At 32.4% G+C, this 115,343-nt stretch carries 93 protein-coding genes, 1 tRNA gene and 1 pseudogene (2 of these 95 running past the window's edge); 63 read left to right on the top strand and 32 right to left on the bottom strand.

The window, feature by feature from the left end; all coding sequences use genetic code 11:
- Window positions 1–138, bottom strand: the 5' end (the start) of a protein-coding gene (locus ABD715_RS11295; RefSeq protein WP_344788337.1) for a DUF983 domain-containing protein. It extends 246 nt beyond the left edge of the window; the window shows 138 of its 384 coding nt (coding positions 1–138); the start codon lies at window positions 136–138; the stop codon falls past the left edge of the window.
- A 119-nt stretch (window positions 139–257) separates the two neighbouring features.
- Between ABD715_RS11295 and ABD715_RS11290 the strand changes: the two genes are divergently transcribed.
- From ABD715_RS11290 to ABD715_RS11245, 10 genes are all read left to right on the top strand, one after another.
- Window positions 258–2,171 (top strand): ABC transporter ATP-binding protein, encoded by a 1,914-nt coding sequence (locus tag ABD715_RS11290; protein ID WP_344788336.1) that lies wholly within the window; start codon window positions 258–260, stop codon window positions 2,169–2,171.
- 78 nt (window positions 2,172–2,249) lie between these two features.
- Window positions 2,250–3,368 (top strand): efflux RND transporter periplasmic adaptor subunit, encoded by a 1,119-nt coding sequence (locus ABD715_RS11285; protein WP_344788335.1) that lies wholly within the window; start codon window positions 2,250–2,252, stop codon window positions 3,366–3,368.
- Entirely contained in the window at window positions 3,368–6,565 is a 3,198-nt protein-coding gene (locus ABD715_RS11280; RefSeq protein WP_344788334.1) for an efflux RND transporter permease subunit, read from the top strand. The genes ABD715_RS11285 and ABD715_RS11280 overlap by 1 nt, the downstream gene beginning before the upstream one ends.
- Window positions 6,555–7,871, top strand: coding sequence for a TolC family protein (locus tag ABD715_RS11275; RefSeq protein ID WP_344788333.1), 1,317 nt, complete (start codon window positions 6,555–6,557; stop codon window positions 7,869–7,871). Before ABD715_RS11280 ends, ABD715_RS11275 begins: the two co-directional genes overlap by 11 nt.
- 148 nt (window positions 7,872–8,019) lie before the next feature.
- Window positions 8,020–8,844: a leucine-rich repeat domain-containing protein gene (locus ABD715_RS11270; protein WP_344788332.1), complete on the top strand. Its 825-nt coding sequence runs from the start codon at window positions 8,020–8,022 to the stop codon at window positions 8,842–8,844.
- Window positions 8,845–8,900: 56 nt separating this feature from the next.
- Entirely contained in the window at window positions 8,901–9,083 is a 183-nt protein-coding gene (locus ABD715_RS11265) for a CPXCG motif-containing cysteine-rich protein (protein WP_344788331.1), read from the top strand.
- A 122-nt stretch (window positions 9,084–9,205) separates the two neighbouring features.
- Window positions 9,206–9,278: transfer RNA gene (locus tag ABD715_RS11260), tRNA-Met, on the top strand.
- A gap of 171 nt (window positions 9,279–9,449) precedes the next feature.
- Window positions 9,450–10,247 (top strand): phage integrase SAM-like domain-containing protein, encoded by a 798-nt coding sequence (locus tag ABD715_RS11255; RefSeq protein WP_344788330.1) that lies wholly within the window; start codon window positions 9,450–9,452, stop codon window positions 10,245–10,247.
- Window positions 10,248–10,773: 526 nt separating this feature from the next.
- Window positions 10,774–12,282, top strand: a complete 1,509-nt coding sequence (locus ABD715_RS11250) for a hypothetical protein (protein WP_344788329.1) — start codon at window positions 10,774–10,776, stop codon at window positions 12,280–12,282.
- Between the two features lie 39 nt (window positions 12,283–12,321).
- Window positions 12,322–13,605: a hypothetical protein gene (locus ABD715_RS11245; protein WP_344788327.1), complete on the top strand. Its 1,284-nt coding sequence runs from the start codon at window positions 12,322–12,324 to the stop codon at window positions 13,603–13,605.
- 38 nt (window positions 13,606–13,643) lie between these two features.
- Here the strand turns inward: ABD715_RS11245 and ABD715_RS11240 are convergent, their stop codons facing one another.
- The 3 genes from ABD715_RS11240 to ABD715_RS11230 form a co-directional block, all read right to left on the bottom strand.
- A complete protein-coding gene (locus ABD715_RS11240; RefSeq protein WP_344788326.1) occupies window positions 13,644–14,000 on the bottom strand; it encodes a Fic family protein in 357 nt (118 codons plus the stop codon).
- Between the two features lie 72 nt (window positions 14,001–14,072).
- Complete coding sequence (locus tag ABD715_RS11235; protein WP_344788325.1) at window positions 14,073–14,555, bottom strand: Fic family protein; 483 nt, start codon at window positions 14,553–14,555, stop codon at window positions 14,073–14,075.
- The gene (locus ABD715_RS11230) at window positions 14,539–14,739 is read right to left on the bottom strand and encodes a DUF4172 domain-containing protein (RefSeq protein ID WP_344788324.1); all 201 of its coding nucleotides are present in this window, start codon (window positions 14,737–14,739) and stop codon (window positions 14,539–14,541) included. The genes ABD715_RS11235 and ABD715_RS11230 overlap by 17 nt, the downstream gene beginning before the upstream one ends.
- A gap of 639 nt (window positions 14,740–15,378) precedes the next feature.
- Between ABD715_RS11230 and ABD715_RS11225 the strand changes: the two genes are divergently transcribed.
- The 8 genes from ABD715_RS11225 (at window position 15,379) to ABD715_RS11190 (ending at window position 28,379) form a co-directional block, all read left to right on the top strand.
- Window positions 15,379–16,470, top strand: a complete 1,092-nt coding sequence (locus tag ABD715_RS11225) for a trypsin-like serine peptidase (RefSeq protein WP_344788323.1) — start codon at window positions 15,379–15,381, stop codon at window positions 16,468–16,470.
- 387 nt (window positions 16,471–16,857) lie between these two features.
- A complete protein-coding gene (locus tag ABD715_RS11220; RefSeq protein WP_344788322.1) occupies window positions 16,858–17,631 on the top strand; it encodes a LytR/AlgR family response regulator transcription factor in 774 nt (257 codons plus the stop codon).
- A 1-nt stretch (window position 17,632) separates the two neighbouring features.
- Window positions 17,633–19,270: a histidine kinase gene (locus ABD715_RS11215; protein ID WP_344788321.1), complete on the top strand. Its 1,638-nt coding sequence runs from the start codon at window positions 17,633–17,635 to the stop codon at window positions 19,268–19,270.
- 96 nt (window positions 19,271–19,366) lie between these two features.
- Entirely contained in the window at window positions 19,367–21,922 is a 2,556-nt protein-coding gene (locus tag ABD715_RS11210; RefSeq protein ID WP_344788320.1) for a zinc-dependent metalloprotease, read from the top strand.
- Between the two features lie 3 nt (window positions 21,923–21,925).
- On the top strand, window positions 21,926–25,219 hold the full coding sequence (locus tag ABD715_RS11205) for a SusC/RagA family TonB-linked outer membrane protein (protein WP_344788319.1): 3,294 nt from the start codon (window positions 21,926–21,928) through the stop codon (window positions 25,217–25,219).
- Window positions 25,220–25,230: 11 nt separating this feature from the next.
- Window positions 25,231–26,547, top strand: coding sequence for a RagB/SusD family nutrient uptake outer membrane protein (locus ABD715_RS11200; RefSeq protein WP_344788318.1), 1,317 nt, complete (start codon window positions 25,231–25,233; stop codon window positions 26,545–26,547).
- 85 nt (window positions 26,548–26,632) lie between these two features.
- Window positions 26,633–27,664, top strand: coding sequence for a DUF5018 domain-containing protein (locus tag ABD715_RS11195; RefSeq protein ID WP_344788317.1), 1,032 nt, complete (start codon window positions 26,633–26,635; stop codon window positions 27,662–27,664).
- Window positions 27,665–27,737: 73 nt separating this feature from the next.
- Window positions 27,738–28,379 carry a M48 family metalloprotease gene (locus tag ABD715_RS11190; RefSeq protein ID WP_344788316.1) on the top strand — a complete coding sequence of 214 codons (642 nt, stop codon included), beginning with the start codon at window positions 27,738–27,740 and terminating at the stop codon, window positions 28,377–28,379.
- A 37-nt stretch (window positions 28,380–28,416) separates the two neighbouring features.
- Here ABD715_RS11190 and ABD715_RS11185 read toward each other — a convergent pair whose 3' ends face one another.
- Complete coding sequence (locus tag ABD715_RS11185) at window positions 28,417–29,277, bottom strand: AraC family transcriptional regulator (RefSeq protein WP_344788315.1); 861 nt, start codon at window positions 29,275–29,277, stop codon at window positions 28,417–28,419.
- Between the two features lie 233 nt (window positions 29,278–29,510).
- Here ABD715_RS11185 and ABD715_RS11180 point away from each other — a divergent pair, with 233 nt between their 5' ends.
- The 10 genes from ABD715_RS11180 (at window position 29,511) to ABD715_RS11135 (ending at window position 46,840) form a co-directional block, all read left to right on the top strand.
- Window positions 29,511–32,594 (top strand): SusC/RagA family TonB-linked outer membrane protein, encoded by a 3,084-nt coding sequence (locus ABD715_RS11180; protein WP_344788314.1) that lies wholly within the window; start codon window positions 29,511–29,513, stop codon window positions 32,592–32,594.
- Between the two features lie 11 nt (window positions 32,595–32,605).
- Window positions 32,606–34,105, top strand: coding sequence for a RagB/SusD family nutrient uptake outer membrane protein (locus ABD715_RS11175; protein ID WP_344788313.1), 1,500 nt, complete (start codon window positions 32,606–32,608; stop codon window positions 34,103–34,105).
- A gap of 27 nt (window positions 34,106–34,132) precedes the next feature.
- Complete coding sequence (locus ABD715_RS11170) at window positions 34,133–35,026, top strand: hypothetical protein (RefSeq protein ID WP_344788311.1); 894 nt, start codon at window positions 34,133–34,135, stop codon at window positions 35,024–35,026.
- A gap of 25 nt (window positions 35,027–35,051) precedes the next feature.
- Window positions 35,052–36,593, top strand: a complete 1,542-nt coding sequence (locus ABD715_RS11165) for a cellulase family glycosylhydrolase (RefSeq protein WP_344788310.1) — start codon at window positions 35,052–35,054, stop codon at window positions 36,591–36,593.
- Between the two features lie 80 nt (window positions 36,594–36,673).
- Window positions 36,674–37,717 (top strand): glycoside hydrolase family 130 protein, encoded by a 1,044-nt coding sequence (locus tag ABD715_RS11160; protein WP_344788308.1) that lies wholly within the window; start codon window positions 36,674–36,676, stop codon window positions 37,715–37,717.
- 1 nt (window position 37,718) lies between these two features.
- The gene (locus tag ABD715_RS11155) at window positions 37,719–39,293 is read left to right on the top strand and encodes a hypothetical protein (protein ID WP_344788307.1); all 1,575 of its coding nucleotides are present in this window, start codon (window positions 37,719–37,721) and stop codon (window positions 39,291–39,293) included.
- 27 nt (window positions 39,294–39,320) lie between these two features.
- Entirely contained in the window at window positions 39,321–40,916 is a 1,596-nt protein-coding gene (locus ABD715_RS11150; RefSeq protein ID WP_344788306.1) for a sodium:solute symporter, read from the top strand.
- Between the two features lie 11 nt (window positions 40,917–40,927).
- The gene (locus ABD715_RS11145; RefSeq protein WP_344788305.1) at window positions 40,928–42,895 is read left to right on the top strand and encodes a sialate O-acetylesterase; all 1,968 of its coding nucleotides are present in this window, start codon (window positions 40,928–40,930) and stop codon (window positions 42,893–42,895) included.
- Between the two features lie 275 nt (window positions 42,896–43,170).
- On the top strand, window positions 43,171–44,154 hold the full coding sequence (locus ABD715_RS11140; protein WP_344788304.1) for a T9SS type A sorting domain-containing protein: 984 nt from the start codon (window positions 43,171–43,173) through the stop codon (window positions 44,152–44,154).
- 97 nt (window positions 44,155–44,251) lie between these two features.
- Window positions 44,252–46,840 (top strand): beta-mannosidase, encoded by a 2,589-nt coding sequence (locus ABD715_RS11135; protein ID WP_344788302.1) that lies wholly within the window; start codon window positions 44,252–44,254, stop codon window positions 46,838–46,840.
- Window positions 46,841–46,937: 97 nt separating this feature from the next.
- Here ABD715_RS11135 and ABD715_RS11130 read toward each other — a convergent pair whose 3' ends face one another.
- The 6 genes from ABD715_RS11130 to ABD715_RS11105 all read right to left on the bottom strand — a co-directional run bounded on the left by ABD715_RS11130 (window position 46,938) and on the right by ABD715_RS11105 (window position 51,922).
- A complete protein-coding gene (locus ABD715_RS11130; protein ID WP_344788301.1) occupies window positions 46,938–47,744 on the bottom strand; it encodes a type 1 glutamine amidotransferase domain-containing protein in 807 nt (268 codons plus the stop codon).
- Between the two features lie 6 nt (window positions 47,745–47,750).
- A complete protein-coding gene (locus tag ABD715_RS11125; protein ID WP_344788300.1) occupies window positions 47,751–48,908 on the bottom strand; it encodes an iron-containing alcohol dehydrogenase in 1,158 nt (385 codons plus the stop codon).
- Between the two features lie 44 nt (window positions 48,909–48,952).
- Window positions 48,953–49,585, bottom strand: coding sequence for an NAD(P)H-dependent oxidoreductase (locus tag ABD715_RS11120; protein WP_344788299.1), 633 nt, complete (start codon window positions 49,583–49,585; stop codon window positions 48,953–48,955).
- 7 nt (window positions 49,586–49,592) lie between these two features.
- Window positions 49,593–50,258, bottom strand: coding sequence for an NAD(P)H-binding protein (locus tag ABD715_RS11115; protein ID WP_344788298.1), 666 nt, complete (start codon window positions 50,256–50,258; stop codon window positions 49,593–49,595).
- 1 nt (window position 50,259) lies between these two features.
- A complete protein-coding gene (locus ABD715_RS11110) occupies window positions 50,260–50,844 on the bottom strand; it encodes a TetR/AcrR family transcriptional regulator (protein ID WP_344788297.1) in 585 nt (194 codons plus the stop codon).
- A 181-nt stretch (window positions 50,845–51,025) separates the two neighbouring features.
- Window positions 51,026–51,922: an AraC family transcriptional regulator gene (locus ABD715_RS11105; RefSeq protein ID WP_344788296.1), complete on the bottom strand. Its 897-nt coding sequence runs from the start codon at window positions 51,920–51,922 to the stop codon at window positions 51,026–51,028.
- A 178-nt stretch (window positions 51,923–52,100) separates the two neighbouring features.
- On the opposite strand from ABD715_RS11105, the gene ABD715_RS11100 reads away from it, so the two are divergent.
- The 16 genes from ABD715_RS11100 to ABD715_RS11025 all read left to right on the top strand — a co-directional run bounded on the left by ABD715_RS11100 (window position 52,101) and on the right by ABD715_RS11025 (window position 68,929).
- A complete protein-coding gene (locus ABD715_RS11100; RefSeq protein ID WP_344788295.1) occupies window positions 52,101–53,597 on the top strand; it encodes a BCCT family transporter in 1,497 nt (498 codons plus the stop codon).
- Window positions 53,594–54,223, top strand: a complete 630-nt coding sequence (locus ABD715_RS11095) for an alpha-ketoglutarate-dependent dioxygenase AlkB family protein (protein WP_344788294.1) — start codon at window positions 53,594–53,596, stop codon at window positions 54,221–54,223. The genes ABD715_RS11100 and ABD715_RS11095 overlap by 4 nt, the downstream gene beginning before the upstream one ends.
- A gap of 169 nt (window positions 54,224–54,392) precedes the next feature.
- Window positions 54,393–56,051: an acetolactate synthase large subunit gene (locus ABD715_RS11090; RefSeq protein ID WP_344788293.1), complete on the top strand. Its 1,659-nt coding sequence runs from the start codon at window positions 54,393–54,395 to the stop codon at window positions 56,049–56,051.
- A 3-nt stretch (window positions 56,052–56,054) separates the two neighbouring features.
- A complete protein-coding gene (locus tag ABD715_RS11085) occupies window positions 56,055–57,422 on the top strand; it encodes an NAD-dependent succinate-semialdehyde dehydrogenase (protein ID WP_344788292.1) in 1,368 nt (455 codons plus the stop codon).
- 324 nt (window positions 57,423–57,746) lie between these two features.
- Window positions 57,747–58,406 (top strand): oxygen-insensitive NAD(P)H nitroreductase, encoded by a 660-nt coding sequence (gene nfsB / locus ABD715_RS11080; RefSeq protein ID WP_344788291.1) that lies wholly within the window; start codon window positions 57,747–57,749, stop codon window positions 58,404–58,406.
- A 22-nt stretch (window positions 58,407–58,428) separates the two neighbouring features.
- Entirely contained in the window at window positions 58,429–59,436 is a 1,008-nt protein-coding gene (locus ABD715_RS11075; protein ID WP_344788290.1) for a zinc-binding alcohol dehydrogenase family protein, read from the top strand.
- A gap of 80 nt (window positions 59,437–59,516) precedes the next feature.
- Complete coding sequence (locus ABD715_RS11070) at window positions 59,517–59,993, top strand: cupin domain-containing protein (RefSeq protein WP_344788289.1); 477 nt, start codon at window positions 59,517–59,519, stop codon at window positions 59,991–59,993.
- 20 nt (window positions 59,994–60,013) lie between these two features.
- Complete coding sequence (locus tag ABD715_RS11065; RefSeq protein ID WP_344788288.1) at window positions 60,014–60,847, top strand: DUF4437 domain-containing protein; 834 nt, start codon at window positions 60,014–60,016, stop codon at window positions 60,845–60,847.
- Between the two features lie 44 nt (window positions 60,848–60,891).
- Window positions 60,892–61,956, top strand: coding sequence for an L-dopachrome tautomerase-related protein (locus ABD715_RS11060; RefSeq protein WP_344788287.1), 1,065 nt, complete (start codon window positions 60,892–60,894; stop codon window positions 61,954–61,956).
- 175 nt (window positions 61,957–62,131) lie between these two features.
- Window positions 62,132–62,338 carry a UBP-type zinc finger domain-containing protein gene (locus tag ABD715_RS11055; protein WP_344788286.1) on the top strand — a complete coding sequence of 69 codons (207 nt, stop codon included), beginning with the start codon at window positions 62,132–62,134 and terminating at the stop codon, window positions 62,336–62,338.
- An 11-nt stretch (window positions 62,339–62,349) separates the two neighbouring features.
- Window positions 62,350–64,005, top strand: coding sequence for an FAD-dependent oxidoreductase (locus tag ABD715_RS11050; RefSeq protein ID WP_344788285.1), 1,656 nt, complete (start codon window positions 62,350–62,352; stop codon window positions 64,003–64,005).
- A gap of 2 nt (window positions 64,006–64,007) precedes the next feature.
- Entirely contained in the window at window positions 64,008–64,871 is an 864-nt protein-coding gene (locus tag ABD715_RS11045) for an AraC family transcriptional regulator (protein ID WP_344788284.1), read from the top strand.
- A 122-nt stretch (window positions 64,872–64,993) separates the two neighbouring features.
- Window positions 64,994–65,839, top strand: coding sequence for an enoyl-CoA hydratase/isomerase family protein (locus ABD715_RS11040; protein ID WP_344788283.1), 846 nt, complete (start codon window positions 64,994–64,996; stop codon window positions 65,837–65,839).
- 44 nt (window positions 65,840–65,883) lie between these two features.
- Complete coding sequence (locus ABD715_RS11035) at window positions 65,884–66,867, top strand: zinc-dependent alcohol dehydrogenase family protein (RefSeq protein WP_344788282.1); 984 nt, start codon at window positions 65,884–65,886, stop codon at window positions 66,865–66,867.
- A gap of 208 nt (window positions 66,868–67,075) precedes the next feature.
- Window positions 67,076–68,041: a 2OG-Fe(II) oxygenase gene (locus ABD715_RS11030; protein ID WP_344788281.1), complete on the top strand. Its 966-nt coding sequence runs from the start codon at window positions 67,076–67,078 to the stop codon at window positions 68,039–68,041.
- Window positions 68,042–68,134: 93 nt separating this feature from the next.
- Entirely contained in the window at window positions 68,135–68,929 is a 795-nt protein-coding gene (locus ABD715_RS11025) for an SDR family NAD(P)-dependent oxidoreductase (protein ID WP_344788280.1), read from the top strand.
- A gap of 22 nt (window positions 68,930–68,951) precedes the next feature.
- Here the strand turns inward: ABD715_RS11025 and ABD715_RS11020 are convergent, their stop codons facing one another.
- Window positions 68,952–69,335 carry a winged helix-turn-helix transcriptional regulator gene (locus ABD715_RS11020; protein ID WP_344788279.1) on the bottom strand — a complete coding sequence of 128 codons (384 nt, stop codon included), beginning with the start codon at window positions 69,333–69,335 and terminating at the stop codon, window positions 68,952–68,954.
- A gap of 221 nt (window positions 69,336–69,556) precedes the next feature.
- Between ABD715_RS11020 and nfsB (ABD715_RS11015) the strand changes: the two genes are divergently transcribed.
- From nfsB (ABD715_RS11015) to ABD715_RS10960, 12 genes are all read left to right on the top strand, one after another.
- Window positions 69,557–70,210, top strand: a complete 654-nt coding sequence (nfsB, locus tag ABD715_RS11015) for an oxygen-insensitive NAD(P)H nitroreductase (RefSeq protein WP_344788278.1) — start codon at window positions 69,557–69,559, stop codon at window positions 70,208–70,210.
- A 31-nt stretch (window positions 70,211–70,241) separates the two neighbouring features.
- Window positions 70,242–70,865, top strand: coding sequence for a putative quinol monooxygenase (locus ABD715_RS11010; protein ID WP_344788277.1), 624 nt, complete (start codon window positions 70,242–70,244; stop codon window positions 70,863–70,865).
- A gap of 30 nt (window positions 70,866–70,895) precedes the next feature.
- On the top strand, window positions 70,896–71,837 hold the full coding sequence (locus ABD715_RS11005) for an NADP-dependent oxidoreductase (RefSeq protein ID WP_344788276.1): 942 nt from the start codon (window positions 70,896–70,898) through the stop codon (window positions 71,835–71,837).
- Window positions 71,838–71,847: 10 nt separating this feature from the next.
- Window positions 71,848–73,695 carry an antibiotic biosynthesis monooxygenase gene (locus ABD715_RS11000; RefSeq protein ID WP_344788275.1) on the top strand — a complete coding sequence of 616 codons (1,848 nt, stop codon included), beginning with the start codon at window positions 71,848–71,850 and terminating at the stop codon, window positions 73,693–73,695.
- Between the two features lie 254 nt (window positions 73,696–73,949).
- Complete coding sequence (locus ABD715_RS10995) at window positions 73,950–74,570, top strand: MarC family protein (protein WP_344788274.1); 621 nt, start codon at window positions 73,950–73,952, stop codon at window positions 74,568–74,570.
- 76 nt (window positions 74,571–74,646) lie between these two features.
- On the top strand, window positions 74,647–75,243 hold the full coding sequence (gene kefF / locus ABD715_RS10990; protein WP_344788273.1) for a glutathione-regulated potassium-efflux system oxidoreductase KefF: 597 nt from the start codon (window positions 74,647–74,649) through the stop codon (window positions 75,241–75,243).
- Window positions 75,244–75,246: 3 nt separating this feature from the next.
- The gene (locus ABD715_RS10985) at window positions 75,247–77,139 is read left to right on the top strand and encodes a monovalent cation:proton antiporter-2 (CPA2) family protein (protein WP_344788272.1); all 1,893 of its coding nucleotides are present in this window, start codon (window positions 75,247–75,249) and stop codon (window positions 77,137–77,139) included.
- Window positions 77,139–78,020 (top strand): helix-turn-helix domain-containing protein, encoded by an 882-nt coding sequence (locus tag ABD715_RS10980; RefSeq protein ID WP_344788271.1) that lies wholly within the window; start codon window positions 77,139–77,141, stop codon window positions 78,018–78,020. The genes ABD715_RS10985 and ABD715_RS10980 overlap by 1 nt, the downstream gene beginning before the upstream one ends.
- 101 nt (window positions 78,021–78,121) lie before the next feature.
- A complete protein-coding gene (locus ABD715_RS10975) occupies window positions 78,122–79,009 on the top strand; it encodes a nuclear transport factor 2 family protein (protein ID WP_344788270.1) in 888 nt (295 codons plus the stop codon).
- 216 nt (window positions 79,010–79,225) lie between these two features.
- Window positions 79,226–80,533, top strand: coding sequence for a DEAD/DEAH box helicase (locus ABD715_RS10970; protein ID WP_344788269.1), 1,308 nt, complete (start codon window positions 79,226–79,228; stop codon window positions 80,531–80,533).
- Between the two features lie 5 nt (window positions 80,534–80,538).
- On the top strand, window positions 80,539–80,763 hold the full coding sequence (locus ABD715_RS10965; RefSeq protein ID WP_344788268.1) for a DUF6500 family protein: 225 nt from the start codon (window positions 80,539–80,541) through the stop codon (window positions 80,761–80,763).
- Complete coding sequence (locus tag ABD715_RS10960) at window positions 80,744–80,968, top strand: VF530 family protein (RefSeq protein WP_344788267.1); 225 nt, start codon at window positions 80,744–80,746, stop codon at window positions 80,966–80,968. The genes ABD715_RS10965 and ABD715_RS10960 overlap by 20 nt, the downstream gene beginning before the upstream one ends.
- Before the next feature lie 80 nt (window positions 80,969–81,048).
- Here the strand turns inward: ABD715_RS10960 and ABD715_RS10955 are convergent, their stop codons facing one another.
- The 11 genes and pseudogenes from ABD715_RS10955 to ABD715_RS10905 all read right to left on the bottom strand — a co-directional run bounded on the left by ABD715_RS10955 (window position 81,049) and on the right by ABD715_RS10905 (window position 89,905).
- Window positions 81,049–81,357, bottom strand: a complete 309-nt coding sequence (locus ABD715_RS10955) for an EF-hand domain-containing protein (RefSeq protein WP_344788266.1) — start codon at window positions 81,355–81,357, stop codon at window positions 81,049–81,051.
- 98 nt (window positions 81,358–81,455) lie between these two features.
- Window positions 81,456–81,911: a tRNA (cytidine(34)-2'-O)-methyltransferase gene (locus ABD715_RS10950; protein ID WP_344788265.1), complete on the bottom strand. Its 456-nt coding sequence runs from the start codon at window positions 81,909–81,911 to the stop codon at window positions 81,456–81,458.
- A 77-nt stretch (window positions 81,912–81,988) separates the two neighbouring features.
- Window positions 81,989–82,402, bottom strand: a complete 414-nt coding sequence (locus ABD715_RS10945) for a DUF805 domain-containing protein (protein ID WP_344788264.1) — start codon at window positions 82,400–82,402, stop codon at window positions 81,989–81,991.
- A gap of 43 nt (window positions 82,403–82,445) precedes the next feature.
- A complete protein-coding gene (gene trpA / locus ABD715_RS10940; RefSeq protein ID WP_344788263.1) occupies window positions 82,446–83,210 on the bottom strand; it encodes a tryptophan synthase subunit alpha in 765 nt (254 codons plus the stop codon).
- Between the two features lie 123 nt (window positions 83,211–83,333).
- On the bottom strand, window positions 83,334–84,515 hold the full coding sequence (gene trpB / locus ABD715_RS10935) for a tryptophan synthase subunit beta (RefSeq protein WP_344788428.1): 1,182 nt from the start codon (window positions 84,513–84,515) through the stop codon (window positions 83,334–83,336).
- 30 nt (window positions 84,516–84,545) lie between these two features.
- A pseudogene (locus ABD715_RS10930) lies at window positions 84,546–85,118 on the bottom strand (phosphoribosylanthranilate isomerase); the annotation flags it as partial.
- 20 nt (window positions 85,119–85,138) lie between these two features.
- Window positions 85,139–85,921, bottom strand: coding sequence for an indole-3-glycerol phosphate synthase TrpC (gene trpC, locus ABD715_RS10925; RefSeq protein WP_344788262.1), 783 nt, complete (start codon window positions 85,919–85,921; stop codon window positions 85,139–85,141).
- The gene (gene trpD, locus ABD715_RS10920; protein ID WP_344788261.1) at window positions 85,921–86,913 is read right to left on the bottom strand and encodes an anthranilate phosphoribosyltransferase; all 993 of its coding nucleotides are present in this window, start codon (window positions 86,911–86,913) and stop codon (window positions 85,921–85,923) included. Before trpD ends, trpC begins: the two co-directional genes overlap by 1 nt.
- 22 nt (window positions 86,914–86,935) lie before the next feature.
- Entirely contained in the window at window positions 86,936–87,499 is a 564-nt protein-coding gene (locus ABD715_RS10915; RefSeq protein WP_344788260.1) for an anthranilate synthase component II, read from the bottom strand.
- 216 nt (window positions 87,500–87,715) lie between these two features.
- A complete protein-coding gene (locus ABD715_RS10910; RefSeq protein WP_344788258.1) occupies window positions 87,716–89,122 on the bottom strand; it encodes an anthranilate synthase component I family protein in 1,407 nt (468 codons plus the stop codon).
- A gap of 333 nt (window positions 89,123–89,455) precedes the next feature.
- Complete coding sequence (locus tag ABD715_RS10905) at window positions 89,456–89,905, bottom strand: MarR family winged helix-turn-helix transcriptional regulator (protein WP_344788256.1); 450 nt, start codon at window positions 89,903–89,905, stop codon at window positions 89,456–89,458.
- A gap of 121 nt (window positions 89,906–90,026) precedes the next feature.
- Here ABD715_RS10905 and ABD715_RS10900 point away from each other — a divergent pair, with 121 nt between their 5' ends.
- From ABD715_RS10900 to ABD715_RS10885, 4 genes are all read left to right on the top strand, one after another.
- Window positions 90,027–90,554, top strand: coding sequence for a TlpA disulfide reductase family protein (locus ABD715_RS10900; RefSeq protein WP_344788255.1), 528 nt, complete (start codon window positions 90,027–90,029; stop codon window positions 90,552–90,554).
- Window positions 90,555–90,735: 181 nt separating this feature from the next.
- On the top strand, window positions 90,736–91,053 hold the full coding sequence (locus ABD715_RS10895) for a rhodanese-like domain-containing protein (protein ID WP_344788254.1): 318 nt from the start codon (window positions 90,736–90,738) through the stop codon (window positions 91,051–91,053).
- Window positions 91,054–91,064: 11 nt separating this feature from the next.
- The gene (locus ABD715_RS10890) at window positions 91,065–91,463 is read left to right on the top strand and encodes a rhodanese-like domain-containing protein (RefSeq protein ID WP_344788253.1); all 399 of its coding nucleotides are present in this window, start codon (window positions 91,065–91,067) and stop codon (window positions 91,461–91,463) included.
- A gap of 181 nt (window positions 91,464–91,644) precedes the next feature.
- Window positions 91,645–91,983, top strand: coding sequence for a hypothetical protein (locus ABD715_RS10885; RefSeq protein ID WP_344788252.1), 339 nt, complete (start codon window positions 91,645–91,647; stop codon window positions 91,981–91,983).
- 86 nt (window positions 91,984–92,069) lie between these two features.
- Here the strand turns inward: ABD715_RS10885 and ABD715_RS10880 are convergent, their stop codons facing one another.
- Window positions 92,070–92,867, bottom strand: a complete 798-nt coding sequence (locus ABD715_RS10880) for a 3-keto-disaccharide hydrolase (RefSeq protein ID WP_344788251.1) — start codon at window positions 92,865–92,867, stop codon at window positions 92,070–92,072.
- 5 nt (window positions 92,868–92,872) lie between these two features.
- On the bottom strand, window positions 92,873–95,353 hold the full coding sequence (locus ABD715_RS10875) for a glycoside hydrolase family 2 TIM barrel-domain containing protein (RefSeq protein ID WP_344788250.1): 2,481 nt from the start codon (window positions 95,351–95,353) through the stop codon (window positions 92,873–92,875).
- 212 nt (window positions 95,354–95,565) lie between these two features.
- Here ABD715_RS10875 and ABD715_RS10870 point away from each other — a divergent pair, with 212 nt between their 5' ends.
- Window positions 95,566–96,342, top strand: coding sequence for a carbohydrate-binding family 9-like protein (locus tag ABD715_RS10870; protein ID WP_344788249.1), 777 nt, complete (start codon window positions 95,566–95,568; stop codon window positions 96,340–96,342).
- On the opposite strand, the gene ABD715_RS10865 is transcribed toward ABD715_RS10870, so the two are convergent.
- The 3 genes from ABD715_RS10865 to ABD715_RS10855 all read right to left on the bottom strand — a co-directional run bounded on the left by ABD715_RS10865 (window position 96,339) and on the right by ABD715_RS10855 (window position 105,888).
- Window positions 96,339–100,577, bottom strand: a complete 4,239-nt coding sequence (locus ABD715_RS10865) for a hybrid sensor histidine kinase/response regulator transcription factor (protein ID WP_344788248.1) — start codon at window positions 100,575–100,577, stop codon at window positions 96,339–96,341. The two genes, ABD715_RS10870 and ABD715_RS10865, sit on opposite strands and share 4 nt — an antisense overlap.
- 398 nt (window positions 100,578–100,975) lie before the next feature.
- On the bottom strand, window positions 100,976–102,733 hold the full coding sequence (locus ABD715_RS10860; protein WP_344788247.1) for a RagB/SusD family nutrient uptake outer membrane protein: 1,758 nt from the start codon (window positions 102,731–102,733) through the stop codon (window positions 100,976–100,978).
- A 17-nt stretch (window positions 102,734–102,750) separates the two neighbouring features.
- The gene (locus ABD715_RS10855; protein WP_344788246.1) at window positions 102,751–105,888 is read right to left on the bottom strand and encodes a SusC/RagA family TonB-linked outer membrane protein; all 3,138 of its coding nucleotides are present in this window, start codon (window positions 105,886–105,888) and stop codon (window positions 102,751–102,753) included.
- Window positions 105,889–106,404: 516 nt separating this feature from the next.
- On the opposite strand from ABD715_RS10855, the gene ABD715_RS10850 reads away from it, so the two are divergent.
- Window positions 106,405–109,737 (top strand): VCBS repeat-containing protein, encoded by a 3,333-nt coding sequence (locus ABD715_RS10850; protein ID WP_344788245.1) that lies wholly within the window; start codon window positions 106,405–106,407, stop codon window positions 109,735–109,737.
- A gap of 42 nt (window positions 109,738–109,779) precedes the next feature.
- Here ABD715_RS10850 and dgoD read toward each other — a convergent pair whose 3' ends face one another.
- From dgoD to ABD715_RS10830, 4 genes are read right to left on the bottom strand one after another with little or no spacing between them, the layout of a single operon-like run.
- The gene (dgoD, locus tag ABD715_RS10845; protein ID WP_344788244.1) at window positions 109,780–110,937 is read right to left on the bottom strand and encodes a galactonate dehydratase; all 1,158 of its coding nucleotides are present in this window, start codon (window positions 110,935–110,937) and stop codon (window positions 109,780–109,782) included.
- Complete coding sequence (locus tag ABD715_RS10840) at window positions 110,937–111,569, bottom strand: bifunctional 4-hydroxy-2-oxoglutarate aldolase/2-dehydro-3-deoxy-phosphogluconate aldolase (RefSeq protein ID WP_344788243.1); 633 nt, start codon at window positions 111,567–111,569, stop codon at window positions 110,937–110,939. Before ABD715_RS10840 ends, dgoD begins: the two co-directional genes overlap by 1 nt.
- 40 nt (window positions 111,570–111,609) lie before the next feature.
- The gene (locus tag ABD715_RS10835) at window positions 111,610–112,767 is read right to left on the bottom strand and encodes a mandelate racemase/muconate lactonizing enzyme family protein (protein WP_344788242.1); all 1,158 of its coding nucleotides are present in this window, start codon (window positions 112,765–112,767) and stop codon (window positions 111,610–111,612) included.
- Window positions 112,768–112,798: 31 nt separating this feature from the next.
- Window positions 112,799–114,091 (bottom strand): MFS transporter, encoded by a 1,293-nt coding sequence (locus ABD715_RS10830; protein ID WP_344788241.1) that lies wholly within the window; start codon window positions 114,089–114,091, stop codon window positions 112,799–112,801.
- A gap of 424 nt (window positions 114,092–114,515) precedes the next feature.
- On the opposite strand from ABD715_RS10830, the gene ABD715_RS10825 reads away from it, so the two are divergent.
- Window positions 114,516–115,343, top strand: partial view of a glycoside hydrolase family 2 protein gene (locus tag ABD715_RS10825; RefSeq protein ID WP_344788240.1) — the 5' portion only. Its footprint extends 2,097 nt past the window's final position; the window shows 828 of its 2,925 coding nt (coding positions 1–828); it begins with the start codon at window positions 114,516–114,518; its stop codon lies off the right edge, out of view.

Genomic DNA, 115,343 nt, shown 5'->3' with positions numbered 1-115,343 from the left:
GCAATTACTACAATTTTCGTGCATGTCTAGGGCTTGAGAAAGTATGTATGGGTTTTTATTTATGTACATAGATTCTTCGTGACATTTCGGACAGGCTCCCGTAAAAATGCTATATATTTTGTATCCTTTTTTAAACATATTATTTAATGTATTTTTGCAAGCGCAATTAATGTTCAACTATTTTTTTAGCTGTCTATAATTGCTTTTACAAAAATAAGTTTTATTAATTAACGCCCTGTAACTTAAGTCACATTTCTATGATGAACATTCATAATTTATCGATCTCATTTCAAGGAGAGTATCTGTTTGAAGATATTACATTTAAGCTAGGAAATGGCGACAGGGTTGGTTTAATAGGTAAAAATGGAGCAGGAAAATCTACCATGCTTAAAATTTTATCGAAAGATATGGAACCCGATACGGGACAAATTGCTAGCGATAAAGAATTAAAAATTGGCTTTTTAAAGCAGGATATAGATTTTATTTTAGGGCGAACAGTTCTTGAAGAGTCTTACGAAGCTTTTACAGAAATTAAGGCTTTAGAGGCTAAAATGGAAGATATAAATACGCAGTTGGCAGAGCGTACAGATTATGAAAGTGAAGAGTATAACCAATTAATGATTGATATTAACGAATTACAGCATCAATATGAAATTGAAGGTGGTTATAATTACCAAGGCGATACAGAAAAAATACTACAAGGTTTAGGTTTTAAGCGCGAAGATTTTAATAAGCTAACCGATACCTTTTCTGGTGGTTGGCGTATGCGTATTGAATTGGCTAAACTACTTTTACAAAATAACGATATTCTTTTACTCGATGAACCTACCAACCACTTGGATATTGAGTCTATTATTTGGTTAGAAAATTTTCTTAGAAATTACACTGGTGCGGTTGCCATCGTTTCTCACGATAAAATGTTTTTAGATAATGTAACCAATAGAACGATAGAGATTTCTTTAGGTCGAATTTACGATTATCCAAAACCATATACTAAATATTTAGTGCTTCGAGAAGAGCTAAGAACGCAGCAATTGGCATCTCAAAAAAATCAACAAAAACAAATAGAGCAAACCGAAAAGCTTATAGAAAAGTTTAGAGCGAAAGCATCTAAAGCAACTATGGCACAGTCGTTAATAAAAAAGCTTGATAAAATTGATAGGATAGAGGTAGATGAGGACGATAATAGTGTGATGACACTTAATTTCCCTATATCTGTTACTCCAGGAAAAATTATTGTAGAGGCAGAAGGAGTGTCTAAAAGTTATGGGAATAATCATGTTTTACAAGGAGTAGACCTGCTTATAGAACGCAATAGTAAAACCGCTTTTGTTGGACAAAATGGACAGGGTAAATCGACTTTGGCTAAAATGATTGTTGGAGATCTTGAGTACGAAGGACATTTAAAGTTAGGGCACAATGTGCAAATTGGATATTTTGCCCAAAACCAAGCAGAGTATTTGGATGGTAACAAAACAGTACACGATACCATGATTGATGCTGCCAACGAAACAAATAGAAGTAAGGTAAGAGATATTTTAGGGTCTTTTTTATTTAGAGGAGACGAAGTAGATAAGTATGTGCGTGTACTTTCTGGTGGAGAAAGAAACCGTTTGGCTTTGGCTAAGTTAATGTTGCAGCCTTTTAATGTTTTGGTAATGGATGAGCCTACAAACCACCTAGATATAAAGTCAAAAAACGTATTAAAAGATGCGTTAACTAGGTTTGAAGGTACTTTAATCTTGGTATCTCACGATAGGGATTTTCTTCAGGGTTTAACTAAAAATGTTTACGAGTTTAAAGACCATAAAATACGAGAGTATTTAGGAGACATCGATTATTATTTAGAACAACGTAAAGTGCAAAACCTTAGAGAGGTAGAGAAAAGAACAGTTGTAAAACAAGATAAACCTAAGGAAAAGAAACAACAGTCTTACGAAGATCAAAAGAAAATAAAATCTTTAAATAATAAGTTAAGTAATGTTGAGTCTAAAATAAATCAGTTAGAAAAAGACATTAAAGCCATAGATTTAGAGCTAGAAATTAACTACGAAACTGTAACTGCTAAGCCTAACTTTTTTGATGATTATCAGAAAATGAAAACAGATTTACAGCAGTTTATGGATAAATGGGAGTCGGTACAAATGCAAATTGACGAGTTCGAGTCTTAAGATTTTATTTAAGTTTTTTTTAACTAATAAATATTTGTTAATAGGTAGTTTTGAAGGTACTAAATCAAAACTACTTTTATGCGCAAAATTATACTTTCCATTATAGGGGTTGTACTTATTTGTTTGGCCTTTATTTTCTCTAAAAACTTAATAGCTAATAAAAACAAACCTAAGCCTGTTAAAGAAAAGGTTGTTAAAACTGTCTTTATAGAAACGGTTAAAAATGGGCCTATTAAAATTATAATTCCTGCTAATGGGAGTTTAGTAGCCAAACGACGTGTAGAATTATTTGCAGAAGTTCAAGGTGTTTTTAAACCATCTGGTGTGCTTTTTAAACCGGGTCAAACCTATAGTAGAGGTCAAGCTTTAATTAGAATTGATGCTAACGAGTATTACGCAAGTGTACAGTCTGCTAAAAGTAATTTATATAATGATATAGCAGCAGTTATGCCAGATCTACGTTTAGATTTTCCAGACGTTTACCCTAAGTGGCAAAACTATTTAAATAACTATGATTTAGATAAAACAACCCCTAAATTGCCTAAAATGACATCTGATAAAGAAAATTACTTTATAACAGGTCGAGGCATAGTTTCAAGTTATTACAATGTCAAGAATTTAGAGCAACGATTATCTAAATATAATATAACTGCACCTTTTTCTGGAATTTTAACAGAAGCATTAGTTACTGAGGGCTCTTTAATAAGAAGTGGGCAAAAATTAGGAGAATTTATAGATCCATCTATTTACGAAATGGAGGTTGCTTTAAGTAAAGATTATGCTAGTTTATTAAAAGTAGGAGAAACAGTTAGCTTGTCTAATCTAGATAAAACAGAAGCGTATACCGGTAAGGTAACTCGAGTTAATGGAAGTATAAATGCAGATACACAAACTATTACTGCTTTTATAGAGGTAAAAAATTCTAATTTAAAAGAAGGTATTTATCTAGAAGCGAATTTAAATGCAGAAGAAGTAGCTGATGCTATTGAGGTAGACAGGAGTTTACTGTTAGAAGGCCAAGAAATTTTTATTGTTAAAGATAGTTTGCTAGATATTATGCCGGTAAAACCTGTATATTTTTCTGAAACTAAAGTAGTTTTAAAAGATATACCCAACGGTACCGTTATTCTAAAAAAGCCAGTACCAGGAGCTTATGCGGGTATGTTAGTTAAACCTTTTAAAAGTAAAACCAAATAATGAGAAATTTAATTGGCTATTTTATAAGGTATCATGTAGCAGTAAATGTTTTTTTACTTGCCTTTTTTGTGTTTGGTGTTATAGGAATTATGGGTTTAAAATCTTCGTTTTTCCCTTTAACAGAGTCTAAAATTATAACCGTTAATGTAACGTATCCAGGAGCATCGCCTCAAGAAATAGAAGAAGGTGTTGTGCTTAAAATAGAAGATAACCTTAAAGGTCTTAAGGGTGTAGATAGGGTAACTTCTGTGTCTCGAGAAAATAGTGGAACTATTACCGTAGAAATTGAAAAGGACGAGAATATCGATTTTATGCTTTTAGAAGTTAAAAATGCGGTAGATCGAGTACCATCTTTTCCAACAGGTATGGAGCCTTTGATTGTTGCAAAGCAAGAGGCTGTAAGAGAAACTATTTCTTTTGCTTTAAGCGGAAAAAACATTCCGTTAGCCACGCTAAAGCAGTTAGGAAGACAAATTGAAAACGATTTAAGAGCTATAGATGGAATTTCGCAGGTTGAAGTTTCGGGCTACCCTGAAGAAGAAATAGAAATAGCGGTTAACGAAGCTAATTTACTAGCCTATAATTTAAGTTTTAGCGACGTGTCTAACGCTGTTAGTGCATCAAATATTCTAGTAACAGGAGGTAACATAAAAACAAATACCGAAGAGTATTTAATTCGTGCTAATAATAGATCGTATTATGGAGACGAGTTGTCTAACATTGTAATTCGAGCCAATAGTAAAGGGCAAGTAGTGAGATTAAAAGATGTAGCCATAATTAGAGATCGTTTTTCTGAAACACCCAATGCTACTTTTTTTAACGAAGAATTGTCGGTTAATATATCTATAACAAGTACAAATAATGAAGATTTAGTATCGGCAGCCGATAAGGTTAAAGATTACATAACTGGTTATAATCAAAGTCACAACAATGTTAAAATAGATATTGTTCGAGATTTATCTATTACATTAAACCAGCGTACAGATTTACTAACAGAAAACGCTATTGTTGGTGTTATTCTGGTTTTGGTTTTTTTATCACTTTTCTTAAATACAAGACTTGCATTTTGGGTAGCCTTTGGGTTGCCTGTATCTTTTTTAGGAATGTTTATTTTTGCAGGTCAGTTCGATATAACCATTAATGTATTATCTCTATTCGGGATGATTATTGTAATAGGTATTTTAGTAGATGATGGTATTGTAATAGCAGAAAACATATACCAACATTACGAAAAAGGTAAAACCCCTATACAAGCTGCCATAGATGGCACAATGGAAGTTATACCGCCAGTAGTTTCTGCAATTATAACCACACTGTTAGCCTTTTCTTTATTTCTTTTTTTAGATAGTAGAATAGGCGAGTTTTTTGGTGAAGTATCGGTTGTTGTTATTTTAACTCTAGTGGTTTCTTTAGTAGAAGCTTTAATTATTTTACCAGCCCATTTAGCACATTCTAAAGCTTTAAGAAAGCCTGTAGAAGAAGAAAACCCTTCTAAAATGAAACAGTTTTTTTCTAAAATGCGTATCATTAATAAAATGGGAGATAGGTTTATGTCTTTTTTAAGAGATAAAGTTTATAGTCCGTGTTTAGATTTTGTATTAAAATTTAAAGTCTTTTCTTTTGGCGTTTTTGTATCGCTTTTGGTACTTACTTTTGGCTCTATTGGTGGTGGTGTAATTGGTGTTACTTTATTTCCGTCTATAGCCAGCGATACAGTGTCTGTAGAGTTGGATATGCCAAACGGAACCAATGTTAAAATTACCGATTCCATTATTTCTATGATAGAGCAAAAATCGTATTTGGTTAACAAAGAGCTTACAGATCAGTATTTAAAAGGAACCGGAAAAGAGCTTTTCGAGAATACTATTTTATCTATTAAAAGCTCATCTAGTGCAACATTAAAAATTAATATGTTACCTGGAGAAGAGCGCCCTAATGCTATTAATTCTAGATTGGTAGCAAATAAATTAAGAGAACTTGTTGGCCCTGTAATTGGTACAGAACGATTAATTTTTGGTTCTGGTGGTAATTTTGGTGGCAGCCCTGTTTCGGTATCATTGTTAAGTAATAATATAACCGAATTAAAAGCAGCTAAATTAGAGCTTAAACAAGTGTTGCAAACAAACCCGTTGCTTAAAGATATAGAGGATAATGACCCTGCGGGAATAAAAGAAATTCGTTTAGAATTAAAAGAAAGCGCTTATTTATTAGGGTTAGATTTAAGATCGGTTATGTCTCAAGTTAGATCTGGTTTTTTTGGTGTACAATCGCAACGATTTCAAAGAGGACAAGACGAAATTAAAGTATGGGTACGTTACGATAGATCTAATAGAGAATCTATAAATAACTTAGACGATATGCGTATTATAACACCAACAGGAGAACGTGTTACCTTAAAAGATATTGCTAGTTACACTATAGAAAGAGGTGATGTGTCTATAAATCATCTTGAGGGATTGAGAGAAATTAGGGTGTCTTCAGATTTAAAAGACCCAAGTACGAGTGCTACAGATATTCTAGAGGATATTAAACTTAATGTTATTCCAGAGATTCAATCAAAATACCCAACAATTTCAACCTCATATGAAGGTCAAAACAGAGAAGCTTCAAAATTATCTAGTTCTTTAGCTTCAGCAGGAATACCTATTTTATTACTTATTTACATAACAATAGCTTTTACTTTTAGAAGTTACAGTCAGCCTATTTTATTATTACTTTTAGTACCGTTTAGCTTAACAGCGGTAGCTTGGGGTCACTGGTTATTAGGTTTTCCTGTTAATGTTTTATCTCTTTTAGGCATTATAGCCTTAATAGGTATCATGGTAAACGATGGTTTGGTTTTAATAGGTCGTTTTAATTCAAACTTAAAAGAAGGTCTGTCGTTCGATAAAGCATTAAGCGAAGCAGGGAAGTCTAGATTCAGAGCTATTTTCTTAACCTCTTTAACCACTATAGCAGGTTTAGCTCCGCTATTATTAGAAAAAAGTAGACAAGCTCAATTTTTAAAACCTATGGCCATTTCAATATCGTTTGGTATTGCTTATGCAACCGTTTTAACACTTTTAGTATTGCCTTTATTTTTGTCTTTTAGCAACTGGATTAAGAAAAATGTAAAATGGTTAGCTACAGGTAACGAGATCACTAAAGAAGAAGTAGAACGTGCAATTAAAGAACAAAACGAGTCGCATGAAAATTAAAATAATTGCTTTAAGTATTATAATAATGTCGCAAACAGTTTTGTTTGCACAGCAAGTAATAACTCCAGAAAAAGCCATAAGTCTAGCTTTAGAAAATAACTATGGCATTAAATTGGCAAATACAAATGTTAGTATAGCAAAAAATAATGCAAATGTTTTAAATTCGGGCTATTTGCCAACGTTGGTGGGTAATTCTGGAGCCACTTATAATGTAGATAATACCGAAGCAGAGTTTTCTAATGGAGAGGTTACGGTTTTAACAGGAGCAGAGAGTTCGAGGTATAACGCATCGGTAGACTTAAACTATACTATATTCGATGGTTTGGGTAGATCTTATAATTACAAAAGGCTTAAAGAAACGCATAAGTTAACAGAGTTAGAAGCTAGAGAAACTATAGAACAAACCATTTTACAGCTTTTTACTGTTTATTACAATGTTGCGCAGACCATAGAGAATACTAATAATATTTCTGAAACATTAAATATATCAAAAGAAAGATTAGTTAGAGCGCAATATCAATTCGACTATGGGCAAAATACCAAGTTAGGTGTACTTAATGCCGAGGTTGATATTAATAACGACAGCATAAATTTAATGAACTCGCAACAAGATTTAAAGAATTTTAAGCGTGATTTAAATTTAGTAATGGGTAATGCACTTGGAGATAATTTTAGTATCGATACAGATATAGCATTTAATAACTTATATAGTAAAGAAGCGCTTATAGAAAAAGCAATGGCTAGTAACGTTAGCTTATTACAAGTAAATAAAAATATAGATATTAATACTTTAAATATTAAATCAGAAAAATCTACATATTTGCCTACATTGGGTTTAACTGGTAGTTATGGTTGGAATAAAAGCAACAATAATGCAGCTTCGTTTCTAGCTGTTTCTACAAATACAGGGCTTTCTGCTGGTTTAAATTTAAGGTGGGATCTTTTTGATGGAGGTAGCACTATTACCCGAGTTAAAAATGCAAAGATTAATTTAGAAGCCCAAAATATTAGAAAGGAAGAACTTTTGGTTACAATAGATAGAGATTTTAATAATGCATGGGAAGATTTTCAAAATAAATTAAACATTTATAAGTTTAGAGAAGATAATATTACCACGGTTAAAAATAACTTTGATAGAACAGAAGAGAAGTTTAAGTTGGGGCAAGTAAACTCCATAGAGTTTAGACAAGCTCAAATAAACTTATTAAATGCAGAGTTAAGCAGAAATCAAGCAAAATATGAAGCAAAATTAGCCGAATTGCAAATGCTTCAAGTTAGTGGAAGTCTTTTAGATATTGAATTTTAAAAAATTATAACATGTTGTTTATCGGTGAATTTATCCGTTAAACGGTTTTTAAATGTTAAAAAAATAGGTATTTCGTCGATAAAAATTGCGTTTAAGCTACTTCTAGTGTACTATTGTACTAGAAATTAGTCCCAAAACTATATTTAAGATGAAAACTTTAAAACTTACAATAGCATGTTTATTAATATCGGCCATATCTTTTGCTGATATTTCTCCAAACCAAAAAGAAGCCTTAATAGCCCTATATAATTCTACAAACGGAAACAATTGGAATTCTAAATGGGATTTAAACACAGCAGTAGATTCTTGGTATGGTTTAACAATCGAAAACAATGAAGTTGTAGAAATTAATTTGCAGTTTAACAACTTAAATGGTAATCTTCCAGAAGAAATAGGTAACCTAACAGCTTTAAGAAAAATGAATTTTGGTTTTAATGGCTTAAAAGGTGAATTACCAAATTCTTTAAAAAACTTAACAGGATTAACATCTTTAGAGTTGTTTATGAATAAGTTTGAAGGTAACATCCCTTCTGCATTGGGGCAATTAAAAAAATTAGAATCATTAAAATTATATAGTAATGCTTTTACAGGGACTATTCCTGAGAGTTTAATGACTTTAACTAATTTAAAAGAACTTTTATTAGGTAGTAATTTTTTAACAGGTAATATACCTAACCAAATTTATTCGCTTACTAAATTAGAAAAGTTTAGCGTAATGGATAATAAAATGGACGGTGAGATTCCTGTAGAGTTAGCCTTGTTAACTAATTTAGAAGAGTTGTTATTATCTAGTAATCAATTTACAGGTACTTTACCAATGGAGTTTATAAATTTAAAAAACTTAAACACCATAATGGTTAGCGATAATAACTTAAATCAAGAGTATATTAGTATATCTACAAAAACTCCACGCCAGTTAATGCGATTAGATGTAGAAAGTTCTACAGCAGTCATGGACGTAGAAAAAGATTAATTTTTATTATTTTTTATAAATTTACAAGGGTAGCATTATATGTTACCCTTTTTTTTATGAAAGAACATTATTTTACATGCCCATATTGTTGGCAAGCCATATCTATGTTGTTAGATCATTCAGTTAATATTAACGATTATATTGAAGATTGCGAGGTGTGTTGTAATCCTATAGAAATAAAAGTAACTTTTTTTAATATGGAATTGCAAGATTTTCAAGCAAATAGCATAGAACAATAATATTTTATTAAAATAAGCTTGTAGAAACTTAAAAAGGATTGTATATTTGCAGTCCGAAATAATTTGATCGGCATTATGAACCGAAAGTTAAAAGCTAAGTAAATTATTTAAGAATATTACATCGCGGGATAGAGCAGTAGGTAGCTCGTCGGGCTCATAACCCGAAGGTCACTGGTTCGAGTCCAGTTCCCGCTACTAAGTAAGAGTAATCAGAAATGGTTACTCTTTTTTTATGCAGTAAATTAAGGGTTTACAGATTTTCTTCAAATTTCAAATTACTATAATCAACAATTTCAACCTAAAAAAGGTATCAAAAAAGACACCCTTTTATTAAAATCGACACCCATAATTTAAAAATGTAACACTATGAATATTAATAAAATAAGTGTTTTGTTCTATACTGATAAAGCAAAACTAAATAAGCAGAATAAGACACCTATTAAATGTAGATTGACATTTTTGGGTAAGAGAAAAACATTTTCAACAGGTCTCTTTATTAATCTAGATCATTGGCAGAGTAAACAACAGAAAGCAAAACCACCAAACCCTGATAATAATTATATCAACACGCAATTAAGCCTTGTTAGTCAAAAGATTAATGAGGCTTTTTTGTTTCTGCAAGTGAGCAATAACATATTTGATGTTGAGGATATTTATTTTAAGTATAAAGGCGAGAACATAAAGACTCATAAAACCCTTTTAGAAGTATTTAAATTACATAATGACCAAATGAACAAGTTAATAGGAATAGAATATACAAACGCTACTTACAGAAAGTTTGTTGAGGCTAAAAAGCATACTTCTAACTTTATTTCATATCAATATGGCAAAAATGACATTTTGTTGGAATCTATTAAAATGAATTTCCTAAAAGACTTTGATTTTTACTTGAAATCAGAATTAGGTCATAAACAGATTACCATCAATAAGAGCATACAACGAGTTCGTAAAATAATTAAGCTTTCATTGGCAGAAGGTTATCTACAAAAAGATCCTTTTATTATGTATAAACCTAAACGTTACGAAACTAAAGTTATATTCCTTACTCATGACGAATTGATGGCTTTAGAAGACCATCAATTTGCTCAAAGTAGATTGACACAAGTAAGAGATATGTTTGTGTTTTGTTGTTATACAGGGTTAGCTTATGCAGAATGGAGTTAAAAGATTGGCTTAAATGAATAAAAAGATAAAGTAGATTGATATAACACTTTAGTTAAGAAGGAGGATGAATTATTTGATGGTATTAATGAGGGATACATTAAACATAGTTGAAAAAACGGTTAGAATTAATATTTGGTAAAAAAACATTAAGTATTTGGTTATTAGTTGTGTAAAGTTTTATATTTACTTTTTCTTCCTATAAAAAACTACAATAGCATTAAGTTGAATGTTTAATACTTAATTTAATGCGATACAAAGTCGTTTCTTACTTATGCTATATTATTTCATTTTTAATGAATGAGGTTTTATTGGTCATTATTAAGCGAAGCTGGGAGCCTTAGTGTTCTTTTTGGATAGGTATAGAATTTATTATGTGTTAAGAATTCCTTTTTTTCGCAAAACAGTTCTTTATCTATTTAATTCTACTTACAATTTTGAAATTCTTCCCAATACTTTAATGAAATTTTTGACTTCATTAAAGTGTTTATATACTCTTTAATAGCTCCTAACTTTAAACCAATTATTTATGACTTGTAAAAATCATTTTTCGTTATTGTTGTTATTTTTATTTTCCTGCTATGCGTTTTCACAAAAACTTACGCCTGATACGGATTTAATTTCCGAATTGGTCAGTCAGAAACAAGATGAAGTAAAACAGCGAATATTAAAAAATTTAATAGTTAAGAATATAAAGACCACAAATTATACAACTTATAAAACTATGTATGATTTAATGGAAATTATTACCAATGAGAAGAATAAAACAGTAATGACTAAAAGTATTTTAACTGAAATTACAGAATATGCAATTTGCTATTCATTAGCTAATTATTTTAGAGTCAACCTTTCAAATTCGCAGCCTGAATTTGCAATTAATTCTTTGATAGATAACCCAGAAAAAAACGCTTTAAATTTTTTAATAAATGAAGAGTTTATTAGAAATAAGGGTAATGGTGTTGAAGTTAAAACAACAGATACTAATAAATTGGAGAATGCTTTAATAGCGAATTATATTATGGATGAAATGAATGATAAATTATTGTCTAGTGAATTTCCTTTTTTTGAGTCTAACGGGTTGTTTGATAAAAAGGATTTAGATAAAAAATTTACATACGGCTTAGATACGGATTATAAAAAGATAGATTCTGTTATTAAACTTAATATAAGCAATAAGATGCAAACGTTTGTAGATGATATTGATTCTATTTCAGATGCTTCTTATCAAGTGTTTGGTTTGATTGATTCTTTAAAAAATAATAGTTTAAAATTTGATGAGTTAAAGAAAACAAATGAGGCTGTTATTAAAGTAGTATTTGATCTTTTCTCTATATCGTTGTCAGATTTTGAACAAGAAATTGGTAGAAATAGCTTTTTGGCTAAAATTGGAGAAATAATAAACAAATATGTCATATATGAGTCATTTGAAGGTGATAATGACATGGTTTTTAAGTTTAAAATAGATGTAGAGTCTATTATACTAACTTTTGAAGAAGAATTTATAGATATTAATATTTCGAGTATAAAAGAACATAAAATAGGAATAAAACCATTTTTTATTATCGGACTTAATTACGGTTCCTTTACAGGTTCTAACTCAACAATATTAAGTAATGATAATACAGATAATATTTCTGATATATCTTATGTGAGTGAAAAGATTGGTGTTAAGTTTATTTTATTCGATTTTGGATATACTCGATCGCAAAAGCCTAAAGAATGGTATAAGTATAAAGGGAAATACCGTAAATGGAATGGACCATCTGCAGATCCTTTAATTGATGATATTTATTTGTCAGTTTATGGCTCAGGTATATTATATAATGTTGTTGACTTAAAATCTCAAGATAATTTCAATTTTCCTTTAATAGGTGTTGGAGGTGGTATTACATTTTTTAATGATTTAGAGTTAAATGTTTCTTATTCAGTTCCAATAATTAGTAATTCAATGTCTTATGATAATGCATTTTTAAGTTTAGGATTTGATATTCCAATTTTCGAATACTTAGGTGCATTACGAGCAAAAAAAGCTCAATAATTTTCTGTTAATTTATAATAAAAATAAAGTTTTTAGTATATGGAGATGTTAAAACAATGTTTTTTATTAGTATTAGTTTTCTGGAGTTTATCCTCAAAAGGGCAGGTAATGGAAAATTTAACTAATTTAGAAGAGCTTGATAGTTTACCTTTGAAAAATAACCCGTTAAGGTGGGGAGTCACTCTTAAAATTAATGAAGATTTAAAGGACTCTAAATCTTTGAAACTTTTTAATAAGTATTATAGGAATGAAGAGTATTATCGAGCTTTGGCTTATGGGCTTACTACTCTTAGTAATACTACGAGTAAAAGAATTCAAAAAAAAATAGCGAAAAAAGTAGATCAAACATATTATGAAACTACGATTAATAAATGGAATTCTAGTAAAAAAGAATTGGAAGATAAGTTGAGTGAAGAAAAAGGAGTAAACTTTGTTAAGAATATTCAACTTCTTATAAATCATTTTTACACGCTTAAGGTTTTAAATACTTATGCTAGTGGCTCAAAAGATATAGCATTAACCATAAAACCTATAAATACGAGTAGGTTAAAAAGTTTGGAAGATTCTTTGAAAGTAGCGAAGCATTATTTTGCAGAGAAATATTATAGTAAAGCTCTTGAACTTGAGAGTGTAGCTGATTCTAAAAGTAAATGGAAGAATGTTTATACTAAGTATATCATATCTAGCCTTTATGAAAAAGATTTTCAAGATGTTCAAGATAAAATGGATTTATCTCGCGATAAAGCTACCGTGAGCTTTTTCATTTCTCCATTAAAATCAGCTTACCCTAATCAATTAAAGTCTTTAACAGAAGAGGAGTTAAATTCTACAGTTATAAAATATAGACTAGTGTCACTTCTTGATAATAGTAGCGCTGATTTTTTAGTTAAACTGATGTTAGTAGATCAAAAAGCAGGTGTAGGTCCCAAAGATCCTGTTATCGAAAAATATAAAAAGACCGTAAAAGATGGAAAAGATTCAAGTGGTAGTGTTATAAAAAAAGAAGTGACAGCAGAAGTAACACGTTATGAGAGGTATGGTTCTGGGTTTGTTGATATAGTAGTTGAAGTCGTTAATAATAAAACAGGAGAAATTATTCTGAGTAAAAAATGTATAGGGAGTTCTCAATGGAATACATTGTGGTATAGTTATACAGGAGATAGAAGGGCAATAAAAAGTGTATATCGAATGGATCAAAAAAAAGCTAAACCAGATCCATCAAATAGAGATTTCATTTCCTGGGCAATTAATGACGCAAAGGAATCTGTTTCTAAGTTTTTGACAAGAAGTTTTATTATAGAAAAAGGAAAGAAGTTATATTAGAGAAGATTTATTTGATATTGAGAAAAACTGATGAAATATTAATTTTCCAAGTTCAACCAATACCGAGTCCCTTTTAATTCACCAGTTTTAATAAACATCTTTTTGTCTACCATAGATTTTAAATTACAAGTAGCAGTAGAAGCTGAGGTTTTAGCTATTTTAGTATAGTTATCTGCACTTAACCCGTCATTAAAACCTTGATGTCCTGTATTAAAAATACGTGTAACCATTTTTAGTTGGCGTTTATTCATTTCGGTATTAAAACGGTCAAAGGATTTTGCTTTTTCAATTAAAAAATCTATAAGTTTTAAAGTGTCTTCTTGTGCATCTAATATGGTTTGTCCAAAATAAAGCAACCAATCTGTAATGTCTAAATCTTTTATTATTGTTTTCAAGAGCGCTGTAATATGCTTTTTTTTGGCTTCAATGATTTTGGATAAAGATATAAGAGCAGGTTGACTTACACTTTAATCGATACATTTTTTGCTAAGAGCACGTCCAATACGTCCGTAACCATCTTCAAAAGGGTGGATACTCACAAAATACAGATGTGTAATACCAGCTTTAGCAATTGGTAATACATTATTTTCCTTTTTTGAAGACAAGATGTTGAACCATAAAACAAACTGTTCCATTTCTTTATGTATGTCATGAGAAGGAGGTGCTTCAAAATGAATGGTTGGTCTATCTAAACGACCACAAACAACTTGCATAGAATCTTCATGTGCACGATATATATCAACATCGGTTAAATAACGTCTGCCATTAGTTAGCATTTTGTGCCAATTAAATAGTTGTTGGTGGGTGAGTGACGTATTAAAGTTTTTATATAAATCTACCATCATTTCAGAAATACCAAACTCGGCAGGAGCTATCTTTTTATTATCAACTTTTAAACCTAAGCTTCTCTTAATAGAAGATTGAATACTATCTCTATCTAAAATATTCACCTTCTATTTCTGATGTTTTAAGAGCTTCGCTAGATAGTATTTCAATAATTAACTGTTCCTTTTCATTCTCATTAACATGTTTAAAAGTACCTAGAACAGTACCTGTATTTTGTGGGAATTTCAGTTCTAAAGCGTTTAGAGCATCCTCATTGTATGTAAAATGAAGCCATTTTTTTGCTTCCAATTCCAGATATTACGTGCATGAGCTATAAAGACAAGTTTTATAGGTGTAATACAAATTCTTTGTTTTTAGTAATACATCTCAAAAACATTATGCAAATTTTAATAGAAATTAATTATAAATTAGAGTACACAATTTGGTACACGGTTTTATTAAAACATGGCAAAATAGCACGAAAAATGGGTGTTTTTTCAAACTCATAACCCGAGGAGCGCTGGTTCAAGTCCAGTTGGCACTAAAAAACAATTAGGACTTTAAAACGTGGTGTGTACGTGCCGATTAAATCTGGTTCAATAGGCATATAACATGGAAATACAAGGAGTCTCATTTACTATTGGATTATTATTTGGAATGAGCTTGGTATTTTCTAGTTTTTTCAAAATGACTCGATATGCCTTTTTTATAAATTTAATTTTGATTGTAATTAATCATAATAGGTCTAAACTGTTTAAGTATTAGTTTTTTACTACCACTACATTTATTTTTTCTTCTTTATAATAAGTGATTATACCGAAAAATATAGGGGCTTTTTCTATTTACAAATCAGTGTATTATTTAATGTTTTGATTTTTAGTTGTTTGTAGATTTGTTGGTGCAATTTATAAACTGTACTAATAATTAATAACAATTAAAATTAATAAAATGATGGAAACTAATGGACTTTTAAAACAATCAAGAATTAAAGAAGATACTATAGAAGAGTCTTTTGAAGGCGATCAATTAAGTGATGGAAATCAACTAATTGGAGAAGATGAAGGAGAAACTTCTATAGAAGATTATCAAGAAGTAAGTAATGAAAATGAAGCAAACCAGTCTGGAGATGCAGATGGAGAAGATCCTTTTGAAGGAGGTGATTCAGAAACCATTGAAGCTGCTGCAAATAACTCTAAAGAAGATACTTTAGAGCAAGTAGAAGGTTATGATTATTCTGTAGTAGAAACAGAAGAAAATACTTTACAAACAACAGAAAAGGAACCCTTAAATGCTTATTATGCTAGCTATGGAGATGATGAACTGGTAAGTTTGATGAAAACTGAAAGTGGTCAAAAAATGATGAGAGAGGTTGTAATAGGTAAAGATGATCGTAAAAAAATTACCGGAACATCTAAGTACCCTTGGCGAGCAATATGTTCTTTAAAAATTAAAGCTAAAGATGGTACTAGCTGGATAGGTACAGGCTTTTTTATTGGGCCAAGAACAGTTATAACAGCAGGACATGTTGTGTATATGCATAAACATGGTGGTTGGGCAAAAAGTATAGAAGTTATTCCGGGTAGAAATGCTTCAAGTAGGCCTTATGGCTCTTGTGTAACAAGCAAATTTCATTCTGTTAAGGGGTGGACAAGTAACAAAAAAAGAATTAACGATTACGGAGCAATAATTTTACCAGAAAATAAGAAGATGGGTAATACCGTGGGGTATTTTGGGTATGCAAATTATAGTTTAGTTAATCTGTTAGGGCTAAAGGTAAATTTATCTGGATATCCTGGAGATAAGCCAAGCGGAACACAGTGGTGGCATTGTAGAAAAATTAAGTTGGTTACTCCAAGAACTTTGGTATATAATATAGATTCTGCTGGTGGGCAAAGTGGTTCGCCCGTTTGGAAATATAAAAACGGTAAACGCTATGTTGTAGGTATTCATACCAACGGGTCATCGCTAGGTAATTCAGCAACTAGAATTACCTCTGCAGTTTATAAAAACTTAAAAAACTGGAAAAACAAGTATAAGTAGTAAAGTACTTTTTTAGTATAAAAGTAAGGCTGTTTAAAAAGGAATAATTGGCATTTAATAAAACCTTTTTTAACAGCTTTTTTTATGGTGTATGTGGTCGTTTTTAATTTTAACTTATAATTTAACAGTCTTTTATAAGATTATGTTTGTTAAGTCTTAAAAAGAAAGTTAGTAATTATGTAAATTTGCAAATATTTTATCATACAGCTGTTGTTAAGAATATCTAGTCCTAATTGTCGAAGGACTTTTTTTATTTCTGCTAATTTTATAATATTATTCTCAGTTAGACTAGGCATTTTTTTATTTAGGTATTAATAACATGTGTATTGGTAATTTATAAGGAATAGTAATTTCTAGTTTTTAAATCACGAAACAAATTAAGTTATTATGGATGTTGTTATTATTGAAGATGAAGATTTAGCTGCAGAATCTTTAGAGAAATTATTATTGCAAAGTGATTTTTCTATTCATATAAAAAAGAGATTAGAAAGTGTTGAGCAATCTATGGCTTGGTTTAAGCAAAATAGTTGCGATTTAATTTTAAGCGATATTCACTTGGGAGATGGTGAAAGTTTTGAGATATTTCAAAATTTAAATATCAGTACTCCAATTATTTTTACAACAGCATTCGATCAATATGCTATACAGTCTTTTCAGTTTTTTGCTATAGATTATTTATTAAAACCATATAATAAAGATAAGCTAAACACAGCTTTAGAAAAGTATTCAAATTATAAGGCTACTACTCCAAAAAACAATTATAACGATTTAGAAAATTTGCTATCGCATCTAAAAAACACAAATGAAAATATAGTAGAGCAGGAGCGGTTTTTAGTGTCTAGAGGAGAAAAGTTACTATCTATTACTAAAAAGGAAATTGCGTATTTTATGGCAGAAAATAAATCACTTTTTTTATTTACAACCAATGGCAAGAGTTATTTATACGACGATACCATTCTTAACTTAGACTTGAAATTATCTAAAAAAGATTTTTTTAAAATAAATAGAAAATTTATTATTAGTCATAGTGCTATAAAAACGATTGTAAAGTATAGTCAGAATAGATTAAAAATAGAATTAGAACCATCTCCAAATATTAACGATTTTATATTAATAAGTTCGAAGGTGGTTGCTGCTTTTAAAAAATGGTTAAATAATTAATATGCAAGAGATTAAATTAAAGAACCGTTTAAAGCAGCATCAAAAATATTTATACATAAGTATTCTGCTTATTGCTGTTTATTTTATTGGGAGTTCTCTAATTACTCCAAAAATAACAACGGTTACAGAAAATTTAACACAAGATGTTATTCAGGGTAATTTAAATTCTAAGAAAAACATTATTGCTTTCGAATTTAATAAACTAAATAGCACTTTAGAGAATTCGCGAAGTATTCTTCAAAACACTCAAAAAAATACATTTAACTCTTTAAAAGAAAAGCTGCTTTTTACTGCAGATTTAGCTTTAGAGCATCATAGTATTGGTAATAGTTTTGTGTCTTTTGTAGATAATAATCAAGGGCGTAACACACATTTCTTTAATATAAAAGATACGTTATACCAAAAAGAGATACATACCATTTTAAAAAAAATATCTTTTAAAGATAACGAGTTTTTAATGGATACCATAATTGCAAAAAAGAATGGGGTAATTAATAGAAAGCTGTATGCAAAACAGTTGCCAAACAATAATATCGCTGTTATTGGTTATGATGTAGATTTAATGGCATTCTGGAGTTATTACTCCGAAACTTATAAAGGTGATGGTGGTTATACAGTAGTGGTTAATAAAGATGGAATTTGTTTATTACATCCAGATACAGCTTACATAGGAAAGAAAATAGACTCTTATTTTAATAAAGTGTCTATTAATCAAATTTTAGAAAGCGTATTTAAGGTTAATGGGTATTATGCATCTAATAATGTAAATACTTTAAAAGACAGTGCTACTTCAAGTTATTTAGGGTTAGAGGTTTTACGTTATTACGATGCGGTTAATATTGATGATACGTCTTTAATAGTTGTTGTTAATTTTCCGGTAGATATTCATTTAAAAGAAACTAAAAAAAATGTTCGAGAATATTTTTCATGGATTAGTGTTTTGGCTTTTTCTACGTTTATGTTGCTTCTTATAATTTCTAGAGTACAACTTAAAAAAGAATATGTTCAAAATTTAAAAGTTGTAGAAGAAAAGGAGCAGCTAGCACATGTAAACGAAAAGTATCAAAAAGAAAATGCAGTACTTCAGTTAAATCAATTAAAGAAAAAAGTTAATCCTCATTTTTTATTCAATAGTTTAAATTCTTTACATGTTTTAATCGATTTAAACCCCGAATTATCTCAACAATTTGTATTGAAACTGGCAGATGTTTACAGGTATCTGTTAGATAATAAAGAGGGAAACTTAATAACCTTAAAAAAAGAAATAACCTTTTTAGAGCAATATACTTTTTTACAAGAAATTAGATTTAATAAAAGTTTGAAGGTGTCCATTGTAAATAATTGTGATGATAAAATTTTATTAAAAAAGATTCCGTTTTTGTCTTTAGAAACCTTGGTTGAAAATGCTATAAAACATAACGAAATCACGAAAAAAAATCCACTACATATTAAAATTATAATAAATGAAGACAGAATTATTGTAAAAAATAACTTTACACCAAGAAAGGTGAAATCTAAGGATAGTCACCAAATAGGACTCAATTATTTAGCAAATACCTATCAATATTATCAAATTTTTACCTTTAAAACTGAGGTTTTAGACGATGAATTTGTGTGTAATTTGCCATATATAGCTTAAAAACTTCATTTCACTCTGCTCTTAAGTGAGTTCACTCCATTCTGTTTTAATAAACTATTCATTTAATGCAAATTTGATGTTTTAATAATATCATTTATGAAAACCTCTTCCCTAAAAGGTGAATTAATGGCTCGATTTTTAATTCTTTTTGTTTTAATGCTTTCAAGTTTTTCTGGCTTTGCTCAAGATAAAAAAGAAACATCTAAAGAAGATAATAGCGTAGAAAAAGACTCTTTAAAGTTTTCTGATGATAAAAAGCTATCCTACGAGAAGTTTTTAAAAGAAGGGCATGTAAAAACAGGATTGTTTAATGTGTATTCTATAAAAGAAGATTACTTTTTTGAAGTGCCAGATTCGTTACTAGCAAGAGATTTACTGGTTGTAAATAAAGTGTCTAGCGTGCCTTATGCGTTAAACGGTCATGGTTTAAATAAAGGTATGACGTTTGAAACTAAATTAATTCGTTTTTACAGAGATTCTATTTTAGATAAAATATGGGTAAAAACGGTAAATCCTCGTGTTCAATCTCCCAAAGATGATGCTATTACACTTTCTGTTAAAGATAATTTTGGCGAGTCGATTATAGAAGAATTTAAAATAGAAACTAAAAACACAGATTCTACTTCGGTGTTTATTAAAGTGAATAAAATTTTTAATGGCAAAGAGAAGAGTTTTAGCGATTTGCTTACCAATATTGGTTTGGGCGGAAGTGTAAAAACAAATCTGTCTATTTTAGAAAGTATAAAATCTTTTCCAGAGAATGTCGTTGTTAAATCTTTAATAACAACTTCTGTAAGCGAAGGTGGTAGTGCTGCATTGCCTTTGTCTGTTGGTGTTACTACTAATATTGTTTTATTACCAAAAGATGTTATGAAACCTCGTTTTTCTGATAAACGCATTGGATACTTTACAAAACCAATGGATTATTTTTCTGATGCACAACAAGAGGTAGAGTCTAGAGGCATGATTACTAGATGGCGATTAGAGCCTAAAGTTGAAGATATAGAAAAATATAAGCAAGGTGAATTGGTAGAGCCTAAAAAGCCTATTGTTTATTATTTAGATCCTGCAACACCTAAACAATGGCGACCGTATATAGAGCAAGGCGTTTACGATTGGAATGTAGCTTTTGAAGCAGCAGGTTTTAAAAATGTGCTTAAAGTAAAGTTTCCTACTAAAGACGATAAAGATTTTGATGCAGACGACGTGAGGTATTCGGTAATAACTTATGCAGCATCAGAAAAACAAAATGCTATGGGACCATCTATCGTAGATCCTAGAAGTGGAGAAATTTTAGAATCAGATATTATTTGGTGGCATAATTTAATGAAAGGTTTGCACTCATGGATTCGTGTACAAACAGGACCTATTGATGCTAAAGCTAGAGCAAATAAATTTTCTGATGCACATATGGGAGAAGCCATTCGTTTTGTGTCTTCGCACGAAGTTGGACATACCTTTGGGTTAAAGCATAACATGGGGTCGTCTTACAGTTACCCGGTAGATTCTTTACGATCTAAAACTTTTACTTCTAAAATGGGAGGAACAGCGCCTTCTATTATGGATTATGCCCGATTTAATTATGTTGCACAACCCGAAGATAATATTACAGATATCACCCCTAAAATTGGAGTGTACGATAAGTATGCTATCGATTGGGGTTACAGATGGATGGATAAAACATCTGCTCACCAAGAAATACCTGTTTTAAACCAATGGATTCGTAAGCACGAAAACGATGCCTTGTACTTTTATGGTCCGCAGCAAGGCGATGTTATAGACCCAAGATCTCAAAGTGAAGATTTGGGAGATAACGCTGTAAAAGCTAGTGAATACGGACTTAAAAATTTAAAAAGAATACTGCCTAACATTCTAGATTGGACAGAAGAAGAAGGGCAAGATTACTACAAGGCTTCAAAATTATATAAGGCGGTTATCGATCAATGGGGAACGTATAATAACCATGTTATGGCTAATATTGGTGGTGTTTATATTAATAATACTGTTTATGGCGATGGAAAAAACACCTTTAGTCCAGTGTCTGCAAAGATGCAAAAAGATGCTTTAGATTATTTAATAAAACATGCAGTTCTACCTCAAAAATGGTTGTTTACACCAGATATTATAAATAAAGTTTTTGCTGTAAGAGATGCTCCAGATGGCGAGCGTTATTATTCTCCAGTTTCAATGTTACGTATTCATCAAACCAATGTTATTTATGCTTTGGTAAAGACCGATAGATTAATGCGAATTACAGAAAACGAAGTGCTTGTTAAAGATGGAGAAGACATTTTTACAGAAGCCTATTTATTCGATAGGTTATTCGATGCCATTTTTGAAAAAACAGAGCAAGGTAAATCATTAGATATGTTCGAGCGTATTACACAAAAAAATTACATCGATGTACTAACTGTAGATAGAAATAAGTTATTAGAAAAAACAAAAGAAAAAACACTTGCTAGCGACTCTAATAACTTTAAAAATGTGCATTTTTCATACTTGCCAAGGGTAGCAGATATTGCAACAAGTAAAAGATCGGCACTAGAAAAAGTACTCAAACTTTTAAAGAAAAAACAGAATAGAGGAGATAGAGCTACAAAGTCGCATTACAGAGACTTAATAGCAAGAATTGAATATAATTTGAAAAATTAACGAATGAGAAATTTAATATGCTTATTAATTTTTATTCCAAGCTTACTTTTTGCTCAGCAAGAAAAAGTGATAGAAGGAAAAGTAATAGATGCTAAGTTGCAAATGCCAATAGTTGGGGCGTCGGTTTATGTATCATCTGCCATTATAGGTAACGAGACAAATACCAAAGGTGTTATTCAAGGTTCTATGTTAGGAACCACAACTAATTTTGATGGGGAGTTTTCTTTAAAAATAGGAACCGATATTAAGTTTATTATGGTGTCTTATATGGGGTATGAAACAGAAAAAGTTGATGTTTCAAGCATAACCGGTAATATATCTATTGCTCTTAAAGAAAGTTTAGAAAGTTTACAAGAAGTTGTTTTAACAGGGTATCAAAAAATTGAAAAACGAAAAATGACCTCTGCTTACGCTAAAGTAGACATGGAAGATATAAACCAAGCAGGTGTTGCTAGTGTAGATCAAATGTTGGTTGGGCAATTGGCAGGTGTGGTTATACAGCCAACAAGTGGTGGTCCTGGTGCGCCAGCTAAAATTTCTATAAGAGGAACCGCTACGTTAAATGGATCTTCAGATCCTTTATGGGTTTTAGATGGTATTCCTTTAGAAGGAAACGACATTCCTCAAGATTTTAGAGATAAAGATAATATTGATAACCTTCAATCGTATCCAATAGCGGGTTTAAATCCAGAAGATATTGAAAGTATTACGGTTTTAAAAGATGCATCTGCAACTTCAATTTACGGTGCTAGAGCTGCAAATGGTGTTATTGTTGTAACCAGTAAAAAGGGGAAAAAAGGTGCCATGCGTGTTAATGTAAATGCAAATGTATTTGTAACACAGAAACCAGATTTTAGTAAGTTGAATTTAATGGATTCTTCTCAAAAAGTAGATTTTGAGTTGTTTTTAGCAGGGCGTTCAGATTTAAATTATCAGCAAGATCGTGGTGGCGTAGCTAGAATTTTAAATAATTATGGTGAGTATAATAACTATAGAGATAATGGCTTTGCAAGTATTTCTACCAATGCTCAAAATGAAATTAATAATTTAAAGAACACCAATACTAACTGGGGAGACGAGCTATATCAAATGGCAGTAAATCAGCAATACGGTGTAAGTATTTCTGGCGGAAATGATAATAACGATTACTATTTTTCGGTAGGTCTTTTTGATGAAAAAGGAGCAACTAAGGGCACAGGGCAAAAACGATATAACATTACATTAAAAGATAATTTTAAAATAAACGATAAGTTAAAAGTTGGGGTTGCTTTATTTGGTAGCCAAAACAAAACATCGTCTTATATTACAGGAGCAGATGCTTATACAAATCCGTCGTACTACGCTCGAAATGCCAATCCGTATTTACAAATTAAAGATGAAAATGGGAATTATGTTTACGACCCAGATTTAGTAGAGCGATCGGACTTAAATCTAGATTATAATATTTTAGAAGAAAGAGAAAACACAAATTACGATTTAGTGTCAAGCTCGTTGAAAGCTATTTTTGATGTTGATTATCAATTGAATGATGATATTCATTTTACAACTCAATTAGGGTTACAACTCGATTTTGATAAAACTGAAAAGTTTAGTGACGAGGCAAGTTATTATACAAGAAAGTACGAGCAAAGATCGCAGTATTTAACAGGTTCAGGTGTATCGTATTATATGCCAAAAGGCGGAATTATTCAAAATTGGGATGCCGATGCTTTTCAGTACAACTGGAAAACTACAGCAAATTACAATACATCTTTTAACGATATACATGAGCTCGATGTTATGTTGGGTACAGAGTTTAGAAGAAATGATAGAACAGAAATTCATGCCAAAGGTTTTGGGTATAATTCAAACACATTAACTACGGTTCCTATTACAGACGAGCGTGCTTTAACAAATGCTTTGTTCGAAACTTATAACAAAACTTATAGCGAAAATGCTTATGCTTCATTTTTTGGAACAGCGAGTTATACGTACAATAAAAAATATACCGTATTTGGTAGTTTAAGGTATGACGGTTCTAACCTATTTGGGGTAAATCCTAAATACAGATATCTCCCTATTTGGTCTTTTGCAGGTTCTTGGAATGTTTATAAAGAAGACTTTATGGATAACATGGATGCCATTAGCGATTTAAAGCTTAGAGCGTCTTACGGTGTACAAGGAAATATAGATAAATCAACTTCACCTTTTGTAATTGGCGAGTACTACAACACATCTATTTTACCTGGTGTAAGCGAGGAAATTATTAGAGCTTTAAATGCTCCTAATGGTAATTTAAGATGGGAAAAAACCACCTCGTCTAACATAGGTTTAGATTTAGGTTTACTAAATAATAAAATTTATATCTCTGGAGATTATTACTCAAGAAAAAGTACAGATTTAATAGGTTTAAGATCGGTGCCATTAGAGAGTGGTTACAATTTTATAAATACCAATTGGGCTACGGTTAGTAACGATGGGTTCGAATTATCTATAAACACAACAAACATAAATACGCCAAATTTTAAATGGACAAGCGGATTAAACATTTCGCATAATAAAAGTATTGTAGACGATATTGAGATTAGAGAAGAAGACTTTAAACCGTCTTTAAAAGGCTATAGTGTAAATGCCATTTTTGCTATTAAAACAGCAGGATTAGATAGTAACGGATTGCCTTTGTTTTGGAAAGATGGCAACAAAGTATCGGCTGTAGAATTTTACAATTTAGAAGCAGGTACAAATGGTAGCCAATTAACTAGAGAAGAGCATAGAAATTTATACTCTTATGTGGGCGATGGTACACCAAAATTTAGTGGCGGATTTAGAAATAACTTTAAATACAAACAGTTCGATTTACGGGTATTAACCAATTTTAATATAAAGCAAACGGTAAAAACAACGCCTAGTTACAATATGGCTTTGGCACAACCAGGTAACAACTATAATACAGATATTTTAAAAGCAGGCACAGGAAATTATCCAGCTTTAATAGGTCTTAATTCTCCAGGGTTCGATACCGATTTAGTGTACACTTGGTTCAACTCGTCCGATGATGGACAAACGTATAACGATTTAGATATTTGGGTAAAAGATATTTCATATCTACGTGTAAGCAGTATAAAGTTAAGTTACGCTGTTGCTAAGTCTAAATTAGAAAAGCTAAACCTATCAAGTTTAAGTTTTAATATAGAAGGGCGTAATCTATTTGTTGTTGGTACAGATTATGATGGTTTTTTCGATCCAGAAACCTACGGTAGTTTATACGCACAGCCTATTCCAAGAATAATTTCAGCAGGATTTAACCTTTCTTTTTAAAAAAGAGTTTCATGAAAAATATAATATACATCACCTTTATAGCCCTAAGTTTTATCTCTTGCGATGATTACTTAGATATTGAGCCTGTAGGTCAAGTTATACCAGAAAGTGTAGACGAGTATCGAAGTTTTTTAACATCAGCTTATTCAATAGCTAAAGATCATAAGGTGTTAACCACGTATAGAACCGATGAGTTGGCACTAAGTTCTACAGCGTTGGGCGTGGAGCAGTACGAAGATCTTTTTATTTGGAACGATGATAACCCGAGCCCTTTAACCCGTGTTTTTCCATACGCCAGCTTATACAATACTATTTTTTATACCAACCATATTATTAATAGTGAAGCTACCATAAAGGGCGATTTGTTAGAAAAAGAGCAGTTGATAGGCGAGGCTTATGCTTTAAGAGCCATGCAGTATTTCGAGCTAGTAAACTTATATGCTAAACCTTACAATAAATCTACAGCTAACACAGACACAGCTGTGCCAATTACTATAGAATACGATGCCGAAAAAAACTATCCAGTAGAAACAGTAGAAGCGGTTTACACATTAATTTTAAACGATATTGAACAAGCAGAAGCCTTATTAAATATCGATAAACAAGATTTAGGGTATAATTACAGGTTTTCCAAAGTAGCAATAAAAGCCTTTAAAGCACGTGTTTATTTATATCAACAAGAATGGCAAAAAGCTATAAATGCAGCAAATGAAGCATTAGCAATACATGCAGATTTACAAAACCTAAATACAGATGTAAGCATCATGCCTTCAGAATACAATGCTGTTGAATCTATTTTAGCGTTAGAAACCATTGCAAATTTCGATATGGTTAACAACACGACAATTTCTTCAGACTTAGTTGATGCCTATAACCAAACTGAAGATTTACGCTTTTCGCTTTACTTCAATCAAAATACAGATGGAAGTTTTAGTTCTAACAAAAGTGCAGAAACAAAGTTTAAAATATCTTTTAGAACTGCAGAATTGCATTTAATTATAGCAGAAAGTTTAGCAGAATTAGATGAAGGTGATTTGGCTAAAGAAGCATTAATAGCATTTGCCGAAAACAGATACACCGTTGCCGGTTGGGATGCTTTTAAAACAAAAGTAAATGCATTATCTGGAGATAGTTTAACCAATGAGATTTTAGAAGAACGACGAAGAGAATTTGCAATAGAAGGGCAACGTTGGAACGATTTAAGACGAACAACCCAACCCAAATTAACAAAAATATTTAATGGAGTAATATATACTTTACAGCAAAACGATACACGTTATGTTATTCCTTTTCCAAGCGATGCTATTATTAACAACCCTAATTTATAAATAAACCCCAGTTATAGTTCATTGTTATCTTATGTATTATAATTTCAATTAAAAAGATAAATCAAACCTAATAAATATTTAAATTATGAAGAGAATTTTTTCGATCCTTAGCGTTTTTTTAGCGGTAGCTATTACTACAGTGTCTTGTTCAAGTAGCGACGATTCGCCAACATTATCGTCTTTAGCAACTATTACAGATTTTACTGTTGCAATAGATGGTGTTAGCGCAGATGATATAACTTACGATTTAGGAACAAATATTACCGTTTCTGTACCATTCGGTACAAGTTTAACAGCAGTTGTACCAACCATTTTAGTTTCAGAAAACGCAACAGTCTCTCCTGTTTCTGGTTCAGAAATTACTTTTGTAGATGGCGAAGCTAAAACGTTTACAGTAACTGCAGAAGATGGTGATGTTACTAAAGATTATACAGTAACTATAAATGTAAAAGGTGAAGTTGGTAGTGGTTCTAGATTAGAAACTTATGTGCTTGCCGATTTATATGGCGAAAATTCAACTTCTACTTACGCTTACAATGAAGCTAATTTTGTGAGTCAAATATCTAAAGAAGTAAACGATTGGGGAGAAATTTCTACTACAGTTTTTACTTTAGTTTACGACGATAAAAACCAAGTTGTAGAGAAAAAAGTAGAAGCATCTAACGAAAGTACTATGTATACTTACGAGGATGGAAAAATTACAAAAGCCAATTATACAGTTGATGGTACACCTACTTACACCTACGAGTATACGTATAATGAGTCTGGCGATTTAACTACAGAAAAAAGAACAGATCATACAGACGAAGATGCGGTTACAGAAGTAATGTTTACAATTACTGATGGTAATGTAACTGTAGAAAACAGATTTGGAGACGATTATGTTGCAACATACGATACAAACAACAACCCATTTAAAGGAATGTACCCTGCTGCTTATGCAGCCATTAATGTAGGTATACAAGCAGTAAACACAAATAATCCTATTGAAGGAACTTTTGCAGATGGTACTGTTACTTACGAGTACAACACAGATAATTACCCTTTAAGCGCATCTTATACTTATTTTGATGGCTTAGCCACTGTAGACAAGAGCTTTACTTACTACGCAAATTAATAGCAAACCCTGTTTTTATTTTATCAAACACTCTTATTTTATAAGAGTGTTTGTGTTTACACCTGTTTTTTAAATGAAGAAATACTACATATTAGTAATTTTAGTTATAATGTTTGCTTGTAATTCCAACTCATCAAGTCACGAAGAAGTTAATCTGGAAGAAAACATAACATTAACAAAAGAAGAAAAAATAATACAAACGTATAGCCAGCATGTTCTACCTTTATTTAAAGCTTATACCAATGCAAATGTGCCTACAGAATTAATAATAGACAATAAGGATTTAAGTATAGATGCAGGAGCTGCTTTTGGTTATGTAGAGGTTAGTCAGGGTTTAGTAAACCTTTCAAAAGGGCATATTCAAGTATTTGCTCTTTGCCACGAAGTAGCGCACATTGTAACCATTTCGCAAGCAAGAAAGTTTAATTTAGGAGAAAGTATCCCTAAAGGCGCATTAACCAATGATTATATAAAAGCAGAATATTTAGCCGATTTAATCGCCATGTATTTAATAAAAACACAACATACAGATGTTTTTAATAGTCTTATGAGAGATATACCTTTTCTTCAAAATCTATTAGGAAGCGCTAGTTTTACACACCCTTCGGGTAGCGAAAGAATAGACTTTATAAACACGTATATAGAAAATAGTAAACTGCAAGGCGATGTAATTGCTTTTAAAACAAGTTTTTTACAAGTGTGGCATATGGAATAACAAAAAACTAGATTGTTATAAAAAAGAATATTTCATTTTATCTAGAAACCTCCTTCAAATAATTTAATTTAAACTCTTTAGGAGACATGCTATGCTTTTTCTTAAACGCTCTATTAAAATTAGAAAGCGAATTAAACCCAGCGGTATAAGAAATCTCGTTTATAGACATGTTAGTCTCAGTTAATAGTTTGGTAACTACACCTAGTCTGTAATCTAGAAGGTAACCTGTAAAACTTAAATTGGTTCTTTTTTTAAAATAATGACTAAAAGCAGACTCAGACATGTTTACCATATTTGCTATTTGCGATAGTTTAATATTTTTTTGGTAATTGTGTTTTACGTAATTTAGAATTAACGATATCCTTCTACTTTCGCGTTTTTGACTGTAGTTGGCACTTGGCGGACTACTTAAAACTTTTTTATCATCAGAGGTCGATAAGATGTGTAGTATTTCTAAGAAGCTTAGAAACGATTTAAAATTGTCATTATTATCAATAGATAAAAGTAAATCAATAATTTTTTGTTTAGTAGGATTAGCGAATACAATACCACGTTTAGAGAGTTCTAAAAGTTTTTTAATGTCTTTCGAAACATTATAACTCATTATTTTAGAGTGTAAAAAATGCTCTTGAAACTGAATGGTTATTACTGCTGCATTACTAATAGGATTGTCAGATTTCCAAACATGTTTAAGTTCTGGGCCTAAAAGCGTTAAATCTGTGCCTTCAAGTTTCTCTACCGAATCGCCAACAGTTCTGCTGCCTTTAAAATTTGTAATTAAATTTAATTCATATTCATTGTGAAAATGCAAAGGATAGTCAAACAACGCGTTTTTATGTTTTAATATAACAAACGGATCGTCAGTTTTTATGGGCGTTATTTCTTTAATAGATTTCATCGAGAGCACGGTCTTTTATCTAAAGACATATTTAGTAAAAAAAGCTTAACAAAGTTAAAGAATTAAAAATAATTTTGCGATATATTAATAAAATGATAACACTATTGCTTATAAATTACTAATAATAAAACGTAAAGTTCAAAAAACGCATAGTATTAAACAAGATGTTGTCATTTTACATTTCTTTTCTAATATAACTTTGAACCTATATTAAACTATTAATACTAAACTAAATGAATAAAAAAAATCAATTGTGGCTACTTTCTGCTATTTTGACCATTTTATGTTTTACCAGCATAAGTGCTCAAATAAAAGTAGAAGGTATTGTTACAGACGAAGGTGGTTTACCATTACCAGGCGCATCTGTAATTGAAGAGGGAACAGTAAACGGAACAACTACAGATTTTGATGGTAATTTTGAACTAACTGTAAACAATAAAAGTGCAGTTTTAGAAATATCTTATATAGGATATACCGCAACAAAACAAGAAGTAGGTACTAGTACATCTTTCAACATTATTTTAAGAGAAGATATTGCAGCTTTAGACGAGGTTGTGGTTGTTGGATATGGTTCTGTTAAAAAGAGCGATTTAACAGGGTCTGTGGCTAGTGTTAAAATGAAAGGTATTGAATCTATTCCTGCTAATTCGGTAGATGGGTTATTACAAGGTAGAGTTACGGGTTTACAAGTTATTAATGCGTCGCAAGAGCCAGGCGCAGCTTCTACAATTCGTATTCGTGGAGGTAGTTCGTTTAGCGCAAGTAACGACCCTCTAGTTGTTGTTGATGGTTTCCCTATTGGTGGCGCAGGAGATATTAAGCAAATTAACCCTGCCGATATAGCTAATGTAGAGGTGCTAAAAGATGCATCGGCAGCAGCTATTTATGGGTCGCGTGGTGCCAATGGTGTTATCATGATTACCACAAAAAAGGGAAAAAAGGGTAAAGCAACTATCGAAATTACACATCAAACTTCTGTAAAAGATTTTACATCTAATTTAATTGCTTGGGAAGATCCGTTACTTATGGCAGAACTTAGCAACGAAAGAAGTATAAACGACGGAATGGTGCCAAATTACACAGGGCAAACCATTGCGGGTGTGTATTATCCTTCTTTATCAGAAATATCTAGTGGCGAATGGCCACATAATACAAATTGGGGCGATGTTGTTTTTAGAGATGCACCATTATCAACTAACACAACACTTTCTATTAGAGGAGCAAACGATACAACATCGTTTAGTTTTAGTGGAAATTATTTCTCAGATCAAGGCGTTTATATAGAAGACGATTACGAAAAGTACATTCTTAATTTAGGAGTGTCTCATAAATTTAACGATTGGTTAAAAATTACAACCTCTAACATTATATCAAAAAATAAAAGAGATAATAATGGTGGTTTAGAGTATTATAGAAATCCGCTTTGGCCAATTTATGATGAAAGCGGAGATTATTTTCGCACATCTTCTCAAGATTTTGGGCATCCATTAGCAACCACAGAAAATGTTTTAAACACATCTAAAGGTTTAGACATTCTGTCGTCTTATTTATTCGATTTTACTTTAAACGAGCATTTAAGTGTAAAAACACAATTAAATTACAAATATGGTTCTTCAATTGGCGATCGTTATTTACCAAGCGATTACACCTGGGAAGGAAACTTTTTTGATGGTGTAGCGTATATAGACAATTGGCAGTCTGAAGATATTTTATCAGAAACATTTATAACATATAATAATACGTTTAACGATGTACATAAATTAAATGTTATGGTTGGGCAATCTTACCAAAATACGGTAAGCAGAACATCGCAACTTAAAGCAAAAGGTTTTGTAAATGAAGCTTTAGGAAACGAAAATTTAAGTGCAGGAGATCCTTCTGTAAATGAGCTTTCTAACGGAAAATCTGAAACTAAATTATCATCATATTACGGGCGTATAAACTATATTTTTAACGATAAATATTTATTAACAGCAACTATGCGTGCCGATGGATCTTCAAAGTTTGGAGAAAATAACAAATGGGCATATTTTCCTTCTGGAGCTTTAAGTTGGAAAGCACATAACGAAGAGTTTATAGAAAACTTAAATGTGTTTAACGAGTTAAAAGTACGTTTAAGTTATGGTATTTCTGGTAATCAAGGTATTTCGCCTTACCAAACATTAAGTAGATATGGTATTGAAAATTATTTTGATAATGGCCAATGGAAAACAGCTATAGGGCCAGGATATATTAGCGGGCAATATGGTCCAGATTACAGATACAATTACTGGTCTGGCATTCCAAACAAAGATTTAAAATGGGAATCTACAGCACAAGTAAACTTAGGTGTAGATATGGGCTTTTTTAACAATCGACTTAGAGCTACTGTAGATGTTTACAGTAAAAAGACAACCGATTTACTACGTCAAAAATTCTTGCCACTATCATCCAGTTACAGCAGAATTTGGGTTAACGATGGCGAAATTTTAAACGAAGGTATCGAGCTATCATTAGATGGAAACATTATTAATGGAACCGATTTTTCAATGTCTTCAAACCTAATGGTATCAGTTAACCGTAACGAGGTTACAAGTCTTGGTAATGGTGCAGAAATGGGATTACTTGTCGATCCTAACACAGGAATGAATTATGAGTTTCAAGGTTCTGGTTTTACATCATTCGGTATGGCAACTGCAAATATTTACGGAGTAGGCCAACCATTAAATGTATTCTACGGTTATAAAACAGATGGAATTATTCAAACTTTAGAAGAAGGTTTATCAGCAGGATTAACTGGCGATATGGCTTTACCTGGCGAGTTTAAATATGTAGATCTTAATGAAGATGGTGTTGTAGACGAAAGCGATAGAATGGTAATTGGAGATCCAAACCCAGATTTTATTGCCAGTTTAGGCCTTAACTTCACTTATAAAGCTTTCGATATGTCATTATTTTTTAATGGTGTGTTTGGTAACGAAATTTTTTACCCTGGTAAATTAGACCAAGCCAATGAGATGCCATTTAGATGGACTTCAGATAATCCAACTAATAGCTATCCAAAATTGAGATCGATTAGAAACCTACTTTTAAGTGATTATTTTGTTGAAGATGGATCTTTTGTAAGACTTCAAAACCTTACCGTTGGATACAATTTTAATGCAGAAAATGTTTCTCTATTTTCTGATATGAGACTTTACATAAACGCTACCAATTTGTATACGTTTAGCTCTAACAGCTTTAAAGGTTACGATCCAGAGGTTGGTTTAGATGGTGTGTATTGGGGAGGTTACCCGCGTACACGAAGTATTACACTTGGTTTGAATTTAACTTTTTAATCTGAAAAAACATGAAAAATAGACTTATATATATATTGAGTGTTATCGCTGTAGTTTTCAGTTCATGCGATATATCAGAAGAGCCATATGGTTTTTATTCTGATGAGAATTTTTACAAAACAGTAGAAGATGCAGATGCAGCTTTATTATATGCCTACCGTGCATTTAATTACCAAGGTTACAATAGAGGCATTATAGATATTGGAGATTTAACAACCGAAACCGTAAGTGTAAAACCTGGCGAGGGTAATGGTGTACAAGAATTAGATAATTGGAAAGCAACCAATAGTAATGGAGCCTTATCAGATTTCTTTCAATACTGCTACATCGCTATAAATAGAGCAAACGGTGTTATAGAAAATGTGGTTGATGAAGATTTTAATCAAGACGATAAAGATCGCATTTTAGGAGAAGCTTACACCATTAGGGCTTGGAGTTACTTTAGTCTAGTGCGTGTTTTTGGTCGTGTGCCAATGCAAAAACAATTAGTATCTACCGAAGCGCAAACTACACCTGCTTTAGCAGAAAATATAGAGGAGGTTTACAATTTTATTTTAGAAGATTTAAAAACAGCAGAACCACTTTTAGCAATGGGTCGAAAAGTTGGACGATTTGATAAAGTAGCATGTTGGGCAATTCTATCTAAAGTTTATTTAAATATGGCCTCTGGTAAAGATAACAATGCTGTAGGTTATAGAGATATGTCTATAGATGCTAATGCCATGTATACAGAAGCAGCAAATTGGTCTGCAAAAGTACTAAACGAGCAAAGCGAATTTGCTTTTGATGACTCTCTAAGTAATATTTACGATGTAGAATACCCTGATGGGCCAGAGCATATTTGGTTAATTAGTATGGATAGAACAGGAGATAATACCGAAGAGTTTGGCTCTACACAACTTATGTGGTTGCCTTGGGGTCCAGGCGCATCATATTATGTTAAGAATCCTGAAGGTGTTATGGAACCAGCTCAAAACGGTTGGGAAGTATATCAAATAGAAGATAATTTTATTACAACTTTTGATATTGCAGATAAGCGTAGAACAGATTTAATGGACGATAAAATTTACGATGCAGATGGCAATGTTATTGGAAGTGTTGCAGATGGTAACGTGCCTGCAAGTTTTAGTAAAAAATACTTAGACCCTAACTTTAACGGAAACAGAGGAAGTACAAGACCATTAATGATTCGTTTTACAGATATCGCACTAACCTATGCCGAAGCTGTTGGGCCAACTGCCGAAGGCGAAGCTTGGTTAAATAAAATACGTAATCGTGCAGGTATAGATCCTGTTGCAACAGGTTTAAGTGTGTCAGATTTTAGAGAAGCAGTTTTACAAGAAAGAACTTGGGAACTGGCTTACGAAGGGCATCATTTATTCGATTTAAGAAGAACAGCATCTGTTATTTCTACTATTCCAGAAGCTCAAACTTCTGGCCTGTCTGAAGATGAAGCAGCATTTTATGCTATTCCATTAAGAGAAACAGATCTTAACCCAAATGCTAATTAATTGTCGAACACTAAAAAATATAAGCAAATGAAAAAAATAATATATAGTATATGCTTGCTAACATTTGTGTTGGCGCTTTCATCATGTGAAAAAGATTTATTGGATGATGTTAATGAAGGAAACTGGAACAACGAACGCAATATTTTAGAAATAGGTTTAGCACAACAAATAGGCTTATCTCGAATAGAAAGAACAGATACGCAGGCTATCGTTAGCATTACAGTAAATGCTAACGGATTAGATTTATCTGCTGTAGATATTACAGATATGGTTTTGTCTTACGATGCTGAAGCAAACGTTGCTAAAGGCGATAAATTAAACTTCGATAATGAAGAAAAGAAAGCATCTATAAACGTAACATCAAAACAAGGCGAGAGCTTAGAATGGGTTATTTATGTAGAGCCTTTTATAAATCAGTTAGAAGGTTCGTGGTCTATTTCTAGTTTCTACTTTAAGTGGGACGATGGTTTTGGCTGGGGAAATGCAGGCGAAGCAGAACTACCACTTTTATTACCAAATGCCAATGCTGGTTTAGATGATGTTATAATGTTTGGAGCTGTAGAAGGCGCGAACGAAGATGGTTTAGTTTACGGAAATTACGAGCGCACTACAGGTGACGATGGCGAAGCAGGAACATTTGTTTACGACAGAACAAGTGCCGATTGGGCAGATAGATTTAAGCATCTTCCTGTAGGTTCGGGGCAATGGATTTTAAATAAAGATAACTCTATCATGATTGTTGTTGAAGGAACAACGTACACAACTAAAATTTTCGAATTAATAGACAATTCAACTCTAAAAATACCATTAAATCCAGGAGCTCAAGATTTAGGTAAAATTAATTGGGACGATTATTATGGCGATCACACTAATAAGTTTGTTGCTTCAGCAGATTTGTGGTACACCTTAAACAAATTATAGAGTAAAATTTAAAACTAAAAAAAACATGAATAAACTGATGACTCATTTTATTATAGTTCTTATTTGCACAAGTATTATATCATGCTCAAATAACGATGATAATCAAATTCCAAAATCGGCAATAAGTAAAACGTTAACCATAAAAAATCAAGAAACGCTTTCTACTAATTTTATTGGAAATGGCGCACAATGGGGCGGTTACGAAATTATGGAAAGCTGGACAGGAAGCGACGATTTTAACGATGCAGATTGGGCTAAACTTAAAGAAAGAATGGATTTTATGCGTCCACCATTTATTAGAATAATGATAAGTGCAGGATGGAATTATTTAGACTCAGGCGATATTTACAATCCATCAAAAGCAAGTAAAGCATTTCATAGAATGATGCAGTATTGTACAGATAATAATATTACTGTAATGTTTGGCGAATGGGGTCACGTTTTTCTTAACGGAGATCGCAACCAAATCAATTACACATGGATGGATTATACCGTAGACTATTTAGATTATTTAATAAACGAAAAAGGCTATACCTGTGTTAAATATTTCAATATGATTAATGAGCCTAATGGCGATTGGTCTACCGTGCAAGGTAATTACGATTTATGGAAAACAGTTACTGCAGAGTTTCTTTCGCGTATGGAAACATCAGGTATAGATAGTATGGTAAAACTTGCTGGCCCAGATTTAGCAATTTTTGGAGATGCCGATGATACCAATTGGGTAACAAAAGCCGAAAACGATTTTGGAGCAGGAATGGGCTTATACGAAATCCACTCTTACGCCACAAAAAGCTTAGTAAATGGCGAAAATTATTTGTCTGTACTTAAGAGTTTTAAAAATGCTATTCCTGCAGATAAACAAATTGTAGTTGGCGAAATTGGACTTAAATATTACGATAGCGATATCGATTTACAAAACGAAAACGAAGCTAGAATTGCTGCAGATCAATACGCATCAGACGATAGTAACATGTTTGTTTACGATGGGTTTTATGGTGTAGATGTTAGTGACGCTATTGTGCAAACCATGATGGCTGGTTACTCTGGCGCATTAATTTGGGATGTAGACGATGCTATGTATAACAGAGATGGTAATCAAACAGGCGACGGTTACAAACAGTTAAAACGATGGGGGTTTTGGAATATTCTAGGCGAAGAGTCTTTTGAAAGTAGCGAAGACGAAAATATCAGACCATTCTTTTTTCCGGTGTCTTTACTTTGTCGCTATTTTCCAAAAGGATCAGATATTATAGAAATAGAATTGCCTAATAAAAAAGGACTTAAAGCTGTAGCAGCAAAAAAAGGGGATAAATACACCATTGCTATTGTAAATTCTAATTATGTAACGTATAACGACTTATCTCTTGAAGCAGAAAGTAGCTTTACTTTCGATAATGTTTCAAAGTACGAATACATATCAGAGTTTGAAGGTGGTTACCAAGGCTTAACAAATGATAAAGGATTTCCTATTCCAAAAGAAAGCAGTATGTCGGTAAAATTAAATGGCGATTATACATTTAATGTACCTGGGCAATCGGTTATTATTTTAACCAATATGGATTAAGAATAGCAACATATAAACAACTCGAATATTATTTTTTCGAGATTAAAAAAGATATAAAACTTTAGTAAATAAAATATAGAATGAATACTATTGAAAAAAACAAAACAGGATTGTTACGATTAGAAAAGCACGCAAATAACCCTATTTTTAGTCCAAATCCAGACAACCAATGGGAAAACATTGTGGTATGTAATCCTGGTGTTTGGTACGAAAACGGAAAGTTTTCAATGCTTTATAGAGCAGCAGGAGATGATGAAGAGCACTATATAAGATTCGGTTTAGCAGAAAGTACAGATGGTATTAATTTTACACGTATGTCTAACGAGCCTGTATTTTCGCCAAGTGTAGATGGTCCAGATATGGGAGGTGTAGAAGATCCTAGAATTGCAAAATTTGGAGACGAGTTTTATGTTACTTATGCATACAGGCCATTTCCTCCGGGACAATACTGGAAATTTGCTCACGATGTTATTTTATTACCAGAATCTGGAGAAGATACACCGCATGTTATTAAAAAAAATGTAGCAAACTCTGGTTTAGCTTTATCTAAAGATTTAAAAACATTTAAACGTTTAGGTAGAATTACAAGCTCTAATTTAGATGATAGAGATGTCATTCTTTTTCCAGAAAAAATTAATGGAAAATTTGCCATGCTTCACAGACCAAAAGAATGGATTGGAGAAGAATACGGAACCGATAAGCCTGCTATTTGGATTCGCTTTACAGACGATTTATTGGTTTGGGAAGAGCCTAGTACACTTTTAATTGCAGGTAAAAAAGATACTTGGGAAGAAAAAGTAGGAGGTAGTACACCGCCTTTAAAAACTAAAGATGGTTGGTTAATTATTTATCATGGTGTAGAAAATGGTGGCCTTGGGTATTACCGTGCAGGTGCAGCGCTTCTAGATTTAAACGATCCAACAAAGGTTATTGGGCGTTTAGATAATTGGATTATGGAACCAGAGCACGATTACGAAATAGAAGGTTATTATAAAGGTTGTGTTTTTCCAACAGGAAACGTAATTATAGACGATACTTTGTATGTATATTACGGTGCTGCCGATAAATATATTGGTTTAGCAACTTGCAGTATAACAGATCTTTTAGAAGAATTAAAAAAATAATATGATTAAAAAGCACCTACATATTTTAGTTTATGGCTGTTTGTTTTTTATGGGTTTATCCTTGCAATATTGTGCTAAATCCAAAGAGAACAAAAACGTAGATATCCACATTTCTTTCAGCGAAAGCGGTAAAATAAATAATCCTTTTATTGGCCATGGTGTGCAATGGTCTGCGTATCCGCATGCAGATGCTCCCGATGCCGAATGGGGTTTTTTAATGACCGACGAAAAATGGAATGAACTCTATAAACGTGTCGATTTTGTAAATCCGCATATTATTAGAGTTATGGATGTTTCTACATGGCGTTATTACAAAGGTTTAGATAAAAAAGGCGAACCTATTTTAGATTTTAATACTGAAGAAATAAAAAGCCTTTATAAACTTTTAGATTATTGCCAATCTAGAAATATAAAGGTGCTTTTTGGAGAGTGGGGTGCTCCTGGTTTATGGAATTTAGATGAAACTATTCCAGAAATTGAGCGAGCAGACGATGTACGTTGGACCAATATGATTGTAAAATATCTTGAACATTTAATTGTTAAAAAAGGATATACCTGCATTAAATATTACAATTTGGTAAACGAGCCTAATGGTTATTGGGCATCAACCGATGGCGATTGGGAACAATGGAAAGTAGGATACATTCAACTAGATCAAGCTATAAAAAAGGCTGGTTTAAACAAGTATGTGTCGCTTTCTGGTCCAGATGCAGTTACGCAGTGGGATCATCCTAAGCATCCAAAAAAAGCGCACGACTGGGTATACTCAACGGTAAAAGATTTAGATACTATTACAGGTTTGTACGATTTTCATATTTATGCAGATCAAGACTTAATTAGAACCGGAAAATTTATTCCTTACTTAAAACCGTTTACTTCAGAAATAAATAAAACTAATAAGCCTTTGGTTTTAGGTGAATTAGGGATGAAATACAGTGGTGCTTTAAAAGAAGAAAATACCAATAGAGGTAAAGCCGATAAATTTGCTGGACCAGATGATTCTTCTATGTTTGTTTACGATTATTTTTATGGCGTAGACATGGCAGATGCTGCCATACAAAGTATGCTAGCAGGAGTTGGTGGTGCTATTGCTTGGGATTTAGATGATGCCATGCATACTGTTGGCGATTTAGGCGAAAAAAGTCAGCTTAAAAAATGGGGCATGTGGAATATTTTGGCTGAAGAATTTGGTAATTTAGAAGCAGATAAAATACCACGACCTTGGGCGTATTCATGGACCTTGCTTTGTAATTTGTTTCCTCCAGAATCTAACGTTTATCAACCTGATTTTTCTGTGGTTAACGATAGTGTTCGTGCTGTAGCAACTTTAAAAGAAAAAGATGTTACGGTGGCTTTAGTTAATCAATCTAATACCGTAAAAACAATAGGTTTGTCTACTAAAATGTTTTCTAATAATACACCATTGTATGTGTATGAATATTCAGAAAATAATAGACCTGTTAATAGCGATGGTTTCCCGGTGGTAACAAAGCGTGTCAATTCAAAAGCAAACAATTTAACTGTTGAGGTTAAAAATAACAGTGTTGTTTTTATAAGTACAATTTTAATTAAATAAAACCTGTAAAGGTTTCTCAAAAATATTATGGATTATAATTTAGGTGTTGTAGATATTACGGTACTCGTTGTGTACTTTATTTTTATTGTATGGTTTGGTATCAAATCATCTAAAAAAGGAAGCGATTCTACAAGCGATTATTTTCTTGCAGGTCGAAACATGACATGGCCAATTATTGGGTTTTCATTGTTTGCAGCAAGTATTTCTAGTACAACATTAATTGGTAAAAGTGGCGACGCATATTCTACCGGAATTGCTGTTTTTAATTACGATTTGGTTTCGGTATTGGTTATGGTATTTTTTGCCATGTTCTTTTTACCGTTTTATATAAAATCGGGCATTTTTACTATTCCAGAGTTTTTAGAAAGACGTTTCGATAAACGCTCGCGATACTACTTCTCGTTTATAACATTAATGGGCTCTACATTTTTAGATGCAGCAGGTGCATTGTACGCAGCGTCTTTATTAATGAAATTGGTGTTTCCAACCATGTCTATTATGGAATTATCGGTAATTTTTGCTGTTATTGTTGCAGCATATACTATTCCTGGAGGGTTGTCGGCAGCCATAAAAGTCGATCTTATTCAAGGTATTCTTTTACTAGTAGGTACTTTTATTTTAACCTTTTTGGCTATGAATAATGGCGGATTAGATTATTTAAAGACATTACTTTTAGAAGGCGATTACATGATGAAATTAATTCGCCCAATGGACGATTCTTCGGTGCCTTGGCTCGGTATGATAGTAGGAATACCTATTCTTGGGTTTTATTTCTGGGGAAATAATCAAGTTTTGGTACAGCGTGTATTAACCGCAAAATCTATAGACCACGGTAGAAAAGGAATTCTTTTAGTTGGTTTTTTAACGGTGTCGTTAATCTTCATCATTATTTTTCCAGCAGTAATAGGGAAGCATTTATTTCCAGATTTACCTAAAAACGATATGGTGTATCCTAAGTTAGTTATCGAGCTTATGCCAACAGGTTTATTAGGCTTAATGTTAGCTGCTATGGTTGCTGCTTTAACATCTACATTAAGTGCGCTGTTAAATTCGGTAGCCACATTATTTACAATGGATTTTTATACAAAGTTTAAAAAAGAACCTTCTCAAAAAGAGCAAGTATATGTGGGTAAAATTGTGTCGGTAATCGTGTTAATTTTAGCTGTGGCTTGGGTGCCTTTTGTGTCTAAATTCGATTCGTTATTAAAATACTATCAAGAAATGCTAACCTATATTGCACCTCCAGTTGTGGCAGTATTCTTTTTAGGCGTTTTCTGGAAACGTATAAATAAACATGGCGCATTTTGGGGGTTAATGGGTGGTGCTTTTGCTGCTGTGGCTACTATAGTTGCTAAGGTTGCTTTTGATTTTGAATTGTTAGGCGATATTCATTTCTTACTTAAAGTGCCTTTTTATTTTGCTTTTAGTGCGGTTATTATAACCATTGTGAGTTTACTTTCTAAACCAGATGAAACTTCTCAAATTGAAGAATTAATTTGGACAAAAAAGATTTATCACGAAGAAACCAAAGAGCTTGAAGGCGTGCCATTTTACAAAAACTTTAGAGTGTGGTCTGTGGTGTTAATAGTGTTCTGCTTTTTGGTGTTGTATATGTATCAATAGATTAAAATATTATGATGAAAATAAAATTTATAAAGGAACTTGTTTTAGTGTTTTGTATAGGTATGAGTACCCTTAATGTATTTGCTCAAGATCCAAATTTTCATATTTACTTATGTTTTGGACAGTCTAATATGGAAGGTTCTGCAGCTATAGAAGTTCAAGATAAAACAGGAAACGATAGGTTTAAAGTTTTAGCACCTATGGATTGTTCTGATTTAGGAAGAAAACAAGGGCAATGGACTATTGCAATACCTCCATTAAGCCAATGTTGGACCGGACTTTCTCCTGCCGATTATTTTGGTAGAACTATGGTTGAAAACTTGCCTAAAGCGGTTACTGTAGGTGTGATAAATGTGGCTATTGGTGGTAGCGATATTAGGTTGTTCGATAAAGACAAATGGCAAGATTATACAAATACTTACCCAGAACAATGGTTTCAAGATAAAATTAATGCCTATGGCGCAAACCCATATAAACGTTTTATAGAATTAGCAAAACAAGCTCAAAAAGATGGCATTATTAAAGGGATTTTACTGCATCAAGGCGAAACCAATCAAGACGATACGAATTGGCCAGCCTATGTTAAAACCATTTATAATAACATGTTAAACGATTTGTCTTTAAATAAAAGCGAAGTGCCTTTGCTTGTTGGCGAATTGGCGCACGAAGATCAAGGAGGTAAATGTGCTAGCATGAATAAAATTATAGATAAGCTGCCAAAAACTATTTCTACAGCTCATGTCATTTCTTCAAAAGGTTGCGAGGTAAGAGATGATAATGTACATTTTAATTCGGCTGGTGTGCGCGAATTAGGAAAACGTTACGCGCTTAAAATGTTGGATTTACAAGGTATTAAGGTTGCGAGTTCTTTGCCAGAACCTAATGCGCCATATAATATACAAGTTTCTAGAATAAATAACAACGGTTTTACATTAACCTGGGATAATGGTTTAAATGCAAGCCAGGCTACTAATGTTTATATTGAAGACCCTGCAAAAAATAGTGGTAATGTATATTTAAAAACGTTAGGTAAGGATGTAAATAGTTTTACGTTTGAAGGCAAGCAAACTGAAGATTTAACTATAAAACCAGATGGAGTTTATATAGCAAGAGTTCAGGCTTTACCAGACGATAATCAAAATGCTTACGCAACTTCAATTGTAAATTTAAACGATTCCGAAGGCGAAAATTTAAAATTCGATCCAAACATGCATATTTACTTATGTATTGGGCAATCTAACATGGAAGGTTCTGCTGCAATAGAGCCACAAGATTTAAAAGCAAACCACCGTTTTAAAGTATTGCAATCTTTAGATTGTGGTAGTTTAGGTAAAAATGAAAATAGATGGTATTCTGCTTTACCGCCTATGTTTCACTGTAATACAGGTCTTTCTCCTGCCGATTATTTTGGTAGGACGATGGTAGAAAATTTACCTAAAAAGATAAAAGTTGGCGTTGTGCCAGTAGCTGTAGGCGGTTGCGATATTAGATTGTTTGATAAAGATTTATATCAAGATTTTAATGCTACTACCAAGCAATCTTGGTTTACAGATAAAATAGCATCTTACAGAGGAAACCCTTATGGACATCTTATTAATTTAGCTAAAATAGCTCAAAAAAGTGGTGTTATAAAAGGGATTTTATTACATCAAGGAGAGGCAAATCAAGACGATGTAAACTGGCCAAGATATGTTCAAAAAGTATACAATAATATCCTTGCAGATTTATCTTTAAATGCAAACGATGTGCCTTTACTTTCTGGAGAGGTGGTACACGAAGCACAAAATGGTATGTGCGCAAGTATGAATCCTATTATAAATAAACTACCTAAAACCATACCAACAGCTCATGTAATTTCTTCTAAAGGCTGTGGTGTTAAAAGTGATGAGTTACACTTTAATTCGGCAGGTGTGCGCGAATTAGGAAAGCGTTACGCAACTAAAATGTTGTCTTTACAAGGGTATAAGGTTAAAAAGTAAGGACTAAATAAGAAATTTAGTTTTCAGTTAAGGCGTACTTGTATTTATTTGAATATTTTAAATAAATACGAGTACGTTTTTTTTAAATATCATTTTAATCAGCTCAAATAAAAGAGGTATGTATACTTTTTTAGTCTGTTTTTAAGCATTATTATTTGTAATTAATTGGTTTATAAATTCATAAAGTAATAAGTATTCAGCATTATTTAGTCATAAAGGCATTTTTACCAAAGTTACCTTTACTGTAATTAATAATCTCTTAAACTAAATAAAATATGCACCACAAAATTACTCAATACAAATCATTAAAATTAGCAACATTAAAATGGCTTTCAGTTTTTAGCTTATTCTTAGTGTCTAGTTTGTCTTTTGCTCAAGATGCAGACCCAATAACAAATTTAACAATAGATAATTCTACATCAAATGTGTTTGTTTTAAATTGGAATACAGGTGCAAATACCGCAGGTTTTAATGTGTATTTAAACGATAATACCAACGGAAATAATTTAGGGTACATAGCATCTATTGCTGGCGATCAAACGTCGTATACCTTCTCAGGTTTGGTAACAAATAACAGTGGGAGTTCGAGTACAACCATGACCGATGGAAACCATTATACTTTTACCGTGCAATCTACGCCAGACGATACACCAAGTGTAGATGGCGATTATGGCGATAATTATATTTCAGAATCTATAAATGCTCCTGCAGAACCTGCTGCACCCACTGGGTTAATGATCTCTCAAAACGCCCCAAACGAATTCACTTTAACTTGGGATGCAGATGCAGCAGCTACAGGAGGTTTTAATGTTGCTATTGTTGGAGCAGATGGATCTGATATTTGGGTAGAATGGGGTTACTCTAGCGGAACATCTTACACCTTTTCTGGAGTATATGGAAGCGGAGCATCAGAAATAACTATTGCAGATGGGAATGTTTATGAAGTTAAACTACAGGCTTTACCAGATTCAGATTATAATGCCTACTCAGCAATAACTACATCAACGTTATCATCTAACCGTTTACAAGATACGTACTTTGAAGTGTATCCAAATCCTGTAAGCGATGTGCTTAAAGTAAAAGGAAATCAAGCAGTTTTAAATGGTGTAAATATGTCTGTTTTTAGTGTAACTGGGCAATTAGTTAAAACATCAAATAGTACATCAATAAATGTGTCAGATATAAAATCAGGAATGTATTTGGTCTCCATAGAAAACAAATTAAATCAAAAAATTATAAAGCGATTTGTGAAAAATTAAGTTAGTTGTAGTGATTTAAAAACGCCAGTGCATGTATAGTTTGCTGGTGTTTTTTTATTTTAAAACGATATTTAAGTAATAAGAAGGTTTTTATAAAATGATGGGTAAAAAAAATAAATACTTAGGTTTGTTATTAATAATTATAAGTTTGATATCATGCGATCAAACACCCCATTTTATTTCAAAAAAAATAGAAGCTAATTGGCAATTTAAATCTAGCAAAGACACATTATGGTTAAAAGCAGAAGTGCCTGGTACAGTGCATACAGATTTACTAGCTAATGGTATTATAGAAGATCCTTTTTATAGATTAAACGAAAAACAACAACAATGGATAGATAAAAAAGACTGGGAGTATAAAACAGTTTTTTATGTAGACAAATCTATTTTAGATAAAGAAATAGTCGAGTTAAATTTTAAAGGTTTAGATACTTATGCTCATATTTATTTAAACGATTCTTTAGTTTTAAATACAGATAATATGTTTGTTGGTAAAACAATTAATTGTAAATCGGTATTAAAAAAAGGTAAGAATAAATTAAGAATTGTTTTCGATTCGCCTATAAAAATAGGATTAAAAAAGCGAAAGGCTTTAGGTTATACATTGCCTAATGCTGTTAACGACCAATCTGAGAATGGCGGTTTGGGTAAAAAACAAGTGGCAGTTTTTAGTAGAAAACCTGGGTATCATTTTGGATGGGATTGGGGACCTCGGTTAGTATCTAGTGGTATTTGGCAAGATATAGAAGTATCAGCCTATAATATGGCCACTATAAAAGATGTTTATTTAAAACAGCGTAAAATAACCAAAACAAATGCAGTGTTAACAGCACAATTAAGCGTAGTAGCTACACATGATTTTATAGCATTTGTAAATGTAAAAGTCGATTCTGTTTTAACTACTCATAAAGAAATAGCCTTAAAAAAAGGAGAGAATAGAATTAATTTACCGTTTAATATTAATAATCCTGAGTTGTGGTGGACTAATGGTTTAGGTAATCAAAAATTATATAAAATAGATGTCGAGTTAAAGGACAAAGAAGACTTACTAGCTATAAACACCAACAAAATAGGGTTAAAAACACTAAAAGTTGTTCAGGAAAAGGATAGCATAGGCAAGAGTTTTTATTTTGAATTAAATGGACATCCTGTTTTTATGAAAGGAGCCAATTACATTCCGCAAGATGTGTTTTTAAATCGTATTTCTATTGGTGATTATGAAACTATGGTTAAAAACATGGTAGATGCTAATTTTAACATGATTCGTGTTTGGGGAGGAGGTATTTATGAAAAAGATATATTTTATAATTTATGTGATAAATACGGTATTTTAGTTTGGCAAGATTTTATGTTTGCTTGTGCTATGTATCCTGGAGATGAAGATTTTTTAGAAAACGTTAAAGCCGAAGCAGAATACAATGTAAAACGTTTGCGCAACCATACAAGTATTGCGCTTTGGTGTGGAAATAACGAAAATTTAACTGCTTGGAAAAATTGGGGGTGGATTCCGCAAACCTTAAATACTCAAGGGCAAGACATTGTAGATAAAGTTTGGAAAGCTTACCAAGATGTGTTTCATAATGTGCTGCCAGAGGTCGTTGAGGAGTTTGATAATGACACATTTTATTGGGCATCGTCACCAACATCTGCTAGAGGAGAAGATGCTACTTTAACAGCGGGAGATTACCATTATTGGGGGGTTTGGGGACAAGGCGAACCGTTTTCTACTTTTGAAGAATATATTCCTCGATTTATGTCAGAATATGGGTTTCAATCTTTCCCAGAATTTAGTTCTGTTAAAAAATATGCAGAAGAAGACGATTGGAATATTTATTCCGATGTTATGAAATCGCATCAACGTTCTTCAATAGGGAATAAAAGTATAGAGCGTTACATGAAATCATGGTATAGAACACCTAAAGATTTTGAATCCTTTTTGTATGTAAGTCAGTTATTACAAGCCAAGGGCATGAAAATAGCAATTGAAGCGCATAGGCGAAATATGCCATACTGTATGGGATCTCTTTATTGGCAAATAAACGATTGTTGGCCAGTAGCTTCTTGGTCTACGATAGATTATTACGGTACATGGAAAGCATCGCATTATGCTGTAAAAGAGCTTTATAAGCCTATTAAAATGATGTTTTTTAATAATGAAGATAAAATTGAATTGCATATTGCTTCTGATGATTTAAAAGAAAAACCAGTAATTTTGCGTTTAAAAACTATTGATTTTACTGGTGAAGTTTATAATCAAATAGAAGTGCCTATTGTTATAAATGCTAATACAAGTGCTATTTATTTTACCGATAAAATGAGTTCTTGGATTAGAAAAAAAGAAGCTCATAATACGTTTTTATTTGCAGAGATAGAGGATATAAATCAATCTGTATTAGATGAAACAGTATATTATGATGTAGTACCAAATAAATTAAAATTAAGTAAACCAGACATTAGCTATACTGTAATAAAAGATGCTAATAATAATGTAGTTGTAGAAATAGAGGCAAATGTTTTAGCAAAAAATGTGCGATTGCAAACAGCTATAGAAGGGCGATTTTCTAACAATTATTTTGATGTTTTACCAAATAAAAAATATGCCATTAATTTTATAGGAAAAAAAGCGGTAGATATAGAAAGTTTAAAATCTAGCTTAGATATTATTTCTCTTTATGATGCATATTAATTAAGTTTATTACTTAACTCTTAAAAAGAATATATAAAATATAAAAGCCTGTAAAACAAGTTGTTTTACAGGCTTTCTGCTATTAATAAAAAGGGTGTTATTTTAAACGCTCTAATAGTTTCTGTGCAACTAACTCAGACGATGCTGGGTTTTGTCCAGTAATTAAGTTACCATCTTGAATAGCGTAAGCTGCCCAGTCTTCTTTTTTAGAGTAGATTCCTCCATTTTCGTTTAACATGTCTTCAACTAGAAACGGAACAACGTCTGTTAAACCAACAGCAGCTTCTTCAGAGTTAGTAAATCCTGTTACTTTTTTACCTTTTACTAAAGGCTGTCCGTCTGTTCCTTTTACAGCTTTTAAAGCAGCAGGAGCATGGCATACAAATGCTACAGGCTTCTCTTGAGCATTAAATTTTTCGATTAAAGCAATTGACGTTTCATCGTTTGCTAAATCCCATAATGGTCCATGACCTCCAGGGTAAAACACAGCATCAAAATCGTCTGCATTTATATCTGCTAACTTGTGTGTGTTAGCAATTAATGCTTTTGTTTTTTCATCTTTATTGTAACGCTCAGTATCTTCTGTGGCAGCGTCTGGCGAATCGCTACTTGGGTCTATTGGTGCAGCTCCACCATTTGGTGTTGCAATAGTGATTTTTGCGCCTTTATCTAATAATGTGTAATATGGATTTGCGAATTCTTCTACCCAAAATCCTGTTTTCTTTCCTGTATCTCCTAATTTATCGTGAGATGTTAATACAAATAATACGTTCATATCTTTTTCTTTATTGTTTTCTATTTTTTTTTCTAAAGCGGTTTTAGAAGTTGTGTTGTTTGTTTTGTCTTTACAACTTGAAGCTGTAATAACAGTTAGCGCTAAGGCTATAGTTTTTACTAATTTCATTTATACCTAATAAGACATTCTTACAATTTTCTTAGCGTCTTCTGGTAGTAGAGCTTGGCGCTCTCCTAATTTCCAACCACGATCTTTAAAACGTTTTTCAACTTCTTCGGCAGTACCTTCGTAATCTTTAGTGTAATCAGATAATTTAGTATCAATACCTAGTTTATGGAAAAACGCTTCGGTTTTAGCTATAGCTTCATAGGCTTTATCGTCTGTACTGCCTTCAGTAATATTCCAAACACGTTCACCATATTGTGCTAATTTTTCTTTTTTAGCTTCAAAATTATACTTGTAATGACTTGGTGCAATTACTGCTAAAGTACGTGCGTGATCTATTCCAAATAAAGCGGTTAACTCGTGACCCATCATATGGATTGCCCAATCTCCAGGTACACCTTTTTGAATTAGTCCGTTTAAAGCCATAGTACAACTCCACATAAAGTTAGACGCTGCTTGGTAATTTGTTGGGTCTTTTAAAACCGTTGGAGCAACTTCAACTAAAGTTTGTAAAATACTTTCTGCAAAACGGTCTTGTAATAAGGCACCAACAGGATAGGTCATGTACTGCTCTAAAACGTGTGTAAAGGCATCGGTTAATCCGTTTGCTAATTGGCGTTGAGGTATTGAGGTAATAACCTGTGGATCTAAAATTGAAAACACAGGAAATAATCCTGGTCCGCCCATGGCAAGCTTTTCCTTAGTTTCTTCACGTGTAATTACTGCTCCAGAATTCATTTCAGACCCTGTAGCAGGTAATGTTAAAACAGTTCCGAAAGGCATACCTTTTTCAGTTCTTATTTTCTTGGTTAAAATATCCCAAGGCGTGTCTCCTTCAAAAACAGCAGCAGCAGATAAAAATTTAGTGCCATCTATAACAGAACCGCCTCCAACAGCTAATAAATATGTAATGTTTTCATCTTTTATAACCTTTAAGGCGTTCATTAATATGGCGTATTCTGGGTTAGCAGGAATGCCTCCAAACTCAACAACATTAACATTTGCTAAAGCAATTTTTACTTGATCGTAAATACCGTTTTTCTTAATACTTCCGCCACCGTAAAGTAATAAAACTTTAGCATCAGTAGGAATTTCATTTTTTAATTGTTCTATCGTATCCTTTCCAAAAATAATTTTGGTAGGGTTTTTAAAATCAAAATTGTTCATTTTCTTTTCTTTTTTTATTCTTTTTCGTTCTAATTTGTGTTTTACTATTCTATAATAGTTATTAAATCTTCCATTGGTTTTCTAACCTTAACAAGGTTTACTAGCCAATCTTCTTCTGTTTTTCTATATCCAAGAGGTAATAATACAGCACTACGCAATCCTTTTTCGCGTAGGTTTAATATTTTATCTACAGCATCAGGTTCAAAACCTTCAAGGGGCGTTGCATCTACACCTTCAAAAGCAGCAGCTGTAATAGCTTCTGTAAAAGCGATATAAGCTTGTTTTGATGCGTGAATAAAGTTTTCTTCTGGATCTTTTTGCGGATACATACCTAACAACATTTGACGGTAATTTTCCCATCCTTCGTTTTTAAAACCACGAATGTCGTTGGTTAAGTCGAACATGTAATTAATACGCTCTGGAGTATAATGGTCCCAAGCGGCAAAAACTAAAAGGTGAGAGCAGTCTGTTATTACCGATTGGTTCCATGCAATAGGTTTAATTTGTTCTTTAATATCTTGATTTTTTACAACAAAAATTTCAAAAGGTTGTAAGCCAGAAGATGTTGGAGCTAAGCGTGCAGCTTCTAAAATACGTTCAATTTTATCTTCGGCTACTTTTTCGCCATTCATTGCTTTAGTAGCATATCTCCAATTTAATTTATCTAATAATTCCATATGATTTTTAGTTGTTTTTTGTAATTCTTTTTATATCGTTTGATGTAATAAAAACTTCAGAATAACTTATTCTATTTGCTAGGTTAATCATGGCGTGCGCCATACTTTTAGGGTCTGTAATTTTATATTGTTTTAATTTCCCGAAGAACAAAGGTTCAATTACCTTAAAAATGGTTTTTCCAATATCTTCTAGAGTGCGAGTTTCTTTGCGTTCTCCACCAATTAAAGACGGTTGAAGAATAAAAGTTTTTTTTATGTTCTGTTTTAAAACATCGCGTTCCATTTCGCCTTTAGTTTTGTTATAAAACACATTACTTTTGGCGTTGGCTCCTAAAGCAGATATTACTAAAAAAGTATCAATAGCGTTAGCCTTAGCTAGTTTTGCTGCAGCAACAGGAATACCATAATCAATTTTTTTGTATAAATCTTTATCGGGTGTTTTTGCTTTAGTTGTACCAATGCAGCAAAATACCTGGTCTGCTGTAAAATCCGCTTTAAATTGTTCTAATTTGAGTAAATCTCCAATATGTTGTGTAACTTTTGAAGGTAATCCTTCAATTTTAGAACGAGAAAATAGCTTAATGCTATCGTAACGCTCGTCTTTTATGAGTTGCTCTAATAATAAACCACCTGTTAAGCCAGAGGCACCTAATATAATAGCTGTTTTTTTCATGTTATTGACATACTTTTATACTGTTCCAAGCCGATTGGTAAGCCTCTTCTATATGCGATTTGTCTAGTGTAAAAGCACCACGTTTTTGTGATATCATTAAAAATGATAAAGGATTTATGGCGTATGCGTATAACAAATAATCTGACATTGGTTTTATAATGCCTTCTTTTTTTCCTCGAGCCCAAAGGTCGAGTAGGGGTTGTAAGTGCTTAATGCCTTCTTGTCTACTTGGCTCGTCTATCATTGGAGTGTTATCGCATTGTGCTAGAAACATAGCGTTTTCGCACTCTTTAAGCTTAAAATCTGCAATGCGTTTCCAAATTAACTCGAAGCCTTCTTTTATGGGCATGTCTTTTGTATAAGTTGCAAAGGCATATTTTGTGTATTCTGATTTTACTTCAACATAAGTTTTATTAACAAGATCTTGTTTGTTATCAAAATATAGATATATAGTGGCAGGAGAAACCTTAGCCATTTTTGCTATTTTACTCATTGGTGTAGCATGAAAACCGTTGTTGTTTACTAACTCGATAGTCGCTTTAATTAATGCATTTCGCTTATCTATACTTTTTTGAAGTTTTGCCATATCCTTATTATTCTGGTACAAAGATATAATAAAAATGAACGTTCATTCTTTTTTTAACAAAGGTTTATGCTTTTTTAGAAGTAATTAAAGTTATAAGCTGCTAATATTTTTATTTAAGCATAAAATGCTTTTAATAAAAATATCTAGCCGATAACCAATTTAGAAGGATGGAATAAATACCCTAAAGCCTAATAGCTGGTGAGCAGCTACCACGTTTTAGCATCATATATTCACCGTTATTTTTAAATTCTCGTATAGAAGTTCCTGCATAACGTTTAAAGGTTTTAGATAAATGGCTTACATCTGTAAAACCCAATTCATCTGCAATTTGAGTTAAAGTAAAATCAGAATTTAATAAGCGAATTTCAACCAATTTAAGTTTGGCTTTAATAATATATTCTCGCAGAGACATGTTTACTTGTTTTTTAAAAAACTCACTTACATAAGTAGAAGACATCATAAAAACATTGGCTAAATTTTCAACTTTAAGCAATTCGGTTTTATCAATATTTTCGTTAATATAAGTTAGCATTTTTGTTATTCTGTCGTCGTTGCTATGGTTTGGCACTTCGTAATAACTACTTTTTTTTATGTTTCTTATTAGCAACTCTAAAACGCTAGTCATTAAGCTGGTAACAAGGTTTATGGAGTTGTCGACATAGTTTCTAGATTCTTGTAAAATCATAGTTACTAAACTTGTTAAATGGCTTCTGTCTATTTCATTTTTAATAATATCTCCGGGCAATTGGTTGTAATTGGATAGTATATAAGAGGCTTCTTTAAACCATTCGTTTCTATCAATATTTATTCTATTTGCATTTTTAAAAAACGTATCTGTAAATTTTAAAAACACAAAACGTGTTGGTTTTTCAATTGTAAAAGAATGACATTTTAAAGGCGGTAATAAAAAGATACTGTTCTTTGTGTAATGGTAATCGTTATAGTTTATGCACTGTGTGCCTTCTCCATCTTGTATTAAAACCAACTCAAAGAAATTGTTTTTAACAGGACGTTGTTTCCAGTCTGTTAATTTTATTTCTTGTATTTCAAAAGGTTTGTGAGCTTCTAATACTTGCATAATGGTATGTTTTATGGATAATTAAGAACAAATTTAGAGAAATATTTGCTTAACAGCTGTTAATTCGATGCTAAAACCTTTTAAAATACATAACTATCCATTTTATATACCTTAAAACTTATGGTGTCTGGGGTAGAATTAAGTTCGTAATGTCTATTTTTGTATAAAATTGTATTTATTGATTTTAAAATTCATTAAAAAACATACCATTTTAACTCTTTCTATAAGCATCATTTTTGCTTGTAGTTTCACTGTGTTTTTTGCTACAGAGGCAAGTTATAATGCTATTGAAACCGCTTCATTATGGGTTAGAAATTATTTTGGATATTTCTATTTGTACTTAGGTTTTGGTTGTGTTTTAGCATTGTTATTAGTTGCTTTTTCTAAATACGGAAAATTAAAACTAGGTAAGCCAAACACCAAACCAGAATACTCACTTTGGTCTTGGATTGCCATGTTATACAGCGCAGGAATGGGCTCTGGTATTTTGTTAAGAGCAGTACAGGAGCCTGTTTTTATGCAACAAAATCCACCTTTTATATCCAATTTATCTAATGAAACGCTTGCGCTGGAATTTACGTTTTACCAATGGGGAATTACAGCTTGGGCATTTTACGGGCTTTTTGCTGTTGTGGTTGGTTATGCTTTACACGTAAAGAAAAAGAAAGTGAGAATTAGCGCTACAATAGAAGATTATTTATCAAATAAAGGTGTTAAAAATAGCGTAGATGTTATAACTATTATTACAACCGTTTTTGGACTAATAGCAGCAATTGGATTAGGGACTACACAAATTAATGGTGGATTAAATCATGTGTTTAATGCTGATTTTGGGATAACTACTACCATTATTCTGTGTGTTTTAATATCAACAATTGCTTGTTATTCTGCTTGGCAAGGTGTAAATAAGGGCATAAAAATATTTTCAAAATTAAATATTATTGTTACTCTAATAATTTTACTCTTTATCTTTTTTACTAGCGATACCAAAGAGATTTTAGTATCTTTTATAACTGCAACCTATCACTATATTATCGACTTTATTCCAATCAGTTTAGCACTTGGAGATTACAATCCTGGTTTAGAGTTTTTAACCGGTTGGACCTTTTATTATTGGGCATTTTGGTTGGCTTGGGCACCTTTTACAGGCATTTTTATTGCACGTATTTCTAAAGGAAGAACAATAAGGCAATTATTATTAGGCGTGTTAATTATTCCGTCTATCGGAACCTTCTTTTGGTTTTCGGTTTTTGGAACTTCAGCATTCAATTTAATTGAAACTTGGGGAACATATAACAACGAATTTGGGAATGTATTCTCATCTATTTTTGTGTTTTTCGAACAGTATCCATTTGCTACAGTTTTAAATGTTACTTCTATATTTTTATTAATTAGTTTTTTAATCACTTCAGTCGATTCTGCTGTATTTGTTTTAAGTATGTTTACAGATAAAGGTTCTAAAAATCCAAACAAAACACATCGTGTTATTTGGTCTGTTTTCATTTTATTAGCAACCATTGCTTTAATCCTTTTAGGTAATATTAAAGCCAATATTAATGTATTAGAAGCTGTACAACGCTTGTTAATTATCACTTCGTTGCCTTTCGCTTTCTTTATTTTGGTTATGTTTTTTTTCTTTTTAAAAGATGTTTATAAAAAAGGTGAATTAAAATGAAAGCATTCAATCAACCAGATTTATTTTCAACAGAAGAAGTCCGTAAAACAGTATACGATTTACCAGGAGCAGATGTTATTTTATTCGAAAATTTCTTGAGCATAGAAGAAAGCAATACGTTATATAAAAGTTTACTAGAAAATACACCTTGGCAACAAGAACAAATTATTATTCATGGTAAATTAATTGATTATCCAAGATTAACCGCTTGGTTTGGCGATGTTGAAAAAGATATAACATACACCGAAACTAAAAGTAAAATGCATCTATGGAATGCCGATTTACTTTTCATAAAAAACAGAATTGAAAAAGAAGTCGACATCAAATTTACACGTTGTTTACTCAATTATTATCGCGACGGAAAAGATAGTGTAGATTGGCATCAAGATTGTAAAGGCGAACAACGCAAAAACTCGGTAATTGCATCAGTAACCTTTGGAGCAACAAGACCTTTTCAATTAAAACACGTATCGCGTAAAGATTTAAATCGTGTCGATATTCCGTTAGCTCATGGTAGTTTATTACTCATGCAAGCGGCTACTCAGCAACACTGGAAACACAAAATTCCTAAAACCCAAAAACCAATTCAGCCTAGAATAAATCTAACTTTTAGGTGGATTAACTAATATTTAAGAATTTCTTAGCAAAGCTTTAAGGCACTACCAATCTATTAAGCCTTAATTTTACAGAACTTTTTAATTTCCTTATCTTTAGAGAACTACCTACAAGTACTCCTCAATGTTTTAGCAAAATAATTTGCTCTAACTTCATATAAGATAATACTAAATAACTAGAATGAAAACAACAGATCTTTTTATAAAGGCACTCGAAAATGAAGGTGTCGAATATATTTTTGGACTTCCAGGAGAAGAAAATTTAGACTTTCTGGAATCCATTAGAAAATCCGATAAAATAAAATTCGTGTTAACACGTCACGAGCAAGGTGCTGGTTTCATGGCAGCCACTTATGGCAGACTAACAGGAAAACCAGGCGTTTGCTTATCTACCTTAGGCCCTGGTGCTACAAACTTGGTAACACCAACTGCGTATGCACAATTAGGTGCGATGCCATTGGTGGTTATTACAGGTCAAAAACCAATTAAAACCAGTAAACAAGGGAAGTTTCAAATTATTGATGTGGTCGAAATGATGCAGCCACTTACCAAATACTCTAAACAAGTTACACATGGCGCACACATTCCGTCTATAGTTCGCGAGTCGTTTAGGTTGGCTCAAGAGGAAAGACCAGGCGCAGTTCACATAGAATTACCCGAAGATATTGCCAAAGAGGAAGTCGATAATCCAAGCATTTTTGATGTTGTAGATTACAAAATTCCAAACGTAAATCAAGAGGTTGTAAACGAAGCGGTTTCTTTAATTAATAAAGCCAAACAACCTTTAATTTTAATTGGAGCAGGAGCGAACCGAAAGCGTGCAAGTCATGCATTAACTCAGTTTGTCGACACAATTGGCATTCCATTTTTTAACACCCAAATGGGAAAAGGAATTATAAATGAAGAAAATCCGTTATATCTTGGAACTGCTGCTTTATCTGCAAACGATTTTTTACATGAAGCGATTGATAAAGCCGATTTAATAATAAACGTTGGTCACGATACCATTGAAAAACCACCATTTTTCATGCATGTTTCAGATAATCGAAAAGTGATTCATGTAAATTTCTTTCCAGCTGAAATTGACGAGGTTTATTTTCCGCATTTAAACGTTATTGGAGACATTGCACATTCAATTGAAGCTTTTACAGAAGCCTTGAAACCCAATGCAAATAGTTGGAATACAGATTGTTTTATGGATATTAAAGCCAATGTTTCGTCTCATTTAGCGAAATATGAAAACGACGATCGCTTTCCTATTTTGCCACAGCGTCTAGTTAAAATTACAAGAGATATTTTACCAAAAGATGGTGTTGTGACTTTAGATAATGGCGTTTATAAAATTTGGTTTGCGCGAAATTATCCAGCTTACCAGCAAAACAGTTTGTTGTTAGATAACGCATTGGCAACCATGGGAGCAGGATTAGCGTCTGCCATTATGGTTAAAGAATTAAACCCAAATAAAAAAGTGATTTCTGTAAATGGAGATGGCGGATTTATGATGAATTCTCAAGAGTTGGAAACTGCAACTCGATTACAATTAGATTTGGTGGTAATTATTCTTAGAGATAATGCCTACGGAATGATTGAATGGAAGCAAGAAGGCGACGGATTTGAAAAATACGGATTAGATTATGGTAACCCAGATTTTGTAAAATATGCCGAAAGTTATGGAGCAACAGGTTACAGACCAACATCGGTTGAAGATTTTAAAAATATCCTACAAACCGCTTTAAATGCTAAAGGTGTTCAGGTTATCGAGCTTCCTGTAGATTACTCGTTAAATCACAAAATATTAAATGTTCTTTTAAAAGAATATACTGAAAATAGTAAAAAATAAATTATGGAAAAGACAATCATTATAAATCCTGCAACCGATGAAAAGGTTGCCGAATACGATAGAATTACAGTAGAAACAGCAATAAGTAAAATTGAAACTTCAAATAAAGCATATCAAACTTGGAAGCATAAATCTTTAGAAGAACGCGCAACTTTAATGCATAAGTTAGCCGATGTTTTAGATGAAAATAAAGAAGAATACGCACAATTAGCCACCACAGAAATGGGTAAAACCATTGGGCAATCTCGAAAAGAAATCGAAAAATGTGCATGGATTTGTCGTTATTATGCCGATAATACCAAAGATTTGTTAGCAAACCAAACCGTTGCCACCGAAGCTTCTAAAAGCTACGTTACGTTTCAACCTATCGGAGTTGTTCTAGCTGTAATGCCTTGGAATTTCCCGTTCTATCAAGTTATTCGTTTTGCTGCACCAGCTTTAATGGCAGGTAACACAGGTGTTTTAAAACACGCATCAAACGTGCAAGGTTGTGCGTTTGCTTTGGAGGACGCTTTTAATAAAGCAGGTTTCCCAGAAGGTGCTTTTACTAATTTAAACCTGAGCGCTAAACATGTAAAAGATGTTATAGAAGATAAAAATATTGTAGCAGTTACTTTAACAGGAAGCGATCCTGCTGGACGCTCTGTGGCTTCAATTGCTGGTCAGAATTTAAAGAAAACAGTTATGGAATTAGGTGGTAGCGATGCTTACGTAATTCTAGAAGATGCAGATATTGAAAAGGCTACCGACTTAGCAACGTTAGGTCGTTTACAAAATAACGGACAAACTTGTATTGCTGCAAAACGTTTTGTGGTTTTAGAAGATATTTACGATGCTTTTTTAGAAAGTTATACTAAGAAAATGAAAGCTGCCAAAATGGGAGAACCAACAGACGAGGATGCATATTATGGTCCTATGGCCAGAAAAGATCTTAGAGATGAGTTGCACGAACAAGTTCAAAAAACCATAAAGCAAGGCGGAAAATTAGTGTTGGGAGGTGTTATTCCAGACAGAAAAGGCGCTTATTATCCTGCAACTATTTTAGCCGATTTAAAACCAGGAATGGAAGGTTTTGATAACGAATTATTTGGTCCTGTTGCTTCTGTTATTAAGGCTAAAGATGAAGCTGAAGCAATTGCATTGGCTAATAATTCACAATTCGGATTAGGTTCTGGCGTCATTACAAGCAATAAAGAACGAGGCGAAAAAGTGGCTCTACAACTAGAAGCAGGTAGTAGTTTTGTGAATAAACTGGTCGCTTCAGATCCAAGATTACCGTTTGGTGGTATTAAAAATAGTGGCTACGGAAGAGAATTATCTGGCTACGGAATTAAAGAGTTTGTAAACACAAAATCGATTTGGATCGATTAATGTTTTCAATTCAAACAAATAGTTAAGCAGCAATTTTATTGCTGCTTTTTTTTTGAGAGAGATACAGTTAAAAATAAAACAAACACCATTTTTTAAGAAATTTTAACAGAATAAATCTTGTATTAATAAAGGTTTAACATTTAGTTAATGTATGTTTAAGCGTGAAAAAACCGTTATTTTTACCCATTTTATGAAAATTTTAAGAAAAAACCCATAAATAACCTCTTTTTGTACTTGTATTACCTTTTTTTGTACACTAAAAAAAGATGTGTGTGTATATACCTTTGCAGAGTAATTATTAATCAGCTCAAAAAAAACATAAAAATGAATTTAAAAGAAATTTTAAACTGGAGATACACAACTAAGGAATACGATGCAACCAAAAAAATATCTGAAGCAGATATGGCTGAAATCAAAAACTTGTTAAGAATGAGTCCTTCTAGTGTTAACCTGCAACCTTGGCACTTTATAGTTGCGGAAACTACAGAAGGTAAAGCACGCGTTGCAAAAGGAACACAAGGTTTTTTCAGTTTTAACGAACCTAAAGTAACCAATGCTTCAGCTGTAGTTTTATTTTGTGTAAAAACAGATGCAGATGATGCATATTACCAACATATTGCAGATACCGAAGATAAAGATGGAAGATTCCCAAATGAAGATATTAAAAACGGATTTTTAGGTGCTGTAAAAACATTTGCTGGTATTCATAAATACGATTTAAAAGACCAACAGCATTGGATGGAAAAGCAAGTATACCTTAACATTGGTAGCTTTTTATTAGGTGTTGCTAGTTTAGGTATTGATGCTACACCAATGGAAGGTATTGATGTAAAAGCTTTAGATGAAGAATTCGGATTAAGAGAAAAAGGATACACTTCTTTAGTTGCTGTGTCTTTAGGATATCATGCTGATTCAGATTTCAATTCAACTGAAAAAACACCAAAATCTAGGTTGCCAGAAAGTGAAATTTTCACTGTAATATAATTTCAAAAAACGTTTAAGTTAGATGAAAGCAATAGGATACAAAGAGAATTTACCAATAGACAACGTAAATTCTTTACAAGATATAGAAGTAGAAACGCCTAAAGCAACAGGAAGAGATGTTTTGGTTGAAATTAAAGCCATTTCTGTAAATCCTGTAGACTACAAAGTTAGAGCTAACAAACCAGCTCCAGATGGAGAATGGAGTGTTATTGGTTGGGATGCAACCGGAATTGTAAAGGAAATTGGTGAAGATGTTACCTTGTTTAATGTAGGAGATGAAGTTTGGTATGCAGGTGATTTGACACGTCAAGGGAGTAATGCTGAATTTCAGTTGGTAGATGAGCGCATTGTTGGTAAAAAACCTTCAAGTTTATCCTATGCTGAAGCAGCTGCTTTACCATTAACAACACTTACAGCATACGAAATGTTGTTTGATAGATTGCAAGTATCTAAAGAGGGTGCAAACAAATCTATTTTAGTTATTGGTGCTGCTGGTGGTGTGGGTTCTATATTGGTTCAACTGGCTAAAAAACTGACAAAATTAAACATTATTGGTACTGCTTCTCGCGAAGAAACGACCAATTGGTTAAAAGAATTGGGTGCAGATACAGTAATCAATCACAGAAATAAGTTGAGCGAAGAGTTTGAAAAATACAATTTATCTGCACCAGAATATGTAGTGAGTTTAAATGCTACAGAACATCATGTGGATGAAATTGTAAAACTAATTAAACCTCAAGGTAAATTTGGTTTTATTGATGATCCAAAAACATTAAACGTGATGCCTTTTAAAGGTAAAGCAGTGTCTACGCATATCGAGTTAATGTTTACTCGTTCTATGTTCCAGACGGAGGATATGATTGAGCAGCATAACATTTTAAACAAAGTTTCTAAGCTTATAGACAACGGAATCATTAAAACAACCTTAGGAGAAAACTTCGGAACTATTAATGCAGAAAATCTTAGAAAAGCACACGCATTTTTAGAAACAGGTAAAGCAAAAGGCAAAATTGTTTTAGAAGGATTTTAGTATTCAATTTAGATTAAAAACAAATATCAATTTGGGTGAATTTTAAAACTTGAATTGTCATTTATATTAAAAAAATAAATATGAAATTAAAAAACGTATTAGCAATACTAGCAGTAACAGCATTATTTGCAAGCAATACAGTTACTGCACAAGTTACAACAATAGATTCTGTAGCAACGTCAAAAGTACAGCATTTCAATTTTGATGATATGGAATCGGAAACCATCGGGAAAGGCATAAAACGCAAGTGGTTTCACGGAGAAAAGGGACAAATGACCATCTTTAATTTAGAAAAAGGCGCGCATATTCCTTGGCATAAACATCCTAACGAGCAAATTACATATATTATGTCTGGTAAGGTTAAAATAAAAACTATTATTGACGGAAAAGAAACGTTTGTAGAAGTTGGAGCAGGAGAAGTTATTGTTTTTCCTGAAAATGTTCCTCACGAGTTTTGGGCTTTAGAAGAAACGGTAGATTTAGATGTGCACGTTCCTGTCCGTCAAGATTGGCTATCTAAAGAGTTACCAGATTACTTAAAGAAAACAAAAAAATAAATTATTAAAACATAAAAGACATGAAAAAAAATATCCTAATCGCAATAGCATTAGTTGTTGGTATTTTTGCAAACGCACAAACACCAACAACAGATGATATTAAGTCTGTAAACGAAGTAGTAACCGCAGACAACGTAGAATGGGGTTGGTTAAATCCGTTACGAGGAGATAAAAGTCCAGCAGCAGGGAAACTTTGGGGAGACCGAACCAAAAACGAACCAGCTGGTTTCTTAGTAAAATTCAAAAAAGGATTTTCTTCGCCACCACACATTCACAACATTACATATCGTGGTGTAGTCATTAAAGGCTTATTACATAATGACGATGAAAATGCAGAAAAACAATGGCTTCCAGCAGGTTCTTATTGGCAACAACCAGCAGGCGAAGCGCATATTACTGCTGCTGATGATAACGAAAATATGGCGTTTTTAGATATTCAAGAAGGTCCGTATTTAGTAAAACCAACATCTGAAGCTTTTGATAATGGTGAAAGACCTGTAAATGTTGATAAAACAAACTTGGTTTGGTTAAATGCTAACGACATCCAATGGGTTGCTTCAAAAAGTAATGTACAAACCGCTTTTTTATGGGGAAGTCACGAAAAGAATCAATTACGTGCATCGTTAATAAAATTACCAGCTGGTTTTAAAGGAAAAATCAAAAACTTAAGTCCTAATTTTAGAGCTGTGGTTATTTCTGGAGGAATTTCACATCAGTTTTCTAAAAAAGAAGATAAAAAAGAATTAAATGCGCCATCTTATTTTGGTGCTGAGGAAAATGCAACGTCAATCATTTCAGCAGAAAAAGAAACGGTTCTTTACATTAGAAGTAATGGAGAGTTTGAGGTAAAATAATCATGAAAAACTTAAGTTTCATAATATTACTATTCGCTTCAGTAATGACTGTAAATTCCCAAAACACACTGACTGAAGCGGAAACTTTTGCAACAACAAATCAAGCAGTTGGTAACATCACGTTTACTAATACTGGAGATTTGGTATATAGTCATCATCCCTTTTTTGCACCCGAAAATCGCGTGATGATAATGGATGCAAAAACCAAAGAAAGCAAACCGTTTCCAAATAAAGCGTGGAATACACCAAGAAACACAGACGACAACTATTTAAGTAATGTCTTGGGTATTCGTAACGATGAAAACGGTATTATTTGGATGATAGATATGGCACAACGTAATAATGTAACGCCTAAAATTGTAGGTTGGAATACCAAAATTAATAAATTAGAGCGTATTTATTACTTACCAAAATCTTCGGTTCCAAAAATTGCACAACCTAACGATATGGTTGTCGATACCAAACATGGTTATTTTATTATAGCAGATGAAGGCATTGGTAATGGAGGCGACGGAAGTCAAGCAGCTTTCATAATTGTAGACATGAAAACCGGAAAAACGCGTCGTATTTTAGAGGGTACGCGTACTACTAAACCAGAAAACACACCAACTGTTATTAAAGGCAAACATTTAGCAGTTAATGAGAAGGATTTATTGGTTGGTAACGACGGAATTACAGCAGATAAAGATTTTGAGTATATTTATTATGGACCGTTAAACGGAACAAAAATCTACAGAATTAAAACGCTTGATTTAGTTAACGAAACTTTTACAGATGAAGATTTAGATTCTAAAATTGAAACCTATTCTGAAAAACCAAACAATGGAGGAATGTCAATAGATAAAAAAGGAAATATTTATTTAACTGCTTTAGAAACTAATAGTGTTGCTGTTGTTTTAGCCAAAGATAAAAGTGTAAAAACGATGACTTCAAATGAAAATATGGTTTGGCCAGATGGTGTTAGTTACAATCATTTAGATGGGTACATGTATGTTTCGGCAGCACAGGTAAATAAAGGCGCAGTTTTTAACGATGGAAAAGATCAATCTACTAAACCTTTCTACATTTTCAAGTTTAAACCCCTTGCAGAAGGTGTTTCATTTAGATAATTTGTATTTAAAAACAAATATTCAGGTAAACAATGGGGTTTAGGAGGGAGTTGTCAAGTTCTTTTGTTAAATTTATAAAAACTATATTATAAAAACGTTTTTATATTTGTTATGATGAAAACCGCCTGCAAGCATATAACTGATATTTTCAGAATTAAAAACTGCGACCAAGCAGGTGTGTGAAGCATGTGTAAAACTTGGCGATGCCTGGGTGCACTTAAGAACTTGTCAAGAATGTGGTGTTACACTTTGTTGCGACGATTCTAAAAACAAGCACGTTACAGCGCATTTTCAAGCCATAGGTCATCCAGTTATTAGTTCGGTAGAATTTAATGAAAGATGGCTTTGGAGCTATAAAGACGAGGCTTTTGTAACTTACTAATCCAATAATAAATGATTGATCCAAAATTTCCCGAACTTACAAATTTACAAGTAGAGAAGTTAAAAGCTTACGGAACCATTGAGTTTTATGAGAAACCTACGGTAGTTTTAGATTTTGGAGATCAGCATTACGATTTTTTCGTGGTGCTTGCAGGAGGAATTAAAATTATTGATCCTGATAAAAAAGATGATAATATTACCATACACAGAAAACATCAATTTTCAGGATCGAGTAGTATATTATCGCATCGTACAGTTGGTGTTTGTGGAGAAACATTAGAAAACACGCAGCTTATTAGAATAAATCCTGAAAAACTTAAAAGTGCTATTGCCAAATTTAGTGATATTAGTGATGTGCTGCTCAATGCGTTTCTACTACGTGAAGATGCTTTAAAGAATAATGTACAAGGTATAAAACTTATTGGCTCAGAGCATTCTAACGAAACCTATGCGATTCGTGATTTTATGGATAAGAATGACATTTGGTACAAGTTTATAGATTCTGATAAAGAAGAGGGGCTTGTTCAATTGTTAGAAACATTTAGCCTCACTACAGAAGACCTACCTGTTTTAATTAACAGTCAGAATGAAATTGCTATTCGTCCGTCAATTGATGAAATAGGAGAGTGTTCAGGTGTTAGAATAAAATTAGATGATGAAGTTTATGATGTTCTAGTGGTGGGAGCAGGACCTGCAGGTTTAGCAGCAAGTGTTTATGCTTCTTCAGAAGGATTAAAAGTGTTAACCATTGATAGTAATTCTCCTGGAGGGCAAGCAGGAAAAAGTTCTAAAATTGAAAATTACTTAGGTTTTCCTACAGGTATTTCTGGTAGGGATCTAGCAAACAACGGATACATTCAAGCTCAAAAGTTTGGCTGTACTATTTCTGTACCACATCGTGTGGAAGGTATTGAGTGTAAAGATAATCTTTATTATGTTCATGCGAGTAACACGTCTACATTAAAAGCCAAAAGCGTTATCGCTGCTACTGGTGCTGCTTATAGAAGATTACCATTAGAAGGAATTCAGAAATTTGAAGGCTCAGGAATTTATTACAGTGCAACTTCCATGCATGCCAATATGTGCAAAAATGGAGAAATCGGTATTGTAGGTGGTGGTAATTCTGCAGGACAGGCTGCTCTTTTTTTAGCTAATTTTGCCAGTAAAATATATGTGATTATTAGAAATGAAGATATAGGAGCTAAAATGAGCGACTACTTAGTGCAAAGAATTATTGCTTGCGAGAATATAGAAGTTCTAACCAATAGTAATGTTGTAAAAGTAGAAGGCGATACCTATTTAGAAAAGGTAGAAATAAAGCAAAAAGATGCTTTGGTAAAAAACGAAATTATATATCTATTTACTTTTGTTGGAGCAAAACCATGTACCGAATGGCTCGATAATATTATTGATACGGATGAAAAAGGTTTTGTGCATACCGGACTTACCATTTGCAATAATGCTTTAAATAGTGAGCCAGAGTTTAGTGAAAGAAAACCTTATACTTTTGAAACTAGTTTGCCTGGGCTTTTCGCAGTTGGCGATGTGCGATCTGGTTCTGTAAAACGTGTAGCCTCCGCTGTGGGCGAGGGCTCCATTGTAGTTAGCGATATTCATAAGTTTCTAGCTCAAGAAAAATTTACAAATACAGCCATTAAAAACTCTTAACTATGCCAAGAACTATTATTGAAAACATTGTGATTGCGCAATATAAAAAACAAACATTTTTTGAGTTTTGCCAGTACACAACCATTCGTTTTTTTGAAATCGTCTATTTCGAAGAAGGTTCAGGAACCATAAAAATTAATGGTAAAACAGTAAATTATACAGCCAATAGCATTTTTGTGTTTATTCCAGATGATATTTATATTCTAAATCCAGAAACAGAAACTTCTACGGTAGCCATTAAGTTTTTAAAGAGTTTTTTTAGAAATACAGCTTCGCAAAATGAAACATTACCTGTTAACAATTGGTTTCGTAAAATTGAAGAAATCTTAAATAGCGAAAGCCACGAACTTCGTGAAATGCAGTTTGAAACCGAAGCAGATCGTTCGCATTTAGTCGCTTTAGTAAACATGGTAGCAACTGAATATCTAAATAAACAATCCTTTGATATCTTTATCATTCAAAATTCATTATCAGTTATTTTACATCTTATTGCTCGAAATATTCAATTCATAAATACTTCCGATTCTGTAAAAGAAGTGAAATCGTCTAAAATTCAACAAATTATAAATTACATTCATTCTAATATTTATAATTCAGAATTGTTATCTACTAAAAGTTTAGCAGAAGAATTTCATATGGCAGATAATTACATCAGTGAATATTTTAAAAAGCATACCGATGTGTCTTTAAAAAAGTACATCATCAACTACAAATTAAAATTGGTAGAAACCAGACTAAAATATACCGATTTGCAATATTCCGAAATCGCAGCAGAACTCGGTTTTACAGATTCTAGTCATTTAAACAAAACGTTTCAAAGCTATAAAGGCACCAGTTTAAGTGCTTTTAGAGCCAATTTAGCCTAATTTTTTACTAAAACCTCTTTTTTTACTAATACCACTTTGTTTTCTACCAAAATAAAGCTTGGTTCCTGTTTTAAGTTTGCAGTGTAATTAATATACACACTAACAACTTAAAATAAGATACCATGGACTACAAGAATTTTCAAACATTTACAGCAAAGCAAGACGGAGGAATTTTAACCGTAGATATTAACTTTGGACCAGTAAACGTACAAGGACAAGAAATGCTAGCAGATTTAAGCAGTCTTTGTTTACGATTAGAGCGCGATAGAAGTGTAAAAGTAGTGGTTTTTGAATCTTCAAATCCAGGGTATTGGGTATGTCATTATGATACCGATTTACTAAAAGATTTATCCACCGAAGCGGTACCAAGAAATGAAATAAAATTATTCGATTTACAATCTGTTTTAGAGCGTTTAAGCAATTTACCACAAGCAACAATAGCAAAAATTGAAGGTTTTGCACGTGGTGGCGGACACGAAATGGCTTTGGCACTAGATATGCGTTTCGCAGCTAGAGGAAAAGCCAAATTTATGCAAATGGAAGTAGGTATGGGCATTTTACCTTGTGGCGGTGGCGCTTCACGTATGGCAAGGCAAACAAGCTTGGGTAAAGCTTTAGAAATTATACTTGGTGCCAGAGATTGGGATGCAGATGAGGCAGAAAAATTCGGAACAGTAAATAAAGCATTAGATCCTAATGAGATTGGACCTTACGTTGATGCTTTGGCAGAGCGTATTGCAAAATTTCCAGCAGATTCTATAGCAGCATGTAAGCGTGCAGTATATGCGTCATTGGATTTGCCTATAGAAGAAGCTTTAAAAGAAGAAGCTTATCAATTATTCCAAGCTACCAGTAGAACACCAGCAGTAAAACGTTTTCAATATGCAGATGATAATGGTGCTCAGTTTGATCATGACAACCAAAAGAATTGGGAATCTATGCTCATAGATATTCAAGAAATAAACTAAAATTTTAAAGTCAAATTCATAAATCACAAAAAAAGAAAATAGATATGAAAGCAATGCTTATAAACAACTACGGAGAAAACGGAAATTTCGAAGTATCAGAAATAGCAAAACCAACAGTAAAGGCAAATCACGTATTGGTAAAAATAGCGGCATCTAGTGTAAATACAATTGACACTATGATTAAGAATATGGGAACCGATTTACCATTATCGCCAGCTGCACCTGCCTTATTAGGAATGGATTTCTCTGGAACAGTAGAAGCTGTTGGAGAAGGAGTAGAGGGTTTTAATGTAGGAGATGAAGTATACGGTTGTGCTGGCGGTTTAGCCGATTTACCAGGAACCTTAACCGAATATATTGTAGCAGATAGCAACCTTGTAGCGCACAAACCAAAAGGCTTAACTATGCGAGAAACTGCAGCTTTACCATTAGTAGCAATTACAGCTTACGAAGGTTTAACAAGAGCAGGCGTAAAAGCAGGTCAAAAAGTATTGGTACACGGTGGCTCTGGTGGTGTTGGTCATTTAGCGGTGCAGTTGGCAAAGTATTTTGGAGCAGAAGTTTTTGCTACAGGTACTGGTGATAATCAAAAAGCTATTGTTGAAAAATTTGGTGCAACCTTCATCGATTTTAAAACTGAAAAAGTAGCAGATTACACAGCAAAATATACCGATGGTGGTTTTGATGTGGTTTTTGATACTGTTGGTGGTGCAAATCTTACCAATTCTATTGAAGCTGTTGCCTTAAACGGACATATTTCTACTACGGTGTCGTTATGTGAATTAGATTTAACGCCATTGCACTTTAAAGGAGCATCATTACACGTAGTATTTATGCTAATACCAATGTTGCACAATTTTAAAAGAGATGCACACGGAAATATTTTAGAGCGTTTAGCTGAAATTTCTAACGAAGGACATTTAACGCCAATAGTAGATGAAAACAAGTTTTCGTTAGAAGAAGTGGGTGATGCTTATGCACATTTACAAAGCGGAAAAGCTATTGGTAAAATAGTAGTTGAGAACTAAAAACAAATAGGGATTTGCAATGTATCCTTATGGTTGATTAATAGTGTTAAATGCCTCTTTTTAGAGGCATTTTTCATTTAAAACATAGCAAAACCTTGTTTTTTACTAAAACCACCATTTTTACTACCAAAGAAGAACAGCCGCTTGTGCGTAATTTTGTTATAGATAAAAAATCCAATAGCAGTAGCTATACTTAAAACATATAATTATGAAAACAATAGAACATACAAATGCACTTGCAGAAGCTCGTGCTTTAGAAGTACCATCAAGAGAATTATCATTAAGACGCGATCCATCAGTTTCAAAATTTTGGAATGATAATCGAAAATTATTAGAAGACGCTTGGGCAGAGTGGGAACTAGAAAACAAAGACAATTTATTATTGCCAGACGAATCTTTACTAGATCCAAAATTACGTAAGGCTATTAAAGATGCTTGGGAAAATCCAGAAAAAGAATCTGCTGTTGCCGATTTATGGAAAGAAATAATTCCAGGCGTTTATGAAACACAGTTTTTTGATTTAGAACGTTTAGCGGATTTTCGTCAGTATTTAGAAGACGTAGTAAAGTCAGAAATCCCTAAACGTGCACCTTACGGTATTCAATTAAACCGTTACGGAATGATGTTAGATCCAAGATCTGAAGGATATTTAGCAACACCAAGCTTTCAGGCATTTTATAATGATATAATGGACCGTTATATGCGCCCGATTTCTCGATTATTATTGGGGACTTACGGTTACGACAATCAAACTTTTGGATTTTCAATACAATACAATCCAGATAAAGACAAAGATTTACATGCGCATACCGATGCTTCGTCAGCAACATTAAATATAAATACTAACTTACCTGATGAAGAATTTACAGGATCTATAGTCGATTTCTATGATAAAGCTTCAGGTAAAACGGTACAAACTAAGTTTGAGCCAGGAAAAGCCATCATCCATAGAGGTAATGTGCCACACGCAACACACCCAATTACAAGCGGGCAACGCAGTAATTTGGTAGTTTGGTTATATGGTGATAATATGCAAATACCACGTGGTAGTACTAGTAGTTACGGAAACATTGGTAGCAATGGTACAATCAAAGACGTTGCATTAGAAAATGTTACAGCTCGTCAACGTTGGAGTTTACCTGACGGTCCTAAGGATACCGTTGCACCATTTTAATTACAGCAAGCGTAGTTTATTATATTAGACAAAAATAAAATTATAAAACTGGCAATAGTTGTATTGCCAGTTTTCATCAACATAAAAGATACAATGAAACATATATTAATAACAGGAAGTACAGACGGTATAGGAAAACTAACCGCTTTAAAATTAGCAGAAAACGGAAACGCAGTTTATATTCACGGTAGAAGTGAAGCTAAAGTAAACGATACAATTAGCGCAATAAAAACCGCTTCAAAAAATGATAATGTAAAAGGATTTGTGGCCGATTTTTCAGATTTAAATGCTGTAAAACAAATGGCAGAACAAATAAAAAATGAAGTACCAAGTCTAGATGTTTTAATTAACAATGCAGGAGTTTTAAAAACACCTTCTGTTAAAACTAAAAAGGGTTTAGATATAAGAATGGCTGTCAATTATTTGGCACCTTATATTTTAACAGAAAATATTATTTCGGTTCTAGAAAAAGGGTCAGCATCAAGAATAGTAAATTTAAGTTCTGCAGCACAATCTTCAGTTAAAAAAGGCATTTTAACAGGCGATGTATCTATCAGTGCCAACGAAGCTTACGCACAAAGCAAACTGGCACTAACCATGTGGAGTTTTTACTTTGCAAAACAACATCCAAATATTACAACTATAGCTGTAAATCCAGGTTCATTACTAAACACTAAAATGGCTAAAGAAGCCTATGGTCAATATTGGTCTCCAGCAGAAAAAGGTGTAGATATTCTTTATAATTTAGCCATATCTGAAGCAAATAAAAATGAGTCAGGTAAGTATTTTGATAATGATAAAGGTAGCTTTAGTAATGCACATCCTGATACTTATAATGAAGATAAAATTGAAGAATTAATAACACTAACAAGAACATTAGTTTCTTAGATAAAAAATAAGTTACTTGTCTTTATTCATCAAATAAAAACTCACCTTTAGTTTCGGCAGCATGTAATCCCCATTCAACAATTAGATTTAAAATAGGTACTAAGGTTTGTCCAAATTCAGTAAGCGTATATTCTACCTTTAACGGTGGCTTTTTTGTAAATACTCTTCTGTTTACAATAGCATCAGCCTCTAATTGTTTAAGCTGTAAACTCAAGGTGCGTTCTGTTATACCAGGTATTTCTTTACGCAATTCATTATAACGCTTTTTGCCATCTATTAAATGGGTAAGTATAACGCTTTTCCATTTACCACCAATAAGTTCCATTGCTGCACTTGTGGGACAATACGATATTTTATCATTAATCTTAATCTTTGGTTTCTTATCAAATAGTTCTTTTCTATCCATTTATTATGTGTGTTTTTTTTACAAAGTTATAATGCTTTAATTTAGTATGCAACTATATTTTTTATAGCAAAAAATTTAAATCTTAAAGTATTGTTTATTAGTTGTTTGAGTAGTTTTGTTTATACTATACTTCTTGACCGTTATTGCGTAGTGTATATACTATATATACTTTTGTCACTATAATTTTGATAGTATAATAACAATAATAAAATATTAGTATAATGAACCTAACAGAAATTTTAAACAATCGCTACTCAGTAAAAGAATTTGATGTGACTAAAAAAATATCAGATTCAGATTTTCAGCAAATAAAAAACATATTACGTTTAAGCCCGTCTAGCGTAAACCTACAACCTTGGCATTTTATAATTGCAAATACAGCAGAAGGTAAGGAGCGCGTAGCAAAAGGAACACAAGGTTTTTTTAAGTTTAATACGCCTAAAGTATTAGATGCGTCTCATACTATAGTAATAGCTGCTCGTACAGATGCAGATGAGAGTTATATGAAACGTGTTTTGGAGCAAGAAGATAAAGACGGGCGTTTTGCAGCCCAAGAGTTTAAGGACCAAATGCATGGTGGGCGTATGTTGTTTGCAAATATTCATCGCTACGACCTTAAAGATTTGCCACACTGGATGGAAAAACAGGTATACTTAAATATGGGGACTTTATTACTAGGTGCTGCTGCATTGGGTATAGACGCTGTTCCAATGGAAGGTGTAGATGTAAAAGCTTTAGACGAAGAATTTGGACTTCGCGAAAAAGGGTTTACAGCATTAGCAGTCGTTTCTTTAGGGTACAGAAAGGACACCGATTTTAATGCAAAACTTCCAAAATCAAGATTTTCAGAAGAGACAATAATTACACAATTATAAATAGAATTTTAAAGTCTAAAACGATATAAAGATGAAAAGCACTATAGTAAAATTTACAGTAAAACCAGAACATAAAGATACGTTTGCTACAACACTAAAAGAAGCGCAAGCAGCTACACAAAAAGAAGCTGGAAATAAAGAGATTAAAGTATTTGCATCTAAAACAGATGAAAATGTTTTTTTTGTATACGAACGTTGGGCAGATAAAGCTGCAATAACGTCTCACGATAACGAGCCACATACCAAAAAACTAATGGAAGTGGCACAAACTGCATTACAAACTGCACCAATTTTCTACTTTTTAGGCGATACAAACCCGTTACCAGACCATTCTAAATCTGCAAATCCAGAAGATGACGTATTTATCATTTTCTTCATTTTTAAATTAAAAACAGCTTTTAGAAATCAACTTATAAATCAGTTTGAAGACCATATAACACATACCAGAAAAGAGGAAAAAGGAAACATTCTTTTCGATTTATACACCGTAGATGATCAAGAAGACACCTTGGTTGTTTATGAGCATTGGAGAAAAGAATCTGATGTTTGGGATATTCACTTCAATCAACCATATGCAGTGAAAACAGGCAAACTTATGGAAGAAGCTGTTATTGGAGATTTAAAGCAGTATATGAATTTTGTGAAAGAGATTTAAGAGACAAACACATTAAAAAATATAAAAATTATGAAAGCAGTATTATTAAAACAAGCAGGTGGACCAGAAAATCTTTATATAGATAATATTGATAAGCCAACAATAAAAGATAACGAAGTATTGGTTGCCACAAAAGCAATTTCATTAAACCCAGCAGATGTAAAACCAAAGTATGTAGATGATATGTTAAATATGTTGTACGGTAAAGAGCGACCTATAATTTTAGGTTGGGATATTGCAGGTACCGTTACCGAAGTTGGTGCAGCAGTCATCAATTTTAAGGAAGGTGATAAAGTATTCGGAATGGTAAATTTCCCTGGTGTTGGTAATGCCTATGCAGAATTTGTGGCAGCTCCGGCAGCACATTTAGCAAAAATGCCAAACAATGTTTCTTTTGAAGAAGCTGCAGCGACAACATTAGCAGCTTTAACAGCCTTGCAAATTTTAAAGGGGAATATTAATAAAGGTGATAAAGTCTTAATTCAGGCTGGTTCTGGTGGTGTTGGTCATTTTGCAATTCAAATTGCAAAAAATTATGGTGCTTATGTTATAACTACTGCTTCGGCTAAAAACAAAGATTTTGTATTGTCAATTGGCGCAGATGAAGCTATCGATTATCACACCCAAAATTTTGAAGATATTTTAACAGAGATTGATTTTGTATTAGATACCCAAGGTGGAAATGTACTTCTTAATTCGGTAAAAGTAGTTAAAGAGAACGGGCATGTTTTTACAACTACCGGAACAGATTTTCCTGAGGAAGCTAAAGAAATTGCTAAGGCAAACAAAGTGAATCTATCCGGTATGTTGGTAAAGTCAGATAGTAATGATATGAACATTCTAAAAGACATGTTAGAAAGCGGAGCCATAAAACCAAACATCTACAAAACCTTTGCTTTTGAAGCTATGGCTGATGCTCACATAGAAGTGGAAAAAGGAAGAACGGTTGGTAAAGTGATTGTAACTATCTAAACACAAGATTATGAAAAATTCTATAAAAATTATAGCTCTTCTTTTTCTAGTGATTCTTTCTGGCTGCAAAGACAGAACAACAACTAAAGTTTCAGAAGTTGCAGTAATTCAAAAAAACAAAGACGTAATTACTAACGATTTCGCAGTAGCTGTAAAATGGGAATTAGACGGTTTTAAAATGCCAGAATCTGTATACGCATCGTCAAATCATAAGTGGTTATATGTTTCAAATACTAACGGTGCAGCGCCAGGTTTTATAAGTCGTGTGTCTAAAGAAGGAGTAATTGACAACCTGAATTGGACAACAGGGTTAACGTCTCCAACTGGTTCTGATGTTTATAAAAACATCTTGTATGTTGCAGACCAAAAGCAAGTACATCTTATAAATTTAAACGACGGAAGCATTATAAAAAGTTATTCTGATAACGAAGCCGGTTCTTTAAATGATTTAACAATTAATCAGAAAACTGGTCAAGTCTTCATTTCTGATGTACCTGGTGGTAAAATTTATACCATAGAAAATGACAAATTAATAGTGTGGTTACAGTCTGATAAAATACCATTTCCAAATGGTGTTTTTGTAGAAAATAACACCTTGGTTGTTGCTAATTACGGACTAGAAAATGGTGAAGGATTAATGCGTAAAGAGTGGAAACCTGAAGATTTTGGAGCCATATATAACATTGATATAGCTTCTAAAAAGGTGGAGTTAATTGCTTCTTCAAACAAAAAAGGAGTGTTTGACGGTGTTACCTCTATAAATGGTATTTTGCTAGCAAGTAGTAATCCAACAGGTCAATTATACACATTTGATGGCGATAAAAATTACTTGATTGATACATCTTCAAAAGGAATTGCAGACATTAATACAGATGGTGAAATTATTTTTGCACCTTATATTTTTGGTGATAAATTAATTGCTTATCAACCAATTGCTTGGGACAGAATTACTACTAAAGCCGAATATATAGAAAAAGGAGCAGATAATTATTATGGTGATGAAGGTGGAACGTCTATTGCTACAAGCGAAGGCATTATTAAAGGAAATTTTGGCGGACAAGAACTTAAAGGAACTTGGGATTGGCAAGGTGAATATTTTTGTAGAACAAGTACTCTAGGAACTATGGATTTAGGGTCAGACTGTATTCAGATTGATGTTACAGATTCTAAAATGCGTTTAATTTTAAATAAAGGTACAGGAATGTCTGTGGTTTATGATAAAAAGAAAGACCCTGAAATTACTATTTTATCAACTTTTAAAATAAAATTAGATAAAATTGATTTGTTTAAAAAAGAAATGCTATCCAATCAAGATGTAGTTCGTAAGGAGACAGGCACTTTAGAAATGAAGTTGTTTCAAGATAAAAAAGATCCAGAGAATTTTTTGGTCTTCGGAATAAATAAAGGACAGAATACTTTAGATGAACATTCTAAAGCAGTAGACAAAAGAGGAATTGCAAATCGCGTAGAATCGGCTTTAATAGAAGCGCCTAAAACCCTATTTCTAAATAACGAAAAACCATTACCAACAAATAATTTTAGTCAAATTAAAACAGACAAAGACGGAGTGTTATTGTTTTACTTATTTGAAATAAAAAAAAGTTATAAAGAAAGGTTTCTAAAGCAACTAATTAAGCATACAGAACTTACCAGGCAAGAAGAAGGTAACATTCGCTTTGATTTTTACAGTATTAAAGGAAAAGAAAATTCTTTTGTAATACAAGAACATTGGAAGAATAATGAAGCTGGCATTATCCACAGAAAACAATCTTACACACAGGTTACAGGCAAATTATTGAAAGAGGCTATTGTAGAATCTTCACAGCATCAGTTTTTTGTAGCTCAGATTGAAAATTAGGAAAACTATATATATAACATATTTGAAAATGAAAATACAAAAAGAATTACCAAATTATACTAAAAAAAATATTTGTTGGTGGCGAATGGAGATGATAGCATGATGTTTATTTGTTTTTAATGCTAAGATTAATTTTAATTAGTCTTGGCATTTCTTATATTATACAAAACGTTTTTTTTATTTACATAAAAATAAAAAAAACTTTGGTAAAGTAGAAGATATTCAAGTTCTTGCACGATTAATTTTATATTTTAATGGATAACCTAATAACTTTTTCAATAGCTGTATTTACAGCATTTTTTGCGATAACAAACCCGATTTCTAACATGACGGTTTTTTTGTCTTTAACACAAGGTGCGAGTAAAAAAACTAAACAAGATATAAATAAACGATCAAATTTTATAGCTTTTATTATCGTCGCTGTTTTTGTTCTTTTAGGTAAATATATTTTCGAATTATTTAATATTAGTATTCCTGCTTTTAAAATTACAGGAGGTATATTAATATTTTTTATAGGTTTTGATATGCTACAGTCTAAACAATCTAATGTAAAAACCATTGATAATGTTGATATTGATGAAAACATAGCTGTTTCACCTTTAGCAATTCCAATTTTAGCTGGTCCAGGAACCATTGTAACTGCTATGAATTTTGTTGCCAAAGCAGAAACAATACACATTGTTTTGGTAATTGCCATATTTGGTTCTATGAGTTTATTAACTTATTTTACATTTAGATTAAGCGATTTAATTGTAAAAATTGTAGGAAATAATGTAATATCTGTAATAGGAAAAATAATGGGTTTAATTATAGCTATAATAGGTACAGGTATGATTATAACAGGAATTAAACTTGCTTTTAATTTTATAGCCTAAAATAAACTAAAAGCAATATAATTGTTAGGAGAGTAGTCATTCTTTTTAATAACAAATAGACTATATAAGTAGTAATATGAAAAAAATTCTAATTCTTTTTGCGCACCCTAAACTAGAGAAGTCTAGAGCAAACTTATCTTTAATAAATCATATAAAAGATAAAGAAAATGTAACTATTCACGACTTGTATGATGAGTATCCAGATTTTCATATAGATGTGCCTAGAGAGCAAAAATTATTAAAACAGCATGATATTATTATTTGGCATCATCCGTTTTACTGGTATAGTTGTCCGCCATTAATGAAACAATGGATTGATATGGTATTAGAGTTTAATTGGGCTTATGGTCCAGAAGGAAAAGCGCTTCACAATAAAACGTGTTTAAATGCTATAACTACAGGTGGCTCTAAGGAAGTTTACTGTTCTGCAGGATATAATAGTTTTACGGTTGAACAATTTTTAAGACCCTTTGAGCAGACTGCCAATTTATGCGGAATGACATATTTTCCGCCTTTTGCAGTTATGGGAACACATAATCTCTCAGATGAACAACTACACGATTATAAAATTAATTACGGTAAACTAATTGATTTACTTCAAGCCAATTTAAATATAAATGATTTCGAAAAAAAATCATTTATTAATGATATTCCGCAACTTAAAAGCTCTTAATATATGACTGGAAGTTTACTTTTTGAAGCTATTATGTTTTTGGCAGGAGCCATAATTTGTGTGTCTATTGCTAAGCGTTTAGGTTTAAGTTCTGTTATAGGTTATTTATTAGCAGGTGTGTTAATTGGACCTTATGTGCTTGGTTTTATTGGTGAAGAAGGTCAAGATATTTTGCACTTTGCAGAATTTGGAGTAGTAATGATGCTATTTCTTATTGGATTAGAAATTGAACCTAAAAATTTCTGGAACATGCGAAAAACCATACTTGGCATGGGAGGCATTCAAGTAGGAGGTACGATGCTATTGTCTTATTTGCTTTTCTACTTTTTAGGATATGAGTGGGAAGTTGCATTAGTAATTTCTATGGCAGTCGCCTTATCTTCTACAGCAATAGCTATGCAAACTATAAAAGAAAAAGGTTTGATGGACACTACTTTTGGTACATCTGCATTTTCTATTTTATTATTTCAAGATATTATTGTCATTTTCATGATTGGTGTTATGCCTTTATTATCCAATTCTAATTCAGGAACACAAACAGATGCTCATAGTGAATCTATGAGTCTTATTGAAAGTTTACCACTTGGTTTACAAACTATGGCTATTATCTTATCGGTTGCAGTTATTATTGCTTTAGGGCGTTATGTAATTGTACCCATGCTAAGAAAAGTAGCAAAAACAGATGTTCGTGAGTTGCTAATTGCAGCAGCATTTTTAATTGTTTTTGGTATTTCATTTATTATGGAATTAGTAGGAATTAGTCCTGCATTAGGCGCTTTTTTAGGTGGAGTAGTATTATCTAATAGTGAGTTTAAACACGAATTAGAAAGTACATTAGAGCCTTTTAAAAATCTGTTATTAGGTCTGTTTTTTATGGCAGTTGGTGCTTCAATAAATTTTATAGTAATAGCAAAAAGTCCTTTAACAATTGGAGGTGTTTTAATTGCAATAGTTATATTAAAAGCAATCGTTTTATTTATCACTGGTCGTGTTTTTAATTTAAAATTAGATCAAAAATTACTATTAACTTTCAGTTTATCACAAATTGGAGAATTTGCTTTTGTATTGCTGTCTTTTGCTTTTGGTTTAAATATTTTAGAACAAGAACAAATGGATATCTTGCTAGTAATTACAGCTTTAAGTATGGGGTTAACACCAATTATAAGTATTTTTAATGAGCGTTTTATTTTACCTAAAGTAGGGACTAAAGAATCTATTAAACGTCCTATGGATCATATTGCAAAATCGCAAAAAATAATTTTGGTTGGTTTTGGTAATTTTGGCAGTACAGTAGGTCGGTTTTTAAGATCGCATGGTGTAGAAGCTACTATTTTAGATCAAGATTCAAATCGTGTAGACTTACTTCGTAAAATGGGATTTGAAGTGTATTATGGAGATGCAACACGTTTAGATTTATTAGAATCTGCAGGAATAGCAGAAGCTAAAATAGTAATTATTGCTACAAATAAATTAAGTGTAACAAAAGCAATTACAAAAATAGTTAATGATAAGTATCCGCATATAGAACTCATGATTCGTACTAAAAATAGAGAAGATGCTTATGAGTTATTAAATCTTGGACATGAAAATTTTTATAGAGAATCTCTAGATACATCGTTAGCTTTAGCTAGTGATGTTTTACATAAATTAGGTTTTAGAAAATATACGCTAAATAGGCAAGTTAAAAACTATATTAAGTATGATGAAACCAGTTTAAGACATTTAGCAAAAGAGTCTAGACAAGAGAAAAATTATATATTTAAAGTAAGAAAAGAATTAAAAAAACAAGAAGAATTATTGGATGCCGATTTTAAAAGAGGTGTTGTAGACTATGATAATCATTGGGATAGCGAGCACATTAGAAAGGCTTTGGAAAATTCTAATACTAAAATGTAATGCATAAAGAGATTCCGCATATTGTTTTTAATTCTCAAAAGCCAAATAATAGTGGAATTGAAATTTTATCTATTGAAAGTCTTGCTATTAGAAAGGATGACGCTGTAGATCATCATCCAGAAAAAGCACATCAGGTTGCTTTTAATATGATTGTATTATATACAGCAGGAGAAAGTAAACAATTGGTAGATTTTGTATGGCACACTGTAAAAAAAAACACGATAATACATCTGTCTAAAGGTCAAATTAATGCTTTTCAATTTACCAAGAATCTAAAAGGTTATATCTTGTTGTTTACCGAAGATTATTTAAAGAAACAGATTAATGCATTACCAAAAAACGAATTAATAAGATTGTTTAATGCACATTTGTTCTCTCCAATTATTCAAGTACCAAAAGACTCTAATGTAGTACGTTATTTCGAATTATTATTTGAAGAATATAACAGTCAAAAAGAAGATTATAACCAAGAAAGCACATACAAATCTTTACATTCTATTATTTTTTATAAGCTAGAACGTTTAAAACAATATCAAACTTTTCATTTAAAACAATCTAAACAACTCAATATATTTTTAGATTTTAAATCACTTTTAGAAAAACATTTTACGAAAAGTAGAAATGCCGATTTTTATGCCGAAAAACTAAATATTACTTACAAGCATTTAAATACCATTTGTAAAAGCATTATTTCTATTACTGCAAAGCAATTTATAGACGAATTTATTGTACTAGAAGCAAAACGACAGCTTGTAAATTCAGAAATTAAAAGTACAGAATTAGCCTATGCTTTAGGTTTTGAAGAGCCAACAAATTTTGTTAAATACTTCAGAAAGAATACAGGATTTACCCCAAATCAATTTAAAAAAGAACTAAATTAAAATTTAAGGTTCGATATTTACCATTTTTAGGTTTAGATTTATCTTTAGTTACTAAGGGTTCTATTTTAATTTTGTAGTCATAAAAACACACATAAATTAAAATGAAAAATTCTCTTATCGCATTATCGCTAGTAATAACATTAGCTTCTTGCAACTCTGAAAAAGAAACAAAAAAAGTAACTATTAAAAAGGAACCCAAAATGGAAACAATAGCAAAATTATCAAATAAAGAAAAAACAATTGCAGTTTTAAAAAGTATTGAAACAGGAGACAAAAAAGCAATTTCGTATATAAACCCAAACAAATATACACAGCACAACTTGTCTGTTGCCGATGGTTTAGCTGGTTTTGGAGCTTTATTACAACTAGCACCAGCTGATGGTTTTAAAGTAAAAACAATTAGAGCTTTTCAAGATGGCGATTATGTGTTTACACAAACCGTTTACGATTTTTTTGGACCAAAAGTAGGTTTTGATGTTTTTAGATTTGAAAACGGATTAATTGTAGAGCATTGGGATAATTTAATAGAAGTTGCTGCTGCAAACCCAAGCAAACACACACAAACCGATGGTACAACAAGCAATACAGATTTAGACAAGACTGAAGCTAATAAAACTTTAGTTTCTAATTTTGTAAATGATATTTTAGTAAACGGTAAAATGGAAAAATTACAAGGTTACTTTAATGGAGACCATTATATACAACACAATCCCAACATTGCAGATGGTTTATCTGGTTTAGGTCAAGCCATAGAAGCGATGGCAAAACAAGGTATAAGAATGGAGTATAATACGGTACATAAAGTATTAGGCGAAGGTAATTTTGTACTAACTATTAGCGAAGGTAAATTTGCAAATAAACCAACATCATACTACGACTTATTTAGAGTAGAAGATGGCAAAATTGCAGAACATTGGGACGTCGTAGAAACAATTACTCCAGAAACAGATAGAAAAAATACAAACGGTAAGTTTAATTTTCCTAATTAATTTAGCCACATCTTTATAACTTTGATTAATAGCAGAAAAGACCACTTTTAAAAGTGGTCTTTTTTTGTTTTTTTATAAGGAAAACAAAGAGTTGTTTGTTTAATTTAACATGTCGTTAAAAATAACATTACCTTTGGCCTTTATTAAAAGAGATGGTGTTTAATTATAAATTGTCATCTCAAAATGTTCGATAACGGACTTTACCAAACAATTTATATGTCATTTAAATCATTAGGCTTATCAGAAGCCTTGCTAAAAGCAATTAGCAAAAAAGGGTATACAACACCTTCACCAATTCAGCAAAAAGCAATTCCACCAGTTTTAGATGGAGAAGATGTTTTAGCATCTGCACAAACAGGAACGGGAAAAACCGCAGGTTTTACGCTGCCATTATTACATATTTTATCAGAAAATCCTAAAGAAAAATATAGGCCAATACGAGCTTTAATATTAACACCAACTAGAGAGCTAGCAGCTCAGGTTTATGCAAATGTTAGAGAGTATAGCGAATTTTTAAATTTAAGAAGCGCTGTTATTTTTGGTGGTGTAAACCAAAAACCACAAGCAGCAACCATTCGTCAGGGAGTCGATGTTTTGGTAGCAACACCAGGACGTTTATTAGATTTACAAAGTCAGGGTTTATTATCGCTTAAACGCATAGAAATATTTGTTTTAGACGAAGCCGATAGAATGTTAGATATGGGGTTTTTACGCGATATAGAGCGTGTTATAAAATCTATGCCAGATAAAAGGCAAAACTTAATGTTTTCGGCAACGTTTTCTAAAGATATAAAAAAGTTGGCTCACGGTATTTTAAACAATCCCGTTCAAGTAGAAGCAACACCAGAAAACTCTACAGTTGATGCTATTAGCCAAAAAGTTTACCGTGTTGCTAAAGGTTTAAAAACTGGGCTAATAATTAAATTAATAACAGAAGGTAATTGGAAACAAGTATTGGTTTTTACACGTACTAAACATGGAGCGAATAAACTTTGCGATAAAATGGGTAAGGCAGGCATAACTGCAGCTGCTATTCATGGTAATAAAAGCCAAGGAGCAAGAACAAAAGCATTGTCTGGTTTTAAAAGTGGGCGTATTAATGTTTTGGTGGCTACAGATATAGCTGCGCGTGGATTAGATATTCCATTGTTACCACATGTTATAAATTTTGAATTACCAAACATATCTGAAGATTATGTACATAGAATAGGAAGAACAGGTAGAGCAGGAGCAAAGGGCGAAGCGGTATCTTTAGTAAGTGCAGACGAAACTACCTATTTACGCGATATTGAAAAACTAGTAGGAATAACAATCCCGAAGGAGATTATAGAAGGTTTCGAGCCAGATCCTAATGCATCTACTGCGCCAATAAAACCAGGGCAAAATCGTCAACGCAGAAATAACCAAGGAGGAAACGGAAATAGAAAACCAAAATCTACTAATTCTAATACTAATTTTAGTCGTAGTTCTAGTAGAAATAATAAGTCAAGACGACCAAAACGTAACAGCGAAAGAAGAAAATAGTAATAATGAAAAAAGTTTTAAAGGATAAAATTATAGCGGTTTGTAATAAAAAAATAGAAACCAAAGGTGTTAATGTTGGTTTGTCTTTTTATGCTTTTTTTGCTAATAAAAACGACGATCCAGATTTGCTCATGGAAGCTGCTACTTGGTGGATTAAAACCCATAAGTTAGATCATTTTGAAAAAGCAACTAAAATTAAAAAACTTGTAAGTGGAGAAGCAGCCAAATAACCCTTTACACGGTATAAAATTAGAGCAAATTATAAACGAACTCGAAGCCCATTATGGTTGGGAGTATATGGGTTATACCATTAAAATACGATGTTTTACAGATAATCCATCTGTAAAATCTAGTTTAAAGTTTTTAAGGCGAACACCATGGGCAAGAACAAAGGTAGAAACCATGTATTTAAATATGCTAAAAAATAAAAAGTAACCTTTTTGTATTTTTATAAAATATAAAATGCTCAAGTTTTAAACTTGAGCATTTTTGTTTCTTTTAACTAAAAAGAATAACTATTCTTGTTTCTTCTTTCCTTTGCCTTTTCCCTTTCCAAAATTAGCTTTTAACTCTTCTAAAGTTACTGCTCCGTTAGAGTCTGCATCTAAGTTAGCGTAGTTTTTTTCTAATCGTTCTGCAGGAACTTCTTTTTTTCTTTTAGCCCCTTTAAATTCTTCTAAAGTAATAGACCCATTTTTATCGGCATCAAATCTTTTAAACATTTTATCAAAGTCAGGAGTTTTCTTTTCTTGTGCAGACATAGTGAATGAAAAAGCAGTTAATGCTACAGCTAATGTTCCTAATTTTAAAGTTGTCATTTTCATTTTAAATACTTATTTAATTGTTAATCTAAGTTTAGACTATTTTATAGGTAAAAGGTTTAATCAGAATTAAAAATATTTTGTTTTTTTTACAACCTTTCTTATTTACCTATGTGTTTTAACCCTTCATAAATAACAATACTAACAGCATTAGCTAAATTTAGGCTTCTAATATGTTCGCTATAAAGCGGTATTTTATAAAGTCTATCAGTATTTTGTTCGGTTATATCTTTAGATAATCCAGCCGATTCTTTCCCAAAAATTAAAAACATATCATCTTCAAAAGGAATATCCCAATGCTTCTTTGTGCCATGGCTAGACATAAACGCCATGCTTTTGTCTTTGTTTATAGCAAAAAACTCTTCAATGTTTTCGTAATAAGTAACCTCTAGGTGTTGCCAATAATCTAATCCAGCTCGTTTTAAGCGTTTGTCGTCAATTTCAAAACCAAAAGGTTTAACAAGGTGTAAATGCGACCCAGAGCCTAAAGACAAACGCCCTATGTTACCTGTGTTATTGGGTATTTCTGGCTCTATAAGTACAATGTTTAGTGGCATGTTTTAATGTGTTGTGTAAATCAAAAAACCTATTCTGTATAGAGAATAGGTTTTTAAAATATATTAAAATAGAAATTTTAAGACTCTATTTGAGGCTTTCCAATTTCGTTAATTTCTTCAGCGTTTTCAGCTTTTGGGTCTGGGCCATATTGGTTAGGTCCTGTATCACCTTCTGTAACTAGTAAAACAAAAATCCAAATAGGGCCAATTAATGGTATTAATCCAATAAGGTAAAACCATCCGCTTTTACCAACATCATGCAGTCTACGCACAACAACAGCCAAACTAGGTACAAGTACACCTAATACATAAATAATGTATAATCCCATTATAGCAGGCATATCTGTAGCAGCAGCAATACCACCAGAAACAAGCATGATTCCTAAAATAAAAATTCCGTTAAATAAGGCGAACATCCAATATTCTTTTCGTCTTGCTCTACCTGTAAAATTTGCGTAATTATCGCGCACTACTTTTAAATACCATTCCATTAAATAAATGTGTTTAGGGTTAGTTATTAATAATCAAATATATTTAATTTAAAATAGATTTCACAAATTCATTAATAGTTTTCGTTCCTTTATTTGTAACATGCTTAACAAAAGCACTTCCAATAATAGCGCCTTTAGAGTATTTAGTAGCTTGTGTAAAAGTTTCGTTATTACTAATACCAAAACCAATAATTTGTGGGTTTTTTAAATTCATGTTAGCAATGCGTTCAAAATAAGCTGTTTGCTCGTCTCCAAAACCAGATTGAGCTCCAGTTGTACTCGCGCTACTTACCATGTAAATAAAACCATCAGATATAGAGTCTATATACCGTATGCGTTTATCTTCCGTTTGTGGAGTAATTAAAAATATATTCGTTAAACCGTATTTTTTAAAAATAGCTTGGTATTCTTCATGGTAAACATCTACAGGTAAATCTGGAATAATTAATCCATCAATACCAATTTCTTTACATTTTTTACAAAAAGCCTCTACACCATATTGAAACATAGGATTAAAATACCCCATAATAATAAGTGGAATGTTTACCGTTTTTCTAATGTCTTTTAATTGTTTAAAAAGCACCTCTGTAGTCATGCCATTTTTTAAAGCTTCTGTAGAGCTGGCTTGTATAGTGGGGCCATCTGCCAATGGGTCGCTAAAAGGCAAACCTATTTCAATCATATCAACACCATTTTTTTCTAAATCTTCAATAATAGAAACAGTATCGTTAATATCTGGGTAACCCGCAGTAAAATATATAGATAGTAATTTTTTGTTTTCTTGTAGTTTTGTTTGAATTCTATTCATAATTCATATAATTTTTAAATTTTTCAATTTGGGCGTTACCGCAAGGGTCGGGCTTTCACTACTCGCTCTCTGCGAGGAGCTCACACATACCGTTCAATCCCTAACGCAAAAAAAGTATCATAACTATATTTTAAAATATTCGATATAATTATTTAAATCTTTATCGCCTCTACCAGATAAACTTACCACGACTACATCGTCAGGCTTAAACGTTTTTTGTTCGAAAATAGCCAAGGCATGCGAGCTTTCTATAGCAGGAATAATACCTTCTAGTTTGCATAAATCTAATCCAGCATTCATAGCATCATTATCTGTAACAGCCATAAACTCTGCACGACCAGTTTTACATAAATGCGCATGCATAGGGCCAACACCAGGATAATCTAATCCAGCCGAAATAGAGTAAGGTTCTGTAATTTGTCCATCTTTACTTTGCATTAACAACGTTTTACAGCCATGTATAATGCCTTCTTTACCAAGTACAGAAGTTGCAGCACTTTCGCCAGAGTCTACACCTAAACCTGCAGCTTCTACAGCAATAATTTTAACATCTTCTTCGTGTAAATAATGGTAATATGTACCAGCAGCATTGCTGCCACCACCAATACAAGCAACAACATAATCTGGGTTTTCTCTACCTTCTTGTTCTTTTAATTGCCATTTAATTTCTTCTGAAATAACCGCTTGAAATCTAGTTACCATATCTGGGTATGGATGTGGCCCAATAGCAGATCCAATAATATAATGTGTATTTACAGGGTTATTAATCCAATCTCTAATAGCTTCGTTGGTAGCATCTTTTAAGGTTTTACTACCAGATAATGCAGGTACCACTTTGGCGCCTAACATTTTCATTCTAGCTACGTTTGGTGCTTGTCTAGCAATATCTATTTCTCCCATGTAAACAATACACTCTAGCCCCATTAAAGCACAAACGGTAGCGGTAGCAACACCATGTTGTCCTGCTCCAGTTTCTGCAATTATACGGTGTTTACCAAGGCGTTTAGCCATAAGTATTTGCCCTATGGTATTATTTATTTTATGAGCTCCTGTATGGTTTAAATCTTCACGTTTTAAATATACTTTGGTATTGTATTTTTCTGACAGGCGTTTTGCAAAATAGAGCGGAGAAGGGCGCCCTACGTAATCTTTTAAAAGTTTATCAAACTCTTTTTTAAAATCTGGCTCTGCCATAATTTTAATATAGTTTTGGCGTAACTCTTCTACGTTTGGATAGAGCATTTCTGGAATAAAAGCACCTCCAAATTCTCCATAATAGCCTTTGTCGTCTACGTTGTAATTCATAATATTATTACTCAGTTTATTTATAAAATCTTTTAAAAGCGAAATATCCTTTAATCCAGGTTTTATTTCGAATTTACTATTTACATCAAGTGCATAGCAATACTTAGATGCTTTGCTTTGTTTAAATTTTTTAATGTCTTGTACTTGCTCTAAACCAATACCTCCACTTAAAAAGAAGGGTTTGGTAGATGGGTAGTTGTTTAACACATTCCAATCGAAGGTATAACCATTGCCTCCAGGTAATTTGCCTTTAGTGTCAAAAAGAAAGTAATTGCAAACAGTTTCGTAAGGTTTTAAAATTTCAAAGTTAAATTCGTTTTTAATCGAAAATACTTTAATAATTTCAATGTTTAATATTTGTAAGCTTTTGCAATATTCTGGTGTTTCTTTACCGTGTAATTGCACAGCTTGAAGCTTGTGAGTGTTTACTTTATCAATAACACTATCTATAGGTTCGTTAACAAAAACACCGGTTTTTTTTATAGACTTTGGTAGTTTAGGTATGGTTGTGTCAAAATTTCGAGCAGATTTCTCGTAGAATATAAAACCAAGATAATCGGGCTTTAAGTTTGCTACTTGAGCCATATTCTCTTGGTATTTCATTCCGCAAATCTTAAGTTTCATTATTTTAAGTCTTTAATAAATTTTGTTGCGTTTTCTCCTGGGTTATCGGTTTTCATAAAGTTTTCTCCTATTAAAAATCCTTTATAACCATACGGTTGTAATTCTTTAATGGCATTAACATTACTAATACCACTTTCTGATACTTTTACAAAATCGTTAGGAATTAATTCACTTAGTTGCTTGCTTGTTTCTAAGCTAACATCAAAAGTTTTTAAATTTCTGTTATTTACACCTAGCATGTCTAAACTAGGCATAATAGATTTATGTAATTCTTCCTCGTTATGTACCTCTAGAAGCACATCTAAATTTAAACTTTTAGCAAACTCAGAATATTTTTTTATTTCTTCTTTAGATAAAATGGCTGCTATTAATAAAATAACATCGGCTCCATAGGCTTTGGCTTCTAATAACTGGTACTCGTCTATTATAAATTCTTTTCTTAATAGAGGTAGGTTGCAGCTGGCGCGAGCTAAAAGTAAATCGTCTAGAGAGCCACCAAAATATTTGCCATCGGTTAAAACAGACATACCACAAACACCAGCGTTTTCGTATCCGCTAGCCACATCATGCACATTTAATGTGTTATTAATTACAGATTTTGATGGCGAACGCCTTTTGTGTTCTGCTATAATTCCTGTTGTGCTATGGCGTAAATTATTGGCAAGCGACAGGGTGTTTCTATTAAATAAAACAGATTGTTCTAGTTGAGATATTGGAATTAAACTTTTTCTAAGTGCTACTTCCTTTTTTTTATCTAGCGTTATTTTGTCAAGTATATTCATTATTTACTCAATTCTACTAATTTATTTAAAGCTGTTTTTGCTTTTCCAGAGAAAAGCGATTCTTTAGCAATTTCAAAACCTGTTTTATGGTCTATTTGTTTACTCGTTGCGATAGCTAAACCTGCGTTTGCACAAACAACATGGTTTTGTTGCTCTGTGCCTTTACCATTAATAATGTTTACAAATATATTGGCAGCGTCTTTAATGGTTTTGCCTCCAAAAATAGATTCTTGTGTCACTTTTTCGATACCTAAATCTTCGGGCGAAAACAACTTTTCGCTATGGTTAGAAACAATTTTTGCTTTACCGGTTAAAGAGATTTCGTCGTAGCCATCTAGTGCATAAACTATGCTATAATTGTTTTTTGTGTTTTGATGTAAGAAACTATACAATCGTAAAATTTCTAGATTAAAAACACCAAGTAATTGGTTTTTAGGAAACGATGGGTTAACTAAAGGGCCTAGCATGTTAAAAAATGTTTTTACCCCTAATTCTTTTCTAATAGGCGCAACCGCTTTCATTGCTGGGTGAAATAGAGGAGCGTGTAAAATGCATATTCCTGCTTGGTCTAAACAGCGTTTTAAAAAATCTTCGTCATTAGAAAATTTAACACCTAAATGTTCCATAACGTTTGATGATCCAGATGTTGATGATACACCGTAATTGCCATGTTTAGAAACATGTACACCTGCTCCTGCAGTAATAAAAGAGGATAGGGTAGAGATGTTAAACGTATTTTTACCATCGCCACCAGTACCTACTATATCTATAGCATTAAAATTGCTAAGATTAATTGGAATACATAATTCTAAAAGGGCATCTCTAAAACCTCTTAGTTCGTTTAGGGTGATGCTACGCATCATAAAAACGGTTAAAAAAGATGCTATTTGGCTTTGGTTATACATACCATTAGATATGTTTACTAAAACTTGTTTTGCTTCTGTAGTAGAAAGGTGTTCGTGATTTATAAGTCTGTTTAATAAATTTTTCATTTTATTATGTTTTGTTTTTCAACTAACCTTCAATCCAATTTTTTAATATGTCTTTACCTTTTGGTGTTAATACCGATTCTGGGTGATATTGTACACCACGAACGTCGTAAACTTTATGTCTTAAAGACATGATTTGTCCATTTTCGTCAAACGATGTGGCCTCAAGACTATCTGGTAAATTTGCATTTACAACCCAAGAGTGGTAGCGTCCTACTTCAATTTCTTTGCCTAGGTTTTTAAAAAGAATTTCGTCGTCTACAGATATGGTTACAGGTGTTGCTACACCGTGGTAAACATCGTTTAGGTTTTCTAGTGTGCCTCCAAAAACTTCGCCTATAGCTTGTTGCCCTAAGCATACGCCTAATATGCTTTTTGTTGGGGCGTATTTTTCTATTATGGGTTTTAGTAAACCTGCTTCGTCTGGTATGCCTGGACCTGGCGATAATACTATTTTATGAAATGGTTCTACATCTTCTAAAACGAGTTTGTCGTTTCGTACTACGGTTACATCGCAATTTAAATCTTCTAGATAATGTACTAGGTTGTATGTAAAACTGTCGTAATTGTCGATAACTAATACTTTCATATTTTTTATTTTTCTTGCCATGAATACACGCATGTTTTCTGGACTTGTTTTCTTTTATTTTAACTGTCTTAGCTGGCTTATTTTGCCAACTGCACACTTATACTTTAGGACTTTAGGCCTACTTAGGCAGTGCTTGGTACAGGTTTGTTAAATCTCTTTTGAGTTATTGCATATATAACACAAAAACCTATTACCTTTTCGAGTAATGTCCATGTTCTATACATCTTCGGCTAGTTTTATTGCTTTTGTTAATGCGCCGAGTTTATTATATACTTCTTGTAGTTCGCTGTCTGCATTAGATTTTGATACTAAACCAGCTCCTGCTTGCCAGTTTAATTTATAGTCTTTGCTTAAAAAGGTGCGAATCATTATAGCGTGGTTAAAATTGCCATCGAAATCCATAAAACCTATGGCGCCACCGTAAAATGCTCTACTTGTTTTTTCGTAATCTTCTATAAGTTGCATGGCGCGATGTTTTGGTGCTCCACTTAATGTGCCTGCAGGAAAGGTGTCTGCAACCACTTGCATGGTTGAAGTATTTTTATGTTTCAGTCCTGTTACCTTGCTTACTAGGTGTATAACGTGCGAGAAAAATTGAACTTCGCGGTAGGTGTCTACAGTTACTTGGCTACCGTGTCTACTTAAATCGTTACGAGCTAAATCGACAAGCATTACGTGCTCTGCATTTTCTTTGTCGTCTCTTTTTAGTTTCTCTGCCAATATAGCATCTTGTTCTTCGTCTCCAGTACGTTTAAATGTTCCTGCAATAGGATGAATTTCTGCTATACCTTTTTCTACTATAAGTTGTGCTTCTGGCGAACTACCAAAAATTTTAAAGCTTCCGTAGTCAAAATAAAATAGGTAAGGCGATGGGTTTATGCTTCTTAAGGCTCTGTATACATTAAAATCGTCACCTTTAAATTCTTGAGAGAATCTTTTTGAGAGTACGAGTTGAAAAACATCGCCTCGTTGACAATGCTTTTTTGCTAGTTCTACATGTTCTTTAAATTCTTCGTCTTTTAGGTTAGATGTTATTTCTCCGCTGGTTTCGAAACCGTAAGTTGCAAAGTTTTGTACGTTAATAATTTGGTCTACCTCGTCTATATTATTTTCTGCATTATCAAAACAATGTGCAAAAATATAGGCCTCGTTTTTATAGTGGTTTATAGCTATTATGTTTTGATATACAGCGTAATATACGTCTGGTATAACTATAGAGTCTTCTTTTTTGCTTATTTTAACATCCTCAAAATACTTTACAGCATCGTAAGCAGTATAACCAAAAATACCGTTGTTTATAAATTTAAATTCGGTGTCTGAGTTAGTGTTAAATCGTTTTGTGAATTTATGAATTTCTTCGGCTACATTTACCGTATTATCTATGTTTGTAGTTGTAGAGCTGCCGTCTGGAAAGGTCTGAGAAATAACTTCGTTTTCTACCTTTATGGTTGCAATTGGGTTAAAGCATATATACGAGAAGTTTTTATGACTTTTATGGTAATCGCCACTCTCTAACAAAATACTATTTGGGAATTTGTCCCTTATTTTATAATACACACCTACTGGTGTAATAGTATCTGCTAGTATTTTTTTGTAATGAGTGTAAAGGTTAAATGTTTTCATATAAGCTGAATTTATTTCAGTTTTGGTTTTATAATTTTTTTTAATCTGAATTTACATTCAGAAAAAAGAAAAGGCTTGTCGTGAATGACAAGCCTTTTTGAATATTTTTAATTTAAATATACCTATAGGGTTACTTCACGAATCTAGTTTCGAAAGCACCACCACCAAGTATTATTTAAAATTGTGTTCATAATTTATATTTCTTTGCCAAATATAGAAATCAAAATATAATTATACAATAGATTGAAGGTTTTTGTTAAAAAAAAACTACCATATATAAATATGGTAGTCCTTAAAGTAATTATTAGGTGTGAGAGTCTTAGTTTTATGTTATTAACATAATTTACCTAATAATTTAATAAGTTCAATTTTTTCTTGTTTGTTGAGAGAACTCATTATATCTGATTCTTTGCTATCAATCAAATCATCTACACTTCTAAGGAGAATTAATCCTTTTTCTTTAATTAAAATATCTATTTTGCGTTTATTAGCTTTATTTGTGTTTTTTTCGACATAGTTTTTTTTTATGAGCTTGTCTATTAACCTAGTGGTATTACTCATTTTTGTTATCATACGCTCTTGCACTGTTTCTAAACAAGCAGCTTTTCCTTTTTGACCTCTTAATATTCTTAGCACATTAAATTGCTGAAGAGATATGTCGTATGGTTTTAAAGTATCTACTAACTGTTTGTTTATTTGTGCGTTAGTGTATATTATACTTATAACAGCTTTTTTTGATAAAGGAAGATTAGATTTTGTTTTAAGAATCTCTTCTATTTTCATTTTTATAACTGTTGTATATACAAATGTGTAATAAATAATTGAGAATTCCTAAAATTCTCTTAATTTTTTGTTAAATAGCAATTTCTAGGGTTGAATAATATTTAATTTTATAATTATGGGCATGAGAATATTATTGGTTTTTTTTTCTGTTTTGTTAGTTGTTTCATGTAAAAAGAAAAACGATACTAAAGATTTAGAAATAAAAAAGGAGGTTGTTAAAACTGTAAAAAGTAATGTAGATCTAGATATTTATAATTTTGAACGTTTTAAACCTATATTAAACAAGCAAGATAACAAGGTTTATGTTGTTAATTTTTGGGCAACTTGGTGCGCACCTTGTATAAAAGAATTACCGTATTTTGAAATGATAAAAGCCAAGTATACTAATGTAGAGGTTATTTTGGTAAGTTTAGATTTTCCGCACGCTTACGAGTCTAAATTAAAACCTTTTATAGCAAAACATACATTAAAATCTCAAGTTATTGCTTTAGATAATGAAGGTGCTAGTACCTGGATGTCTAAAGTAAATAAAAATTGGTCGGGCTCTATTCCAGCAACTATAATATACAAAAACGAAAATTCTAAATTTTACGAGAAATCCTTTAATTTTATGGAGTTAGAGAAAGAGGTTAAAGCTTTCCTAAATTAAAATAAATACATTGTTAACTAATAATTTGATGTAAGTTATATTAGTTTAACAGACTATTAAAACGTGTAAAATAGTAGGTAATTAAAAAAAAACTATGCTATAACACTTTAGGATTTTTTAAATGCATAAATTTGGTACGATGTATTAAATTAGCATCAAAATAATAATTATTTTTAAAAACATGGAAGATTTAAGTCAAGAAGAGTGGGCTTCGCAATTAGCAGAAGACAAAAATGCTGTTGTTTTAGATGTAAGAACAGATAGTGAAGTGGCAGATGGTATTATACCAAACGCTATACATATAGATATATATAAAGGTCAAGAATTTATAAATGAATTAGAAGATCTCGATAAAGAAAAAAACTATTATGTATATTGTCGTTCGGGCAACAGAAGTGGACAAGCTTGCAATATTATGGAGCAGTTAGGTTTTGAAAATGCCTATAACCTTGAAGGCGGTATGTTAGAATGGACAGGAGACGTCGTAGATAAAGATTAATTATTAATATTATGAAACAGCTGTTATTTATATTTTGTTTAGTATGTAGTATTACTTTTTTTGGTTGTAAAGATTCGGCTTCGCCACTGGTAAAAGTTATTTCTGCTGAAGAAATGCAAACTTTTTTAGAATTAGATAACGTACAACTTGTAGATGTGCGTACTCCTGCAGAATATAAAACAGGATTTATAGCAAAGGCACAGAATATCGACTTTTATTCTCCAACATTTGATAAAGATGTAAGCAAATTAGATAAAAGTAAACCGGTATTGTTATATTGTAAAGCAGGTGGGCGAAGTGCAAAATGCGCTCAAAAATTAATAAGTGCAGGTTTTGTTAAAGTTTATGATTTAGAAGGTGGAATATCTAAATGGAAACATAAAGGCCTGAAAGTAAACATGAAAATTTAATACAGCTTTTGTAATATTGCCTTTGCATTTTATCGTATTATTAGGTTTTTGTCCCTTTTTTTAAGTATTTCGTCTTTTTTATTTCTTTTTTTTGTTGTTTTTCTATAAATTTAAGTAGTTTAAGAGGTTTTTTTTAAGAATTCTCTAATCAAATAGTTTTCCCTAACTTAAAAATAGAATTATGGACAATGGTTACGTTATTATTGGAATTATAGCATTACTATTTCTGTGTATGTATGGTTATGCATACGCATCAGTAGCATTAGAAAACATGAAAGGCCAAAAAGCCAAAAAAAAACTTGTTAAGTTAAGAGAAGAAAGGCGCATTGTAAAATTAAGTAATCAAATAAAAAGAGATGAAAAGTTAACTAAGTTGCTTAGAAGGAGTGAAGAGATAAGGCAAGAATTGAGAGAGCTAGAAATGAAGAAGGCCATGCGTGAGCAAATGAGAATAGAAAAATTAAATATGAAAGTAACTGCCCGTATGACAACTCAAATTAACGAGCAACAAGCAGGATAATTTATTAAAATTAAGTACAAAAAAACCAAACTAAATTTTAGTTTGGTTTTTTTGTGTTTTAAAAAGTTAATATTATAATTGTCTCATTACTTTACTTCCTGGATTTTTACATTTCTGTATGTTAGCTCTGCGCCTTCTGCTTGCAATGCAATAAGTCCTTTATTTAGCACTTTTCCTGCATTATCTTTAAAATCTTTTATTTCGTTAACCAACTTATCGTTTACAAAGAATTTTGCAGACTCTGCCCCACGAACCTCTAAGCGAATTTTGTTCCAAGAACTAGTTTCGTAATTATCATATTTTACATTTTGTAAAAAAGACTGCTCTCCACCAGAATCTAAAATAGTTTCGGTGCTATCCTTTTCTATAACCGTTACTTTAGGGCCTTTAATTACCCATAAATCTCCGGTATCATTCTCTTGTATTTGACACTCTAAACTAGATGGCCAAACTACCTTTTTTCCTTGAATATGAAATAAGATACCCGCGTCTCTTTTTGCATTTAATCTAGGAGCAAATTTTCTTTTGCCCCATTTGTATTCTAATTCTAGATTAAAAGCGCTGTAGGCTTTTTTTGTTGTAATAATACCAAAAGGAGCTTTGTTTCCTTTCCAATCGTATAAAACTTCAATAGAATTCTGTTTAACCTTAAATAATTTGTTGCCTTGAGGGTTGACTTTCTCTGAGGTTGTATAAACTGTACCTAAACCTCCTTTTGGAAAAGGGTTTATCCAATCTTGTGTTTCACTTGGGCTTTCGCAATTGTATTTTCCTTCTGGTTGTGTTATAAATACATTTTTGGGAGCAGGAGTAGAGCTTGTAAAGCTAAAACAAGCTCCTAGAAACACAATTCCAACTCCTAAAATAGCAACAATATGTTTCATAAATACTATTGGGTAATTAGGTTTAAAGTAGCTTCTTTTAAGCCATTAGCTGTAGCTGTTATTTTTATTTCTCCTGCATTTTCGTTAGATTTTATAACCAATAAGCATAAACCATTAAAGGCTTTTCTAGAAGGTTGCTGAAAAAGTTCTAGAGAGCGTTGGTCTCCATTACCAACCGCAGCCAATTCGCCAGCTCCTTCAATTTTAAAATCGATTTGATGATTTGCTAACGGACAAAAGTTTCCGTTTTCATCTTCTATTTTTACTGTTATAAAGCTTAAATCTTTACCATCTGCATTAATAATTTTCCTGTCTGCCGATAAGTTTACTCGAGCAGCCTTTTTAGCAGTTTTAATTTCTTTTTCTGCTACTTTTTTACCGTTAGTATAAGCTACAACTTTTAAGCTTCCTGGTTGGTAAGGTACATCCCAAGATACGCGGTAAGGCGACATAAAAGTACCTTTTTTAAAGCCATGATATTCTGCAGGAATTCCTGTTAAATCTTTTCCTTTTACTTTTTTACCATAAGACTTTCCGTTTACAAAAAGTTCAACCTCTTCTGCATTTGTGTATGAAAACACAGGAATATTTTGGCCTTCTTTTCCAGTCCAGTTCCAGTGAGGTAATACGTGAACCATAGGTTTTTTAGTCCACTGACTTTGGTATAAATAATAACGGTCTTTAGGAAATCCGCACATATCAACCGGTGCAAAGTATGATGATTTTGATGGCCAATCATCATTCCAATAGCCATTGGTAGAATTATCTCTACCTCCGTAAGGTGTAGGTTCTCCTAAATAATCAAAACCAGTCCATATATACTCTCCTAAAGATTCTGGATTAGCTTCCTGTACTTCAAATTCTGCATCCGGAGGGTAAGCCCATGGTGGCCCCACAACAACATCATAACTAGAAACATGTCCTGTTTCTTTATAAAAATCGCCACTAATAGGTAAATTATAAACACCACGACTACTCGTTTGCGAAGAGGTTTCGCTTCCATAGAAAATCATGTTAGGAAATTTTTCTTTAATACCTTTATATTCTAAAGGCCAGTAATTCATTCCAACTAAATCTATTTGGTGTACTAGTTTGTTTTTAAAGGCGCCTTTAAAGTTGTTAAAACCAGCTGTTGTTGGTCTAGTAGGGTCTTCATCATGACAAATATCGTTAAGCAATTTGGCAGTTTTCCATCCATCTTTTTTACCCTGCTCTAAGATTTCGTTACCAATACTCCACATAATAACCGATGGATGGTTGCGATCTCTTTTTATCATATCTCGAATGTCGCGTTCGTGCCATTCATCAAAATAGTTACTATATCCGTTAGGTACCTTAGGCACCTTCCATTCGTCAAAGGCTTCAACTTGCACAACAATTCCTAATCTATCGCATACTTTAATCATTTCAGGAGATGGTGGGTTATGGCTTGTTCTAAGCGAGTTAACTCCCATACTTTTCATAATTTCCATTTGCCTTTCGGTGGCACGGTAATTTACACTAGCTCCCAAAGGACCTAAATCGTGATGCATACAAACACCGTTTAATTGTACGCGTTTACCGTTAAGTATAAAACCATTATTAGCTGTAAACTCTATGGTTCTAAATCCAAACTCAGAGTCAAACTTATCTGTAACTTGTCCATGAGAAATTATAGAACTAGTTACAGAATATAAGTATGGATTATTTAAATCCCATCGATTTGGGTTTACAACATCTAATTTTATGTTTTCAATTTCTGTTTTTCCAGATGCTACAGAAACTTCTTTAGAAGCTTTAGCAACTTCTTTTCCTGCCTTATCAAAAATTACGGTTTCTAATGTTACAGTTTTGTTTTTGGAACCTTTATTTACTATTTTGGTTTCAATATTAACGGTAGATTTTTCATCGTTAACTACAGGAGTTGTAATGTAAGTTCCCCACTGCGGAATGTGAACTGGTGCATTGTATTTTATACGAACATTTCTGTAAATTCCAGCTCCTGTATACCACCTTGCCGATAAATCTTTAGGAGATAATTTTACAGCAATAACATTGTCTTGCCCAAACTTTACAAAAGGTGTTAGGTCTATTTCAAAGCCTACATAACCATAGTGTCTTTTACCTGCAAATTCACCATTAATCCATACTTCTGTATTATTCATGGCTCCATCAAACTCTACAGATATTTGTTTGCCTTGCATGTTTTTAGAGACGTTAAAATGTTTACGGTACCAACCAGTTCCATGCACAGGAAGTCCTCCATTTCTAGCATTGTATTTGTTGTCAAAAGGGCCTTCTATTGCCCAATCGTGTGGTAGGTTTAATGTACGCCAAGAAGCATCGTTAAAAAGACTTGATTCGGCTCCGTTTGCCTCTCCTTTATGGAAAAGCCAATTTTTATTAAACTCTTGGTCTGCAATATTTTTTGTGTTTTCTTGTTGCGAACAAGAGAATACAAAAACCGTTATGAAGCATATAGAAATAACTTTTAATGTTTTTAACATGGTTTTATTTATATAGATGTTTAGTAAGTGTAAAGATGCATTTTATTTTTACTGTTTTTAGATACAAATGTTTTTTATCGTATGACATATGAACGTTTTTTTGAGAGGGTTTAAGTTTAATGTTCTGGTTTTTAAGTGTTTGTTTTCTTTTGTTGATCTGTTTATTGTTTTGTTAATTGATTTCAAGCATAATAATTTATACATTTGAAACTATGAATAAATTTAGCTTTTTAGTATTTAGTATTTTAGTTTTTATTTGTTTTGGATGTGGTCAAGATGAAAAAAAAGAGAATAAATATATAGGTGAATCACCAGTTTTTAAAGTTTCGAAAACAGAAGAAACTATGATTGTAGACGGAAAAATGGATGAAGCTATTTGGAGCAAAACGGAAGTAAAATCTTTTGATAACATATACCAAAATTTAAAGCCTAACGACTACCAAAAAAGCTTTTTTAGAATGCTTTGGGATGATAAAAATCTTTATGTTTTTTTTGAGTTTGAAGATAAATATTTAACCGTTAGAGAAACAAAACGAGATGGTGCCCCTTTTTTTGATGATTGTGCAGAGATTTTTATAATTCCAGTACCAGAGCAATTAAATACTCATTTTGGATTCGAGCTAAATTTAAATAAGGCTTCTAACGATTTTGTTTATTTTAATAAGTATTATAATAATACTAACATTGCTCTAAAAACATTTAATCCAGAATTTGAGGCAGAAGTAACATTTAATGGTACCATAAACGATAACACAGATATAGATAAAGGTTGGACTATGGAAATGAAAATTCCGCTTTCTGTTTTTGGGTTTTTAGGCGAGTTTGTTCCAGTTAAAGCGGGTAATAAATGGACTTTTTTGGGGTTAAGACAAGATCGAAATGATGCTGAAGGCGACCGTAGATCGACATCAACATTATTTCCAATAGCCGATTTTTCTAAAAACGTACATGAGCCCACAGATTTTGGCTTAATGGAGTTTGTAGATTAGTTACTTTTGTGTTTGTTGTTTTTATATTGAGATGGTGGTTGGCCAAAAGCTTTTCTAAAACACTTACTAAAGTATCCGGGGTCGTTAAATCCTACTTTATAGCTAATTTCGGCTATGGTGTATTGGTTTTGATCTAACAGTTGAGTCGCTCTTTTTAAACGAATCATTCTCATAAAATCATTAGGAGGTTGACCCGTTAATTTTTTTAGTTTTCTAAAAAAGGTAGATCTACTTGTATTCATATCGTTTGCTAATTCGTCTAGCCAATACGATTCGTTACCCATATTTGCTTCCATAAATTCCATTATTTTTTCTAAAAACTCCCGATCTATAGAATTAAAAGCAACTTTTGATGGTGTTAGTTTTTCTTCTGTTTTAAGTTGTTTAATAATATTTTCTCTAGACTCTATTAGTTTGTCTACTCTAACACTAAGTAGTTGCATGTTAAATGGTTTGGGTATATAGGCTTCTGCGCCAGACTCTAGACCTTTAATTCTATGTTCTACAGCATTTAAAGCTGTAAGTAAAATAATAGGAATATGGCTCGTTCTAATATTGTTTTTTATTTGCTGACAAAATTCTATACCATCCATTTCTGGCATTAATACATCGCTAATAATAAGCTCTGGTATATTTTTTAAAGCTAAGTTTAATGCAGCTTTTCCATTTTCGGCTTCTAATACATTATATTTTTTTTCGATATTACTTTTAACGAGCTCTCTAATATCTTTGTTGTCGTCTACAATTAGAACTGTTTTTTTGTTATTGGTAGGTGTATTTATATTGTGGTCTTCATTTAATATTGAGTCTTCTTTTTCAAGTTGATCTTCGGATATAATTATTGGAGTTTTATTTTCGTTTATTTCTTCGGGTAATAAATGAGATTTTCCTACGGGTAATTTTATAACAAAAATACTTCCTTTTCCTTTTGTAGATGTAACTTCTATGGTACCATAGTGTAAGTCTACTAAATCTTTTGTTATAGCTAAGCCAATTCCAGACCCCGACGAAGCGGTTTTGTTTTGCTGATTTACTTGGTAAAATCTTTGAAATACATAAGGAAGTTGTTCTGGCGATATACCAGGGCCATTATCTTCTATTTCTATTTTAATATATTTGTGTTTTTTGGTACCGTTTTCTGTGGTTATAAAACTATTTTCAAAAGATTTATTAATCTTTACAACGACTCGTCCTTGAGAATCAGAAAATTTTATTGCATTAAATATTAAATTGTTTAATATTTTTTCGAGTTTATCCCAATCAAACCAGACATCAAAATTGTATAGTTGACTTTCAAAAGTAAGTTCAATGTTTTTTGATTTGGCCAAAGCGCTAAAAGAAAATGTAATTTCTCTAACAAAATTTATAATGTTAGATTTTGACGCAGCTAATTTTGTTTCTCCAACTTCAATCTTTCTAAACTCCATTAGTTGATTTACGAGTCGTAAAAGGTAGTTTGCATTTCTCTTTATTGTATTTAATTGGGTTGTAGCTTTTGGGTTATTTTTTAAAGCATTTAAAGCTTCTTCTATAGGTGTTAAAATTAAAGTTATAGGAGTTTTAAACTCATGAGATATGTTTGTAAAAAATTGAAGTTTTAATTTATTAACCTCTGCTATTTCTTTTTGAACTTTAAGAGCTAATCTTTCTTTTTCTTTTAAACGAAAATAAAGTGTAATGGCGTAGTTTAAACCTAGAAGGCATATACCGTAAAAGGTAAAAGCCCACCAGGTTAACCAAAAAGGAGGTCGTATTTTAAATTTTACTTCAGCGGGGGTTTCATTCCAAATACCATCGTTATTTGCTGCTTTTACTAGAAATTTATAATCGCCAGGAGATAGATTTGTATAATAAGCAAAGGGTAATTTTTTGGAGTTTTGCCAATTCTTATCAAACCCAACTAGTTTGTATTTAAATTTGTTTTTTTCTGGAGCAGCAAAATGAAGAGCAGCAAACTCAAAAGTTAAGGTGTTTTCGTTATGATTTAAGGATAAGGTTTTTTTTAAATTTGATATACTTTTTTCTAGTATTGTTCTGCCATTATATTTTTCGCCAGCATTAATTCTTTCATTTTTAATTTTTAAGCCTGTTAATTTTACTTTTGGCGGTGTTGTGTTTTCTTTTAAATTATCGGGATTAAAAATATTTAAACCTCTTAATCCTCCAAAAAATAAATAGCCATCATCATTTTTAAAATGTGCATTTATTCTAAAATTATTACTTTGAAGTCCATCTCCTCTGTTTAAATTTTGAAAGTTTTCTGTTTTAGGATTGAATTGAGATATACCATTATCGGTACTTATCCATAAATTATTTTTCTTATCGCTTAAAATACCATAAATGGCATTGTTTGCTAATCCGTCTTTTTCTGTGTAGTTTTTAAAAATAGGATCGCTATTATCAGTTTCAGAAAATATCATTTTATTTAAGCCACCTCCAAATGTACCAATCCAAAGATTTCCTTCTTTATCTTCATGAATAGAAAATATAGAGTTATTGCTTATACTATTAGGGTTGTTTTCTTCATGTTGGTACGATATAAACTGGTCTTTTCTTCCTTTTTTAGCTGGTATAAATAAATTTAACCCTCCTCTTAAGGTGCCTATCCATATATTACCTTTGCTATCTTCGAAAATGCAACTAATTTCTTTACCACTTATACTATATTTTGTATTGTTTTTTGGTAGATAGTATTTAGCGTTAGAGAAATCGAATTTGCCATTCTTTTTTTTCTTTTTCCACTTTACTAATCCTTTAAGAAAAGAACCAAACCATAAATTCCCATTTCTATCTTTTAATGAGGCAGACACTTCTAAAATATTTAAATCGGTTTTATTAATGGTTACTTTTTGTGTACTAGAGTCTGTTTTCATAAAGGCAATTCCATCACTTGTGCCTAACCAAAACTCATTATCATTATCTTTTAAAATAGACCAAACAGGTTGTTTAATTAATGGGGTAGAATGTGTTAAACCTTCATCAGTAAAAAAATGTTCGTAAGAGATGTCGTTTTTATTATATTGATTGTTTTTAAATGTTAACCTATTTAATCCATTTTGGGTGCCTATCCAATATGAGTTTGAGCTAGCTTTTGTTATAGCATTAATAGATGGGTTGCTTAAAGATTGTTTGGTAAATTGACTTTGGTTTAAATAAAGAATGTCTTTGTGTTCTAAATCACATTTATTAAGGCCTCCTTCTTCGGTGCCAACCCAAAGCACATTGGTGTTGTCTATAAGAATACTTTCTACATTTGTGCTACTTATACTAGCAGAGTTTTCTATATCTGGGACGTAACTAGTATATTCTCCGTTTTTTGTATTAAATAAATATAAGCCATACCCATGAATGCCTAACCATAAATAGTCATTTGAGCCTTCGAACATTGTTATTATGCCTCCATACTCATCTCTGTCTGGTTTTTTTATGTTAAAAGAATATTTTTTAAAATTATTTTGGGTTTCTTTATTAAAGTTTTCTGGCGAATTAATTTCTATTAAACTTAGTCCAACTAAGCTTGCCCAAAGTGTCCCTTTTTTATCTAAAAATACAAGCTTTATACTCTCGTTAATAGTATCAAAATGAATAAAGCTATCTTGATTAGTTTGAGCACTCATTTTATTTAACCCTCTTACTGTTCCAACCCACAAATTACCACCTCTATCTTTAACAATAGAGTGTATTTTATCGCTATCTATACTCGATTTTTTATTTGGTTTATGTTCGTAGTGAATAGGGTTTTCTCCTAGTAAATCTGATTTTTTAAAAAAGTACAATCCAGAATAAAGTGTGCCCACCCAAAGGTCTCCATTTGTATCTGGATAAATAGCTGATATACGTTTGTTTTTTAGAATTTTAGGATAGGTTTCAAAGGTTTCTGTTTCTATGTTATATCTGCTTAGCCCTTGGCTTGTACCTATTAAAATGTTACCGTTTATGTCTAGTTCTAATTCGAAAACGGAGTTGCTAACTAAACTGTTAGGGGTGTTTGCTTCGTGTCTAAAAACTGTAAAATTTAGTCCATCATATTTATATAAACCATTAGGAGTTCCTACCCAAATAAAACCATCCTTGTCTTGAATAACCTTCATTACAGAATTTTGAGTAAAACCTTTTTCGTCTATATAATGATCAAATATTAAGTTTTGTTTTTGACTATAAAGTGTATTAGGAATTAGAATTAGACTAATTAGTAAGCATAGTTTGTGTAAAAAATGGGTGAAGGTTTTTATCATGCTGCTCTAATTATAAATAAATGTAAGTTAGTTTAATTTAAAAAGAATAAACGACTCTAAGTTAACTAAGAGTCGTTTATTAAACAACTAAACTAATTCTATTTGAATGGTTACATGTGTTTAATTTATTTGAGAGATGCATTTTAAGATATGATTTTGTTCTAGCAATATATCATTATAAAATTAAAAACAGTTGTTAAATTAAAACGCTGTAGTATTCAAAAATACAACTCAAAATAACAAAATATAGTTTGTTTTTTATTGTAATATGAGATCATAGGCTGGTATTATGTGTTCAATTAAAGTAGGTTGTCTTAAATAGAGTAAAAAAGGCAGCAATTTTTATATTGCTACCTTTTAAGAGTGACTATTAAAAATAATGTTTTATTGGTGTTATTTTAATTGTAAGCTGGGTCTTGAGTTAACACATCTGGACGTAAATCTATTTGTGTTAAAGGTACAGGCCAGTGGTCGTCTTTTCCTGGAGAGTAAGACGCGCCTTGTATCCATTTTAATTTTTCGCCTTCTAACTCAGATTCCAAGTATTTATTAATAACTTGACCATCTATACCCCAACGTACTAAATCTTGAAAGCGCATACCTTCTAAAGCAAACTCTAAACGCGTTTCGTGACGAATGGCTTTTCTGGCGTGTTCTTTATCTGAAAAAGCAGTGTATAGGCCTAGTTTATAGTTTGCTGCAGGAGCATTTTCGTCTATTATTATAGGGTCTGAAGCACCAAAAGATGTATTGCTTATTTTTCCCATAACGATATCATCTTGGGCTCTTTCTCTTATTCTATTAACTAAGTTTTTTGCTGTTTCTAGGTCGTTTTCTTCAGCAGCAACTTCTGCTCTCCATAAAATAACATGGCTTAATCTAAATAATCTCCAGTTGTTGCCATTCATGCCTGCAGACCATGTTGGAGAGGCAATAGATATGGTTTGAAAGTTTCTTTTGTAAAACATATTCTTTTTGTTAAGAAATGGTCCCATTCCTGCTTGATCTAGCATCCAGTCTCCACCGCTCATTGGTCCCCAGTCTAAAAATGGAATACCACGTCTTGCAATGGTCCAATCTACTCTAGGGTCTAATAATTCATCAGTAGGAGTAAAGTTGTCAGTATCTAATAATCCGTAATCTTCAAGTAATAAATCATCCTGAAAAGTGTCTAGTAGAGGTAGTCCATCTGCGTCTACTTTAAAGGCATTAAAAAGATCGAAACTAGGTGCGCTGTATGCACAGCATAAACCTACATCTGCTCCTCTAGGAAAAAGTGTTCTGTGGTCTGCACCCGAGTTCCATCCACCCGGAGTTCCATCGTTTACAGTGTATTGAACTTCAAAAATACTTTCAATATTGTTTTGTTTTTCTTCATCATGATTGTCATAAAAATGATCAGCTAATTGAAAAGGACCTTTATCTATAATGTCGTTTAATAAAGGTTTTGCTAAATCAAATTCGTTTTGAAACATGTGTACTCTAGCTTTTAATGCTTTTGCAGCCCAACGTGATGCACGACCAACCTCTGTTGGAGCTTCGTCCATTTTATTATCTATGCCCCATTGTAAATCTGCCTCAATATCATCCCAAATTTCTCTATCGTTAGGCACCTCGCTACCAATTACATCTTCTGTTACATAAGGCACTTTTTCTATTTTGGTTCTTAATTGAAAATGGAACCATGCACGTAACCACCTAGCTTCTGCTTCAATTTGATTAGCTTTTTCTATAGGAATAGCATCTCCAGCATTTCTTATTACTCTTAAAACATCGTTGGCTCTAGCTACACCATCAAAATTTGCAGCCCATAAGCCTTCTACCCATGGGTTGGTAGAGTCTACCTCGTATCTTTCTATTAAGTTAATAGCACTCCAACCTCCTGTTTGGTCTCCACGATGCATATCGTCTGAAGGAACATCTCCCCAAACCCAATTTGTAGCAGATGCTTCTCCTGCTCCGCCTGGGCCACCTTGAGATACTCCATCTATTAAAGAATATGCGCCTATTAAGAGTAGATTAGCACCAGCTTCATCAGATAGTGTGTCAATTGTAACAACGCCCTTAGGGAACTCTTCTAAAAACTCTTCTTTACAAGAGTATAATGCTATTAAAGTTATGGTTAATAGACTTATTTTGTAATATAATCTTTTCATTTTATATGTTTTTTATTTTAGATACCAATGTTTACACCAAATATAAATTGCTTTGGTTGTGGCCAAGTACCTTGGTCGAATCCTCGGTCAATTTCATTTTCTGGAGATACTTCTACGTCTAACCCAGAGTAATCATCAAATAACGTAATAAGATTTGTTCCCATTACGTAAATACGCATGCTTGATAACCCAAATTTATTTAAGACATCGTCTGGTAAGTTATATCCTAATTGGATAGATTTCATTCTTAAAAACGATCCGTCTTCAATATGTTCAGAGTTGGTGTTTTGTTCAAAACTTGTTGCTCCAGAAGCTTTAGGTAATACAGCATCTTCATTATTTTCTAAATATGGGCTTCCCCATGATTTAAATAATCGATCTGCAGCTTTAGGCCCTTGAAATAAACCCCAACGTGTAAAACGGTCGTGGTAGTTAATAATGTCGTTTCCAACGCTTGCGTACCAAATAGAAGTAAGATCGAAATTTTTATATTCGAATCCTAGGTTTAACCCAACTGTAAAATCTGGATGCGGGTTGCCTATCCATGTACGATCATCTGCAGTTATTATACCGTCTGGTACACCATCTGGCCCACTAATATCTCTTACTTTTAAATTTCCTGGCTCGTTATAGGTACCATTAGTAGGGTGTGCATCTGCCTCTGCTTGAGTTTGAAAAATGCCATCTATTATATACCCGTAAAATTCAGGGAAAGAGCGTCCGCTTATAGCTCTAGTGTATGTTTGCCCTCTTTCGCTACGCCCAATTAGTGCATCTCCGTCAGAACTAGATAATTTGGTTACTTCGTTTGTATAAGTGGACACGTTTAAACCAATATTATAACTAAAATCGTTATTGGCATTTCCTCTATAATTTAATTCTATGTCTACACCATTATTGTCCATATTACCAACATTAACAAAAGGTGCTGTACCTTGACCATTTACTGCTGGTATTGCAGATCTAAACAACATGTCTTTAGTAGTTTTGTTCCAAACATCGACGCTTAAATCTAAATTTCTAAAAAGAGTTGCGTCTATACCTATGTTTAAAGACTCTGTAGTTTCCCATTTTGCATTTGGGTTACCTACAGCTGTAGATTGGTAACCTTGTGTTATGGTGTTGTCGTTTCCAGAAATACCATAATAAGAATTTCCTAAACCAGAACCAAAGGTAGAAAACCCGTTGTAATTACCAATTTGATCGTTACCAGATTGTCCCCAACCAGCTCTAAACTTTAATTGGTTTAACCAATCGCTAGAACCTTCCATAAAGTTTTCTTTTGTAACAACCCAACCTAAAGAGGCTGCAGGGAAATAGCCATAACGATTGTTTGCTCCAAATCGAGACGAACCGTCACGACGAATAGTTCCTTCTACAATATATTTGTCGTCAAAAGAATAGAATACACGAGAAAATAGAGAGAATAATTTCCATGTTGCAGCATCCGATCCGTTAGATATATTATTTGGACCTCCAGAGCTTAAATAATAAAAATCGTCGTTAGTAGATAAGAAATCTTCTCGTCCTGCGGTTACAGTATCAAAATTAAATTCTGTAGATTCCATTCCTACTAATACATCAAAATTATGTACATCCGAAAATATTTTAGAATAGTTAACAGTGTTTGTAAAGTTCCATGTTATATTATTCGATCTTGTTTCTGTTAAGGTATTTAAAGAAGAACCGTTAGTGTTTTCAGGATCTCCAAAACGTGGGTCGTGATTGCTAAACCAGTTCATGTTATAACCAAATAACGATTTTACTTTTAAGTTTTTAGCAGGAGCTATTTCTACATGAAAGTTTCCTACTAAGTTTAAGGTTTTTCGTAAATCTTTTCTATTTCTATATATTGCAGCAACAGGATTGGGACCATCGTTTAAATTACCACCTACAATACCTCCAGCCCAATTACCAGCAACATCTCTTAAAGGAATTAACGGGCTCGTTTCTACATATCTATTAAAGCCAGGTAGATTACCTTTACTTTCTGTAAGAGTTGCACCTAAACGTTGGCCAACAGATAACCAATCTGTTATTTCAGAATCTACATTAGATCTAAAAGCGTATCTGTTAAAAGAGTTGTATTTAAAAACACCTTCTTCGTCGAAAAAACTAGCATTAAAAGAATAGGTTGTTTTTTCTGAACCTCCACTTACCGCTAAACTAAAGTCTTGTAAAAATGCAGATCTAAGACTTTCGTCCATCCAATTTGTTCCATTTTTGTTAGTTAAAGTAATAGGGTAAGTTTCTTGATTGTATAAAGAAGGATCTGTTGCAGGATCTCCAAAAGAGGCTCCATTAGGGAAAAGGTAGTCGTTTACCTGTGTTGCCATAATATCATTTGGGTCGAACTGAAAATGCGCATGAGAAGGCGATATACCATCATTTGTTTGTTCTAACCATAGCATTTGCCCAATTAAATTAGGGTCTGTAATTAAATCGTAATTGGCATTACTTTTTCCAATACCAGTTCTTACGTTAAACTGAAATTTAGGAGCTTGGTTTTTACGTCCAGATTTGGTAGTAATAAGAATAACACCACTAGCACCTCTAGCTCCATATATAGCAGTAGAAGAGGCATCTTTTAATACTTGCATAGATTCAATTTGATCTGGAGGCGGAACCGAGCCACCAGTAACACCATCTACAATAAATAAAGGTGAGTTTCCGTTAATACTTCCAAGACCACGAATTCTAATTTGAGCCTGTTGGCCTGGTCTTGCAGACGATACCACTGTAACGCCAGATGCACTTCCTTGCAATGCTCTTGTAGCATCAGCAGATGGTTGTTGTTCTAAAAAATCTTTGTCTACTGTACTAACAGCACTTACAACATCCGATTTTTTTCTAGAGCCATAACCAATTAAAATAACTTCGTCTAAAGACTCAGTATCTTCTGCTAACGTAATATTAATAGTAGATGAGCCTCCTACCTTAATTTCGGTAGTTTTAAAACCAGTGTAAGAAATAACTAAGGTTTCACCAGCACTAGCAGAGATACTGTAGTTACCGTCAAAATCTGATATGGCACCTCTAGTAGTACCTTTTACTATAACATTAGCTCCAATAAGAGGTTGGCTAGCTGCGTCTGTTATGGTTCCGCTTACTTTAATAGATTGAGCATAAACCGCAACGTTGAAACATAGTAACATTAGCAATATGCTAAGGCACTTTATTTCCAATTTAAATCTGTTTCCCAGATAATTAATAAAATAAAATTTCCTCATAGTTTAGTTGAATTTAGGAATTAGTTAATTTGTATAGTAAGCTTCAAGAATGAATTAAAACGAGTGTTCAAGATGTAGAATTGAGAAATAATCAATTATTTCTTTCTTGAATATGTTTTGTTTAAAAAATCAGCTTATATTTTGTGAATTACAAACTTACTTTATATGTTAAATCAAGAATTGGAAAATAAAGTCAATCATTTGTACAATATGTCCAAGCAGTCATATTTGCTGTTCTTGTTGCTGTTTTTAAGTATAAAATGTTAACTTTAGTTAAGCTATTTTGTAAGTACTTGTGGTTGGTGCTTGTAAAGTAAATGTCAAGTTTTAAAGTATGTTTATTTGTTACTTAAAATATATTTTTGAAAGACAATTATGATGCTATTTTGTTTTATAGTAAGAATTTAATACCCCTCACTTTTTCAACAAAAAAAATAAAGAATGATTTTAATAAAAAAGATGCTATTTGTAAGTTGTTTGTTGGTTTTAGTTTCTTGTAAAACAGATAAACGCCCTGCGGTTAAAGAAAAAAGCAACCATTTTGTTTTGTTAACGCAAGAATATACAGGCATTAACTTTAAAAATAGTTTAGTAGAAACAGCTGAAGAAAATCATTTAATAAACGAAAATTTTATTACCGGAGCAGGTGTAGCTATAGGAGATATAAATAATGATGGATTGCCAGATATCTATTTTTCGGGAAACCAAGTAAACGATAAACTGTATTTAAACAATGGCAATTTAACATTTACAGATATATCTAAAAAAGCAGGAATAGAAGCCGATAAAACATGGTCTTCTGGAGTAACTTTTGCAGATGTGAATTTAGATGGTTACCTAGATATTTATGTGTGTAAAAACATATACTCTAAAAATAAGTCTAGCGAAAACCTTCTTTTTATTAATAATGGCGATTTAACATTTACAGAAAGTGGCTCTAAATACAGAGTAAATGATAGAGGGTATTCTATTCAAGCTAACTTTTTTGATTATAATAAAGATGGATTTATAGATATGTATCTTATAAATCAGCCTCCTAGTTATGGAAATAGAAAAGGATACAAAATGAAGGAAGGAAAGATAAATCCTTTTTTTAGTGATAAACTTTTTAAAAATTTAGGAGGTAATAAAGGCTTTGTAGATGTTTCAAAACAACAAGGGATACAAAATGCAGCACATGGCTTATCTGCTTCTGTAGGCGATATTAATAACGATAATTGGTTAGATGTTTATGTAACTAACGATTATAATAAACCAGATTACCTCTATGTTAATAAAGAAGGAGCGTTTAAAAATAAGATACTAGAAGCGTTTAAACATATATCTAATTTTAGTATGGGAAGCGATATTGCAGATTATGATAACGATGGGTTTTTAGATATTATGGTTGTAGATATGGTTGCCGAAGACCATAAACGTATAAAAACAAATATGGGAGGGATGAATGTTACAACCTTTAATAGAATTGTAGAAAATGGATGGCATCATCAATACATGTTTAATACTTTGCAAAAAAATAATGGAAACGGAACATTTAGTGATTTGGCTCAATTAGCAGGTGTGTCTAATACAGATTGGAGTTGGGGTCCATTAATAGCCGATTTTGATAACGATGGGTTAAAAGACATATTTGTTACCAATGGTATAAAGCGAAACATGCGCTACACAGATGTTAATAATAAATATGAAAAAATATTAGATAGTATAGAGCTTGAAGCTAAGAAGCAAAATAAACGATTTCAGGATGTTTTAGATATTTTATCTCTAGTTAAGATGGCTCCAGAAGATAAATTGAAAAATTATATATTTAAAAACAACGGAAATTTAACCTTCGAAAATAAAATTGAAGATTGGGGGTTTTCTTTGCCAACGTTATCTAGCGGAGCAGCTTATGCAGACCTAGATTTAGACGGAGATTTAGATTTGGTTATTAATAATATTAACCAACGGGCTTTTGTGTATAGAAACACAACAATTGAAAAAAACAAGGGGAATTTTATACGGTTTAATTTTTCTAAAAATAAAGACGCTGTTTTTTATGGATCGCGAGTAAAGTTATATAAAGATAACAAGCTTTGGCAAATAATAGAAATGACAAACAATAGAGGGTATATGTCTAAAAGTGAGGATGTAGCACATTTTGGAGTAGGAGACTTAAATACTATTGATAAAGTTGAAATAGTATGGGCAGATTCGACTATTGAAACTATTAACAATGTAAAAGCAAATCAAGAAATAGAGATAGTTAAATTAAATGGAGTAAAACCTCTGGTTAAAGAAGACGTTTTTAAAGAGTTGCTATTTAAAGATATTACAAACGCATTAAAATTAAATTATATACATAAAGAGAATGTCTATAATGATTATAAAGATGAGGTTTTATTGCCTCATAAAATGTCTCAGTTTGGTCCATATATAGCTGTTGGTGATGTTAACAATGATGGCTTAGATGATTTTTACATTGGAGGATCTGCAGGTGTATCAGGATCATTATTTATACAAAAAAATGACCATGCCTTTTCTGAGGTAAAAAATGGAGCTTGGGTACAAGATATTGAAAGTGAAGATATGGGAGCTACTTTTTTAGATGTAGATGGAGATAATGATTTAGATTTGTTTGTTGTAAGTGGTGGTAATGAGTTTGGAGAAAAAAGTAATAAATTACAAGATAGGTTGTACATAAATAATGGTGAAGGAGAATTTTTTAAAGATAAAAAAAGATTACCTAATTACTTAATAAGTGGCTCTGTTGTAGAGAAAGCGGATTTTGATAACGATGGCGATTTAGATTTGTTTATTGGAGGACGATTAACACCTAAAAAATACCCTGACCCTACTAGTAGTAAGATTTTAGAAAATAAAAAGGGATACTTTGTAGATGTTACAAAAAAGGTGGCTAAAGGGTTGAATGATTTAGGTTTAGTAACATCTGCCAATTGGGTAGATATAAATAAAGATAATCGATTAGATTTAGTAATAGTAGGCGAGTGGATGCCAATCTCTGTTTTTATTCAAAATAAGAACGGTAAGTTTTCTAAACAAAAAATGGATGGATTAAATAACACAGAAGGTTGGTATTACAGCATTAAGTCTGCCGATTTTGATCTTGATGGCGACATGGATTTGGTTGTTGGTAATTTAGGTTTAAATTATAAATATAAAGCATCAAAAGAAAGTCCGTTTCAAGTACATAGTTTCGATTTTGATAAAAATGGAGTTAAAGATATTGTCTTAAGTTATTACGAACATGGCCAGGTGTACCCTGTTCGAGGTCGATCTTGCTCGCTAGAGCAAATGCCTTCTTTGGGTAAAAAATTTCCAACTTTTGAGTCTTTTGGAGATTCTAACTTAAATACTATTTATGGTAAAGACTTAGATAAAGCTTTAAATTTAAAAGCCTATACATTTGCATCTGTCTATATAGAAAATATTGATGGACAAAGTTTTAAGCAGCATAAGCTGCCTCAGCTGTCTCAAGTCTCAAGTATTAATAATATTCTTATTGATGATTTTGATGCAGATGAGAATTTAGATATTTTAGTTTCTGGGAATTTGTATAGTTCAGAAATAGAAACACCCAGAAATGATGCAAGTATTGGTTTGTTTTTAAAGGGAGATGGTAAAAATAATTTTAAAGCAGTGCCCGTAAATAAAAGCGGTTTTTATGTTCCGTTTGATTCTAAATCAATGGAGAAAATACAAGTAGGTAATAGCCATGCGGTAATAGTAGGTAATAACAGTGCTAAGCTTCAAATTATTAAAAGGAATAGATAGGAACAGAAAGGCATAAAGACAAAATTAAAAATTTAGTGTATTTTACCATTCGTTAAAATTACCATCTTCGCCACGCCAAATAGGATTACTCCAATTATGACCAATTTTAACACCTTCTTTTAATTTTTCTTCGTCTATTTCAACACCTAATCCAGGCTTTTTAAATAAATCGATGTAGCCATTTTTTACATTAAATACTTCAGGATTTAAAACATAATCTAATATGTCAAACCCTTTGTTGTAGTGTATGCCCAAACTACTTTCTTGAATAATAGCATTAGACGATACAAAATCTACGTGTAAAGCAGATGCTAAAGATATAGGACCTAAAGGGCAATGTGGAGCCAAAGATATATCGTAAGCTTCAGCCATAGAAGCAATGCGTCTTACCTCGGATATACCTCCTGCATGACTTAAATCGGGTTGAATTATATCTACGACACCTTCATTCAAAAGTTGTTTAAAATCCCAGCGTGAAAACATACGCTCGCCTGTGGCAATAGGTATGTTAGTATATGGGTAAATATGTTTTAATGCGTCGTTATTTTCGCTTAGTACGGGTTCTTCAATAAACATAGGCTCGTAAGGTGTTAGTTCATCAATTAACTTTTTTACCATGCCTTTGTGTACACGACCATGAAAATCTAACCCTATATCTAATTGGTCTCCAAATTCTTCGCGAAGCAGTTTTATGTTATGCGACACTTTTTTAATGTCTTTTAAAGACGAAATCCAATCCATACTGCCAGTAGCATTCATTTTTACAGCAGTATAGCCCGCTTTTACTTTTTCGTGAGCTTGTTCTAAAACCACTTCAGGGTTGTCTCCACCAATCCAGCAATACATTTTCATTTTATGTCGCACTGCACCACCTAATAATTCATAAACAGGAACACCAAGTTGTTTGCCTTTAATGTCCCATAAAGCTTGGTCTATTCCAGAAATAGCGCTCATTAAAATAGGTCCACCTCTATAAAAACCACCTCGATATAAAACCTGCCAAATATCCTCTATGTTTTTTGCAGATTTCCCTATTAAGTATTGTTTAAGTTCGTTAATACATGCAGCAACAGTATCTGCTTTACCTTCTACAACAGGTTCTCCCCAGCCAACAATACCTTCATTTGTTGTTATTTTTACAAATAGCCATCTTGGTGGGACTTTAAATAAATCTATTTTAATAATTTTTAAATCGGTCATCACAGGTTTTTTATCTCGTTTATAAAATTACGAGCATTATTTTCTATTTCAAGAAAATCTTCATCAGTTTTTAAATCATCTTTTATAACACTTGCTATACCGATACCATAAGCACCGCTCTCAAACCACTTTTTTACTGTATTTAACTCAATACCACCAACAGCTAAAAGTTTTATTTTGTCAAGCGGTGCTTTAATAGACTTAAAATAGGGTATACCCATTATATCTGCAGGAAATAGTTTTACAAAATCTGCTCCAGCCTCGGCAGCAATACATACTTCTGTAGGTGTTAAAGCACCCATTAAAATGGGAATGTTATTTTGATGTGCTATACTTATTAATGCAGGATTGGTATTTGGTGTTACTAAAAACTGTGCGCCTTTATTTATAGCTTCTAATGCGATTTTTTCGTTAATAACTGTGCCTGCACCAATTAAAATGTTGGGATACAGCGCTCTTGCTTTTTTTATTTCGTTTGCGTAGTTTGGAGTGTTAGATGTTATTTCTAATACTTTTACGCCTGCATTCGATAGACTTTCTATAACACGAGGTATTTGTTTGTGAGTTTTTAAACGCGTAACAAACACTAGTTTTTCATTATCAATAATTTTTACAATTTCTGTTTTATTCATTGTAATTAGCTGTATTAATAGATAGACTTATTTTAAAAATTTACCAATTAGTGAAAGAACCATCATTCTTTTTTAAACGCGGAATTTCAACAGGTTTAAAGGTTTGTTTTAAAATGTAATCTTCATCAACTTCAACTCCAAGCCCAGGAGTTTCTGTAACAGCGTATCTGTTGCCATCTAATTTGGGTTGCACCGGGTAAAATTTAGGGTCGTTGGTACTTACATGTGCTCCGGTATTTACTTCTTCTAACCAACTAAAATTAGGAGATGCAGCTGCAACATGTATGGTTGCTGCAGTACATAATGGGCCTAACGGATTGTGAGGCATTAAATCTATATAATGTGCTTCGGCTAGCGATGCAACCTTCATAGCTTCAGTTATACCTCCAACATTGCAAACATCAATTCGAGCATATTGCGTTATGTTACGTTCTAAAAACGGAAGAAATTGCCATTTGCTAGCAAATTCTTCACCTATAGCAAAAGGAACATCAATCATTTTTCTTAGGTTTTCGTAAGCTTCAGGGTTTTCGTCTCTAATAGGTTCTTCAATAAAATCGATAGTTCCAGCAGGCATGCGTTGCATAAACGAGTAGGTTTCTGCTGCCGATAATCTCGAATGGTAATCAATACCTATAGTAACTTTTGTGCCCACTTCTTGACGTAATTTAGTAACCCAATCTGCTATTTTAGAAATAGATTCTCTTGGCTCGAAACGACTTATATCTATTTGGTCCTCAAATTCTGCTGGAGCTAAGCGTATCATATCCCAACCTTCATTAACCATTTTTTTAGAGCGCTCTATAAGTTCGTCGAATGTAGCAAACCTAACAGAAGCAAAGCAAGGCACATAATTACGTTGTTTGCCACCAAGTAAATCGTAAACAGGCACACCAAAAGCTTTCCCTTTTATATCGTGTAATGCAATATCTATTGCTGATATTGCTGCAGTTAAAACTCGACCACCTTCAAAATATTGACCGCGGTATAAATCTTGCCAAATAGCTCCAATTTGTCTAGGATCTCTGCCTATAATTAAAGGTCTAAAATGCTCTATTGCACCAACTACTGCAAGTTCTCTTCCTGATAATCCAGAAGCTCCCCAGCCATAAATATTAGTGTTTGTTTCTACTTTAACTACAAGTTGACTACCAGAGCCAACATTTATAGGGTATGCTTTTACTGCTTTAATTTTCATTTTCAATAATTTTTAATAGAATAGTTTAAACTTAGTTTTTAGGCACGATACGCTCTACTTTACCAACAATAAAGGTGTAAGAGAAAAAACCTAAGAAAGCGATGGCGCCAATAAAAAATAATGCAGGTCTAAAATCGCCATCTTGTACTAAATACCCAATAACTGTTGGTATTACAATACCAGATAAACCTCCAATAAAGTTGAATGTGCCACCAACTAAACCTAAATGTTTTTTAGGAGCTAAAAGGGAAACAAATACCCAAGCAATACTAGCTAGGCCTGTACCAAAAAAGGCTAGGGCTAAGAAAAGGATAACAAAAAAGGTATCGTCTGTATAGTTAGCTCCAATAATACATGTAGATAGAAGCATACCCAATATAATAGGTGCTTTTCTTGAAATTTCTGCACTGTATCCTTTTTTAATTAAAAAATCGGATGTGAAACCAGAGAGCAATACACCAAAAAATGCTGCCAAAAATGGAATAGAAGCTAAAAAACCAGATTTTAAAAAATCTAAACCTCTAAACTCTACTAAATACGTTGGAAACCAGGTTAAAAAAAATATAGTGGTAGCACCTAGACAAAATTGCCCAATATATATACCCCAAAGTTTACGGTATTGAAACGCATATTTTATATCTCCCCAATCAAATTTTTTCTTTTCTTCAGTTTTGTTTTTAGCGCCAACTAGTCCGCCTCCTTTTTCTATATATTCTAGTTCTTCGTTTGTTACTGTTTTATGATCTCTAGGATCTCTGTAGAATATATACCAAACTCCAGCCCAGACAATACCAATAATTCCAGAAACAATAAAAAGACCTCTCCAACCAAGAGAATCTTGAATAGCAACTAAAATAGGAGTTAAAAATGCTAAGCCTAAAAATTGCCCCGAAGTATAAACAGCAATAGCAGATGCGCGTTCGCTTTCTGGAAACCATCGACTTACAACCAAATTATTAATTGGGTAAGATGGTGCTTCAAAAATACCTATACTTGCTCTTAATCCTAAAAGGATAATAAAAGAGTTTACCAGACCTTGTAATAATGTGGCGATAGACCAAAAGGTTAAGATAAAAGCATATAAAATTCTAGATTTTATTTTATCGGCAATTATACCTCCAGGAATTTGCAGTAATGCGTATGTCCACCCAAAAGCAGAAAAGATATATCCCATTTGTATGGTATCTATACCTAAGTCTTCTCTAAGTGCAGGAGCTGCTACAGAAATATTACTTCTATCTAAATAATTAATAACTACGGTAAGAAAAACCATGGTTAGAATTTGAAATCGTTTTTTACTTGCTGGTTTGGTATTTGTGTTCATGTAATAGTTCGTTTCTTTTTGGTTAGAAATTTATGCGGTTATTATTATAATAGTTTTAGTTTTTAGAAAATGTAAATTTTATTATAAATATTTATGATTTAATAAGACACTCTTAATAGTATCTTTTTGTAGTTATAAATTTAGGGGTTATTAAATCTTTTTTATAGAATACCAAGGTCAAAAGATAGTAACATATGATTCTTTTTGATTGCTAAGCCCTTTAATCATCATATAAGTTGTAAAAACATATGTTTTTTTGTAAAAATTAGATAACTAAAATATTTGCTTGTAATAGCAGTTTTTTGGTTGTGTTAAAAAATAAAGTCTAACCATTTGTTTTATTTTTATAATCATATGTTTACTTAAATACCGAAATAAAACGAGACCTTTATAAACGTTTAACGGTAAAATTAAATTAAAATTTATGGCACGTTTAGTACTCTTTTTTATAATGCTATTTGGCTCTTTAATGAGTGATCTTAAAGCTCAAAATTTACCTTACGGATTTCCAGATACAGATAGAACAAAAATGAGTTTAAATCAAAATTGGAAATTTTATTTAGGTAATCCTGAAGCAAAAAATTATGATGTTAATGTAAACGATTCTAATTGGAAAACAGTTAACGTGCCACATACTTTAGAGTTAACTTCTTTAACATTAGATGGCTTACAAGACGAAAAAACACAATTGGTTTTTCATAGAAAAGTAGGTTGGTACCGTAAAACCATTAAAGTTGATAAATCTGATAAGAAAGTGTTTTTAGAGTTTGAAGGCGCTCATCAAGTTACAGATTTATGGGTAAACGGAAAACATGTAGGCCAACATGCTGTTGGAGGTTATACGCCTTTTCATTTCGATGTTACAAATTTTGTAAACAAAGGCGCAGACAACCAAATAACACTTTTGGTAGATAATAGAAGAAACGAAGTTATACCTCCAGACCCTGGTCCTTTTGATTATGTAAAGTTTAGTGGTTTGTATAGAGATGTGTATTTGGTAGAAACGAACCCTGTACATGTAACTTTTAACTGGGAAACCCTTAATTCTGGTGTAAATATTACCACGCCAACTATAGATCCTGTAAATAAAAATGCAACTATAGATATTAAAACAGCAGTTAAAAATGAAGCAGATTATGAGGTTACTTGTCAATTAGTAACTAGAATAATTAATAAAGAAGGTATTGTTGTTTTAAGACTAAAAGATGAAACCAAAATAAAGCAGGGACAAGAGTACCAATTTAACCAGATA

The organism is Postechiella marina (genome assembly GCF_039538365.1).
GTDB lineage: Bacteria > Bacteroidota > Bacteroidia > Flavobacteriales > Flavobacteriaceae > Postechiella > Postechiella marina.
Note: the sequence above shows the minus strand (reverse complement) of the source record. Positions and strands in the feature narration are given on the sequence as shown.

What these genes read in the sequence shown, in the direction of transcription:
- ABD715_RS11290 (WP_344788336.1), top strand. Translation starts at nt 258, where the DNA reads ATGATGAACATTCATAATTTATCGATCTCATTTCAAGGAGAGTATCTG.
- ABD715_RS11285 (WP_344788335.1), top strand. Translation starts at nt 2,250, where the DNA reads ATGCGCAAAATTATACTTTCCATTATAGGGGTTGTACTTATTTGTTTG.
- ABD715_RS11280 (WP_344788334.1), top strand. Translation starts at nt 3,368, where the DNA reads ATGAGAAATTTAATTGGCTATTTTATAAGGTATCATGTAGCAGTAAAT.
- ABD715_RS11275 (WP_344788333.1), top strand. Translation starts at nt 6,555, where the DNA reads ATGAAAATTAAAATAATTGCTTTAAGTATTATAATAATGTCGCAAACA.
- ABD715_RS11270 (WP_344788332.1), top strand. Translation starts at nt 8,020, where the DNA reads ATGAAAACTTTAAAACTTACAATAGCATGTTTATTAATATCGGCCATA.
- ABD715_RS11265 (WP_344788331.1), top strand. Translation starts at nt 8,901, where the DNA reads ATGAAAGAACATTATTTTACATGCCCATATTGTTGGCAAGCCATATCT.
- ABD715_RS11255 (WP_344788330.1), top strand. Translation starts at nt 9,450, where the DNA reads ATGAATATTAATAAAATAAGTGTTTTGTTCTATACTGATAAAGCAAAA.
- ABD715_RS11250 (WP_344788329.1), top strand. Translation starts at nt 10,774, where the DNA reads ATGACTTGTAAAAATCATTTTTCGTTATTGTTGTTATTTTTATTTTCC.
- ABD715_RS11245 (WP_344788327.1), top strand. Translation starts at nt 12,322, where the DNA reads ATGGAGATGTTAAAACAATGTTTTTTATTAGTATTAGTTTTCTGGAGT.
- ABD715_RS11225 (WP_344788323.1), top strand. Translation starts at nt 15,379, where the DNA reads ATGATGGAAACTAATGGACTTTTAAAACAATCAAGAATTAAAGAAGAT.
- ABD715_RS11220 (WP_344788322.1), top strand. Translation starts at nt 16,858, where the DNA reads ATGGATGTTGTTATTATTGAAGATGAAGATTTAGCTGCAGAATCTTTA.
- ABD715_RS11215 (WP_344788321.1), top strand. Translation starts at nt 17,633, where the DNA reads ATGCAAGAGATTAAATTAAAGAACCGTTTAAAGCAGCATCAAAAATAT.
- ABD715_RS11210 (WP_344788320.1), top strand. Translation starts at nt 19,367, where the DNA reads ATGAAAACCTCTTCCCTAAAAGGTGAATTAATGGCTCGATTTTTAATT.
- ABD715_RS11205 (WP_344788319.1), top strand. Translation starts at nt 21,926, where the DNA reads ATGAGAAATTTAATATGCTTATTAATTTTTATTCCAAGCTTACTTTTT.
- ABD715_RS11200 (WP_344788318.1), top strand. Translation starts at nt 25,231, where the DNA reads ATGAAAAATATAATATACATCACCTTTATAGCCCTAAGTTTTATCTCT.
- ABD715_RS11195 (WP_344788317.1), top strand. Translation starts at nt 26,633, where the DNA reads ATGAAGAGAATTTTTTCGATCCTTAGCGTTTTTTTAGCGGTAGCTATT.
- ABD715_RS11190 (WP_344788316.1), top strand. Translation starts at nt 27,738, where the DNA reads ATGAAGAAATACTACATATTAGTAATTTTAGTTATAATGTTTGCTTGT.
- ABD715_RS11185 (WP_344788315.1), bottom strand. Translation starts at nt 29,277, where the DNA reads ATGAAATCTATTAAAGAAATAACGCCCATAAAAACTGACGATCCGTTT.
- ABD715_RS11180 (WP_344788314.1), top strand. Translation starts at nt 29,511, where the DNA reads ATGAATAAAAAAAATCAATTGTGGCTACTTTCTGCTATTTTGACCATT.
- ABD715_RS11175 (WP_344788313.1), top strand. Translation starts at nt 32,606, where the DNA reads ATGAAAAATAGACTTATATATATATTGAGTGTTATCGCTGTAGTTTTC.
- ABD715_RS11170 (WP_344788311.1), top strand. Translation starts at nt 34,133, where the DNA reads ATGAAAAAAATAATATATAGTATATGCTTGCTAACATTTGTGTTGGCG.
- ABD715_RS11165 (WP_344788310.1), top strand. Translation starts at nt 35,052, where the DNA reads ATGAATAAACTGATGACTCATTTTATTATAGTTCTTATTTGCACAAGT.
- ABD715_RS11160 (WP_344788308.1), top strand. Translation starts at nt 36,674, where the DNA reads ATGAATACTATTGAAAAAAACAAAACAGGATTGTTACGATTAGAAAAG.
- ABD715_RS11155 (WP_344788307.1), top strand. Translation starts at nt 37,719, where the DNA reads ATGATTAAAAAGCACCTACATATTTTAGTTTATGGCTGTTTGTTTTTT.
- ABD715_RS11150 (WP_344788306.1), top strand. Translation starts at nt 39,321, where the DNA reads ATGGATTATAATTTAGGTGTTGTAGATATTACGGTACTCGTTGTGTAC.
- ABD715_RS11145 (WP_344788305.1), top strand. Translation starts at nt 40,928, where the DNA reads ATGATGAAAATAAAATTTATAAAGGAACTTGTTTTAGTGTTTTGTATA.
- ABD715_RS11140 (WP_344788304.1), top strand. Translation starts at nt 43,171, where the DNA reads ATGCACCACAAAATTACTCAATACAAATCATTAAAATTAGCAACATTA.
- ABD715_RS11135 (WP_344788302.1), top strand. Translation starts at nt 44,252, where the DNA reads ATGATGGGTAAAAAAAATAAATACTTAGGTTTGTTATTAATAATTATA.
- ABD715_RS11130 (WP_344788301.1), bottom strand. Translation starts at nt 47,744, where the DNA reads ATGAAATTAGTAAAAACTATAGCCTTAGCGCTAACTGTTATTACAGCT.
- ABD715_RS11125 (WP_344788300.1), bottom strand. Translation starts at nt 48,908, where the DNA reads ATGAACAATTTTGATTTTAAAAACCCTACCAAAATTATTTTTGGAAAG.
- ABD715_RS11120 (WP_344788299.1), bottom strand. Translation starts at nt 49,585, where the DNA reads ATGGAATTATTAGATAAATTAAATTGGAGATATGCTACTAAAGCAATG.
- ABD715_RS11115 (WP_344788298.1), bottom strand. Translation starts at nt 50,258, where the DNA reads ATGAAAAAAACAGCTATTATATTAGGTGCCTCTGGCTTAACAGGTGGT.
- ABD715_RS11110 (WP_344788297.1), bottom strand. Translation starts at nt 50,844, where the DNA reads ATGGCAAAACTTCAAAAAAGTATAGATAAGCGAAATGCATTAATTAAA.
- ABD715_RS11105 (WP_344788296.1), bottom strand. Translation starts at nt 51,922, where the DNA reads ATGCAAGTATTAGAAGCTCACAAACCTTTTGAAATACAAGAAATAAAA.
- ABD715_RS11095 (WP_344788294.1), top strand. Translation starts at nt 53,594, where the DNA reads ATGAAAGCATTCAATCAACCAGATTTATTTTCAACAGAAGAAGTCCGT.
- ABD715_RS11090 (WP_344788293.1), top strand. Translation starts at nt 54,393, where the DNA reads ATGAAAACAACAGATCTTTTTATAAAGGCACTCGAAAATGAAGGTGTC.
- ABD715_RS11085 (WP_344788292.1), top strand. Translation starts at nt 56,055, where the DNA reads ATGGAAAAGACAATCATTATAAATCCTGCAACCGATGAAAAGGTTGCC.
- nfsB (WP_344788291.1), top strand. Translation starts at nt 57,747, where the DNA reads ATGAATTTAAAAGAAATTTTAAACTGGAGATACACAACTAAGGAATAC.
- ABD715_RS11075 (WP_344788290.1), top strand. Translation starts at nt 58,429, where the DNA reads ATGAAAGCAATAGGATACAAAGAGAATTTACCAATAGACAACGTAAAT.
- ABD715_RS11070 (WP_344788289.1), top strand. Translation starts at nt 59,517, where the DNA reads ATGAAATTAAAAAACGTATTAGCAATACTAGCAGTAACAGCATTATTT.
- ABD715_RS11065 (WP_344788288.1), top strand. Translation starts at nt 60,014, where the DNA reads ATGAAAAAAAATATCCTAATCGCAATAGCATTAGTTGTTGGTATTTTT.
- ABD715_RS11060 (WP_344788287.1), top strand. Translation starts at nt 60,892, where the DNA reads ATGACTGTAAATTCCCAAAACACACTGACTGAAGCGGAAACTTTTGCA.
- ABD715_RS11050 (WP_344788285.1), top strand. Translation starts at nt 62,350, where the DNA reads ATGATTGATCCAAAATTTCCCGAACTTACAAATTTACAAGTAGAGAAG.
- ABD715_RS11045 (WP_344788284.1), top strand. Translation starts at nt 64,008, where the DNA reads ATGCCAAGAACTATTATTGAAAACATTGTGATTGCGCAATATAAAAAA.
- ABD715_RS11040 (WP_344788283.1), top strand. Translation starts at nt 64,994, where the DNA reads ATGGACTACAAGAATTTTCAAACATTTACAGCAAAGCAAGACGGAGGA.
- ABD715_RS11035 (WP_344788282.1), top strand. Translation starts at nt 65,884, where the DNA reads ATGAAAGCAATGCTTATAAACAACTACGGAGAAAACGGAAATTTCGAA.
- ABD715_RS11030 (WP_344788281.1), top strand. Translation starts at nt 67,076, where the DNA reads ATGAAAACAATAGAACATACAAATGCACTTGCAGAAGCTCGTGCTTTA.
- ABD715_RS11025 (WP_344788280.1), top strand. Translation starts at nt 68,135, where the DNA reads ATGAAACATATATTAATAACAGGAAGTACAGACGGTATAGGAAAACTA.
- ABD715_RS11020 (WP_344788279.1), bottom strand. Translation starts at nt 69,335, where the DNA reads ATGGATAGAAAAGAACTATTTGATAAGAAACCAAAGATTAAGATTAAT.
- nfsB (WP_344788278.1), top strand. Translation starts at nt 69,557, where the DNA reads ATGAACCTAACAGAAATTTTAAACAATCGCTACTCAGTAAAAGAATTT.
- ABD715_RS11010 (WP_344788277.1), top strand. Translation starts at nt 70,242, where the DNA reads ATGAAAAGCACTATAGTAAAATTTACAGTAAAACCAGAACATAAAGAT.
- ABD715_RS11005 (WP_344788276.1), top strand. Translation starts at nt 70,896, where the DNA reads ATGAAAGCAGTATTATTAAAACAAGCAGGTGGACCAGAAAATCTTTAT.
- ABD715_RS11000 (WP_344788275.1), top strand. Translation starts at nt 71,848, where the DNA reads ATGAAAAATTCTATAAAAATTATAGCTCTTCTTTTTCTAGTGATTCTT.
- ABD715_RS10995 (WP_344788274.1), top strand. Translation starts at nt 73,950, where the DNA reads ATGGATAACCTAATAACTTTTTCAATAGCTGTATTTACAGCATTTTTT.
- kefF (WP_344788273.1), top strand. Translation starts at nt 74,647, where the DNA reads ATGAAAAAAATTCTAATTCTTTTTGCGCACCCTAAACTAGAGAAGTCT.
- ABD715_RS10985 (WP_344788272.1), top strand. Translation starts at nt 75,247, where the DNA reads ATGACTGGAAGTTTACTTTTTGAAGCTATTATGTTTTTGGCAGGAGCC.
- ABD715_RS10980 (WP_344788271.1), top strand. Translation starts at nt 77,139, where the DNA reads ATGCATAAAGAGATTCCGCATATTGTTTTTAATTCTCAAAAGCCAAAT.
- ABD715_RS10975 (WP_344788270.1), top strand. Translation starts at nt 78,122, where the DNA reads ATGAAAAATTCTCTTATCGCATTATCGCTAGTAATAACATTAGCTTCT.
- ABD715_RS10970 (WP_344788269.1), top strand. Translation starts at nt 79,226, where the DNA reads ATGTCATTTAAATCATTAGGCTTATCAGAAGCCTTGCTAAAAGCAATT.
- ABD715_RS10965 (WP_344788268.1), top strand. Translation starts at nt 80,539, where the DNA reads ATGAAAAAAGTTTTAAAGGATAAAATTATAGCGGTTTGTAATAAAAAA.
- ABD715_RS10955 (WP_344788266.1), bottom strand. Translation starts at nt 81,357, where the DNA reads ATGAAAATGACAACTTTAAAATTAGGAACATTAGCTGTAGCATTAACT.
- ABD715_RS10950 (WP_344788265.1), bottom strand. Translation starts at nt 81,911, where the DNA reads ATGCCACTAAACATTGTACTTATAGAGCCAGAAATACCCAATAACACA.
- ABD715_RS10945 (WP_344788264.1), bottom strand. Translation starts at nt 82,402, where the DNA reads ATGGAATGGTATTTAAAAGTAGTGCGCGATAATTACGCAAATTTTACA.
- trpA (WP_344788263.1), bottom strand. Translation starts at nt 83,210, where the DNA reads ATGAATAGAATTCAAACAAAACTACAAGAAAACAAAAAATTACTATCT.
- trpB (WP_344788428.1), bottom strand. Translation starts at nt 84,515, where the DNA reads ATGAATTACAACGTAGACGACAAAGGCTATTATGGAGAATTTGGAGGT.
- trpC (WP_344788262.1), bottom strand. Translation starts at nt 85,921, where the DNA reads ATGAATATACTTGACAAAATAACGCTAGATAAAAAAAAGGAAGTAGCA.
- trpD (WP_344788261.1), bottom strand. Translation starts at nt 86,913, where the DNA reads ATGAAAAATTTATTAAACAGACTTATAAATCACGAACACCTTTCTACT.
- ABD715_RS10915 (WP_344788260.1), bottom strand. Translation starts at nt 87,499, where the DNA reads ATGAAAGTATTAGTTATCGACAATTACGACAGTTTTACATACAACCTA.
- ABD715_RS10910 (WP_344788258.1), bottom strand. Translation starts at nt 89,122, where the DNA reads ATGAAAACATTTAACCTTTACACTCATTACAAAAAAATACTAGCAGAT.
- ABD715_RS10905 (WP_344788256.1), bottom strand. Translation starts at nt 89,905, where the DNA reads ATGAAAATAGAAGAGATTCTTAAAACAAAATCTAATCTTCCTTTATCA.
- ABD715_RS10900 (WP_344788255.1), top strand. Translation starts at nt 90,027, where the DNA reads ATGAGAATATTATTGGTTTTTTTTTCTGTTTTGTTAGTTGTTTCATGT.
- ABD715_RS10895 (WP_344788254.1), top strand. Translation starts at nt 90,736, where the DNA reads ATGGAAGATTTAAGTCAAGAAGAGTGGGCTTCGCAATTAGCAGAAGAC.
- ABD715_RS10890 (WP_344788253.1), top strand. Translation starts at nt 91,065, where the DNA reads ATGAAACAGCTGTTATTTATATTTTGTTTAGTATGTAGTATTACTTTT.
- ABD715_RS10885 (WP_344788252.1), top strand. Translation starts at nt 91,645, where the DNA reads ATGGACAATGGTTACGTTATTATTGGAATTATAGCATTACTATTTCTG.
- ABD715_RS10880 (WP_344788251.1), bottom strand. Translation starts at nt 92,867, where the DNA reads ATGAAACATATTGTTGCTATTTTAGGAGTTGGAATTGTGTTTCTAGGA.
- ABD715_RS10875 (WP_344788250.1), bottom strand. Translation starts at nt 95,353, where the DNA reads ATGTTAAAAACATTAAAAGTTATTTCTATATGCTTCATAACGGTTTTT.
- ABD715_RS10870 (WP_344788249.1), top strand. Translation starts at nt 95,566, where the DNA reads ATGAATAAATTTAGCTTTTTAGTATTTAGTATTTTAGTTTTTATTTGT.
- ABD715_RS10865 (WP_344788248.1), bottom strand. Translation starts at nt 100,577, where the DNA reads ATGATAAAAACCTTCACCCATTTTTTACACAAACTATGCTTACTAATT.
- ABD715_RS10860 (WP_344788247.1), bottom strand. Translation starts at nt 102,733, where the DNA reads ATGAAAAGATTATATTACAAAATAAGTCTATTAACCATAACTTTAATA.
- ABD715_RS10855 (WP_344788246.1), bottom strand. Translation starts at nt 105,888, where the DNA reads ATGTTACTATGTTTCAACGTTGCGGTTTATGCTCAATCTATTAAAGTA.
- ABD715_RS10850 (WP_344788245.1), top strand. Translation starts at nt 106,405, where the DNA reads ATGATTTTAATAAAAAAGATGCTATTTGTAAGTTGTTTGTTGGTTTTA.
- dgoD (WP_344788244.1), bottom strand. Translation starts at nt 110,937, where the DNA reads ATGACCGATTTAAAAATTATTAAAATAGATTTATTTAAAGTCCCACCA.
- ABD715_RS10840 (WP_344788243.1), bottom strand. Translation starts at nt 111,569, where the DNA reads ATGAATAAAACAGAAATTGTAAAAATTATTGATAATGAAAAACTAGTG.
- ABD715_RS10835 (WP_344788242.1), bottom strand. Translation starts at nt 112,767, where the DNA reads ATGAAAATTAAAGCAGTAAAAGCATACCCTATAAATGTTGGCTCTGGT.
- ABD715_RS10830 (WP_344788241.1), bottom strand. Translation starts at nt 114,091, where the DNA reads ATGAACACAAATACCAAACCAGCAAGTAAAAAACGATTTCAAATTCTA.